This window comes from Hymenobacter sp. H14-R3 (genome assembly GCF_030063445.1).
Lineage (GTDB): Bacteria > Bacteroidota > Bacteroidia > Cytophagales > Hymenobacteraceae > Hymenobacter.
Map to the genome: position 1 here is coordinate 1 of NZ_JASITD010000019.1, position 88,482 is coordinate 88,482.

89 protein-coding genes, 1 tRNA gene, 1 rRNA gene and 1 riboswitch are annotated in these 88,482 nt (G+C 61.8%); of the genes, 45 read left to right on the forward strand and 46 right to left on the reverse strand.

What is annotated here, in order from left to right; all coding sequences use genetic code 11:
- Positions 1-81 (reverse strand): 16S ribosomal RNA (locus tag QMK33_RS16340); the annotation flags it as partial.
- A gap of 839 nt (positions 82-920) precedes the next feature.
- Here QMK33_RS16340 and QMK33_RS16345 point away from each other — a divergent pair.
- The gene (locus tag QMK33_RS16345) at positions 921-1,898 is read left to right on the forward strand and encodes an ABC transporter ATP-binding protein (protein ID WP_283565689.1); all 978 of its coding nucleotides are present in this window, start codon (positions 921-923) and stop codon (positions 1,896-1,898) included.
- A gap of 99 nt (positions 1,899-1,997) precedes the next feature.
- Here QMK33_RS16345 and QMK33_RS16350 read toward each other — a convergent pair whose 3' ends face one another.
- The 5 genes from QMK33_RS16350 to hppD all read right to left on the reverse strand — a co-directional run bounded on the left by QMK33_RS16350 (position 1,998) and on the right by hppD (position 7,051).
- On the reverse strand, positions 1,998-2,384 hold the full coding sequence (locus QMK33_RS16350) for a DUF3037 domain-containing protein (protein WP_283565690.1): 387 nt from the start codon (positions 2,382-2,384) through the stop codon (positions 1,998-2,000).
- Positions 2,362-3,150, reverse strand: a complete 789-nt coding sequence (locus QMK33_RS16355; RefSeq protein WP_283565691.1) for a HipA family kinase — start codon at positions 3,148-3,150, stop codon at positions 2,362-2,364. Before QMK33_RS16355 ends, QMK33_RS16350 begins: the two co-directional genes overlap by 23 nt.
- 178 nt (positions 3,151-3,328) lie before the next feature.
- Positions 3,329-4,558: a Glu/Leu/Phe/Val dehydrogenase dimerization domain-containing protein gene (locus tag QMK33_RS16360; protein ID WP_283565692.1), complete on the reverse strand. Its 1,230-nt coding sequence runs from the start codon at positions 4,556-4,558 to the stop codon at positions 3,329-3,331.
- Positions 4,559-4,650: 92 nt separating this feature from the next.
- Positions 4,651-5,859, reverse strand: coding sequence for a homogentisate 1,2-dioxygenase (locus tag QMK33_RS16365; protein ID WP_283565693.1), 1,209 nt, complete (start codon positions 5,857-5,859; stop codon positions 4,651-4,653).
- 61 nt (positions 5,860-5,920) lie between these two features.
- Positions 5,921-7,051: a 4-hydroxyphenylpyruvate dioxygenase gene (gene hppD, locus QMK33_RS16370; protein WP_283565694.1), complete on the reverse strand. Its 1,131-nt coding sequence runs from the start codon at positions 7,049-7,051 to the stop codon at positions 5,921-5,923.
- A gap of 197 nt (positions 7,052-7,248) precedes the next feature.
- On the opposite strand from hppD, the gene QMK33_RS16375 reads away from it, so the two are divergent.
- Positions 7,249-8,142 carry a LysR substrate-binding domain-containing protein gene (locus tag QMK33_RS16375; protein WP_283565695.1) on the forward strand — a complete coding sequence of 298 codons (894 nt, stop codon included), beginning with the start codon at positions 7,249-7,251 and terminating at the stop codon, positions 8,140-8,142.
- A gap of 54 nt (positions 8,143-8,196) precedes the next feature.
- Here the strand turns inward: QMK33_RS16375 and QMK33_RS16380 are convergent, their stop codons facing one another.
- The 5 genes from QMK33_RS16380 to thrA all read right to left on the reverse strand — a co-directional run bounded on the left by QMK33_RS16380 (position 8,197) and on the right by thrA (position 15,279).
- Entirely contained in the window at positions 8,197-9,477 is a 1,281-nt protein-coding gene (locus QMK33_RS16380) for a protoporphyrinogen/coproporphyrinogen oxidase (protein ID WP_283565696.1), read from the reverse strand.
- Positions 9,478-9,484: 7 nt separating this feature from the next.
- The gene (locus QMK33_RS16385; RefSeq protein ID WP_283565697.1) at positions 9,485-10,174 is read right to left on the reverse strand and encodes a c-type heme family protein; all 690 of its coding nucleotides are present in this window, start codon (positions 10,172-10,174) and stop codon (positions 9,485-9,487) included.
- A 210-nt stretch (positions 10,175-10,384) separates the two neighbouring features.
- Positions 10,385-11,677 (reverse strand): threonine synthase, encoded by a 1,293-nt coding sequence (gene thrC, locus QMK33_RS16390; protein ID WP_283565698.1) that lies wholly within the window; start codon positions 11,675-11,677, stop codon positions 10,385-10,387.
- Between the two features lie 59 nt (positions 11,678-11,736).
- Positions 11,737-12,669, reverse strand: a complete 933-nt coding sequence (locus QMK33_RS16395) for a homoserine kinase (RefSeq protein WP_283565699.1) — start codon at positions 12,667-12,669, stop codon at positions 11,737-11,739.
- A 159-nt stretch (positions 12,670-12,828) separates the two neighbouring features.
- Positions 12,829-15,279, reverse strand: coding sequence for a bifunctional aspartate kinase/homoserine dehydrogenase I (thrA, locus tag QMK33_RS16400; RefSeq protein WP_283565700.1), 2,451 nt, complete (start codon positions 15,277-15,279; stop codon positions 12,829-12,831).
- A gap of 181 nt (positions 15,280-15,460) precedes the next feature.
- Between thrA and prfA the strand changes: the two genes are divergently transcribed.
- The 3 genes from prfA (at position 15,461) to QMK33_RS16415 (ending at position 18,738) form a co-directional block, all read left to right on the forward strand.
- The gene (gene prfA, locus QMK33_RS16405; protein WP_283565701.1) at positions 15,461-16,531 is read left to right on the forward strand and encodes a peptide chain release factor 1; all 1,071 of its coding nucleotides are present in this window, start codon (positions 15,461-15,463) and stop codon (positions 16,529-16,531) included.
- Between the two features lie 194 nt (positions 16,532-16,725).
- Complete coding sequence (locus QMK33_RS16410) at positions 16,726-18,297, forward strand: hypothetical protein (protein ID WP_283565702.1); 1,572 nt, start codon at positions 16,726-16,728, stop codon at positions 18,295-18,297.
- 18 nt (positions 18,298-18,315) lie between these two features.
- Positions 18,316-18,738: a secondary thiamine-phosphate synthase enzyme YjbQ gene (locus tag QMK33_RS16415; RefSeq protein ID WP_283565703.1), complete on the forward strand. Its 423-nt coding sequence runs from the start codon at positions 18,316-18,318 to the stop codon at positions 18,736-18,738.
- A gap of 49 nt (positions 18,739-18,787) precedes the next feature.
- Here QMK33_RS16415 and QMK33_RS16420 read toward each other — a convergent pair whose 3' ends face one another.
- Together QMK33_RS16420 and gpmI are read right to left on the reverse strand one after the other, a co-directional pair.
- The gene (locus QMK33_RS16420) at positions 18,788-19,381 is read right to left on the reverse strand and encodes a hypothetical protein (RefSeq protein WP_283565704.1); all 594 of its coding nucleotides are present in this window, start codon (positions 19,379-19,381) and stop codon (positions 18,788-18,790) included.
- Between the two features lie 105 nt (positions 19,382-19,486).
- Positions 19,487-21,013 (reverse strand): 2,3-bisphosphoglycerate-independent phosphoglycerate mutase, encoded by a 1,527-nt coding sequence (gene gpmI / locus QMK33_RS16425; protein WP_283565705.1) that lies wholly within the window; start codon positions 21,011-21,013, stop codon positions 19,487-19,489.
- A gap of 159 nt (positions 21,014-21,172) precedes the next feature.
- Between gpmI and QMK33_RS16430 the strand changes: the two genes are divergently transcribed.
- The 6 genes from QMK33_RS16430 (at position 21,173) to QMK33_RS16455 (ending at position 25,434) form a co-directional block, all read left to right on the forward strand.
- Positions 21,173-21,577 (forward strand): DUF4783 domain-containing protein, encoded by a 405-nt coding sequence (locus tag QMK33_RS16430; RefSeq protein WP_283565706.1) that lies wholly within the window; start codon positions 21,173-21,175, stop codon positions 21,575-21,577.
- 82 nt (positions 21,578-21,659) lie between these two features.
- Complete coding sequence (gene nadC, locus QMK33_RS16435; protein WP_283565707.1) at positions 21,660-22,535, forward strand: carboxylating nicotinate-nucleotide diphosphorylase; 876 nt, start codon at positions 21,660-21,662, stop codon at positions 22,533-22,535.
- A gap of 218 nt (positions 22,536-22,753) precedes the next feature.
- The gene (locus QMK33_RS16440) at positions 22,754-23,377 is read left to right on the forward strand and encodes a YcxB family protein (RefSeq protein ID WP_283565708.1); all 624 of its coding nucleotides are present in this window, start codon (positions 22,754-22,756) and stop codon (positions 23,375-23,377) included.
- A gap of 69 nt (positions 23,378-23,446) precedes the next feature.
- A complete protein-coding gene (locus tag QMK33_RS16445; protein ID WP_283565709.1) occupies positions 23,447-23,788 on the forward strand; it encodes a hypothetical protein in 342 nt (113 codons plus the stop codon).
- 115 nt (positions 23,789-23,903) lie between these two features.
- Entirely contained in the window at positions 23,904-24,644 is a 741-nt protein-coding gene (locus QMK33_RS16450) for a ZIP family metal transporter (protein ID WP_283565710.1), read from the forward strand.
- Positions 24,645-24,711: 67 nt separating this feature from the next.
- Positions 24,712-25,434: a hypothetical protein gene (locus QMK33_RS16455; RefSeq protein WP_283565711.1), complete on the forward strand. Its 723-nt coding sequence runs from the start codon at positions 24,712-24,714 to the stop codon at positions 25,432-25,434.
- 130 nt (positions 25,435-25,564) lie between these two features.
- Here the strand turns inward: QMK33_RS16455 and QMK33_RS16460 are convergent, their stop codons facing one another.
- The gene (locus tag QMK33_RS16460; protein WP_283565712.1) at positions 25,565-25,891 is read right to left on the reverse strand and encodes a chaperone modulator CbpM; all 327 of its coding nucleotides are present in this window, start codon (positions 25,889-25,891) and stop codon (positions 25,565-25,567) included.
- Between the two features lie 78 nt (positions 25,892-25,969).
- Complete coding sequence (locus tag QMK33_RS16465; RefSeq protein ID WP_283565713.1) at positions 25,970-26,887, reverse strand: DnaJ C-terminal domain-containing protein; 918 nt, start codon at positions 26,885-26,887, stop codon at positions 25,970-25,972.
- 271 nt (positions 26,888-27,158) lie between these two features.
- On the opposite strand from QMK33_RS16465, the gene QMK33_RS16470 reads away from it, so the two are divergent.
- Complete coding sequence (locus tag QMK33_RS16470; protein WP_283565714.1) at positions 27,159-27,746, forward strand: DUF6799 domain-containing protein; 588 nt, start codon at positions 27,159-27,161, stop codon at positions 27,744-27,746.
- Here QMK33_RS16470 and QMK33_RS16475 read toward each other — a convergent pair.
- Entirely contained in the window at positions 27,743-27,940 is a 198-nt protein-coding gene (locus QMK33_RS16475) for a hypothetical protein (RefSeq protein ID WP_283565715.1), read from the reverse strand. The genes QMK33_RS16470 and QMK33_RS16475 overlap by 4 nt on opposite strands.
- Before the next feature lie 116 nt (positions 27,941-28,056).
- Complete coding sequence (locus QMK33_RS16480) at positions 28,057-28,410, reverse strand: septal ring lytic transglycosylase RlpA family protein (protein WP_283565716.1); 354 nt, start codon at positions 28,408-28,410, stop codon at positions 28,057-28,059.
- A 147-nt stretch (positions 28,411-28,557) separates the two neighbouring features.
- Here QMK33_RS16480 and QMK33_RS16485 point away from each other — a divergent pair, with 147 nt between their 5' ends.
- Entirely contained in the window at positions 28,558-28,815 is a 258-nt protein-coding gene (locus QMK33_RS16485; protein WP_283565717.1) for a hypothetical protein, read from the forward strand.
- Positions 28,816-28,823: 8 nt separating this feature from the next.
- Here QMK33_RS16485 and QMK33_RS16490 read toward each other — a convergent pair whose 3' ends face one another.
- A complete protein-coding gene (locus QMK33_RS16490) occupies positions 28,824-29,753 on the reverse strand; it encodes a glycoside hydrolase family 25 protein (protein WP_283565718.1) in 930 nt (309 codons plus the stop codon).
- 121 nt (positions 29,754-29,874) lie between these two features.
- Between QMK33_RS16490 and QMK33_RS16495 the strand changes: the two genes are divergently transcribed.
- Both QMK33_RS16495 and QMK33_RS16500 read left to right on the forward strand, forming a co-directional pair.
- On the forward strand, positions 29,875-30,135 hold the full coding sequence (locus tag QMK33_RS16495; RefSeq protein WP_283565719.1) for a VF530 family protein: 261 nt from the start codon (positions 29,875-29,877) through the stop codon (positions 30,133-30,135).
- Between the two features lie 30 nt (positions 30,136-30,165).
- The gene (locus QMK33_RS16500) at positions 30,166-30,489 is read left to right on the forward strand and encodes a hypothetical protein (RefSeq protein ID WP_283565720.1); all 324 of its coding nucleotides are present in this window, start codon (positions 30,166-30,168) and stop codon (positions 30,487-30,489) included.
- Positions 30,490-30,678: 189 nt separating this feature from the next.
- On the opposite strand, the gene QMK33_RS16505 is transcribed toward QMK33_RS16500, so the two are convergent.
- Both QMK33_RS16505 and QMK33_RS16510 read right to left on the reverse strand, forming a co-directional pair.
- Positions 30,679-31,068, reverse strand: coding sequence for an Hsp20/alpha crystallin family protein (locus QMK33_RS16505; RefSeq protein ID WP_283565721.1), 390 nt, complete (start codon positions 31,066-31,068; stop codon positions 30,679-30,681).
- A gap of 325 nt (positions 31,069-31,393) precedes the next feature.
- Positions 31,394-33,289 (reverse strand): BamA/TamA family outer membrane protein, encoded by a 1,896-nt coding sequence (locus QMK33_RS16510; protein ID WP_283565722.1) that lies wholly within the window; start codon positions 33,287-33,289, stop codon positions 31,394-31,396.
- A 170-nt stretch (positions 33,290-33,459) separates the two neighbouring features.
- Between QMK33_RS16510 and hemW the strand changes: the two genes are divergently transcribed.
- From hemW to QMK33_RS16530, 4 genes are all read left to right on the forward strand, one after another.
- Positions 33,460-34,614 carry a radical SAM family heme chaperone HemW gene (gene hemW / locus QMK33_RS16515; protein ID WP_283565723.1) on the forward strand — a complete coding sequence of 385 codons (1,155 nt, stop codon included), beginning with the start codon at positions 33,460-33,462 and terminating at the stop codon, positions 34,612-34,614.
- 48 nt (positions 34,615-34,662) lie between these two features.
- A complete protein-coding gene (locus QMK33_RS16520; RefSeq protein ID WP_283565724.1) occupies positions 34,663-35,079 on the forward strand; it encodes a hypothetical protein in 417 nt (138 codons plus the stop codon).
- A 290-nt stretch (positions 35,080-35,369) separates the two neighbouring features.
- On the forward strand, positions 35,370-36,044 hold the full coding sequence (locus tag QMK33_RS16525) for an alpha/beta hydrolase (RefSeq protein WP_283565725.1): 675 nt from the start codon (positions 35,370-35,372) through the stop codon (positions 36,042-36,044).
- A gap of 555 nt (positions 36,045-36,599) precedes the next feature.
- The gene (locus QMK33_RS16530) at positions 36,600-36,755 is read left to right on the forward strand and encodes a hypothetical protein (protein WP_283565726.1); all 156 of its coding nucleotides are present in this window, start codon (positions 36,600-36,602) and stop codon (positions 36,753-36,755) included.
- 99 nt (positions 36,756-36,854) lie between these two features.
- Here the strand turns inward: QMK33_RS16530 and rpmA are convergent, their stop codons facing one another.
- Both rpmA and rplU read right to left on the reverse strand, forming a co-directional pair.
- Positions 36,855-37,130, reverse strand: a complete 276-nt coding sequence (gene rpmA / locus QMK33_RS16535) for a 50S ribosomal protein L27 (RefSeq protein ID WP_283565727.1) — start codon at positions 37,128-37,130, stop codon at positions 36,855-36,857.
- Between the two features lie 113 nt (positions 37,131-37,243).
- On the reverse strand, positions 37,244-37,549 hold the full coding sequence (gene rplU, locus QMK33_RS16540) for a 50S ribosomal protein L21 (RefSeq protein ID WP_283565728.1): 306 nt from the start codon (positions 37,547-37,549) through the stop codon (positions 37,244-37,246).
- Between the two features lie 439 nt (positions 37,550-37,988).
- Between rplU and QMK33_RS16545 the strand changes: the two genes are divergently transcribed.
- Positions 37,989-38,948: a ribonucleoside-diphosphate reductase small subunit gene (locus tag QMK33_RS16545; RefSeq protein WP_283565729.1), complete on the forward strand. Its 960-nt coding sequence runs from the start codon at positions 37,989-37,991 to the stop codon at positions 38,946-38,948.
- Positions 38,949-39,097: 149 nt separating this feature from the next.
- The gene (locus tag QMK33_RS16550) at positions 39,098-39,253 is read left to right on the forward strand and encodes a GIY-YIG nuclease family protein (RefSeq protein ID WP_349361767.1); all 156 of its coding nucleotides are present in this window, start codon (positions 39,098-39,100) and stop codon (positions 39,251-39,253) included.
- Between the two features lie 496 nt (positions 39,254-39,749).
- On the opposite strand, the gene QMK33_RS16555 is transcribed toward QMK33_RS16550, so the two are convergent.
- The gene (locus tag QMK33_RS16555) at positions 39,750-40,256 is read right to left on the reverse strand and encodes a nuclear transport factor 2 family protein (protein ID WP_283565730.1); all 507 of its coding nucleotides are present in this window, start codon (positions 40,254-40,256) and stop codon (positions 39,750-39,752) included.
- Between the two features lie 39 nt (positions 40,257-40,295).
- On the opposite strand from QMK33_RS16555, the gene QMK33_RS16560 reads away from it, so the two are divergent.
- From QMK33_RS16560 to QMK33_RS16570, 3 genes are all read left to right on the forward strand, one after another.
- Positions 40,296-40,523: a hypothetical protein gene (locus tag QMK33_RS16560; RefSeq protein ID WP_283565731.1), complete on the forward strand. Its 228-nt coding sequence runs from the start codon at positions 40,296-40,298 to the stop codon at positions 40,521-40,523.
- A gap of 221 nt (positions 40,524-40,744) precedes the next feature.
- Entirely contained in the window at positions 40,745-43,129 is a 2,385-nt protein-coding gene (locus tag QMK33_RS16565) for a ribonucleoside-diphosphate reductase subunit alpha (protein WP_283565732.1), read from the forward strand.
- Positions 43,130-43,140: 11 nt separating this feature from the next.
- Positions 43,141-43,440 (forward strand): type II toxin-antitoxin system HicA family toxin, encoded by a 300-nt coding sequence (locus QMK33_RS16570; RefSeq protein WP_283565733.1) that lies wholly within the window; start codon positions 43,141-43,143, stop codon positions 43,438-43,440.
- Between the two features lie 66 nt (positions 43,441-43,506).
- On the opposite strand, the gene QMK33_RS16575 is transcribed toward QMK33_RS16570, so the two are convergent.
- Both QMK33_RS16575 and QMK33_RS16580 read right to left on the reverse strand, forming a co-directional pair.
- Positions 43,507-43,860: a type II toxin-antitoxin system HicB family antitoxin gene (locus tag QMK33_RS16575; RefSeq protein WP_283565734.1), complete on the reverse strand. Its 354-nt coding sequence runs from the start codon at positions 43,858-43,860 to the stop codon at positions 43,507-43,509.
- Between the two features lie 301 nt (positions 43,861-44,161).
- The gene (locus QMK33_RS16580) at positions 44,162-45,442 is read right to left on the reverse strand and encodes a PIN domain-containing protein (RefSeq protein ID WP_283565735.1); all 1,281 of its coding nucleotides are present in this window, start codon (positions 45,440-45,442) and stop codon (positions 44,162-44,164) included.
- A 265-nt stretch (positions 45,443-45,707) separates the two neighbouring features.
- Between QMK33_RS16580 and QMK33_RS16585 the strand changes: the two genes are divergently transcribed.
- Positions 45,708-45,920, forward strand: coding sequence for a hypothetical protein (locus QMK33_RS16585; protein WP_283565736.1), 213 nt, complete (start codon positions 45,708-45,710; stop codon positions 45,918-45,920).
- 482 nt (positions 45,921-46,402) lie between these two features.
- Positions 46,403-47,002 carry a carboxymuconolactone decarboxylase family protein gene (locus tag QMK33_RS16590; RefSeq protein ID WP_283565737.1) on the forward strand — a complete coding sequence of 200 codons (600 nt, stop codon included), beginning with the start codon at positions 46,403-46,405 and terminating at the stop codon, positions 47,000-47,002.
- A gap of 73 nt (positions 47,003-47,075) precedes the next feature.
- Here QMK33_RS16590 and QMK33_RS16595 read toward each other — a convergent pair.
- Positions 47,076-47,148: transfer RNA gene (locus tag QMK33_RS16595), tRNA-Gly, on the reverse strand.
- A 90-nt stretch (positions 47,149-47,238) separates the two neighbouring features.
- Here QMK33_RS16595 and QMK33_RS16600 point away from each other — a divergent pair.
- From QMK33_RS16600 to QMK33_RS16610, 3 genes are read left to right on the forward strand one after another with little or no spacing between them, the layout of a single operon-like run.
- Positions 47,239-47,490: a hypothetical protein gene (locus QMK33_RS16600; RefSeq protein WP_283565738.1), complete on the forward strand. Its 252-nt coding sequence runs from the start codon at positions 47,239-47,241 to the stop codon at positions 47,488-47,490.
- Positions 47,491-47,529: 39 nt separating this feature from the next.
- Positions 47,530-48,078 (forward strand): GNAT family N-acetyltransferase, encoded by a 549-nt coding sequence (locus tag QMK33_RS16605; protein ID WP_283565739.1) that lies wholly within the window; start codon positions 47,530-47,532, stop codon positions 48,076-48,078.
- An 11-nt stretch (positions 48,079-48,089) separates the two neighbouring features.
- Entirely contained in the window at positions 48,090-49,070 is a 981-nt protein-coding gene (locus tag QMK33_RS16610; protein ID WP_283565740.1) for a hypothetical protein, read from the forward strand.
- Positions 49,071-49,148: 78 nt separating this feature from the next.
- Here the strand turns inward: QMK33_RS16610 and QMK33_RS16615 are convergent, their stop codons facing one another.
- The 6 genes from QMK33_RS16615 to QMK33_RS16640 all read right to left on the reverse strand — a co-directional run bounded on the left by QMK33_RS16615 (position 49,149) and on the right by QMK33_RS16640 (position 55,329).
- The gene (locus tag QMK33_RS16615) at positions 49,149-51,464 is read right to left on the reverse strand and encodes a B12-binding domain-containing radical SAM protein (RefSeq protein WP_283565741.1); all 2,316 of its coding nucleotides are present in this window, start codon (positions 51,462-51,464) and stop codon (positions 49,149-49,151) included.
- Between the two features lie 60 nt (positions 51,465-51,524).
- Entirely contained in the window at positions 51,525-52,298 is a 774-nt protein-coding gene (locus QMK33_RS16620) for a glucose 1-dehydrogenase (RefSeq protein WP_283565742.1), read from the reverse strand.
- A gap of 87 nt (positions 52,299-52,385) precedes the next feature.
- The gene (locus tag QMK33_RS16625; protein ID WP_283565743.1) at positions 52,386-53,657 is read right to left on the reverse strand and encodes a serine hydrolase domain-containing protein; all 1,272 of its coding nucleotides are present in this window, start codon (positions 53,655-53,657) and stop codon (positions 52,386-52,388) included.
- Positions 53,658-53,786: 129 nt separating this feature from the next.
- Positions 53,787-54,236, reverse strand: coding sequence for an META domain-containing protein (locus tag QMK33_RS16630; RefSeq protein ID WP_283565744.1), 450 nt, complete (start codon positions 54,234-54,236; stop codon positions 53,787-53,789).
- Positions 54,237-54,350: 114 nt separating this feature from the next.
- Positions 54,351-54,770 carry a hydroxyisourate hydrolase gene (gene uraH, locus QMK33_RS16635; RefSeq protein WP_283565745.1) on the reverse strand — a complete coding sequence of 140 codons (420 nt, stop codon included), beginning with the start codon at positions 54,768-54,770 and terminating at the stop codon, positions 54,351-54,353.
- A gap of 40 nt (positions 54,771-54,810) precedes the next feature.
- Positions 54,811-55,329 (reverse strand): heme-binding protein, encoded by a 519-nt coding sequence (locus tag QMK33_RS16640; RefSeq protein WP_283565746.1) that lies wholly within the window; start codon positions 55,327-55,329, stop codon positions 54,811-54,813.
- A gap of 260 nt (positions 55,330-55,589) precedes the next feature.
- On the opposite strand from QMK33_RS16640, the gene QMK33_RS16645 reads away from it, so the two are divergent.
- Both QMK33_RS16645 and QMK33_RS16650 read left to right on the forward strand, forming a co-directional pair.
- Positions 55,590-55,712: a hypothetical protein gene (locus QMK33_RS16645; RefSeq protein WP_283565747.1), complete on the forward strand. Its 123-nt coding sequence runs from the start codon at positions 55,590-55,592 to the stop codon at positions 55,710-55,712.
- Between the two features lie 241 nt (positions 55,713-55,953).
- Positions 55,954-56,955 (forward strand): nucleotidyl transferase AbiEii/AbiGii toxin family protein, encoded by a 1,002-nt coding sequence (locus tag QMK33_RS16650; protein ID WP_283565748.1) that lies wholly within the window; start codon positions 55,954-55,956, stop codon positions 56,953-56,955.
- Positions 56,956-57,477: 522 nt separating this feature from the next.
- Here the strand turns inward: QMK33_RS16650 and QMK33_RS16655 are convergent.
- From QMK33_RS16655 to QMK33_RS16665, 3 genes are all read right to left on the reverse strand, one after another.
- Positions 57,478-57,951, reverse strand: coding sequence for a hypothetical protein (locus tag QMK33_RS16655; protein ID WP_283565749.1), 474 nt, complete (start codon positions 57,949-57,951; stop codon positions 57,478-57,480).
- Positions 57,952-58,054: 103 nt separating this feature from the next.
- A complete protein-coding gene (locus QMK33_RS16660; protein ID WP_283565750.1) occupies positions 58,055-60,511 on the reverse strand; it encodes a TonB-dependent receptor in 2,457 nt (818 codons plus the stop codon).
- Between the two features lie 319 nt (positions 60,512-60,830).
- Positions 60,831-62,198, reverse strand: coding sequence for an Nramp family divalent metal transporter (locus QMK33_RS16665; RefSeq protein WP_502867073.1), 1,368 nt, complete (start codon positions 62,196-62,198; stop codon positions 60,831-60,833).
- 187 nt (positions 62,199-62,385) lie between these two features.
- Here QMK33_RS16665 and QMK33_RS16670 point away from each other — a divergent pair, with 187 nt between their 5' ends.
- Positions 62,386-63,396: a cation diffusion facilitator family transporter gene (locus QMK33_RS16670; protein ID WP_283565751.1), complete on the forward strand. Its 1,011-nt coding sequence runs from the start codon at positions 62,386-62,388 to the stop codon at positions 63,394-63,396.
- 67 nt (positions 63,397-63,463) lie between these two features.
- On the opposite strand, the gene QMK33_RS16675 is transcribed toward QMK33_RS16670, so the two are convergent.
- Complete coding sequence (locus tag QMK33_RS16675) at positions 63,464-64,069, reverse strand: DNA-3-methyladenine glycosylase (RefSeq protein WP_283565752.1); 606 nt, start codon at positions 64,067-64,069, stop codon at positions 63,464-63,466.
- A 161-nt stretch (positions 64,070-64,230) separates the two neighbouring features.
- A riboswitch (cobalamin riboswitch) is annotated at positions 64,231-64,452 on the forward strand.
- Positions 64,453-64,616: 164 nt separating this feature from the next.
- On the opposite strand from QMK33_RS16675, the gene QMK33_RS16680 reads away from it, so the two are divergent.
- Positions 64,617-66,632 (forward strand): TonB-dependent receptor, encoded by a 2,016-nt coding sequence (locus QMK33_RS16680; RefSeq protein WP_283565753.1) that lies wholly within the window; start codon positions 64,617-64,619, stop codon positions 66,630-66,632.
- Positions 66,633-66,784: 152 nt separating this feature from the next.
- On the forward strand, positions 66,785-67,837 hold the full coding sequence (locus QMK33_RS16685; RefSeq protein ID WP_283565754.1) for a DUF5074 domain-containing protein: 1,053 nt from the start codon (positions 66,785-66,787) through the stop codon (positions 67,835-67,837).
- A 188-nt stretch (positions 67,838-68,025) separates the two neighbouring features.
- Here the strand turns inward: QMK33_RS16685 and QMK33_RS16690 are convergent, their stop codons facing one another.
- A complete protein-coding gene (locus QMK33_RS16690) occupies positions 68,026-68,295 on the reverse strand; it encodes a hypothetical protein (RefSeq protein WP_283565755.1) in 270 nt (89 codons plus the stop codon).
- A gap of 186 nt (positions 68,296-68,481) precedes the next feature.
- Between QMK33_RS16690 and QMK33_RS16695 the strand changes: the two genes are divergently transcribed.
- Positions 68,482-68,835, forward strand: a complete 354-nt coding sequence (locus QMK33_RS16695) for a TMEM70/TMEM186/TMEM223 family protein (RefSeq protein WP_283565756.1) — start codon at positions 68,482-68,484, stop codon at positions 68,833-68,835.
- Between the two features lie 8 nt (positions 68,836-68,843).
- Complete coding sequence (locus QMK33_RS16700; RefSeq protein ID WP_283565757.1) at positions 68,844-69,416, forward strand: helix-turn-helix domain-containing protein; 573 nt, start codon at positions 68,844-68,846, stop codon at positions 69,414-69,416.
- A 92-nt stretch (positions 69,417-69,508) separates the two neighbouring features.
- Here QMK33_RS16700 and QMK33_RS16705 read toward each other — a convergent pair whose 3' ends face one another.
- The 3 genes from QMK33_RS16705 to QMK33_RS16715 form a co-directional block, all read right to left on the reverse strand.
- The gene (locus QMK33_RS16705; RefSeq protein ID WP_283565758.1) at positions 69,509-69,844 is read right to left on the reverse strand and encodes a four-helix bundle copper-binding protein; all 336 of its coding nucleotides are present in this window, start codon (positions 69,842-69,844) and stop codon (positions 69,509-69,511) included.
- A gap of 323 nt (positions 69,845-70,167) precedes the next feature.
- On the reverse strand, positions 70,168-71,493 hold the full coding sequence (locus tag QMK33_RS16710; protein ID WP_283565759.1) for a DASH family cryptochrome: 1,326 nt from the start codon (positions 71,491-71,493) through the stop codon (positions 70,168-70,170).
- Between the two features lie 179 nt (positions 71,494-71,672).
- Entirely contained in the window at positions 71,673-71,975 is a 303-nt protein-coding gene (locus QMK33_RS16715) for a hypothetical protein (RefSeq protein ID WP_283565760.1), read from the reverse strand.
- Between the two features lie 81 nt (positions 71,976-72,056).
- Between QMK33_RS16715 and QMK33_RS16720 the strand changes: the two genes are divergently transcribed.
- Positions 72,057-72,758 carry a porin family protein gene (locus tag QMK33_RS16720; RefSeq protein WP_283565761.1) on the forward strand — a complete coding sequence of 234 codons (702 nt, stop codon included), beginning with the start codon at positions 72,057-72,059 and terminating at the stop codon, positions 72,756-72,758.
- A gap of 96 nt (positions 72,759-72,854) precedes the next feature.
- Here QMK33_RS16720 and QMK33_RS16725 read toward each other — a convergent pair whose 3' ends face one another.
- Positions 72,855-73,847: an aspartate-semialdehyde dehydrogenase gene (locus QMK33_RS16725; protein WP_283565762.1), complete on the reverse strand. Its 993-nt coding sequence runs from the start codon at positions 73,845-73,847 to the stop codon at positions 72,855-72,857.
- Positions 73,848-74,061: 214 nt separating this feature from the next.
- Between QMK33_RS16725 and QMK33_RS16730 the strand changes: the two genes are divergently transcribed.
- Entirely contained in the window at positions 74,062-74,454 is a 393-nt protein-coding gene (locus QMK33_RS16730) for a VOC family protein (RefSeq protein ID WP_283565763.1), read from the forward strand.
- 113 nt (positions 74,455-74,567) lie between these two features.
- Here QMK33_RS16730 and QMK33_RS16735 read toward each other — a convergent pair whose 3' ends face one another.
- Both QMK33_RS16735 and QMK33_RS16740 read right to left on the reverse strand, forming a co-directional pair.
- A complete protein-coding gene (locus QMK33_RS16735) occupies positions 74,568-75,014 on the reverse strand; it encodes a carboxymuconolactone decarboxylase family protein (protein ID WP_283565764.1) in 447 nt (148 codons plus the stop codon).
- 70 nt (positions 75,015-75,084) lie between these two features.
- Positions 75,085-75,702 (reverse strand): Crp/Fnr family transcriptional regulator, encoded by a 618-nt coding sequence (locus tag QMK33_RS16740; RefSeq protein WP_283565765.1) that lies wholly within the window; start codon positions 75,700-75,702, stop codon positions 75,085-75,087.
- 265 nt (positions 75,703-75,967) lie between these two features.
- Between QMK33_RS16740 and QMK33_RS16745 the strand changes: the two genes are divergently transcribed.
- On the forward strand, positions 75,968-78,577 hold the full coding sequence (locus QMK33_RS16745) for a lamin tail domain-containing protein (RefSeq protein WP_283565766.1): 2,610 nt from the start codon (positions 75,968-75,970) through the stop codon (positions 78,575-78,577).
- Between the two features lie 12 nt (positions 78,578-78,589).
- Here the strand turns inward: QMK33_RS16745 and QMK33_RS16750 are convergent, their stop codons facing one another.
- Positions 78,590-79,837 (reverse strand): pepsin/retropepsin-like aspartic protease family protein, encoded by a 1,248-nt coding sequence (locus QMK33_RS16750; protein ID WP_283565767.1) that lies wholly within the window; start codon positions 79,835-79,837, stop codon positions 78,590-78,592.
- Between the two features lie 391 nt (positions 79,838-80,228).
- Between QMK33_RS16750 and QMK33_RS16755 the strand changes: the two genes are divergently transcribed.
- The 3 genes from QMK33_RS16755 (at position 80,229) to QMK33_RS16765 (ending at position 83,691) form a co-directional block, all read left to right on the forward strand.
- Positions 80,229-81,830 (forward strand): DUF1800 domain-containing protein, encoded by a 1,602-nt coding sequence (locus tag QMK33_RS16755; RefSeq protein WP_283565768.1) that lies wholly within the window; start codon positions 80,229-80,231, stop codon positions 81,828-81,830.
- A 146-nt stretch (positions 81,831-81,976) separates the two neighbouring features.
- Complete coding sequence (locus tag QMK33_RS16760; RefSeq protein ID WP_283565769.1) at positions 81,977-83,206, forward strand: DUF1501 domain-containing protein; 1,230 nt, start codon at positions 81,977-81,979, stop codon at positions 83,204-83,206.
- 104 nt (positions 83,207-83,310) lie between these two features.
- Positions 83,311-83,691 (forward strand): SPW repeat domain-containing protein, encoded by a 381-nt coding sequence (locus QMK33_RS16765; RefSeq protein WP_283565770.1) that lies wholly within the window; start codon positions 83,311-83,313, stop codon positions 83,689-83,691.
- 104 nt (positions 83,692-83,795) lie between these two features.
- Here the strand turns inward: QMK33_RS16765 and QMK33_RS16770 are convergent, their stop codons facing one another.
- Positions 83,796-84,635 carry a hypothetical protein gene (locus tag QMK33_RS16770; RefSeq protein ID WP_283565771.1) on the reverse strand — a complete coding sequence of 280 codons (840 nt, stop codon included), beginning with the start codon at positions 84,633-84,635 and terminating at the stop codon, positions 83,796-83,798.
- A gap of 173 nt (positions 84,636-84,808) precedes the next feature.
- Between QMK33_RS16770 and QMK33_RS16775 the strand changes: the two genes are divergently transcribed.
- Positions 84,809-85,639 carry an energy transducer TonB gene (locus tag QMK33_RS16775; protein WP_283565772.1) on the forward strand — a complete coding sequence of 277 codons (831 nt, stop codon included), beginning with the start codon at positions 84,809-84,811 and terminating at the stop codon, positions 85,637-85,639.
- A 163-nt stretch (positions 85,640-85,802) separates the two neighbouring features.
- Positions 85,803-86,609 (forward strand): energy transducer TonB, encoded by an 807-nt coding sequence (locus tag QMK33_RS16780; protein WP_283565773.1) that lies wholly within the window; start codon positions 85,803-85,805, stop codon positions 86,607-86,609.
- A 9-nt stretch (positions 86,610-86,618) separates the two neighbouring features.
- Here the strand turns inward: QMK33_RS16780 and QMK33_RS16785 are convergent, their stop codons facing one another.
- The gene (locus QMK33_RS16785) at positions 86,619-87,383 is read right to left on the reverse strand and encodes an alpha/beta fold hydrolase (protein WP_283565774.1); all 765 of its coding nucleotides are present in this window, start codon (positions 87,381-87,383) and stop codon (positions 86,619-86,621) included.
- Positions 87,384-87,433: 50 nt separating this feature from the next.
- Between QMK33_RS16785 and QMK33_RS16790 the strand changes: the two genes are divergently transcribed.
- Positions 87,434-88,399, forward strand: coding sequence for an SRPBCC family protein (locus QMK33_RS16790; RefSeq protein ID WP_283565775.1), 966 nt, complete (start codon positions 87,434-87,436; stop codon positions 88,397-88,399).
- The last annotated feature ends 83 nt before the right edge of the window (positions 88,400-88,482 follow it).

Below are 88,482 nucleotides of genomic sequence, written 5' to 3' on the forward strand. Positions count from 1 at the left end.
GTATTGCTACCACCGTTCGACTTGCATGTATTAGGCCTGCCGCTAGCGTTCATCCTGAGCCAGGATCAAACTCTCCATTGTAAAATATTCCAAATTCACTACCTAAGTAGGAACGATGTCGAGTGCTGACCCTGCTCACGTATTGACGTCTCGTTGTCTAATTCGTTTCGCTTTGTTTGTCCTGCTGCTTACGCAGTAGAACTACTTACTATTTGTCTATTTCCGTCATTCAAAGAACGTGCGTTACTTCCAATTGAAGCAACCGTGCGGGCCGTTTTTCAAGCCCTTATCTTACCGTTTGTAAGCCCTGTTTGTGATTGGGAGTGCAAAGGTAAGCAACTTTTCTGACTTTCCAAATTCTATGTGAAAAAGTTTTGAAGAGCTTTCTCAGTCGTTTTGGTTGTCTAACCGCCTCCGGTTGAAGCGGGGTGCAAAAGTACGAAAAACTTTTGGCTTTTAAAATATTTTTCGATTTTTTATTTTCGAAGCTGATTTTGATTCCCTCTGCGCTGGCCCGCTGATGAGCAGCTTTAGGCGGTTTGGGAGTGCAAAAGTAGGGCTTTTTGCGGGCTTTACAAGCTGGTGGTGCAATCAAAGCACTTCAGGCTTTCTAATAAACTGGTATTACCCTAATAGCTTGCTGAGGACTAGACAGTTACTAAAGGATATTTTTTTGACTTATATACTGTGCTTGGAGATGCTTCAGGCCTTGAGGAGCGGAGAAGGAAGTAAAACAGGGGTGCCAGGCGGTGTGGAGTAGTTGAAATGGGCGACTTTCAGTAGAACTATAGACGCTAGGCTAGTCTTTGAGTGGCTTATGTAACAAATTAGTGGTCGGTGCGTCGTGTTTGACCCCATGCGGTAGACGCAATAAGCTGGCTGGCCTTGCCTGGGGGCGCATCGTTGCGGTATTTTGTAGCATGGATTTACTCAACGTAACGAACATTAGCTTAGAAGAAAGAGGTAGCGTGGTGCTGGCTCCCATCAGCTTTGGGCAACGGCAGGAACAGAAGCTGGCGCTGGCGGGGGAGAGTGGGGCAGGCAAGAGCACATTGCTGCAAGTGATAGCAGGACTGGTGCAACCCAGTACCGGAGAGGTGCGGGTGATGGGCAGCCGGGTGCGCGGGCCGGCGGTGGCGCTGGTGCCGGGGCACCCAGGGGTGGCGTACTTATCGCAGAAGTCGGACCTACCGAAGTTTTTGCGCGTGGAGCAGGTATTGCAGTATGCCAGCAAGCGGACGGCAGCGGAAACGCATCTCTTATATACACTGTGTCGAATTGACCATTTGCTGGCGCGGCGCACCGATCAGCTTTCGGGAGGCGAGCAGCAGCGGGTGGCGCTGGCGCGCCTATTGCTAGGGTCGCCGGTGCTGCTACTGCTGGATGAGCCTTTTTCGAACCTGGACCGGGTGCATAAGCAAACGATGCAGGCTATACTAGAGGAGTTGGGGGCGCAACTGGGGATTACTTGCCTGCTGGTATCGCACGATGCGGCGGATACGCTGTCGTGGGCAGATGAGCTATTGGTGCTACGCCGGGGGAAACTGGTGCAGCAAGGGCCGCCGACGCAGCTTTATAACCAGCCGGTGGATGAGTACACGGCGGCGCTCTTTGGCGATTATAACCTGGTGCGGGGGGCCGACCGGCTGGCCCTAGCGCCGGGGGGACCGGATGCGCCTACCTTATTAATACGACCCGAACATTTCCGCCTAGTACCGGCTGGGGCGGGCGCGCTGCCGGGATTGGTACGGGCAGTGCGGTTTTTTGGCAGCTACTATGAGGTAGAGGTGGCGCTGCCTAAAAATGTGGTGCGGGCGCGGGTGAGTATGCCTACGGTGGCGGTGGGCGATACGGTAGGCGTGGCCGTGCGGGCCGAAAATACCTGGCCGATTGGGTAAAAGACGCCCCTACCCTACCCTACCCTACCCTACCCTACCCTACCCTACCCTACCCTACCCTACCCTACCCTACCCTACCCTACCCTACCCTACCCTACCCTACCCTACCAACTGCGCGTGAAGCTGGACCAGAGTAGTGGCGGCATCGTCGCACAGACCAGGGTGCACGGGGGAAGTCTGGATGATGGTGCTGCGCTGGGCGGTGAGCCAGCGGAAGCGGGAGGCGATGGCCAGCTGGCCGATAGGGCCGCCGGTGGCCCGGCCCTGGCAGATGCGCTCGAAGGAGCGCAGGCGCTCACGCACATCGGGCAGGTCGAGGTGGGCACCGGCGAAGGCGGCAAGGCGGGTTTCGTTGAGCTCGCAGGTGGCTTGCAGGAAGCCTTGGGACGAGCAGTAGAGGATAACGCCCACGTTTAGAAACTCTTCGCGCTCGACGCGGGGCACTACGCGGAGCACGGCGTACTCAAACAAGTGCTTGGCGGGCATGGTCGGCTTCTTGGGTGAAAGTGGCAGAAACGGCCAGGCGCGCCTCCAGAAAATGCTGATAGTTAGCGCGTTGCTCGTCGGGGGTGAGGTCGGGCTCGATGAGCCACTCGTCGGGGATGGTGGCGATGATGGCGGCCAGCACGGCGGGCGTTAGGCGGGCGCGGCATTCGGCATCGACTGCTGCCAGCTCGGTGGCCTGGGGCAGCAGCACGTGGTCCTTTACCGAGGGAAAAGGCCGGGTGGCCGACTGCACCCACTGCGGGCCGGTGTGGTGCACGTAGAGCGCCGCGCCGTGGTCGATGAGCCACAACTCTTTGTGCCAGAGCAACATATTGGTGTTGCGGGCGGTGCGGTCGACGTTGATGGTGAGGCAATCGAGCCAGACTACCAGGGAGGCGAGGTGGGGCGCTACGGTGGTTACCAAGGGGTCGAAGGTGCTGGCGCCACTCAGGAAGTGCAGCGCCAGGTTGCGGCCGGTGCTAGCCCGCAGCAGGTCCTGGATTTCTTCGTCGGGCTCGGTGCGGCCAAAGGCTTCGTCGAGCTCGCAGAACACGAGCTCGGGCAAGCGTAGGCCGAGAACGCGGGCTATTTCGCCTACTAACAGCTCGGCTATCAGCACTTTAATACCCTGGCCCGCACCCCGGAATTTCACTACGTACATGAAGCCATCGTCGGCTTCGACTAGGGCGGGTAGCGAGCCGCCTTCGCGTAGCGGCGTGATGTAGCGCGTGACGTGGACGGTGCGCAGGGCAAGCGGGTTACTCATTCGGATAAGCAGGGTATAAAAGCCGTTTGTCATTGCGAGCGCAACGAAGTGGAGCGCGGCAATCTTTCCTTGTCATTGGGTTGGTGAGCCAACGATGCGAATGGCAAAGGAAAGATTGCCGCGCTCCACTTCGTTGCGCTCGCAATGACAAACGGCTTCTTATCAGAAATAAACGACCTTATACCAACTGCCGAAGAGCCATCTCGAAAGAGCGCTGGGCGATGCCGGTGGTTTCGGCGCTTTGCTGGCGGGTGCGGGCCAGGGCAGCTTCGATAACCCGGGAGGTATCGTGGAAGATGGCTTGGTCGGTGATTTCAGCCCCGGTTTCCATGAGGTAGGCGAAGACGCGTGCCATGCCACAGTTGGCGATGAAGTCGGGGATGACGGCGCAGTGCGCATCGGCCCACTCGCCGGTGGGGCCGAAGAAGATGGCGGGGTCGGCGAAGGGCACGTTGGCTCCGCACGAAATTACTTCTAAGCCATTGGCTACCAGGGCTTCGACCTGCGCCTGGGTGACGAGCCGCGAGGCGGCGGCGGGCACGAAAATTTCGGCACCGGCCGTCCAGATGCGCTGGCTTACTTCTTCGAAGGATAGCAAGTCGTTGGCGTGCAGCGCGTTGCCGTCGCGGCCCAGGAACAGGGCGCGGACTGCCTCCAGGCTCAGGCCCTCGGGGCGGAGCAGGCCGCCGGCCCGGTCGATGATGCCCACGATTTTGGCACCCTGAGTGGCGAGGTAGTAGGCGGCGGCCGCGCCCACGTTGCCCCAACCCTGGATGATGACGCGCTTGCCGGCTACCGAGTGGCCGCCCCACAGCGTGTAGTAGTGACGCACGGCCTCGGCCACGCCGTAGCCTGTGATGAGGTCGGCCACGGTGTATTTGCGGGCCAGGCTGGGGGTAAACGTGCTATCTTCCAGCACTTTGACTACGCCTTGGCGAAGCTGGCCGAGCTTCTGAATTTTCTGGGGCTCGGTGGCGCGGTAGTGGCCGTTAACCACGCCCTCCTGCGGGTGCCAGAGGCCGAAGTCTTCGGTGAGGGGAATTACTTCGTGAATTTCATCTACGTTGAGGTCGCCGCCGGTGCCATAATAGGCTTTCAGTAAGGGGATTACGGCTTTGTACCAGCGCTCTAGCACACCGCGCTTGCGGGGGTCCTGGGGGTCGAAGTTGATGCCCGACTTGGCCCCGCCGATGGCCGGGCCGGAGACGGTAAACTTGATTTCCATCGTTTTGGCCAGGCTTTCGACCTCGCGCTTATCGAGGCCCTTGCGCATGCGGGTGCCGCCGCCAGCCGCGCCGCCGCGCAGCGAATTGATAACTACCCAGCCTTCGGCTTCGGTTTCGGGGTCTTGCCATTCGAAGACGATTTCGGGGCGCTTTTGCTCGAATTGAGCCAATAGGTCTTGCATGATAACCAAGTAGTTATGAAAAACGGGCCGGCCTGGGGGGCCGGCCCGCGCAACGGGGTGGAAGCAGGGAGAGAGCGAGGGGTAAGCGGCTGTTATTCAATGCGCTCAAGGCGCTGGTCGTCGGTGGCGGCGGCGGGGCTGGCGGGTTCGAGCCACGACTTGTAGTAGACCTCATCATCAAGCTGCATGGCGGCTTCGGTGAGCATGAGGGGGCGGAAGGTGTCAATCATGACGGCCCACTCGTCGGTGCCTGTTTTGCCAATGCTGCGCTCGTAGGCGCCCGGCGCGGGGCCGTGCGGGATGCCGCCGGGGTGCAGGGTGAGGTGGCCGGCGGCTATATTGTTGCGCGACATGAAGTTACCATCCACGTAGTACAGCAGCTCATCAGAGTCGATGTTGGAGTGGTGGTAGGGCGCGGGGATGGCCTGGGGGTGGTAGTCGAACAGGCGCGGCACGAACGAGCAGACCACGAAGGCCTTGGTTTCGAACTGCTGGTGCACAGGTGGCGGCTGGTGCACCTTACCGGTAATAGGCTGAAAATCACGGATGTTCATGCCGTACGGGTAGTTGTAGCCATCCCAGCCCACCACGTCGAAGGGGTGCGACGGGTACAGCAGCTCGTGCAGCACGCCTTGCTTCTTGATTTTTACCACGAAATCGCCCAGCTCGTCGTGGGTTTCCAGCTCGGTGGGCAGCTTGTAGTCGCGCTCCGAGTAGGGCGCGTGCTCCAGCAGCTGGCCGAAGTGGTTGCGGTAGCGCTTGGGCGTGTACACGGGGTGAAACGACTCCACTATAAGCAAGCGGTTATCCTCCGAATCGAATTCGATTTGATAGATGATACCGCGCGGAATCAGCAGGTAATCACCGGGTTCGAACGCAATATTGCCGAGCTGGGTGCGCAACTTGCCCGTGCCTTTGTGCACGAACAGTAACTCGTCGGCATCGGCGTTTTTGTAGAAATACTGGGTCAGCGACTGGCGCGGGGCAGCCAGGCTGATGTGCACGTCGCTGTTGACCAGAATCGGGGTGCGCGATTGCAAGTAGTCGTCCTGCGCGGGCAGGTCGAAGCCCTTGAGCAGCCGGGCCTTGATGCTTTTCTCGACGGCGATTTTGGGGGTGAGGTCGGTTTCGCCCAAAATGTCCTTCACTGTGGTGGGTCGGCGCAGGTGGTACATCAGCGACGACATGCCCTCGAAACCGATGGTGCCGAACAGCTGCTCGTAGTAGAGGCCGCCCTCGGGCTTCTCAAATACCGTGTGGCGCGTGTGGGGCAGCCGGCCGAGCTTGTGGTAGATGGGCATTTTTGAGTGGGGTTATCGTGCTGGGGTCCGGGGGGTGAGGCGCCCGCTAGGGGGCGTAAACCTACAAATTACCCCGGCGGTCTTGCTCGCGCTCCAGGCTTTCGAAGAGGGCTTTGAAGTTGCCGGCGCCGAAGCTTTTGGCCCCTTTGCGCTGGATGATTTCGAAGAATACGGTGGGGCGGTCCTCCACAGGCTTGGTGAAAATCTGGAGCAGGTAGCCTTCCTCGTCGCGGTCGGCCATGATGCGCAGGGCGCGCAGGGCTTCCACGTCCTCGTCAATCTGGCCCACGTGGGCGCGCAGGTTATCGTAGTAGCTGTCGGGGGTGTTGAGAAACTCCACGCCGCGGCTTTTCAGCTCGCGCACGGTGCTGATGATGTCGTTGGTAGCCACCGCGATATGCTGCACGCCTTCGCCCTCATAGAAGGTGAGGTATTCCTCAATCTGCGACTTTTTCTTGCCCTCGGCGGGCTCGTTGATGGGAAATTTCACGTAGCCGTTGCCAGTACTCATCACCTTGCTCATGAGGGCCGAATACTCGGTGGTAATCTGCTTATCGTCAAAGCTTAGGATATTGGCGAAGCCCATCACGTCCTCATACCATTTCACGGTTTCGTTCATGCGGTTCCAGCCCACGTTGCCCACGCAATGGTCTACGTAGAGCAGGCCGGCGGGCGCGGGGTTGAAGCTGGATTCCTGGGCCACGTAGCCCGGCATGAAGGCCCCGGTGTAGTTTTTGCGCTCCACAAAAAGGTGCACCGTTTCGCCGTAGGTGTAGATGCCGGCGGTGCGTACCTCGCCAAACTCGTCGGTGAGGGTGCGGGGCTCCTGGTAGCTGCGGGCACCGCGGCTCATGGTTTTCTCGTAGCTCGCGTAAGCATCATCGACCAGCAGGGCCAGGATTTTTACGCCGTCGCCGTGCTGGCGCACGTGCTCGGCAATGATATGGTCCGATTTCATGGCCGTGGTGAGCACCAGGCGGATTTTGCCCTGCTGCACCACGTAGCTGGCGCGGTCGCGCACGCCGGTTTCGGGGCCGGCATAGGCTACCGTCTGGAAACCAAACGCCGCCTTGTAGTAGTAGGCCGCCTGCTTGGCGTTGCCCACGTAAAATTCGAGGTGGTCGGTGCCGAGCAGGGGCAGGAAATCGGTAGCAGCGCGTTGCTGAAGCTCTTGGGCGACGAGGGTTTCCATATTGTTTGGCTTTTAGCTAGTGGCTTTTGGCTGATGGCTAGTGGCAATCGACAACTGCTAGCTTTAGAAAGCTAACAGCTAGTAGCCAAAAGCCATCAGCCTACTATTAAGTACGCAATACTAACAACTGTTAGCTGCCTTGTCCAATATCGGCTTCTTATGAGGCTGATAAGAATTTCTTATTGAAATTTGCGGCTATGGAACTCCGGCAGCTGCGATACTTTGCTGAGGTAGCCGCTGAGCTACACTATGGCCGAGCGGCCACGCGCCTGTGCGTGTCGCAGCCCGCCTTGAGCCAGCAGATTCAGCTGCTGGAGAGCGAGTTGGGCGTAGAATTGTTTGACCACCAGCAGCGTACGCGGCAGCGCCGGGTGGTGCTCACCGAGGCGGGCACGGCCTTTCTAGCCGAGGCGAAGCAGCTACTTTTTCTCAGCCAGCAAGCTGTGGAAAACGTGCGCCGGGTGGGCTTGCAGCAGAAATCGGTGGAGCTGGGCTATTACCAACTGCTACGGCCCGACCGCCTGGTGGGCATTGTGCAGCGCTTCACGGCAAGCTTTCCCGACGTGCAGTTTCATTTGCACGAGCTGCCCACCTTCCGAGCCGTTCAGGAGGCGCTGGTAGCGGGCCGCATTGCGCTGGGCCTCACCATGTTGCCGCTGCTGCACCCCGAGCTGGCGGCGCGCCCCTTCGGCCAGGGCGGCCTCACGGTGGCCCTGCCCGCCACCCACCCGCTGGCCGCGCTGGCCGAGGTGCCGCTCGAAGCCTTGGCCCACGAAAAGTGGATAGAAATCAGCCGTGCGCTGCACCCGGTGTACGACGAGATTGAGCACCTGTGCCAGCAGGCGGGCTTTAGCCGGCGCGGGGCCATTGTGCAGGAAGTATCGTCGCTGGAGCTGCTGAGCAACCTGGTGCGGCTGGGGCTGGGCGTGGCCTTCGTACCGTCGTTTTTTGACCTGAGCCAAGTGCCGGGCGTGGTGGCGCGGCCGCTGCGAGTGGCGGAGGGCCAGCAGGTAACCATCACGCAATGCGTGGCTTACCTGGCCGAGCGGCCGGCTCCGCTACTGCAAGCGCTGGTGGCGCTCGTAGGGTAAGCTTTGGCTTGCCGGGCGGGCGGCAGATTGGCTTGGCGCCCGGCAAGCTAAAGCTTACCCTACGAGCATTTCGGCTACTTGGCGGCCGGTGCCGAGTGCGGCATTGAGGGAAGGATAGCTCGTCCAGTCGCCGCAGCGGAAGAGGGTGTCGCCGAGGCGAAGCTCTTGCTGCACGGGCTGGCCGGCAGTGTACACGGGCAGCGCGTGCTCGATGCGGTAGGTGCGCAGGTGCCGCCACATGTTGGCCACCGGCCCAAACCACGCCGCTAATTCGGTGCGCAGGTGCGCCGTGAGGGCTTCCTCCGACAACCCGTGCTCGCCGTGGGTGCTTACCGACACCAAGCCTTGACCGGCGGGGGCTACGGCCGCGCTCACCTCGGCCGGGAATGCTACATTGTGCACCAGCGCGCGGGGCTGGGCGTTAAGGTGCAGCAGGCGGCGGCCGTGGCTGGGGGCCGGGCCGGCCGTGGCGAAGTAGGTGCAGGTAGTAACGCGGGCGGCCAACGTGGCGGGAGCCGCGGCAACCGGCAAGCCCGGGCTGGCGCTGAGCAGCCGCGCCGTGGCGGGGCCATCGGTGGCCAACACCACGGCGGCGGTGGCCAGGGTTTCACCATTAGCGAGGTGCACCAGCCGGCCGCCTTCGGAGATGGCCTGCACGGGGGTGTTCAGGCGAATGCTGCCCACGGGCAGGCGGCTCGCCAACTGCTCGGGCAGTTGCTGTATGCCCAGGGCCGGCACCACGGCCGCGCCCTGCATAAACTGCTGGAACACAAACTCAAAGAAATTGCTGGCCGTGTTCAGCTCGCGGTCCAAGTACACACCGCCGAAGAAGGGCTTGAAGAACGTGTTGATAATCTGCTCGCTCCAGCCGAAGCGGCGTAGAAACTCCAGGGTCGAAACGGCTGGCTGGGCCAGTAGCTGCGCGGGCAGGCGGCCCGCCAATTGCGCTACCAGCTTGCCAATCAGCAGCTTGTCTTTGGCCGTGCCGATGGGCGACGCCAACGCCGCAAACGCCATGAGGGGCGCGTGCAATGGGTTTTCGAGGGTGGTTTCTTCGCCCCCCGGCAGCTGGATGAGGGCCCCCGAGCGAAACGATTTCAGGTTGAGGGCCCCGTAGTCGAACATGCGTCGCGCCTCAGGGTAGTTCGTTAATAGAATCTGGAAGCCGCGGTCAAGCCGGAAGCCGTCGGGCGTGAGGTCGGTGCGCACCCGGCCCCCTACCCCATCGGCGGCTTCGAGCAGTAGCACTGGGCGGCCGGCGCGGTGCAGCCAGGTAGCGCAAGCCAGGCCAGCCATGCCGGCGCCGATAATGATAACAGGATTTATATCGCTCATAATCAACTTAAAACAACTTCGGCATCTTGTGTTCTTTCCACTTCTTGCGCGTTTTCATGGTGTAAAACTCGGCTACCCCGGTGCGCTCCAGGGTGAGCTGCCAGGCCCCTAGCACCTGGCCCGGCTGGCGGCCCACCGCCCGCAGGCCGGGGTACTGCTGGCGCAGGGTGCCGGCTTCGGCCAGGGTGAGGTCGTGGCCCGGCTGGCCGTGGCAGCGCAGGCACAAGCTGTTGGCCAGCGTGATGGGGCGCTGGTAATAAAACGTGTCGGCGGCGGGGCGGCCGATGAGGCGCATGGTATCGGGGCGCAGGCCGGAGGCGGCCACGGCAGCCGGGGTGGCGCTGGCCGTAGCGGGCTGCCACTCGGCGCGGCGCGGCACCATGTGCCACTTGCGGGCCATTGAATCGACGGCTGGGTAAGCTTGTGGGCGGCAGAAACTAGCGGCCTGAGCCACCCCACCCTTGCGCAGCTCGCGGGCCAGGGTGCGGCGCAGCAGCGTATCGGCGTAGGCCGTGAGCGAGTCGCCAGCCCAGCGCGTGGATTGCAGCAAGTCACTGGGCATGATGCGCTTAACTTCCCAGTTGGCCGTTTCCTCGGCTATTTCCTTGGTGCCGGTGAGGTGACGCACCTGGTCGGGCCGGCAGGCGGCCAGCGCCAGCAGGGCGGGCAGGACAAACTTGATTTTCGACAAACCCATACTGCGGCAACTGCTTTTGCGGTGCGAAGGTTGCGCGGGGGTAACTGAGTTGCTGAGTAAATGAGTAGGGTTAAGGCTGTTTGGCAGGCAGAAAGGGCCCATTAGCACGCCATACTTCACTACCTGGTTGCCAGACGAGTCAGACGCACTAAAAAATTAATAATTAATCATAAACCCTTACTCATTTACTCAGCTATTCATTTACTACCGCTAACCCAGCAGCCACGCCCGCAGCGCCTCATAGCTCGGGGCCAGCGGCACACTGTGCTTGGGCTTTTCGAGCAGGTAATGCAGGGCAGCCGGCAGTTCAATTTTGCGGCCGATGAGCGGCTCAACCACCTCCGGGAACTTCACTGGGTGGGCCGTGGCCAGCAGAAAGCCAGCGGCGGCCGGGTATTCCCGCAAGTAGTCTTCCAGGGCAACAAAGGCCACCGCGCCGTGTGGGTCGAGCAGGTAACCGCGCTCGGCCTCCACGCGCCGGATGGTGGCACTGGTATCAGCGTCGGTTATGGTGTAGCCACTCAGCAGCTGTCTGATTATAACGTGCTCATGCTTAAAGAGTTCAAGAATACGCACGAAGTTGCTGGGGTGGCCCACGTCCATAGCGTTGGAGATAGTGGGCACGGCCATTTTGGGCGCGAAGATGGCCGTGCGCAAGTACTCGGCCCCGGCGTCGTTGGCGTTGCAGGCTGCGATGAAGTGGCCCACTGGCAGGCCCGAGGCGTGGGCCAGTAGCCCGGCGCAGAGGTTGCCAAAGTTGCCACTGGGCACCGCAATAACCGGCGGCGCGGCCGGCGCCCACTGCTGCATCGCAAACAAGTAGTAAAGCTGCTGCGGCAGCCAGCGCGCCACGTTGATGGAGTTGGCCGAGGTGAGCGTGCGCCGGCTGGTCAGCTGCTCATCCAAAAACGCCTGCTTTACCAGGCGCTGGCAGTCATCAAAATTACCGTTAATTTCCAGAGCCTTAATATTTTGGCCCAGCGTGGTGAGCTGCAATTCCTGCAAGGGGCTTACCTTACCCGAGGGGTAGAGAATGACCACTTCCACGCCCGGCACGCCCAGGAAGCCATGCGCCACGGCCCCGCCCGTATCGCCGGAGGTGGCCACCAGCACCGTTATGGGCGCAGTTTCGCCCCGCGAAAAGTAGCCCAGGCAGCGGCTCATAAACCGCGCCCCCACATCCTTAAACGCCAGCGTGGGGCCGTGAAACAGCTCCAGCGCGCCAATTTGCCCGGTAATGGGCACCAGCGGAAACGGAAAATCCACCGTTTCGGCGCAGATGCGGCGCAGGTCGGCTTCCGGGATGGTGTCGCCCACGTAGGGCTGCATCACGGTGTAGGCGATGTCGGCCGGCGAGAAGTTGGGCAGGTTTTTCAGGAAATCTTCCGAAAACTGCGGGATGGTTTCGGGGAAGTACAGGCCGCCGTCAGGCGCTTGGCCGGCGATGGTGGCGGCGCGAAAATCAACGGGTGGCGAATGGCGGTTGAGGCTGTAGTACTGCATACTGTTGCGCTAGCGGAGGCCTCACCCCCCGGCCCCAAAGGGGTCTCGTGAGGCGACCGTTAGGCTACTACCCGCGCCCCCTGGCTGGCAATGGGCCCCACGTGCAAGTGAAAATCAATCCCCATTTTGCGGTACACGCTGCCCATCGCCTCGGCCGCCGCGTGGGCAGTAGCTTCATCCTTATTCAGCATAAAAATGGACGGGCCCGAGCCCGAAATACCGCCACCCAGCGCCCCGGCGGCCAGGGCCAGCCGCTTGGCTTCGCCCAGGCCGGGGATGAGCGAGGCACGGGCCGGCTCCACAATGTAGTCTTCCAGGGCGCGGCTAATCAGCTCGTTATCATTGGTGAGGAAGCCAGCGACCAGGCCGCCCACGTTGGCCCACTGGCGCACGGCCAGGCCGAGCGGCACGGTGGGGGGCAGCACGGCGCGGGCCTCCTGGGTGCGTACCTCAAACTGCGGGTGCACCACGGCCACCCACAGCGGCGGGGCGGGTAGGGCCACCACATCGAGCACCGGCTGCACGGCCCGCACCAGCGTGAAGCCCCCGCAAATGGCGGGCGCAATGTTGTCGGCGTGGCGCACACCCGAGGCCACGGCTTCGCCATACATCGCCATGTCAATCAGCTCTTTATGGGTGAAGCGATTGCCTAGCAGCGCGTTAGCCGCCACTACCGCGCCCGCCGCGCTGGCCGCGCTGCTGCCAATGCCGCTACCCGGCCGAATGCCCTTCGTAATCTCCACCTCGAAGCCCAGGGGCTCGGGCACGGCGCGTAGCAGCGCTAGCAGGGCCGCGCCGGCCACGTTGCGGTTGGGGTCGGTGGGCAGGTTGTAGGCATCAGTATGCCTGATGGTTATGCCCGGCTGGTCGCGGCGCGTGAGGCGCACGATGTCGTAGGGCTCGGTGAGGCAGAGGCCCAGCACGTCGAAGCCGCAGCCAACGTTGGCGATAGTGGCGGGCGCGTGCACGGTGACGGAAGAGGGAAGTGGCATGATGGGCAGTCCCCCCGGCCCCACTCTGCTTTATCCGCAGAATCCTGCGGGGGAGGGGGGGCCGGGGCAGCGCAGGCTTATGAGTTTAAAAATCGTTGGGCTCCCCCTCTCCCGCAGGGTTCTGCGGATAAAGCAGAGTGGGGCCGAGGGGTGGGGCTGCTACAAGCGGGCGGCGCGGATTATATCGGCAAACACGCCCGAGGCCGTGACCTCCGCGCCCGCGCCCGCGCCCTTCACCACCAAGGGCTGCTCGGGGTAGCGGTCGGTGTAGAAGAGCACCACGTTATCCTTGCCGCGCAGTTCGTAGAGGTCGTGTCCGGGCGCGATTTGCTGCAAGCCCACGGCGGCGTGGCCATCGGCGTACTGGGCCACGAATTTGAGGCGCTTGTTTTGGCGGGCCGCGTCGTCGTAGAGGGCGCGGAAGTGCGGCTCGTGCCCGGCCAGCTGCTCGTAGAAAGCAGCCACGTCACCTTCTAGGCAACTCGCGGGCAGGAAGCTTTCGTTGGCTACATCGCTCATTTCCAGGGCCTGGCCGGCTTCGCGGGCCAGAATGAGGATTTTGCGGGCCACGTCCGAGCCGTTGAGGTCGAGGCGCGGGTCGGGCTCGGTGTAGCCTTCGACCTGGGCCTGGCGCACCACCTCGGCGAAGGGCCGGGTGCCGTCGTAGTTGTTGAACACGAAGTTGAGCGTGCCCGAGAGCACCGCCTGCATGCGGCGCACCACGTCGCCGCTGCGGGTGAGGTCGCCGAGCGTGCCGATGACGGGCAGCGCCGCGCCCACGTTGGTTTCAAACAGGTACTTAGTGTTGAACTCCTGGGCCAGCTGCTTGAGGCGCCGATAACTGGCATAGTCAGCCGAGGCGGCCACTTTGTTGCAGGCTACCACTGCAATGCTTTTGGCCAGCAGCGGCGCGTAGTGGCCGGCGGCGGCGGGGTTGGCCGTTACGTCCACGAAGATGGAATTGCGCAGGTTCTTGCTGATAATGAGCTGGGTAAACTCCTCCAGCGTGAGCTGCGGGGCTTCATTCAACTCCTCGGGCCAAGTGCTTAGGTCGAGGCCGCCTTCGTCGCTCACCAGGCAGTGGCGGCTGTTGGCAATGGCCACCACGCGCAGGTCGAGGCCGAGCTTGTCGCGCAGGTAGGGCTGCTGCTGGGCCAGCTGGGCCAGCAGCCGGCCGCCCACGTTGCCGGGGCCTAAGATGAAGATATTCACCTGCTTATACGTAGCCTCAAAGAACTCCTCGTGCAGCACGTTGATAGCCTTGCGCACATCATCGGCCCGAATAACGGTCGAGATATTCCGCTCGCTCGCGCCCTGCGCTATTGCTCTGATATTGACCCCGTTGTGCCCCAGCGCGGTAAACAAGCGCCCGCTGATACCGGGGTGGTTTTTCATGTTTTCGCCCACCAGCGCCACAATGGCCAGACCGGTTTCGGGCCGCAGCGGCTCCAGGCGGCCGGTGGCTATTTCGGCAGCAAACTCTTCATTGACAACTGCTTGCGCAGCGGGTACGTCGGCCTCGTTCACGCCCACGCAAATGGAGTGCTCCGAGGAGCTTTGCGTGATGAGCACCACGTTGATGCGGGCCCGCGCCAGCGCCGCAAACAGCCGCGCCGAAAAGCCCGGCACGCCCACCATGCCGCTGCCCTCCAGGTTGAGCAAGGCCAAACTGCCGATGCTCGACAGGCCGCGCACTACGGCCGGGCTGGGCGGCGGGGCCACCTCCACCAGCGTGCCGTAATCGTGGGGCGCGAAGGTGTTTTTAATCCACATCGGGATGCCGCGCTGGCGCACGGGCTGCACCGTGGGCGCGTACAGCACCTTGGCCCCGAAGTGCGACAGCTCCATGGCCTCCTCGTAGCTGATGCGCGGAATGGGCCGCGCCGAGCGCACCAGGCGCGGGTCGGCGGTGAGCATGCCGCTCACGTCGGTCCAGATTTCGAGCTTCTCGGCACCCAGCGCGGCGGCCAGGATGGCGGCCGTGTAGTCGGAGCCACCGCGGCCCAGCGTGGTGGTGTGGCCAGCGGCATCGGCGGCGATAAAGCCGGGCGCTACCCACAGGCTTTCCGTAGTATTTTTTTGAAAATCAGCTACTTGCTTGTTCGTAGCCGCCTCCGCTACCTGCGCCATGCCGAAGCGCGAGTCGGTGCGAATGAGCAGCCGGCTATCGGCCCAGACGGCAGCCAGGCCACGGGCCTGAAACGCGGCTACCACGAGGCACGACGACAGCAGCTCGCCGTAGCTCATGAGGCGGTCCAGGGTGCGTGGCGAGAGCTCGCCCAGGGCAAAAATACCGTCGGCCAGCCGGGCCAGCTCCGCAAACTGGGCGGTGAGCCAGGGCTGAATCGCGGCCTGGGCGGCGGCGCTGGGCAGCAGGGCCTCGGCGGCGGTGAGGTGGCGGGCTTCGAGCTGGCGCAGGGTGGCGCGGAAGGTTTCGTCGGCGGCGGCGGCGGCGCGGCCGGCCCCAATGAGGGCGTCGGTGGTGCCGCCCAGCGCCGATACGACCAGCACCACTGGTCCCTCGGCCAGCGCGCTCGTCACGATGGCCATTACTTTCCCGATGTTTTCGGCGGAGGCCACCGACGTGCCCCCAAACTTCAATACTTGCATACTAAACAGGTGTCGAAAGCCCGGCCCGCCGCAACCGGCCGCGCAGTAAGGAAGGGGCCTGGCGTGGGTGGGAAAGACAACCCCAGGCAGCGTAAAGAACTGGCGCGGAACGCCGACCGCAAAGGACGTTGTTACCCAACCGTATCTTTGCAAACTACTGACTATTTTTTTCGACCACAAAATGCTGGATAAACTCGAAGCCATCCGCGAGCGCTACGATACCGTGAACCATGAGCTGATGCAGCCCGAGGTGATGAGCGACATGAAGCGCTTCAAGACCCTTAACAAGGAATTTAAAGAGCTGGGCAAAATCGTGGTTGCCTACCGCGCTTACCAGCAGGTACTCAGCAATATAGAGGGTGCCCGCCAGGTCGTGTCGACCGAAAAAGACGAGGATTTCCGCGAGATGGCCAAGGCTGAGCTCGACGACTTGGTGCCCGAGGCCGACCGCATGGAGGTGGCCATCAAGGAGTTACTGATTCCGAAGGACCCCAACGATTCGAAGGACGTGATTATGGAAATTCGGGCCGGCGCGGGCGGCGACGAGGCTTCCCTGTTTGCCGGCGACTTGCAGCGCATGTACCTGCGCTTTGCCGAAAAGCAGGGCTGGAAAATGGAATTGGTGGACGCCATGGACGGCACTGCCGGCGGCTACAAGGAAATTGTGCTCGCCGTGAAGGGCGAGGACGTGTACGGCAAGCTCAAGTTTGAGAGCGGCGTGCACCGCGTGCAGCGCGTGCCGGCCACCGAAACCCAAGGCCGCATTCACACCTCGGTGGCCTCCATCGTGGTAATGCCCGAGGCGGAGGAATTTGATATCGACCTGGATATGAACGACATCCGCAAGGATTTGTTTATGTCATCCGGCCCCGGCGGGCAGTCGGTAAACACTACCTACTCGGCCGTGCGCCTCACCCACTTACCCACCGGCATCGTGGCTCAGTGCCAAGACCAGAAATCGCAGCTCAAGAACTTCGACAAGGCGCTGGGCGTGTTGCGCTCGCGCATCTTCGAGATTGAGCTGGCTAAGAAGAACGAGGCCGAAGGCGCCATCCGCAAGAGCATGATTGGCAGCGGCGACCGCTCGGACAAAATCCGCACCTACAACTACCCCCAGGGCCGCGTAACCGACCACCGCATCGGCTACACCGTGCACAACCTGCCCAACGTGATGGACGGCAACATCGACGACTTCGTGGAGCAGCTGCGCCTGGCCGAAAGCGCCGAGCGCCTGAAAGTAGGCGTGTCGTAGAAACTTCGCCCTGAAGAAAGCACCCCAAAAAGAACGTCATGCTGAGCCTGCCGAAGCATCTCGCTCGCACCGTTGGAGCACTCCCCCAACGAAGCGGCAGAGGTGCTTCGGCAAGCTTGGCCTGACGTTCTTGCATTGCGCCAAGTACCAGGGAGGCGCCCGTGTCGTTTCAGCTTTACCGCTACGCCTACCTTATGATTAAGAAGCTACTTTTTCCCGTTCTCCTGCTGCTGAGTGCCTTTTCCAGCCTGACCATGCCCGGTTGCAAGCCCCGCGAAGAGCAGCTGCAAACCAGCGGCAGCCTGGCCTTTTCGGCCGATACGGTGAAGTTTGACACGGTTTTTACCACTATCCGCACCGTTACCAAGCGGCTGTGGGTGTACAACCGCAACGCCAGAGCGGTAGCCGTGGACCTCGTGAGCCTCGACAACCCCGCCACCTCGCCCTACACCCTGGTGGTGAACGGCGACCTCAAGCAAACGGCGACCAACCTCTTCATCAGGGGCAATGATAGCCTGCTCATCCTGGTGCGCGCCCAACTGAAAGATAACGGCCAGAACGGCCTGGCCAAAGACCTGGTAATCCAGGAAAACCTGAACTTCCGCACCAACGGCCAGGACCAGCACGTGTTGCTCCGCTCGTTTGGGCAAAATATTTATCTGCACGATGGCACGTCGGCACCCACAGTCCTTTCCTGCAATGCGGTGTGGGCCAACGACCGCCCGCACGTCCTTTATGGACAAGTGGTGGTAGGCTCAACCTGCACACTGCGCATCAAGCCGGGCACCCGCATTTATGCCCACGCGGGCGCGGCGCTCCTCGTGGCGGGCCGGCTGCTCGTGAATGATGCGGCCGACTATACGCCCGGCTCCAAAGAAACCGATACCGTGAAGGCCACCAACCCCAATATCGTGCGCTTTGTGGGCGACCGCAGCGGCGAAACGCAGTTTGCCACCGCGCCGGGCCAGTGGACGGGCATCGTGTTTCTGCCTGGTAGCCAGGGCAATGTCATCCGCTACGCCCAAATTCAGAACGCTACCGTGGGGGCGCTGCTCTACAACCCCGACAATGGCGTGCAGCCGGAACTGACCATCCAAAACAGCGTTATCCGCTACATTTCGGGGGCCAGCGTGAGCTTTGCCGGCATGGCCAGCAACATCGGGGCGGGGGCCGGCATTCTGAATATTCTGGGGAAGGTTACGGCTACCAACACACTGTTCAGCGATTGCTACGAGTATGCCCTGCTGAGCCAGGGCGGTAGTAACTTCTTGAATTTCTGCACAATAGCTAACTTTCCCGCCACGGGCGGCGTGCGCAAAACGGCCTCGTTGCGCTTCACCAACTTGGTAACCGACTCGAAGGGCGTCACCAGCCCCAAGTCGCCCATCGTATCGGTGCGCAACTCCATTGTGTGGGGCTCCATTGAGGACGAGCTGTTTTTTGACCAATACGACGCTTACAAGACCAACGTGAGCGTGCGCAACTCGGTCCTCAAGACTCAGCTGTATATGGCCACGGCCGATGCCACCCCCGACAAGCCGGGCCTGGCAGCCGTGGCTTATACTAACTTAGTAAATACAGACCCGCTTTTCGTGCGGCCCATCGGCGGCGGCTCTGGTGATTATCGCCTCGGCAAGATGTCGGTGGCCAGCAAGCGCAGCAGCCCGGTGGGCAACGACGTGCCCAACCGCGACTTACTCAACCTGCCCCGTGCACAAGCCGCAGGTACCCCCAGCCTGGGAGCCTACGAAAGCACCCCCAAGTAACTAGCTTCTTTAGCCCACATGCGCTATATTCAGAAACGCCTGCGCCTGCCCGCCGTAGCCGAGGGTTTTCACCTCATCACCGACCTGCTGCTGAGCGAGCTGCCCGAGCTGGAAGCTATGCGCGTGGGCACGGCCAGCTTCTTTATTCAGCACACCTCGGCCAGCCTGTTTCTCACCGAGAACGCCGACCCCACCGTGCGGCGCGATTTTCAAGCGTATTTCCAACGCCTGGCCCCCGACAATGCGCCCTACTTCCAACACACTCTGGAAGGCCCCGACGATATGACGGCCCACCTCAAGGCGGCCATGCTGGGCAACTCCGTCACGGTGCCCATCGCTAATGGCGGCTTGGCCCTGGGCACCTGGCAGGGCCTGTGCCTGGGCGAGCACCGCCGCCACGGCGGCCGCCGCTGGGTAGTAGTTACCCTCCTGGGCGAGTAGCGCAGGCTTTCCAGTTCGCAAGCAAGTAGCGCGAAGTGGAAACTTCGCGCTACAGCACCCGGGCTTGCGAGCGGTAGCGGAGCGAGTCGAACAGCACTAGCTTTTGCACGCCTCGGGCGCTATACTGCTGCAAATGACCACCTTGCAGGGAGAGCGACAAGTTTTTTTGGCCGAAGAACAGGGCGTTATCCTGCCGCAGGACGGCTTGAATTTGCTGGGGCTGGCCGGCGGTACTCGTCACGTCGAGGCGCAGCACGGGGGCATTGTTGTAGCCGGGCAGCAGGCGGTAGGTGCGGCGCACGGCCCCGCCGGGCAGGCTGGCCGAGTCCACGGCGTAGGCCCCGCGCAGGGCGGCCTTGTTGATGTCGACCTGATAAAAAATCTGGAGTTCATCGGCCCATTTAACCTGGGGCACGCGCACGGTTTCGGTGGCGCCATTGCGCAGGCTCACTTGCTTCTCCACGCCGGGCTGGCGGGCCGCCAGCTGCCGCACCTGCGCATCGAGCAGGCCGCGCACGTCGAAATACGGGCCGCTGGGGTGGGGCGCGCCGGAAGCGGCCGGGTCGGGGGCCGTGGTGCCTTCGCCGCAGCTACTCAGCAGCAGCAGGCTCGCCGCCAACAGATAAAGGCTTCTACAACTCATAAGCAAGAAAAATCCTGCCCGGCAAGCCACTACGCAACCGGGTTGGCGGCGGCGGCTTGCCGGGCAGGACGTAGCGTGAAAGCAATCAGCCCTCCTTTTGTTTGCCTAGGCGCGCAGTAGGCTTTGCCCGGTCATGTCGGCGGGCTGGGGCACCCCCATCAGCGCCAGAATGGTGGGGGCGATATCGCCGAGCTTGCCACTGGCCAGCGTGCCGTGGTAGTCGGCATCGGCCAGGATGCAGGGCACCAGGTTGGTGGTGTGGGCGGTGTTGGGCGAGCCATCTTCGTTGCGCATAAACTCGGCATTGCCGTGGTCGGCAATAACAATGGTGGCGTAGCCGGCCGCCAGGGCCGCCTCCACCACGTCGTGGACGCATGCATCGGTGGTTTCCACGGCTTTTACCACGGCCTCAAACACGCCGGTGTGGCCCACCATGTCGGGGTTGGCAAAGTTGACAACGATAAAGTCGGCCGAATTGGCTTGCAACTCGGGCACCAACGCGTCGCGCAGCTCGTAGGCGCTCATTTCGGGAGCCAGGTCGTAAGTCGCCACTTTGGGCGAGGCCCGCAGAATGCGCGTTTCGCCCTCAAATTCCTTTTCGCGGCCACCCGAGAAAAAGAACGTCACGTGCGGGTATTTCTCCGTTTCGGCCATCCGAATCTGGCGCTTCTTGTTGGCAGCCAGCACTTCGCCCAGGGTATTGTCGAGGTTGTCCTTCTCAAAAATCGGCGTTACGCCCACAAACGTCGCATCGTAATTCGTCATCGTGAGGTAGTGCAGGTTGAGGCGGTGCATTTGGAAGGCGTGAAAATCCTGCTGCGTGAGCGCCTCCGTAATTTCGCGGCCCCGGTCGGTGCGGAAGTTGAAGCACAGCACCACATCGCCCTCCTGAATGGTGGCCAGCGGCTGCCCGTCGGCCCCGGTTTTCACAATGGGCTTCAGAAACTCGTCCGTAACACCTTCCTTATACTGTTCCTGAATGCTTTGAATCAGATTTTGCGAGGGCGTGCCCACGCCGTTCACCAGCAGGTCGTAAGCCACTTTCACGCGCTCCCAGCGCTGGTCGCGGTCCATGGCGTAGTAGCGGCCCACGATGGAGGCGATTTTGGCCCCCGTGCGCTCGTTGTACTTTTCCAGGTCGTTCACGAAGTGCACGCCGCTTTTGGGGTCGGTATCGCGGCCATCGGTGAAGGCGTGCACAAAGACTTTGTGCACGTCGGCCTCGTGGGCGATGGTGCAGAGGGCCTTTACGTGGTCGATGTGCGAATGCACGCCGCCATCCGATAGCAGGCCAATAAGATGGAACGCCTTATTGTTCTGCTTGGCATAGGTCAGGGCCTCTTTGAGGGCGGGCACCTGGCCGAGCTTACGCTCGCGCACGGCCTTGCCAATGCGCACCAGCTCCTGGTTTACCACGCGGCCCGCGCCGATGTTCATATGGCCCACTTCCGAGTTGCCCATCTGCCCTTCGGGCAGGCCCACGGCCTCGCCCGAAGCCTGCAACGTACTGTGGGGAAAGCGATTGAGTAGTTCGTGGAAATAGGGCGTCCGGGCCTTGTCAACGGCCGAAACTTCTACGTTCGGGGCGATGCCCCACCCATCCAGAATAACTAAGAGGACCTGCTTGTTCATGCCTGCAAAAGTACGCCCCGTACCCTAAAGCGCCTGCTACCCGTAGGAGGGGCCACCTGCCGGGGCCATCCTCAGAAAGACTTCAAACTTCCCTTGGCTGGCATAGTTTTGGCTTAACCATCCGCAAGCGCCCACGGCCTTGTTCGGGAAGCTTTTTTTATGAAAGTAATTTTTACAAGAGTAGTTTTATTTGGCTGGTTACTGCTGGCCTTGGTGTTGAGTAGCCAAGCGCAGGGCTCCGACCAGCTTTCGGCCGTGCGCTCAGCTATTGCCAGCGGCTCATCGCGCGGGCTGGCCCAGTACCTGGCCCCTTCAGTAGAAGTGGGTTTTGATGGCGACAAGCAGAGCTACAATGCCACCCAAACGGAGCTGGTTATGAAGAACTTCTTCGCCAAAAACCCGCCCGCCAGCTTCGATATTGTGCACCAAGGAGCTAGTAATGAGGGTATTCCCTACGCCATTGGCCACTACGTGGGCCGCAACGGTAGCTACCAGGTGTTTATCAAGCTCAAGCCTAAGCAGAGCACCCCAATGATAGACACGCTCGATTTCACGAAAGAATAACCCTGTCCCCCTACCTGAAACCTGGCTGCCCGCCCGCAGCCGGGTTTTTTTGTGCGCCCGCCGGCCGGCGTACCTTTGCCGGGTGTCAGCCTATCCCGCCCCTTACCTCACGTCCGAAGCCCTCACTACGTTCATCCGCACGGCCCTGGCCGAAGATGTGGGCGATGGTGACCACTCGGCCCTGGCCGCCATTCCGGCCGATGCCCGCAACCGCGCCAAGCTCTTGGTAAAAGGCGAGGGCGTGCTAGCCGGCGTGCAGCTGGCCGAGCTGATTTTCAAGCAGGTAGATGCCGAGCTCACGGTGCAGGTGAAGCTTGCAGACGGCACCCGCGTGCGCCACGGCGACGTGGCCTTCACCGTGGAGGGCCCCGCTCGCAGCATTCTTACCGCCGAGCGCTTGGTGCTCAACTGTATGCAGCGCATGAGCGGCATTGCCACCTACACGGCGCAGCTCACCGCGCAGCTGGCCGGTACCCACGCCCGCCTGCTCGACACCCGTAAGACGACGCCCAACTTCCGCCTCTGCGAGAAGTGGGCCGTGCTCATCGGCGGTGGCGTAAACCACCGCTACGGGTTGTTTGACATGATAATGCTGAAGGACAACCACGTGGACTACGCGGGCGGCGTGGCCCAGGCCATTGCCGCCACCCACGACTATCTGCGCCGCACCGGCCGCGACCTGCCCATTGTGGTTGAAACCCGCACCCTGGCTGAAGTGGCGCAGGCGCTGGAGGCCGGCGGCATCACCCGCATTATGCTCGATAACATGGCCCCCACGCTGCTGCGCGAAGCCGTGGCCCTGGTGGCCGGCCGCCTGCCCCTGGAGGCCAGCGGCGGCATCACCGACCAAACTATTGCCGCCGTAGCCGCCACCGGCGTCGATTATATCTCGGTGGGCGCGCTCACGCACTCGGCGCCCATCCTGGATTTGAGTCTCAAAGCCCTAATCGCAGATTAAGCAGATTTCGCTGATTTCGCTGATTCGGATGGCGTGAGGATGAGTGGGAGGCGGCACTGTTTTCCTGGTTTTTCGCTTGAATTAATTGGAGCCGCGTCCAATTTTAAGAGAGCCAACTAATAGGCACTAAATAAGTTAACAATTAAACAAAAGGAGCAGGCCATCTGAAATCGTTAGAATCAGCGAAATCAGCGCAATCTGTCTAAATCTGCGATTTTATGAATCAACCCAACCAACGCGGCGGTGGCAGCGGCTACCGCCAGCAGCAGGCCCCGCAGTCGCTACCCGGCACTATCAAAACCAAGAAGTACCAGTTTGACACCAACACTTACACCCGCATTGCGATGGGCGAAGTGTGGCGCAAGGAGTGGTGGTACGCCCTCATCCCGTTTGTGGTGGGCGTGCTGCCGGCGGCCATCTGGCCCTCTTGGTGGTGGCTGCTGCTGGGCGTGGCGCTGGCGGCCATTTTTGTGCTGATACGGTCGTCGCTGGTCACCGGCGTAACCCAGATGGAGCAGAGCAAGCCCCTGTTTGAGCGCATGAACTACGAGGCCGATTCGCGCCAGCTCATCATGCGCCAGAGCGAGCAGAAGGCCATGGCCCTGCCCTGGGACCAGATTGGCCGCGTGCGCCGCGAGCCCGATGCCTACCTGCTGTACCTCAAGCCCGGTGCCCCGCCCGCCGAGCTGGCCCCCTGGCGCCGCTGGATTGCCACCACGTTTGACGTGCCGGTGTTTTTACATTTGCCCCTGCGCTTGTTTAACAACGACAACGACCGCAAGCTGTTTGAGGCCCTGCTGCGCCGCAAGGGCCTGTTGCCCGCCAATGCACCCGCTGCCTAGCCCACCCCGTACAACCGCTGTTTTGCCTGATTTTTTGTTTCCGCAAGGATTTTTTGCTTCCTACAATTTATGAAAAAGCTGCTTTCTTACCTGGCTCCGGCCGCTATGCTGCTGCTCGCCTCGTGCAGCACGGAGCCGTCTGACTGGACTGCCGACAAAAAGGTGTCGCTCGATATGGTGCCTCCCGGCACCCGCATCAGCGAAAACTATGACCAGAAACCCACTTCTATAGAAACCCAGGAAAAAAGAGGTGCCCTCAACGGCAGCAAGCACATCTTAAGCAAAGACGTTGTTCCTACCGCCGGGGCCGTGATGTCGGCCGACGTGCAGGAAGGCACCGCCCTGAAGCCCGGCGAGGGCGCGGCCAAAATGACCAACCCGGCTATGCCCGACTCAGTATCGGTTAAGTAAGTTGCCTTAGCTAACGCCCACTAACCTAACAGCTAGCGGGGCTACCATTTAAACTTGCAGCAATGTTGCGATATACATCGCAACATTGCTGCAAGTTTTTCTGTTTTGTTCCCCTATGTGGATTGCAATACTTTTGTTGGCGGCGGCGGTACTGGGTGCCGGGGCCTTGGTGGGGGTAATATCGGCGGCGCGTACTACGCAGTGGCTCAAGCCGTTGCTAGCTTTCAGCGGGGCCTATCTGTTCACGCTCACCATCACCCACCTGCTCCCCGAGGCCCTCACCTTGCTCCCCGAGGCCCCGCAGCGGGTAGGGTATTGGGTACTAGCCGGCTTCTTCGGGCAGTTGCTGCTGGAGGTGCTGTCGGAGGGCATTGAGCACGGCCACGTGCACGCCCCCGACGCCACGCAGCAGGGCCGCGTACCGCTGCTGCTGGTGCTGGCGCTGGTGGTGCATTCGCTGCTGGAAGGTAGTATTCTGGTGCGCGGCGCGGGCAGCGGCGAGGTAGGCCAGCACTTTTATGCCCTGGTGCTGGGCGTGGCGCTGCACCATATGCCGGCGGCGGTGGCGCTGGCCACGCTGCTACGGCTACGGCTGGGTTCGTTTCGGCGGGTATGGCCGTGGCTGCTGGTGTTTGCGCTGGCCTCGCCGGCCGGGCTGGTTTTCAGCAACTACGTGGTGCTGCAACAGCTGCTGGGTAGCGGCATTTACGCAGCGCTGCTGGGCTTTGTGGCGGGCACGTTTTTGCACGTTTCGACTACCATTCTCTTCGAAACCAGCCCCGAGCACCGGCTCAACTGGCCCAAGCTGGCGGCCACGCTGGGCGGCTTAGCATTGGCGCTGGCCGTGAGCAGCTAGCCAACGGCACCTGAGTGCTGCTATCTTTACCTGCAAGGCCGCAGCTCTTATGCGGGTGGCCTGCGCCATGAAAAATATTTTACTGGCTGGTTGCCTACTGCTTACGCTGGGCGCGTGCCGCAAAGATGCGGATACCCCCACCCCTGATTACGCCGACTGGTACGCCCTGCGCGCCCCCGACGACCGGGCCATTGAGGCCGTAGCCGGCGATATCGATGAAACGCTGGTTATCACGACTCGCTTTAAAATCTACCAAACCACCGACCGCGGCAAAACCTGGCAAACGGGTGATTACCAGCAAAATCTCGGAATATTTGGCTTCCTGGCCCGCGCCGATACCCTGCTGGCGCTCACGGCCGGCACAAGTGCCTCATCCGCGCTGTTGGATTCGGCCAATTATACCACGTATGCAGCTAGCCCCAGTGTTTTCAGCCTAGATAAAGGCCTCACCTGGAAGCCCTACCGCAACTGGGAACGTGAGAACTTCAAGCCAAGAGTAGCCCTGAACCGGCTCAAAGCCAGTTCCGGCACCGAATACAGCATTACGTATCGGTATACGCCAACGGCACCCGGCTCAGATAGCTACTACAGCGAGACGGTGGGCATTAAAAACTCGGTGGGGCAGCGGCTAGCGCTGCCAAAAAAGCACCAAATCGAGAGCCTGTACTTCGATACCAAATCGCGGCTCTACGTGGCCGCCTCAGCGGCGCGTTGCGGTACCATACCAAATACTACTTTCTGCGGCGAGCAAAACGGCGTGCTGTACGTGTCTAAGAAGCCGCTGCTGTAAGAACCTCTTTTAGTGAACGTTGGGCAGGTTGTTCGCTCGCCGGCTGTCCGCTTGTTTTGACCACGAGCGGACAGCCGGCGAAGAGCCGGCAGCCCACCCAACGGCGCTAACTCACCCAGGCCCCAGTTGATTATTCGCCCAGCAGCGGCCCGGTGCCTTGCAGAAAATGCTCTAGCTGCTCGGCTCGGGCAGTTTCGCGGGCCAGTGCGGCTTGCAGGCCCAGCAGGCGCTGGCGCATGAGTAGTACCAGGTCGATGGCCTCGGGGGCCAAGCCGAGGCCGTGATGCAGGCGCGCCAGGCGCGGCAGCAGCTCGTCGGGCTCCTCTACCTCAATGGTATCGGGGGCGGGGGCGGGGCGCAGCAGGCCGAGCTCCACAAATTGGTGCAGCTCGGCCCGGCCCAGGCCGTAGCGGGTGTCACACTCCTGAAAAGTGAGCAGTAAAACGCGGGTAGGCATAATGCTAACTGATTACGGATGGAGAATTGGCCGCTGCTTATTTTCGCAGCTTATTAATAACCAATAAGATGAGGCATTTTAGTCTTCGCCGCGCAGCTTGGCCAACTGGTGCAGCAGCTCGCGCTCGGCGTCGGTGAGGTCGGTGGGTAGTTGCACGTTGAGGCGCAGGTAGAGGTCGCCGTGCTGGCCCTCCTGGCGGTACACGGGGAAGCCTTTGCCGCGCAGGCGCAGGCGGCTGCCGTTGGCAGTTTCGGGCTTGAGCTTGATTTTGACTGGGCCGCCGAGGGTTTCTACCGTTTGCTCGCCGCCGAGCAGGGCGCGGTAGAGGGGCACGAGCACATCCTGGGTGAGGTCGTCGCCGGTGCGGGCGTAGCGGGCGTCGGGCGCAATGCGCAGCGTGATGAGCAGCGCGCCGCTGGGGCCACCGTTGCGGCCGGGGCCACCCTGGTCGCGCAGCCGGATGGTCTGCCCATCAGTAACGCCCGGCTGAATGGTAATGCGCAGGTTTTTGCCATTTACCGTGATGGTGCGCGGGCCGCCGGCGAAGGCTTCGGCCAGCGTAAGCTCCAGCTCGGCCTGGTAGTCTTGGCCCGCACCGGGCCGGCTGCTGCGCCCGCCGCCGCCCATGCCGCCGAAGATGGAGCTAAAGAAATCGGAAAAATCTTCGCCCTGTCCCCCGCTCCCGCCGTTGTCCTGGGCATACTGGTTCCAGTCGAAGCCACCCGCGCCGGGGCTGGCCCCGGGGCTGCGCCGGCCGCCCTGCTGCTGGTAGCGCTGGTAGTCGGCGGCCATCTGGTCGTATTTCTGGCGCTTTTCGGTGTCCGACAGCACCTCATTGGCCTCGTTGGCTTCCTTGAACTTTTGCTCGGCTGTGGCGTCGTTGGGGTTCACATCGGGGTGATACTGGCGGGCCAGCTTGCGGTACGCCTTCTTAATCTGCTCGGTAGTGGCCGTTTTTTCGACGCCCAGCGTTTTGTAATAATCTTTGTAATCCATTATTTGGAGAGAAAGCAGGGGCACCACGAGCCGCCCTGTTGGTGCCCTAATTTAACGCAGAAAAAGGCTGCAGTGTTGAGTTGGGTGAATTGCACCGAGCGTAGTAAATTTGTATTTTACAAATGACTGCCGCTATTCTGCCGAGTGCAAGTTAAGCTAGTTATAGTACCCGGCACAAGCGGCTTTCGGATAGCAGTTTTGGCACGATTTTGTAATTTACCAGCCGTATAGTACTCTTATTTTACTTCCAACTCAATTTTTTTCTTTTTCGATGAAACTAGCTATGCCCGCCTTGTTGCTGGGTGGTTTGCTGCTTTTGGCGCAGCAGAGCCCGGCCCAAACTACCCCGCCCGCTACTACGCCGGCCGCCACTGCGCCTGCCCCACCCTCACCAGCGCAGCAGGCGGGGGCGCGCCGTACCCTGGCCCCGCGCCGGGTGGTAGCCCCGCGCCGCGCCGGGGCCACGCCCGCCGGCCGCCCTAAAACGAGCGGCGTAATGGCCAAGGATGGCCTTACCATGCAGGGGGGCCGCGTCGTGCTCACCGAACTGGGCCTCACCGCCCCCATTCAGCAGGATAAGCGCCTGCTCAACGGCACGGTAGTGACCACCAGCGGCCAGGTTAACGGCACCACTGGCACCACCACGCAGCTAGTGGAGGGCGACTACGTATCGCTCACCGGCCGCTTCACCAGCAAGCGCGAAATGGTAGAGGCCGACAGCGTGCGCAAGCTCGTAGACTACGACCTCAAGCACCCCGGCAAGCGCAAGGAGCTGGAAAAAGCTCGCGAAAAAGTAGAGAAGGAGCGCGAGAAAGCCGAGAAGGCCGCCGCTAAAGCCAAGGCCAAAGCCGGCCGCTAGCGCTCGGTAAAGCTCACGAGCACGGCCACGCCGGCCGCATCGTCACGGGCTTCCACTACTTCATCAATCACGTACTGGATTTCGGATTCGGACCAGTCTTCGGCCTCGGCGGCGCGCACAAAGTTGTCGAGGGCGGCAAAGCGATTGGCGCCGGCGGGCGGCGACCACACGAGGTACTTCTGATTCTTTTTCATACTGCGAAGATGGCACTCAATGCTTAGAGCCGTTAGCTTTTAGCTACTAGCTGTTATCTATCATCCTGGCTAACAGCTAGTAGCTAAAAGCTAACGGCTTACCACCTGGCGGCCTTTTAGCGGCCGGTGGGGCCCATGTGCAGCACCTTGAGCTGCACCGGCACCACGCCGGCATCAAGCAGGTCGAGCTTGCGGGCGGCGCGCTTCGACACATCCACGATGCGGCCTTTTACGTGCGGGCCACGGTCGTTCACCACCACGTTTACCGAGTGGCCGTTGCGGGTATTAGTCACTTTTACCTTGGTGCCGAAGGGCAGCGTGTTGTGGGCCGCCGTGAGCTGGCCGGGCCGGTAGGGCGCGCCGCTGGCCGTGGGCCGGCCAGCAAATTTATCGGCGTAATACGAGCCCTGGCCCGACTGTGTAAAGGCCGATTTACTGCCGCCACAGGCAGTTAAGCTCAGCAATAACACACTTATAGAGAGTTGCTTACAAAAATTAACTTGCCGGGCAATGTGCATAATTAAGGTGTTCATGTGGTGTTCACGCGGGGTACCAGAATAAAGCAGCATCTTTCGGTCGAAATCACTTTCTTCCTCCCTCCTCTTTACCCCCGCCCCATGAAAAATACGTTGAAACTCGTTGCTGGTCTTGCTTTGTCGGGCCTTTTCTTCACCGCCAACGCCCAAACCGCACCCATGCAAACCACCCCCATGCAGGACGGCAAAATGGCCGATGGAAAGATGATGGATGGCAGCATGAAGGACGGCAAAATGAAGGATGGCAAAATGAAAGGTGGCAAAATGCACAAGGAAAAAATGAACGGCAAAATGTCGAAAGACAAAATGGGCGACGACAAGATGAAGGCCAAAATGTAGGTCTCTGGCTAGCGCTGCACTAGTTCGGCCGTTCGGCCCGACTGCTTTAGAGAGCGGCGGGGCCGAACGGTTTTTTTGCGGGTAACCGGCACTGGCGCGGCCGGCGGCGGGGCGGGCTCCGCTATTTGCAAAGCTTGCAGCGCCGCGTAGCTGCCCTGAAACACGTTGAAATCGACCGTCCCCCGAATGCCTGGCACGTAGGCCTCGTCGGAGTGCTGCCAGATAATCCAGCGCTCGGCGGGCAGGGCGGGGTGGGCCACCTCGTAGTGGGCCAGCCACAGCGGGTAGTCGTCGAAGTGCCCGGCCAGGTAGTGGCGGTAAAAGGCGTAGTTGGAATACAGGATGGGCCGCACCTTGTAGTGGGCCTCCACGGCCGTGAGCCACTGCCGGATTTCGCGGCGCATTTCGGCCACATCGTGAAACTTGGGGGCCTCCACGTCGAGTACCGGGGGCAGGTCGCCGGGCCGCAGCGGCACCGTGGCAATAAAGAGCGCCGCCTGCTGGCCGCCGTCGCGGTTGGGCTGAAAGTAGTGGTAGGCCCCACTAAGAATACCGGCCGCCCGCGCCGCGCGCCAGTTGCGCCGGAAGCGGGCATCACGCATGGCCCCGCCCTCACTGGCCTTGATGAACGCGAAGCGCACCCCCTGCTGCGCCACCCGCGGCCAGTCGATGCGCCCCTGGTAGGCCGACACATCAATGCCGTGCACCGAGTAGCCGGCCAGCAGCGGTGTGCGCTCGTGGCCCGTGAGGTAGCGTGCCGTGAGCGTGGCCCAGGTGCGGCGCACGTAGCGGTTGAGGGGCCGCTGGTGGCGCAAATAGTAGGTGCCGGCCCCAAGTAATCCCAACAGCAGGCCCGCCAGCACCCAGCGCCGCCAGCCCCGGCGCGGGGCCGGGGGCGGCGCGGTGGCCGGGGCAGCGAGTGGGAGCGGAACGAGCATAGGCAGGGGCAGCAAGCCAAAAATAACGCACGGCTGGCCGCCCCGCGTATGTCGGCCGGGGCCGTAGCTTGCAAGCTTAAAGCCGGGTTGCTTGTTTCCGGTTCCTTTCCTCCCCTTACTTATGCCCGACGCGCGCGATGCCAACGGCCATCTAATCCGTGAGTTACACGGCGTAACGCTGGCCAGTATCCTGGAATACCTGGTGGCCCACTATGGCTTCCCGGCTCTCGACGAGCGGCTCAAGCTGAATTGCTTTGCTGTGAACCCGAGTATAAAATCCAGCCTCACCTTTTTGCGCCGCACCGACTGGGCGCGGGCCAAGGTCGAGGCCCTGTACATTAGCCTGCGCACAGCCGAGACGCTGGGTAAGCCCTTACCATAATTTACTATCAATCAATTTATTATCTAATAAATGGCTGAGCTAAGCGAAAAATCGGGCCCGGTGGCGCTGCTGGTGGGGCTGGCTGGCTTCGTGGCCTTCGAGGTGGGGGCCTACTACGTGCTGCGCTTCGTGACCTCGGGCCTGGGCGAGGCCAACCAAATGCAGCCCGACAATACCATTGTTAGCAACTGGGTCAAAACGGTGGCGTTTCTGGTACTGCACTTGGCGCTGGTGCTCGCCGCCGTGCTGGTGCTCAGCAACAAACTGCCGCGCCGCTACCGCGGGCAGGTAATCGGCTGGCTTTTCCTAAGCTTATTAACGGGCTTTATCCTGCTCATTCCGCTATTCCATTAAGAGCAGCAATCAGCCAAAAAGCGCCCGTAAGAATCAGCGCAATCTGTCTAAATCTGCGATTACATAACAAAGCCCCTGCTCGCGCAGAGGCCTCAAGAGGGTGGAAACAGGGGTGCCGGTCGGTCCCGGCGTTATCGCGGTAGAGTAGGTGGCCGGTCGGTCCCGGCCATATCAACGGGCCGGGCAGCCTTAGCTGCCCGGCTGCGTGTCAATCTCGCGGGGCTGGTTGGCCTCCGCATCGCGGAATGGAATAGCCACGCGCAACTCGCCGCCTTCGTGGGTGGCGTTGATGGCTGTGAGGTCGAGGTTTTGAGGCAGGTCCAGGGTCTGCACAAACAGCGGCGCGGCCAACTGGTCCTCGGGGCCGTGGCGGTATTCGCCGTACACGGTGAGGTGGTTGTCTTTGAGTACTACGTGGAAGCTTTCGGCCGGCACGCCGGGCATGGCCACGTGCAGCACCACGCCCTTGGGGCGCTGGTTCACGCGCAAAGTAGGCTGGGCCACCCCGCCGCCGATGGTGTTCAACAGGTCGAGTTGGGGAGCGATAGTACGGATAAACTCGCGGCTGATAAGTTTCATAATAATTAGCCTTATTAGGTGGCTTCGGGCGTAGTAATACAAACCCCGTACCACCCTACAAGAATAGCTAACTAAGCTGATTTTCAGACCTTATGACCGCTTATTAATCAGCCTTTTACCCTAGCGGTGACACCTTGGCTGAAAGCCCGCCGATGTGGCAGATTTATTGGATTGAGAAGGAGGAATTGGTGGGACACGCCCGTCATTACGAGCACAGTGAAGCAATCGCATCCGAACGATGTCGGGCGGATATCGTGCCGGTGCGATTGCTTCGCTGTGCTCGCAATGACGGGCGTGTTCTACCAATTCCTCCCTCCCCCTTCAATCAAAACCGGCTCGTGAGGCCGAAATGGACCTTGGAATTTGACAGCGAGAAGCCAGTGTTCAGAAACTCCGAGCGGCCCACTGAATAAACGAACTGAAACAGGCCCGCCGCCGTGCGGAAGCTCAGGCCCGCGCCCAGGCCGGTGGGCTTGTCGAGGGCGCGGCTGCTGAGCAGCACCGGGTCGTAGGCGCGCAGCAGGGCCTGGTCGGCGAAGATAAATACGTAGCCCTCGGGGCCGGTGAACTGGCGTAGCTCCACAGTACCCACACCGTAGGCGTTGGTGTAGAACTGATTCTCGGTGAAGCCGCGCAGCGAGTTGAGGCCGCCCAGCCGAAACAGGTCGTTGAGGAAAAACTGCTGGTTGAACAGGCCCTCGCCGCGCGCCCGCACCAACAGCACGCCCTGCCGGCCCAACGGCCAGTAGCGCTCGGCCCGCCCGCCAAAGCTGTACTGCGTCGAGCGCAGCGCCAAGCCCGCGTACAGCGCCTCGCTGATGGAGGCATTGCGGCGGATAATCTTGGTACCCACCCCGCCCTGCGCGCTCACAAACAGGCCCCGGTGCGGAAAGTAAATATCATCAAGGTTGGCCCGCGAGTAGCCAAAGCCGTACGACGTGTACTCCGAATCGACGTAGTCAGGCAGCTTGGTTTGCTTGCTCGCTTTGTCGTAGGCCAAACTATCGAACAGCAGGCGCGAGCTGCGCTGCTCGGCGTAAAAGGTGAGCCGGCCAGCCCGCGCCGTGGGGTAGCTCACCTGCACCCGCGGCCGGATGGTGAGAAACGCGTCGTTCTGCTTATACAAATTAAACGTGCCGCCCACCTCCAGCGGCGTACCGAAGATGTTGGGGTGCAGATAGTTGAAGTCGAACAGCTGCGACAGCGCATCGACCTTGCGCCACTGCAAGCCCACTTGCTTGCCCCCACCGCGCAGGTTGCGCAGGTTGATGGTGACATCGCCCGTAAACTGCACCCCGCTGGCCCCGTTGGCATTGGGCAGCAGGCCCACAATGGCATCGAACTGGTTGGACGGCCGCTCATCGAGCAGCAGATACACCCGCGCTTGGTTGCGGGCAAAGCGCACCTCGGGCACGGCGCGCAGGCGCACGTAGGGCAGCTGGCGCAGCAGGGCGGCGGCGGCATCTACGCGCTGCTGGCTGTAGGGCGTGCCGGGCGCAAGCTGCAGATACTTAGTGAGAAAGCGCTTCTTGGTTTTGCTGGTGCCCACTATTTGCAGCGAGTCGAAGTACACGGCCGGCCCGCGCTTGAGCACCACCCGGCCCGCAATGTCGCGGCCCGTGATGCGCAGCGAATCCAGGCCGATGGTGGCGAAGGGAAAGCCCTGGTTTTCGGCCTCCGTGAGCACGCGCTCTTGCAGGGCGGCCCAGTCGGCCGGGTGCCAGGGCGTGCGCCGAAAGAACTTTTCGCGGTAGCCGGCGCGGGTCAGCAGGCCATCGCCGAGGTTGCCGTTGTGCAGGTAGGCCCAGCGAAATTGCTCGCCCACGTAGAGGCGCACCCGCACCGTGTCGCGGCCCCAGCGCATGTCGTCGGCCGAGGCCGTGAGGTAGGCGTCGGCCTGCAAGGCCAGCACCAGCTCGCGCACCGTGCGCAGCGCCGTGAGCGAGTCGGGCACCGTGGCGCGTGGGTGCAGGCGGCGCACGGTGGCCAGCCCAGCCGGCTCGGCTTCTATTTTGAGGAAGCGCGGGTGGCCCAGGCGGCGCGGCGCGGCGGGGGCCGTGGTGGGCGTGCCCACGGGCGGCAGCGGCGGCGAGGCCAGCCCCGGCGCGTTGGGCACGGCCACGCCCGGCCCGGCGTCGGGCGTTTGGGCGCGTAGCGGCCCGGCGGCGAGGCTCAGGGCCAGCCAGCAGCTCCACAGAAATAAGGTAGCGAGTCGGGCCATTGGTGGGAACGCAAACGCGCCGGGCGGTTTTTAATTTCAAGTGCCCGATTTTTGTGGGCGGCAGCGTGGAGGCGGCGAGTCCACGCGTGTCATTACCCGAGCATTACCACGCGCGGACTCATAAAGTCCACGCTACCATTCGCAAAAGTCGCGCTGTTATTCTATTCCTTATGCCTGGCCTCTACCTCCACATTCCGTTTTGCAAGCAGGCCTGCCACTACTGCGACTTCCACTTCAGCACCTCGCTGGGCCTGAAGGGGCAATTTGTGGAGGCGCTCATCCGGGAAATGGCCCTGCGCCGCACCTACCTCCCCGAACCCACCGCGCCACTCGAAACTATTTATTTCGGCGGCGGCACGCCCTCGCTGCTCACGGCGGCGGAGCTACGCCGCATTTTTGAGGCAATCGCCTTGAATTTCAACGTATCGCCGCAGGCTGAAATTACGCTCGAAGCCAACCCCGACGACCTCAGCCCCGCCAAGCTGGCCGAGTTGGTGGCCTCGCCCATCAACCGCCTCAGCATCGGGCTGCAAAGCTTCCACGAGCCCCACCTGCGCCTCATGAACCGCGCCCACTCGGCCGCCGAGTCGGGGCAGGCGGTGCGGGCGGCGCAAGCGGCGGGCTTCGAGAATATTTCGGTGGACTTGATTTACGGCATTCCGGCCCCCAGCCACGCCGTTTGGGAGCAGGACCTGGCCCGGCTGTTTGAGCTAAACGTGCCGCACGTGTCGGCCTATGCCCTCACCATTGAGCCCGATACGGCCTTTGGCCGCCGCCTGCAAAAAGGCACTTTCGTGGCCCCGCCCGATGAGTTTGTTGCGCAGCAGTTTGAGCTGCTGCTCAGCCAGTTGCGCCTGAAGGGCTACGAGCAGTACGAAATCAGCAATTTCTGCCAGCCTGGCCGCGAGAGCCGCCACAACGCCAACTACTGGCGCGGCGTGCCCTACCTGGGCCTGGGCCCCAGCGCCCACTCCTTCGACGGCCGCAGCCGCCAGTACGCGGTGGCCAACAACCCGCAGTACGTGGCCGCCGTGCTGGAGCGCGGCGAAGTGCCTGCCACCGTGGAGCAGCTTTCGCCCCTCGACCAGGCCAACGAGTACCTGCTCACCACCCTGCGCACCAGCCGCGGCTGCGACTTAGCTTATTTACGTAATGAGCTCAATATGAATTTATTAGCCGACAAGGCTGATTATTTGCAAAGCTTGGTGGCCCAGAGCATGGCTACGCTGGAAAGCGACGTACTACGCCTTACCGACGCCGGCAAGCTGCTGGCCGACCACATTACCCTGGAGCTGTTTGCGGCCGCGCCGGCTGCCGCGGTGTAGCTTGCGGAAACTACCCAGCCTTCTTTCCGCCCTTATTCCTCGTCGCCCATGAAGCTTCTCAGCGATGCCCTGGTCAGCAACGACGACTTTTTCGTGGAGCAGGTCCACCTCACGGCCATCGTCTTCGACACGACCGATGACGTAACCATCTGGGCCACCACGTTTCGCGACGACGACGACCATTTTTTCCACCTCGGCCTGCCCTTCCACGACCTCGACACGCTGCTGCGCGTGGCCGGCGACCGCGCCGAAACCCTGGCCGAAGAAGTAGCTGATGCCCTGGCCACCACCGAGCAATGGCCCTGCCTGCTCGAATACACCACCGAGGACGCCCCGCCCATCTCCCTGCCCGGCGTAGCTCTCAAGCTCGCCGTCACCTTCCCAGCTGACACCGACGAGACCGACGACCCGCAGCCGCATAATATCTTTTATTTGGAGGGCATTTTTGCTAGGCTCAGCTCGTAAAACGTTGTTCTTTGCTCCGGTCCGACGGCGAAGCCGTCCGACCGGTTAACGGGCGCGCCGCCTGCGCCCGTCAACCAGGCATCACTGCCACGGCAACTACCTGCGCCCGTCACGCGGGCATCACTGCCACGGCAACCGCCTGCAGCGATTAGCGGAGCCTTACTTCCATAACAACCGCCCGCACTACTCACTTAGGTATCGTTCCCACGACAACTGGTCGGACGCCTCCGATATCGGACCGGAGCGAACACACCTTTTTGGATGTAAACTTTATATACAAGTTATTTAAAATGCCAGGCGACGCAGCCACAACGTGGTACCTCATCCCTGGCCTCGGGGCCGATGAGCGGGTTTTCCGCCGCCTACGGCTCAGCGGCCCCGCCCAAGTGCTGCCCTGGCTACCGCACCAGTCGCCCACCGAGCCGCTGCCCCACTACGCCGCCCGCCTAGCCGAGCGCGTGCCGCTGGCGCAGCCCTGCTGGCTGGTGGGCGTATCCTTCGGCGGGCTGCTGGCGCAGGAAATTGGGCGGTTGCGGCCGTTGGCGCGGGTGGTACTTATTTCCAGCCTGGGCCGGCCGCACGACTTGCCACTCCTGTTGCGCCTGGTGGGAACCACTGGCCTGCACCACCTGCTGCCATTTGGCCTGCTCAGGTGGCTGCCCCGGGTGGCGCAGTGGTTTTTTGGGGCGCGGGGCGGCACCGAGTACCGCCTGCTGCGCCAGATACTGCGCGACACTGACCCGGGCTTTGCGCGCTGGGCCACCGCCCAGCTGCTGGGCTGGCGCGGGCCCGGCCTGCCCGGCGCCGTGCGCCTGCACGGCACCCACGACCGCCTACTGCCGGCCGGCCGGGCCCGCATCGACTACCCGGTGCCCGGCGCGGGGCACTTCCTCATCGTCAGCCACGCCGCCCGGGTAAGTCAGGTACTGAACGAGCTGGCAGCCAGCGAAATAACACAGCACTAAGCGTATAATTTAGGCACTTGTACTCAGTAGCTTAGCCGTAATTATCAACCGCTAACTTATTACTGCACGGTACAGCGCTACTTCCTGAAACGGACTTTGCTAAGCAGCACGCTGCTGGCTAACGACGCGCTCTACGCCCAGTAGTCGGCACCCGATTCGGCCCAGCCCTCGCCTTGCCCCCTACCCTGCTGGGCAAGGTGGGCCCTCGCATCACGCGCCTGCGTTACTCGCACGATAACCAGGCATGGCAGTTTCTACTACCGCTAGCAGTGGGGCCGAGTACCGCGAGGCCCCGCGCCTCAGCCTCTACACCCAGCTAGAGGCCGACTAGCTATGCCAGCGGCCAGCGGCCGGCGGCCGGCGGCCGGCGGCGCGGCGGCCAAAAAGGCGCCGTATCGGCCGCATCAGCGGCCCTGGGGGTGCGGTACTACTACGGCCGGGCGCACCAAGCGGTCACTATTTCCAGCCGCTACCTAGCGCTGGAAGGCAGCGCCGGCTGGGAACAGCTGACTACCAGCACTTCGCAAAATACCCGCCGCCGCGACTTCGTCGGCCGTGCTCGCGCCGACCGTGTATGCGCTTTGGGGCGTGCAGCACCGTCTGCGGCCTTGCGTACTATATGACCTCAACGCCGGGGCTGGCGTGCTGGCGCCCTCCTACTACAACCTAGAGCGGCCCAGCGGCAGCACCCACTGGAACGTGGGCGGGTAGGCGAATCTGCGGCTTTACTTAAGCCTGCAAACCAACTTACTACAACGACAAAAGGGCTGCCCCGTGAGGAGCAGCCCTTTTGTATAAGCAAAGCGGCAATTAAGCAGCAGCTACTTCCAAAGCGAAGGGTACTACCGATACGAACGAACGCTCGTCGCGGCCCTTGCGGAACAGGACTTTGCCATCAACCAACGCAAACAGCGTGTGGTCTTTACCAATGCCCACGTTGGTGCCGGGGTGGTGCTTGGTGCCGCGCTGACGCACGATGATGTTGCCAGCGATGAGCGACTGACCACCGAAGATTTTTACGCCGAGGCGCTTCGAATGCGATTCACGGCCGTTGTTTGACGAGCCGACGCCTTTTTTGTGTGCCATTTTAGTTAGCTGATAGCTATTAGCTGGTAGCTGATAGCTTTTTGAAAAAGATATAAACTCTAGAATTAAGGCAAAAAGCTAACAGCTAATTGCTGCCAGCTAACAGCTCAAAACTAGCCGATGCTATCAATCATTACTTTGGTGAACTGCTGGCGGTGGCCATTCAGTTTCTTGTAGCCCTTACGACGCTTCTTCTTGAACACCAACACTTTGTCACCTTGTACGTGAGCCATGATGGTGCCTTTGATGGCGACGTTCAGCTCGGGGGTGCCGATGCTGAGGGTGCCGTTGTCATCGGTCATTAGGGCATTACCTAACGCTACCGAATCACCGACATTGCCGGCTAGACGTTGGGCGTATACAAATCTATTAGCCTCAACCTTAGTCTGTTGGCCGGCGATGTTAACAATGGCGTACATTTTATTTCCGCTGGTGGTTTCTCAAAAGGGAATGCAAAAGTACGGCATCTTTCTGGTAATACCAAACCTAAGTGGTTAATCATCATTAGTTCGCCAGAAACCGTGGTAGTTCAAGCACATTTTTGGAAGGCCCAGCTAAGTGCCTGAACGCAAGAATGCCACCGCCACAGTGCGCTTTATGTGGACAACCTGCGTTATCCACAGCCAGAATGTGGATAACTACTTATAAATCCGTCCTTTCACTCTATTATTTTCATCCGCTGCTTAGCATAAGCCCGCCAGCGCGTAAAAAGCGTGGTTGGGCAAACCGCGCTTTTTGCTTGGCAGCGGCCCGGCTATCTTTGAAAAACGGCCGGGCCAAGGCCGAACAAGCATTCCGCCGCCGCGGTTAGCTTCCCAGTTAGCACATCACGTTTCTCACGAAACTCAACGTTTTTCTATGGAGCCCTTACTCGCCGAAAACCCCAACCGATTCGTCCTTTTTCCCATTCAAAACCCGGAGGTTTGGGACTTTTACAAGAAGGCGGAAGCCTCGTTCTGGACGGCCGAAGAAATCGACCTTTCGCAGGACCAGAAAGACTGGAACGGCCTGAACGACAATGAGCGCCATTTTATCAAGCACGTGCTGGCCTTCTTCGCGGCCAGCGACGGCATTGTGAATGAGAACCTGGCCATCAACTTCATGCAGGAAGTGCAGATGCCCGAGGCGCGCTGCTTCTACGGCTTCCAGATTATGATGGAAAACATTCACAGTGAGACCTATTCGCTGCTGATTGACACTTACATCAAAGACCCCAAGGAGAAGGATTACCTCTTCAACGCCCTCGAAACTGTGCCGGCCGTGCAGCGCAAGGGCCAGTGGGCGCTAAAATGGATTAATTCGGAAAATTTCGCCGAGCGTCTCATTGCCTTCGCGGCCGTGGAAGGCATTTTCTTCTCGGGCTCGTTCTGCTCCATTTTCTGGCTGAAGAAGCGGGGCCTAATGCCCGGCCTAACCTTCTCGAACGAGCTGATTTCGCGCGATGAAGGGCTGCATTGCGACTTTGCGTGCCTGCTCTACAGCTACCTCGAAAACAAGCTGCCCGAGGAGCGCGTGCAGGCTATTATTGCCGATGCCGTCACCATTGAGCAGGAATTTGTGACCGAGGCGCTCCCCGTGAGCCTCATCGGGATGAACTCCAAGACGATGAGCCAGTACATTGAGTTTGTAGCCGACCGCCTGCTGGTGTCGCTGGGCTGCGCCAAGATTTACAATACGTCGAACCCCTTCGACTTCATGGAAATGATTTCGGTGCAGGGCAAAACCAACTTCTTCGAGAAGCGGGTGGCTGAGTACCAGAAGGCCGGCGTAATGACCGAGCGCGCCGATAACATGTTCTCGCTCGACGAGGACTTTTAAGGCAGTAAATCTGGTAGTTATAAGGCAGCGTTATTTTCGCCTGTCATGCTGAGCTTGCGAAGCATCCTAGCGCGTCCGAACGATTTGTTCTGGCGCGCTAGGATGCTTCGCAAGCTCAGCATGACAGGCGTTTTTGATGACATTCTATTATGGCTTACTACGTGTACATCACCACCAACCCAGCCAAAACGGTGCTGTATATCGGCGTGACGGGTAGCCTGCCCCGCCGCCTGGGTCAGCACTATGACAACCGAGGTACTGACGACACGTTTGCCGGGCGCTATTTCTGCTATAACCTGCTCTAAACTGAGCAGTTTGCGGACGTGAAAGCTTCTATCAATAGGGAAAAGGAGCTGAAGGGCTGAACGCGGGCGAAGAAAGAGGCGCTGATTGCGACTGCGAATCCAGATTGGGAGTTTTTGTTACTTTGAACTACCTGTATCATAAGCGCCTGTTGTGCTGACGAAGGAAGCATCCTATTGCGTCTGGCTGGTTGTTCTGGCACGATAGGATGCTTCGCAAGCTCAGCATGACAGATGGCTATCCATTGAGCGTCCGTCATGCTGACGAAGGAAGCATCCTATCGCGTCTGGATGGTTGTTCTAGGGTGATAGGATGCTTCCTTCGTCAGCATGACGGACGCATTTGGCTGATTGTTCTAGCACGATAGGACACTTCCTTTGTCAGCATGACAGACGCGCTTGAGTGGTTGTTTTGGCGCGATAGGATGTTTTCTTTGTCAGCATGACAGATAGCTACCCATCAGGCGTTTATGTAATTAACTTGGTGTATTTCAGTAAGTTACATATCTAGCTCCGTGAGGCCAGGGTAGTCGGCGGGGCGGGCGCCCAGCGGCCAGTGAAACTGGCGCTCGGCTTCGGCAATGGCTACGTCGTTGATGCTGGCTTCGCGGCGCTGCATGAGGCCCTGGGCGTCGAATTCCCACTGCTCGTTGCCGTAGGCGCGGTACCACTGGCCGGCCGCGTTACAGTACTCGTACTGGAAGCGCACAGCAATGCGGTTGCTGTGGAAGCCCCATAGCTCTTTGATGAGGCGGTATTCGTGCTCTTTTTCCCACTTGCGGGTGAGGAAGGCGGCGATGGCGGCGCGGCCGCTGAAAAACTCGCTGCGGTTGCGCCACTGGCTGGCTTCGGTGTAGGCGAGGGCCACGCGGGCGGGGTCGCGCGTGTTCCAGGCGTCTTCGGCGAGGCGGGCTTTTTGGGTGGCGGTGTCGAAGGTGAAGGGGGGCGGGCGTCGGCCACTAGGAGGCGGGGCAAGGTGACCTTTTGGGGAATACTGTATTGACAAGTAGCTGCCAGCGTTGGTTTGCTGCTCACCTTTCTACCCATGACTTCTGCACCAAACCAGTGGCTGCTGCCCGGCCAGGTTGACCCACTTATTTCGCCTTGCGCTTTTTGCCGCCGCCGCCTTGTGGTAGGCGGGAAGCAGGTATTCAAAAGCTGCTCGTGCAAGGCCTTTGGGCCGCCCGTGACCATTGCGGCGCTGGTGGGCGGGGCCGTGCTGGCAGCCGCCGGCTGGTGGTGGGCCAGCCGCCAACGGGGCCGCCGCGACTAGCTGTATATAACCAATAAAATCTTAGCACGTGCCAAGACCGCCCGGTCAGTTTTGCGAAAAACGGCTGGGCGGCCTCATTTTCAGGCTATGTGGGAAAATTCTAAAGTTTTCCTTTGGCTACCCCAAACATGGGAACTAATTTCCGGCTTTAAAGCACCGCGGCTTCGCACTCGAAGCTAGCCAGATTAGTAGTCATTGCCCACCATAGCACTCCCCATAACATGCTCGTAATCAAACGCGATGGCCGCCGCGAGTCGGTCAAATTCGATAAAGTAACCGCCCGTATTGAAAAGCTTTGCTACGGGCTTAATCAAAACTTCGTCTCGCCCATTGAGGTAGCCAAAAAGGTCATCGACGGCATCTACGACGGCGTGACGACGGTGGAGCTTGACAACCTGGCGGCCGAGACGGCCGCCTCGCTCACCACGCGGCACCCCGACTACGCCATCCTGGCGGCGCGCATTGCGGTGAGCAACCTGCACAAGGTGACCTCGAAATCGTTTTCGAGCACCATGAAGCGCCTCTATACCTACGAGGACCCCAAGAACGGCGACAACGCCTCGCTGCTGGCCAAGGACGTGTGGGAAGTCATTCACAAGCACGCCCACACCCTGGACTCGGCCATTATCTACGACCGCGATTATAACTACGATTTCTTCGGCTTTAAAACCTTGGAGCGCAGCTACTTACTGCGCCTCGATGGCAAGGTAGTGGAGCGCCCCCAGCACATGCTGATGCGCGTGTCGGTGGGTATTCACAAGGAGGATATCGACTCGGCCATCAAGACCTATAATATGATGAGCGAGCGCTGGTTTACCCACGCTACGCCCACGTTGTTCAACGCGGGCACGCCCAAGCCGCAGATGTCGTCGTGCTTTCTGCTCACGATGAAGGACGACTCGATTGAGGGTATTTACGACACGCTGAAGGACTGCGCGCTGATTTCGCAATCGGCGGGCGGCATTGGGCTGGCCGTGCACAACGTGCGCGCCACGGGCTCCTACATCAAGGGCACCAACGGCAACTCGAACGGCCTGGTGCCCATGCTGAAGGTATTTAACGATACGGCCCGCTACGTGGACCAGGGCGGCGGCAAGCGCAAGGGCGCGTTCGCCATTTACCTGGAGCCGTGGCACGCCGACGTGTTCGAGTTTCTGGACTTGAAGAAGAACCACGGCAAGGAGGAAATGCGCGCCCGCGACTTGTTTTACGCCCTCTGGACGCCCGACTTGTTTATGAAGCGCGTGGAAGCCAACGGCGACTGGACGCTGATGTGCCCCCACGAGTGCCCCGGCCTGGACGTAGCCTGGGGCCCCGAGTTTGAGAAGCTCTACACCAAGTACGAGCGCGAGGGCCGCGGCCGCAAAACCATCAAGGCGCAGGAGCTGTGGTTCCACATCCTGGAAAGCCAGACGGAGACGGGCACGCCCTACATGCTCTTCAAGGATGCCGCCAACAGCAAGAGCAACCAGCAGAACCTGGGCACCATCAAGAGCAGCAACCTCTGCACCGAGATTATGGAGTATACCGACAAGGACGAGATTGCCGTGTGCAACTTGGCCTCGCTGGCGCTGCCCCGCTACCTCGTGGAAGACGCCCAGGGCAACGTGCGCTTCGACCACGACAAGCTGTATGAGGTAACCTACCAGGCCACGCTGAACCTGAACAAGGTAATCGACGTGAACTACTACCCGGTGCCCGAAACCGAGCGCTCCAACTTCCGCCACCGCCCCATCGGGCTGGGCGTGCAGGGCCTGGCCGATACGTTTATCGCGCTGCGCATGCCGTTTGAGAGCGACGAGGCCAAGGGCCTGAACATCGACATTTTCGAGACGATTTACTTCGCGGCCATGACGGCTTCGATGGACCTCGCCAAGAAGGAAGGCGCCTACGAAACCTTCCCCGGCTCGCCGCTGAGCAAGGGTATATTTCAGTTCGACATGTGGGGCGTGACGCCGCAGTCGGGCCGCTGGGACTGGGACACTCTGCGCGGGGAGGTAATCGAGCACGGCGTACGCAACTCGCTGCTGGTAGCGCCCATGCCCACCGCCAGCACCGCCCAGATACTGGGCAACAACGAGTCGTTTGAGCCCTACACCAGCAACATTTACGTGCGCCGCGTGCTCAGCGGCGAGTTTATGGTGGTGAACAAGCACCTGCTGAAAGACCTGGTGAAGCTGGGCCTCTGGAACGAGCAGATGAAGCAGGAAATCATCGCCGCCAACGGCTCAGTGCAGGGCATTGCCCGCGTGCCCCAGCACATCAAGGACCTGTACAAGACGGTGTGGGAGATTTCGCAGCGCACCATCATCGACATGGCCGCCGACCGGGGCGCCTACATCTGCCAGAGCCAGAGCCTGAACCTGCACGTGCAGAACCCCAACTTCGGCAAGCTCACCAGCATGCACTTCCACAGCTGGAAGCGCGGCCTCAAAACCGGCATGTACTACCTGCGCACCAAAGCCGCCGCCGACGCCATCAAGTTCACGGTCGAAAAGCAAGCCGCCGAAACCCTGGAGCCCCTATACGCCGAGGTAGCCCAGAACCAAAGCGACATGAGCTGCTCGCTGGATAACCCGGACGCCTGCGAGGCGTGTGGGTCGTAAGCGGTTAGCGCATGAAGTCGATTCCCTATCAACAGTTCGTGGCCTTGCTACGAGCGCTGGGGCTGGTTTTGGTTCGCACCGAGGCCAGCCACCAGCAGTGGGACTTTCCGCCGGGCGCGGGTAAGAGGCTGCTGCGCACCATCACTATTCGCGACAAGGATAAGGACATTCCGATGCTGCACATGCACACCAACCTGAGCACGCTGGAACTGTCGGGGGTAGTGACCAAAGAGCAGTTCAACCAGATGCTGGCGGAACAAGCGAATCCGAAAGCAGCCAAGGCCGCCCGTAAGCGCAAAGACAAAGAGTAGCCACCCAAAAAAGCCCTTGCCAATACTGGCAAGGGCTTTTTTAATAGGGTAAACCAGTGACGAAAGCTAGGCCGGCAGCAGCACTTCTTCAGTCAGAATGCGCCGACGCTTGGCGGGCTGGTTGAGTAGCGCTAGGGGCAGGCGTGGGGGCTCGTACAGGGGCTCGGGCTGCTTTAGTAGCCGCCAACCCAGGGCTAGCAGTAGTTGGTCGAGGGTGCCGCGCTCGGTCGTGTCTTTGATGAAAATGGCCAAGGCATCTTCAAAGGCGGCCTGGGCTTCTTCCTCAGTATCGCCATAGGAGGAGACTTCCAGGGCCGGGCAATAGGCCACGTACTGGCCACTGTCCTCGTCGAGCACGAGTACGACCTCTACTTGGGCTTTGGTAAGGCGGCCGCGCTGGTCGGTGAGGAGGGTAGCCATAAGGATAACGGATAGGGTAATGGTAAAGCTAGTACAAGGTACAATACCCTCAACAAGCGCTCCCCTGGTTTCTGTTCGCGGGGCTTGGCAAAGCGTTAGCAACAAAGTATATTTGAATTCTGCAACAAGCCGGTGGAAAAGCAAGCCGCCGAAACCCTGGAGCCCATGTACGCCGAGGTGGCCCAGAACCAAAGCGACATGAGTTGCTCGCTCGATAACCCGGATGCGTGTGAGGCGTGTGGGTCGTAGAAAAGTTCAAACAGCAATAAAAAAAAGGCGATTCATAAGAATCGCCTTTTTTTTATTGCTGTTTGAGTAACATTATTTCGTCAAATACGGATGGGGGTATTTCCCCATTATAGTAAGCATTGTATATTATTAACCAAAATTCATCGGGCAATGAAACTGAGTTATTTTCAGCCAGTTCTAGAACGCTATCCATAATGTAAATAGGAAGCTCATTCTGGTGTAGCTTTTTATAAGCAAAATTCACTAGGTATTCCTTCGCAGATGAGCCTAAAAATGATTTATTATTTAGAGAGGATGAAGCAGAATTAGTATTATGGCGAAATTTTAAATAGCGCATCTTATTTTTTATAGCTTCTTCTTCAAGTTGAGAATGACTTATGCGTATGCTGCTATTGATTGGGAACCCTTTTGTTTCATTACCATCATAGAATAAGGGGTTCAAATGTTCAAAATAAACGTTACCTTCGTTTCTATATTTGTTTGAGCTTTCATCAAATGATTTAACTTCATCTAAAGTTGCTTTTTTTACCCCCGCTGATAGAAAATCATTAGCTGATTTTAAAAATGCAGTTGTTGGATATGAATAAAAAGTTTGGTTCGTTTCCTTTACAAACTCCGCTAAAAGCTCAGGTCTAGGCCCAATTATTTTGCCCGATTGAGATAAGAACCAATCATCTTTTGTGTCTCCTGTTATAAAAATTATTGCTTTGTCCACCTCTTTGGCATATTTGATAAGCTGCTTCCAAATTATTAAATCCCCAAATTTATCAGGAGATGGCTTCTTGGCATCTTCATATCCTGGTGGTATAAGTTTAGCATAGCGCAATTCTCCCTCTGTGTATAGTTTGCTTATTGATTTTTCATCAAACGGTTCGCCAATCTTATCACTAAATAATATTGCTAATTTATCTTTGATGGGGTTTTCGTTAAGTAAGCTAATGACCTTCTCTTGTTTTTCTTTTAATTCTTTCTCAAGAACCTTAAATGTTTCGTCGGCTTTAGTGTAAACTTCTTTTGATACAAAAGGGTGTTTTCTTTTAGCATCTAATGTTGCTCTTAGAGCGCTCAAGTCCTTGATAGCAGTAGAATAATGGCCTGCTTGCTCACCAATAATATTGTATAAGAGTTTATGATACTCTGCTGCGACTTGATAAGGTATCCAAATCCTATCTTTGACTTTTTCAATTGTTGCCATCAAGTCTTCTACAGTATCATCAGAGTATCTAAAAAAATCTAATAACACATTAGTGTCAAAAGCAAAAATTGCAGATTCCCATAGTTCTCTAAATTCAGCTTTTGACCTCTTATAATGCCCAGGGAATAAATTTTTCATTTCGTTGTGTGATTAGACTACGTGAAGACGAGTAAAAGTAGATGATAACTGCAGTATCACCCAGCCGCTGCCGCCCCCGGTAGCGGCTGGTGTGTTTTTAGGGCTAGTGGAGTGGGCAGCCCAAGTAGCTTAGCCGCCTGGAAACGCCGGCTTCGGCGGCGGGCTGGCCGGGCGGTAGCTTTGCGGTATGTTCACGAACTACGATATTGACTTCGGCAAGCTCAATTTGAATTGGTTGCACAGCGTCAGCATTGAGCTAGACGAGATGACCGACCTAATAGAGGTATCGAAACGTGCCCAAACCTATCTACAGGCCAATGGCCAAATCGAGATAACAGGCTATACGAACCGCCGCAAGTTTATTTCCGTTATTTTTACCATCACCGGGCAGCAACTCGTTGTCGATGACGTAAACCTACCTAGTTATGGAACCATCCAAGACGTTATCCTCCGAAGACTCGCCGAAGAAACCGAGTAACCTCTCGATGAATGGCAAAACCCCTGAAGAATGGGAAGCTGGACGCATCAGCGGGCCACTGACGAAGCGTGAGTTGTTTGCCTACTTGAAGAAGATAGGTAAGCTACCGCCAACTGCTGAGTACAAGCAAGCTTCTTAGAAAATGACAGTTTTGTGTTTTCCCAGCCGCTGCCGCCCCCGGTAGCGGCTGCCGTGTTTTCGGGGCTGGCACGGTAACTGAGCCGCCGAGAAGCTCCCGTTTCGGCGGACCACCCGCGCCGTGGCTTTGAGCAAACAAAACCCGCCACGCCCCTTGGCTTCAGCCAACGTGCGGTGGTCGGGGCGGGCGGTTGGGCCGCAGTTGGCTTTAGCAACACCTTCAACTACAATATTTTGTCTATCAAGTACTTGTACTGGAAGCGGGCGTAGCTGCCTGGCCGCTGTGGGCGGGCGCACGTATGGCAAGGAGGCCCGACTGGCGGCTTCACCCTTTTCTACTTCCAATGGCTTCTTTTGAAGATAACCTCGGTGGGCGGCTGGCGCTACTCAGCCCCGATGAACTCGACGCTGACCAAAAAAAGCTCTACAACCAGCTGCAAGACACCATGGTGCCCTGGGCCAGGGAGTCGGGCTTCCGGGCCGATACCTACGACGACCGGCTCATCGGCCCGTTCAATGCCATGCTGCGCAGCCCGCTCATCAGCAAGGCGGTAATGGGCGTAACCTCCGCCGAGGGCGCAGAAACTTCGCTGAGCGAGAAAGTGCGCCAGGTGGTGATTCTCACGGTGGGCGCCAGCTGGCAGGCGGCGTATGAGTTGTACGCCCACGCTGCCGTGGGCAAAAAGGCGGGCTTCGACGAGGCCACTGTGCAGGCACTGGTGGCCGGCCAGAAGCCGGCCAGCCTGACCATGGATGAGAGCGTGGCCTTCGACTTCACGCAGCGCCTCACCCATAAGAACCAGATTGATAACGAGTTATACGAGCGAGCCCTTATCGCGTTTGGCGAGAAAGGCGTGGTGGATATGATTTACCTGGCGGGGCAGTACATGACCATCAGCGGCTTGCTCAACACGTTTGCCGTGCCCGCACCGGCCGGCCAGTAAGTTGGTTGCAACGGGCTGAGTCCCATACAAAAACAGCCCCTTAGATGCACATCTAAGGGGCTGTTTTTATGTGAGCGAGAAACGAGGCTCGAACTCGCGACCCTCAGCTTGGGAAGCTGATGCTCTACCAACTGAGCTACTCTCGCGGAGGTATTTGGTAGGGCAAAGGTAGGGCGGGCGGGCCAAACGGCAAGGCGGGGAACATCGGGCGGCCGCCAGTAGTTTAAAAGGCGCTTATGGCCCGTCGTCCTTCCTCCCGCACTATTCTTCCGCCTGCCTCGCGCCGCGTTGTGGCGGCGCTGCTTATTGCGGCGGGTATCTTATTGGTAATCGCGCAGTTACTACGTATTTACGTGCTGTTTGCGGAGTGGCAGAAGCTGGGGGTGCTGGGGGCGATGCCCCTGGCGGGCGTGCTGCTGGGCCTGGCGGCGGGGGCGCTCACCAGCTACGTGGGCTGGCGCGTGGGCAAGGCCGGCGGCCCGGCGTAGCGCGGATAACCCGGCGGCCGGCCGCACCTTTGCGGTATTATGTCTTCTCCGCTCCGCATTTCTATCCCGAAAGCTAACCTGGCCACCGCCACGCGCCTGGCCGACCTGGGCCGCCAAACGTTTAGCGAGACGTTTGCGGCCACCAACACGCCCGCCGATATGGCCGCGTACCTGGCCACCGCCTATAGCCCCGAGCTACAGCTGGCGCAGCTGCAAGACCCGGCCGCCACCTACCTGCTGGCCGAAATGCAGGGGCAGGCCGTGGGCTACGCCCTGCTGGCGCAGCATTCTACCCTGGGGCTGGCCCCCGAGGCCAACGCCCGGCAGCTCGAAATCAAGCAACTCTACATTGTGGAGGACTGGATAGGCACCGGCCTGGGCAAAGCCCTCATGCGCCGGGCGCTCGACATTGCGCAGGCTGATAACTGCACCGCCGTGGTGCTGGGCGTGTGGGAGCACAACGAGCGGGCCAAGGCCTTTTACCAGCGCTTTGGCTTCCGGGAAGTTGGGGAGATGGAATTTAAGCTGGGCGACGATGTGCAGCGCGACCTCATCTACCGCAAGGGCCTGGCCGGGCGTGCGGGCTAGTACTTTTGGCTATGCAGGCACCCCAGGCAATTGCTCAAACTACGTGGCGCGGGCTGCTGGCGCTGCTACTGGGCCTGGCGGCCTGCCAGCCCCAGCCCGATGCCGCCCAGGCGGTAGCGGCGGCCCCGCCCACGGGCCACTTTGCGGGCACGGTGCAGGTAGCCGGCCGGCCGGCGCTGCGCGCCGCCCTGGAGGTGCGCCACCCGCGCCCCGGCCACTACAGCGCCGAGCTGGTGCTACCCGAGCAGCCCGCCCTGAGTTTTGTGGCTGACAGCCTGACCTTTGTGAGCGACACCCTGCGCCTGGCGCGGCCCGGCCAGCCGGGCCAGGCGCTGGCGCTGGGCCGGCAGGGCGACTTCTGGCGCGGCACACTGCTGCTCGATTCGGTGCGCTACCCGGTGCTGCTGGTGCGGCGTGGCGAGCCCGAGCCGGCCGTGTACCAAGTGCGGCGCGACGAGGTGGCCGGCACCCACGGCCCGGCCCTGCTCTTCAGCCCCGCCGATGAGAGCCTGCCGGGCCTGGCGCTGGCGTTTTTCCCCACCCGGGCCTCGGCCCCCGCCGCCCCCGCCTGGGCCGATGCCCTGGCCCGACAGGGCCACACCGTGCTGCTGCTACCCCCCGCCGACACCCTGGCCGCCCCAGCGCTGGCTAATGCCCTGGCCCTGCTGCGCCGCACGGCGGGCGTCGATACGGCCCGCGTAGGGGCCTGGGTGGGCGGCTGGGCCGCCGGCCAGCTCCCACTGCTGCTGGCCGAAAGCCCGGCTGCGCGGCCCGCGTTTGTAGTGGTGCAGGATGCGCCCTCCCCTCCCCTGGCCACCCGCGCCGCCTGGCGGGAGCTGGCGCAGGGCGGGCAGTTGCTGGCTATTTATGACCCCGCCCAGCCCCGGGCGGCGGTGGCGGCGCTGCGGACTGCGGTGGGTGCTCAGCGGGTGCGTCAGGCCCCGACGGCTAGCTTGCAAAGTCAGGTAATTGATTGGTTGCGCGAGCGGTAGCGTGGACTCTGCGAGTCCACGCTACTGCCTGGCCGCGTATCGTTCATCGTTCCCACGCGCGGGCTCGCAGCGCCCACGCTACACCAGCAGCAGGCCCTTTTCGCGCAGTAGCTGCCAGGCGGGGCTTTGCAGGAAATTTTCCCAGGGGCCGGCGGTGAGTGGGAAGCTGGCGCCAGCTTCTTTGAGCAGCACTTTGGTGTCGTAGTCGGTGCTGAGGCGCAGCAGCAGCTCGTGCAGCCAGGGGCCAATGGCCTCGGTGGTTTTTACCTCGAAGTCTTCGGCCTGCTCGTAGCAGGTGAGGATGGCGCGGGTAGTTTTTTTGTCTTTGGGGCCGTTGCCATCGCTGGTTTTGAAGCTCAGCTCGGGCGGGTTGCCGAGCCAGAAGAGGCGGCGATTGGGCTGGGCACCATCGGGCTTATCAACCTCATTCAGAGCTTGCTGGATGAGCTGCCGGGGCACCGTGGCGCGGGGCGTTTTGAAATCGAACCAGAAGCTGAGGGGCTCGCGCAGGGCCACGCCGTGCATGAAGTTATACAGCGACTTGGCCAGGCCGGGGCCGAAGGTTTCGTGGTCGGCGCCCTGGGGGTCGTCGTGCCAGAGGTCGTTCCAGGCGAAGGGGCCGGGCTCGGGGCCGGTGGCCACCACCTGGTACTTGGCGGGGTTCTTCCCCACGGGCGAATGGGCCGTCATGGAGAAGCGGTGCCAGTAGCCGCTTTGTACAATGCCGGATTCGAAGAGCTGCCGCACAACTTCCAGCGAATCAACGGTTTCCTGGGCAGTTTGGGTGGGGAAGCCGTACATGAGGTAGGCGTGCACCAGCACCCCGGCCGCCGTAAAACCCTGCGTGACGCGCGCCACCTGGGCAATGGTAACGCCCTTTTCCATGAGGGCCAGCAGCCTATCGGAAGCCACTTCGAGGCCGCCGCTGATGGCGATGCAGCCCGAGGCGGCCAGCAGCCGGCAGAGGTCAGGGGTGAAGGTTTTTTCGAACCGGATGTTACCCCACCAGCTGATGCTGACGCGGCGCTTGAGCAGCTCCACAGCCAGGTCGCGCAGGGCCAGGGGCGGCGCGGCCTCGTCCACGAAGTGGAAGCCGGTCTGGCCGGTCTGGGCCACTATCTGCTCGATTCTATCGACCAGCAGGGTGGCGGGCGCGGTTTCGTAACGGCCTATGTAGTCGAGGGTTACGTCGCAGAACGAGCAACGCTTCCAGTAGCAGCCGTGGGCGATGGTGAGCTTGTTCCAGCGGCCATCGCTCCAGAGGCGGTGCATGGGGTTCAGCACTTCGATAACCGACAGATAATCACCAAGATGTAAATCGGAGTAATCGGGCGTGCCTACCTCGGGGTGCGGCACATCGGGGTGCGGGTAGTTGATGTACTCGACCGCGCCGGCCTCGTTGCGCAGGAAGGTGCGCTGCAACAACTGCCGTTTGTCATCCTGAGCGCAGCGCAGGACCTTAGCGCCGTTGTGGTCGTCAGGAGCTAATGCAGCAACATTGTGTTCTGGCGTGACAAGATGCTTCGCGGGCTCAGCACGACAGGCTAAGTACTCAAACAGCCGCAGCCACGGCCCTTCGCCGTCATCCAGGGTGAGGTAGTCGATGTAGTCGAAAAAGCGTGGCTCCTTGAGGCCGCGCAGCTCGGTGTTGGGGTAGCCGCCGCCCATTACGGTCACGGCCTGGGGGCGCACCGCTTTGAGGCGCTGGGCCAGGCGCAGGGCAGCGTAGAGGTTGCCGGGAAAGGGCACGGTAAATCCCACTATATCAGGGCTTTCTACTAGCAGCAGCTCATCCAGCAGCTCAAGCAGCATGGTGTCTACCAGATTGGGGGCGGCTTGCAGGGCGGCGTGCAGGGGGTCGAAGTGGGTGGCCGACATGGCCAGGGACTCCGCATAGCGGGAGAGGCCAAACTGCGGGCCCACGGTTTCCTTCACCAGGTCGGCGATGTCCTCTAGGTAGAGCGTGGCCAGGTGGCGGGCCTGGTCGGTGAGGCCCATGGTGCCAAAGGCCGTTTCGAGGTCGGCCACGTTGTCGAAGCGGCTGGCTTCGGGCAAAAACCGGCCGTGGCAGATGCGCGGGGCCAGCGTGAGGTCCTTGTTTTGCAAAAACCGGATGGTGGGCCCAATGGTGGCCTCGTAGCGGTGGCGCAGGCGCAGCATCCGCTGGGCGTTGTCGCTGAGGGTGTAGCTGCCGGCCGCTATCTCATCGAACACCCGCACCAGGCCCGCCTTAGAGAACAGCCTCAGCACCAAGTCGATGCTCAGGTCTACTTGCCGCACCGCGAAGCCCCGGCCCACCAGAAAGCCCTTGATGTAGGCAGTGGCCGGGTAGGGCGTGTTGAGCTGCGTGAGCGGCGGCGTAATGAGCAGGAGGCGGGGCGAAGAACTAGGCACGGGACTACAAACCTACGCGGGCGGGTAAGGGTTCGGGCCGGGCGGGCGGCTTTGGCCGCGCTAATCCAGCGTTTGCTCGCCGCCGCCGTTCACGAACAGCACCTGGCCGCTGACCCAGCTCGACACTGGGGCCGCGAAATAGAGCACCGCGCCGGCAATGTCATCTACCTCGCCCAGGCGGGCCAACGGCGTGTGGGCCAGCATGCGCTTCTCGATTTCGGGCGTGAGCACTGTGGCCAGCGCGCCGGTGCGCACCGCCCCCGGCCCAATGGCATTGAGCCGAATGACGGGGCCGTAGTCGAAGGCCAGGTTGCGGGTCATGTGGTTGATAGCGGCCTTCGACGAGGCGTAGGCACTGATGGCCGGGCTATGGTTGATGCTGGCCATCGACGACATATTGATGATGGAGCCGTAGCCGGCCGCCCGCATGTGGGGGGCGCACAGCTGGCACAAGCGCCACATACTGAATACGTTCAGCTCAAATACTCGCGCAAACTGCTCAACCGTAATCTGGTCGGGGCCTTCCTTGCCCGCGCCGCCGCCACCCACGTTGTTGACCAGAATGTGCAGGCCGCCAAACTCGGCCAGGGTCTGGTCTACGAGGCTGACTAGGTCTTCGTCTTTAGTTACGTTGCAGGCCACGGCCAGCGCCTTGCCGCCCGCCTGGGTGATGGCGTCGGCCGTGCGCCGGGCATCTTCCAGCTTGAGGTCGGCCACTACTACCTGGGCCCCAAAATTGGCCAGCATGAGGCAGCTGGCCTGGCCGATGCCATTGGCCCCGCCGGTAACGATGGCAGTTTTGCCGGTCAGGTCAAATAATTCAGCAGGTTTCATACGCGTGAGGATTTAGGATTGTGGAAAAGGAAAGAACGCTCATGCTTCATTGCGCTCAGCATGAGCATATTAGGAGTAAGCGAATAGTTATTTCTGCTTCATCAGGTACTCGGCTACGGCTTCGTAGGCGGGCAGGGAGGTGGGGTCGTTGGCGGCGTTGGCGGCCACGGGGTGCGAAGCCAGGCGCACGAGCACCATCTCGGCGGCGGGGTCGATGTAGATGGTCTGGCCATACACGCCGCGAGCGGCGAAGGCACCGTGCGCGTTCTCCGTCATCCACCACATATCGCGGTACGACCAGCCTTTCAGCTCCGGGTGGCCCGACTTGGCGAAGGCCGCCTTGCTGCCGCCCTTGCGGATGTCCTGCACGGTGGCGGCGGGCAGCAGTTGCTGGCCCTGGTAGCGGCCCTCGTTGCGAATCAGCTCGCCGAAGCGGGCCAGGTCGCGCAGGCCGGCGTTCAGGCCGCCCCCGGCAAAGGGCGTCCCCAGGCCATCAACCTGATAAAAAGCCGCTTGCTCGGCCCCGATTTTGCGCCAGACGCGCTCCGACAGCAGCTCGGCCACCGATTGGCCCGAGGCGCGCGCAATAATCCAGCCCAGGGCGTCGGCGTTGATGGTGCGGTAGCCGAAAGCCTCGCCGTGCTGGCCCTGCTTCTTCACGGTTTCGAGGTAGGCGTAGTAACCGTTGGGGCCAGTATAGCCTTGCGGCTTGAAAGGGTTGCCGGCCGCCGAAAACTGCCACACCTCGGCCTTGGGGTCGGCGTATTCTTCACTGTATTTCAAGCCGGTGGTCATGTCCATTACCTGGCGCACGGTGGCGTCGCCGAAGCCCGATTTTTGCAGCTCGGGCATGTAAGAAGCCACGGTGCGGGTTTCGTCGAGCTTGCCTTCGGCTACCAGCATGGCGGCCAGCGTGCCGGTGAAGGACTTGGTGAGCGACATCACCGCGTGCACATCGGTGGGCGTGAGGGCCCCGAAATAGCGCTCGTACACGATTTTGCCCCGGTGCATAATCAGCATCCCGTCGGTATAGTTTTCGGCCAGCGAGGCCTGCCAGGTCATGGGCTTGGCAGCGCCCCAGGGCTGAAACGTGAGCGCGTCGATGCGCTCCGTATCCAGGGCCGTGGGCAGCGGCCCCGGCGCCCCCAGGCCTGCCGGCACGTTGACGCTGGGCAGCATCTGGCGCATGTGCACCACGCTCCAGCGTAGCGCCGGAAACTGCATAAACGAGCCATCCTCCACGCGCAGCACCTTGCTGGGCGGGGGCGGAAAGCCCTGCATCCAGCCCATTTTCAGGGGGTCGCTCTCGGCGGCCGAGAGGTACTTTTTAGGCGCATTCTGCGCGGCGGCATCCGGCATGGCAACAATAGCTACTAGTGCCGCGGCCAACACGTTGCGCGCAGCTTTCGGGTACGAAAGAGAACAATAAGTCATCATGATGGCCGGGTTGAGCGCTCGCCGGCAAAGCGATTTTAGCATTCCAAATTCTTAAAAATACACGGCGTGAAACACGGCCAGCGGGGCGCGGCGGCCCACGTTCAGCAGGAGCGTGTCGCCCCGCACGGTGTAGTTGTCGGTTTGGTTGAGCACCTGCAAAAACGCGGGCTCCTGGCTGGGGCCGGGGCAGGCTTTTAGGGTAGTGAGCAAATTGGTGAAGCGCAGGCGCTGCGGGCCAGCTTGCAGCTCATAGCTGCCATTGAGCACGTTGCAGCCGCCGAAGCCCGCCACGCGGCTACTGTCCTTGAGCATGAAATACGCCTCGCGCTCCTGGTCGGGGGCCATGGTCACGGGCTGGCCTTCCAGCGTCACCAGCTTCCAGTACTTGTTGGTGATGCCTTCGGGGCGCGGGGCAGTAGCGGCGGCGGGCGTTTTGTGGGTGGTTTCGCAGCCCGCCAGCACGGCGGGTGCAAGCAGCAGGGCAAGCAGGGCGTTTTTCATAGCTAAACAATACGTTGCTAGGTAGTTGGCAGTTACTAGTTGTCCGTTGCTAGTGCCGGGTAAAACCCAAACCCAGCAACGGACAACTACTTATAGGTAAGCTATTTAGGCGTATCAGCTACCTCGGTACGTCGAGTAGCCAAAGGCCGACAGCGTAATCGGCACGTGGTAGTGTGCCCCGTCGGTGAGCTCAAACACCACTTCGATGAAGGGGTAAAAGGAGGTTTGCTGCTGCGCCGCGAAGTAGGGCTTGGTGAGGAAGGTGAGCTTGTAGATGCCGGTATTGGGCGTTTTCTGGCCGGCGGTGGGCAGGAAATCGCCGATGCGGCCGGCAGCATCGGTTTGCTTTTCGGCCACCGCGGCCCAGGTCTTTTTGGCGGCATCGTATTTTTCGAGGCGCACCGTAACGCCGGGCGCGGGCATGCCGCGGCCAATGTCGAGAATATGGGTGCTAAGCTGGTAGGCGGGCGGCGTTTGCTGGGCAAAGCCCAGCAGGGGCAGTAGGCTCAGGAGAGCAATAAACAGGGTCTTCATACAAAAAAATAAAAGGGATAAAAATCAGTGAAAGAGTACGTTACGGAGTAGTAATGCCGGCTTCGGGCAGGGAGGCGGCGCGGCCGATGAGGTCATCGTTTTCGGCCCCGCCGCCGCCGGCCACGCCCACCGCCCCAATTACCTGGCCCTGGTAGCGCAGCGGCACGCCGCCGCCCAGCAGCAGCAATTCGGGCAGGTTGGCCAGGTTCTGGGTGTCGGGGTTGGCGCGGGCATTGCGGCCCAGCAGCAGGGTCGGCGTTTTGGTAGAGAGGGCGGTGTAGGCTTTGCGGCGGGCGGCCTCGGTGTTGTGGGGGCCCACGCCGTCGCCCTGCGTCAGCAAAATGGTTTGCCCGCTGGCATCTACTACGGCCACCGATACCTGCTGGTTGAGGGTGGCCGCCTTGGCGCGGGCCCGCGCGGCCAGCTCCAGGGCGGCGGCCAGGGTGAGGCGGGCGGTGGGGGCCAGGTAAGTGGTGGGGGCCGCCGGCCGGGTGGCCTGGGCCGCTACTGCGCCCGGCAGCAACAGCGCCCCCAGCAGACCTAAAACTAATTTTTTCAAAAGGAAGTACTATTAATGAAGATAAAATGAATTCGTGAGGATACGTAAAGCCGGTGCCAATGGACGGAAGCGCGTATTTATCTAGCTGATTACCACTAATAAACCTACTCTTCCGGCTTAGTACGGTGGCTTTGGCGGCTGGCGCGCGCGTGGGCCAATAACCTGCCCCCGGAAGCACCGGGCCAGGCCGCGCAACCAGCGGGCTCACCAGCCTGTTTGCTATGTATCTTTTTGATATTCAGCTCCCTACCGAGATGCTTATGGCTACCCAGCTTACGCAGCTTGAGGCGGCCCGCCGGCACTTGCGCACCAAGCCCCTGGTAAATGAGCTGGCACGCGGGGTGGCTACCACCCAGCCCATGCCGAGCAAGGTGGTGCTTTAACCAGGCTGACCGCGAAGAGCAATCGGCCCGGGGCCTGCGGCTACGTATGGCCACCTACTCAGGTAGTTAAGAGGCTCTTCCAATGCCTGTTGGCAGCTCACCCAACGCCTGTTGGGGTAGGCTCTAAGCTAGTGGCTAGCAATATTTTGATTATCAATAGCTTACTGCTGATGCACTAGCAAACCGCTTTTACGTAAATCCTGCTCAAACAAGCTCTTATCCTTTTCGCCCGCTCCCTTGTATGCAGCTGACTACCGAACAATACCTGGAAATAACTGCCAGTGAGGCGTTTATTCGCCGGGCGGCCGAGCTTGACCTGCCTTTTATGCTGAAGGGCAGCTACGTGACGCGGCAGTACTTTGCCGACCCGCTCGACCGCCAGCCAATGGACCTGGACTGGGTGTACATAGGGGGTCACCTGGAGGGCGTGCCCGAAGCCCGCGTGCTGTTCAACGACTGGGTGACCCGCGTGACGGAGCTACCCGCCGCCGACGCGGCGATGTTTCGGAGCTTTCAGCAAAATGCCTTTTGGCGGGGCATTGACTACGCGATGGCCGACGACTTTCCCACCATCAACACCGACCTGCAGTGCGGGGTGCCAGACGCGGCGGGCCAGCCGCAACGCGTGCACCTGCGCCTCGATGTGTCGTTCAACCTGCCGTTTGACCTGTCCAGCGAGTGCCTGGTTTACCGGCCCCTGGAGGGCGAGCCGTTTCTGATTGGGCACACCACGCCCCTAGCGCTGCAAGTGGCCTGGAAGCTGCACCAAACCCTGGTGCGGCCCCGCCCGAAAGACTTGTTTGACCTGGTGCCCCTGCTGCGCCACGCCAACTTTACCCCCGCCGTGCGCGGGCAGGCCCTGGAAGCCCTGCAGCAAGAGTGCCGCGCCGATGGCACCGACCCCGGCCGCCTCCACTACCTGCTGGCCGGCGACCTGGCCCCCCTCTTCACCGAGCAACAGCCGGAAAAAGCCTGGCAGCATTGGCGGCACAACGAGCCGGCCGATGGCCCTGGACTGGGCTACGGTGGCGACCAGGCTCACTACATTACCAACGCCGACAACCTGCCCACCACCCTGGCCGGCTTTGTGCTGGAAGTGCGCGCCGCGCTAAGCCACGCGGGCTTCGGGCCGGGGGCACTGCCCCCGCCCCGCCCCGCCCGCACCGATGCCAGCGCCAGCCGCAAGCCCGTGTCGGATAAACGCCGCGAATTCTTAGATAACCGACTGGATTTCATGGACTAAGCAATAGCATTGCCAGGCGCGTAGCGCGGGCTTTGCAGTCCGCGCCCCTGCGCTAGTGCAGGTACCTACGGGCTGGCCGGCTGACGAAGGCGCGCCAGAATGCCGCCTCCGTCAGCCGGCCCGTGCTTATCCCTTAAACGCACAGAGGCCCAACGGCCGGGGGCCGCCGGGCCAATCGGCTACAAATAACTTATTTGGCGGGCTAGAAGCTCTTGTCCTGCACGCGCTTGCGAATCAGGTCTTTAAGGTCGTTCATCTTGTTGACTTCCTGGGCTTTCAGGCGCTGCCAAAACTGCTTGGCGTCTTCGGCCCCGCCCTTTTCGGCGTTGGCAATGCACTGGTCGTAGCGCTATAGCGCGTCGAGGCGGGGGCTGAGGTCGTAAATCAGGTCGTGCACGTGGTTGGGCAGGCCCTGGGTTTCGCCAATGTGCTACTCGGCATGTTTATTCAAATGAGGCTTGATAAACAAGGGTTTAGGGTGAAATACTGAAGAGCTACGCAGGCGCGCGGCCGCTGGTGCAGTTAGTTGCTAGCCGCATCGGCCCGCACTAGGTGCAGGTCCTGGGCCCAGCGCTGAATTTCGGGGGCGTGGCGGTGCACGTAGGCGGCCAGCTTATCGGCCTGCTGGCTGGCAAAGTAGCAGTCGGCCAATGCGTAGAAACACAGCTTGTACTCGGTGAGCAGTGGGGCGCGCTCGGCAGCCGGCGTGCCCAGGTTGCTGATGCAGCCACGCAGGCGGGTGAGGGCGGTGAGCAGGGTGCCTTCGGCCGCCGGCATTTCGCCGAGGCGGGCCAGGGCGGCGCTTTGCCCGCGGCTGGCCGTGGCGTAGTGGCGCACCAGTAGCGCAGCCTGCGGCGTGAGCGGCCGGCCGGGGCTGGCCGCCGGCTCCAGGCCCGTAACCACGGCCGCGTACTGGCCCGCCGCCTGCTGGTACTGGCCGTGCGAAAGGGCGACCTCCGCCTGCCCCAGACAAATTTGACTTTCGGTGTAGCTCATAGTATTTAGCTGGTAGCTGGTAGCTACTAGCTTTGGTAAAAGACGAGGCGAGGGAAGCAAAAACAAAAAGCTAACAGCTACTAGCCATCAACTAACAGCTTGACTAAAAAGGCACTACCACCTTCACGCTCAGGTTGCGGCCGGGGCTGAAGATGCCTAGCTGGCCACTGGGTGAGGCGGTATAGTACTCGAAGTACTTGAGGCGGTTGAGGTGGGCCTGGTAGGCCACGTTGAAAAGGTTGTCGCCTTGCAGCACCAGCTGCACGGCCTCGCGGCCGCCCTTGGTACGCAGGCTGGTGCCCACGCCCAGGCCGCAGAGCACGTAGCCGGGGGTGCGGGTTTCGGCCCCGTCCACGGCATAGAAGCGGTTTTGGGCGGCCGTGGCATCCACTGTAAAGCGTAAGTAGCTGGCCGTGAAGGGGGTACTAGTCCGTTCGGGCGCGGTGAAGCGGATTTCGGAGCGCGACGACGGGGCCGGAATGAGGGGCAGGTAGCGGCCGGCAGTGCCCACAAGCGCGCGCAATTCGGGGTTTTGGTTGAGGCCGATGACCAGGGCCGCGCCGGTGCGCAGGCTCACCCAGGGCAGGGCCGTGGGATGAATATTGAACGCTACCTCGCCGCCATAGAGGTCGGCCGCCGCCTGCTGAAACTGGTAGGTCGAGTTGCCCACCGGGTCGCGCAGGGGCTGGCCCTGGGCGTCGTACTGCTTGGCCTGGTAGATGAAGTTGTTGACGTGGTTGTAAAAGGCCTCCACACTGCCCTCAAAATCGGGCGACTTATACAGCAGGCCGATGTCTTCCTGCACGTTGAACTCGGGGGTGAAGCCGGGGTTGCCCAGGTACACGATGTGCGCGCCGGGGTCGAGGCCGTTGGAGCCGATTTCGGGCACGTTGGGGGCGCGGTAGCCGCGGGCAATGTTGGCCCGCAGCACCAGCTTTTCGCCCAAGGGGTAGCTGCCACCCAGGCTGGCCGACACGCCCGTGTAGGTGCGGCTGAAGTCCGTAAATTTTAAGATGGCATCGGGTGCGCCCGGCCCCACGGCCTGGTCGAAGCCGTTGGCTGGGTTGGGCCCCGCGTAGAAGTTGTTCCAGCGCACGTGGCGAGTGTCGTAGCGCAGGCCACCGGTTAGCTCCAGAGCCCCGAACGCCTTTTTTACCAGCCCGAAGCCACCCAAATCAAACAGCCGGTACGGTGGAATCGGGAAGGTGGTGGCATTCAAGTGGCGGTTGTCCTGGTTCATGCCGTTGGCCCCCACCGTAAACTCATAGCCCTTAACGGCATCGAAAAGGTAGCGCGCCTGGTAGTTCACGGTCGTCAGCTGCAGGTCGAGGCCCGGCTGGGTGGGGTCGGTGGGATGGTTGAACTCCTGGCGGTGGTTTTGCTGCACGCCCAGCAGCGCCCGCAGCTCGCCCGGCCCAAAGCGCACCTCCGTGGTGCCGAAGGCCCGGTAGTGCTGAATGCGCTGGCGCGAGTTGCCGATGCCGTAGCTATTCAGCTCGTGGTCGCTCACCAATGGCCGGTCCTTGATGTCGTCGGCATTGGCCTCAAACACCTGCCGGGTAAAGCGCCGGCTTAGCGAGTCGCGGCTGCCGTCGGGTATCTCCTGGCGGTCGTCGTAGGTCGATAGCCAGAGGTGCGCGCCGCCCCACTGCTTGCGCACACCCACCATGCCGGTCACCTGCACTTCGCGGAAGCCGGTGCTGTACACCAGGCCATCCACGGGGTTGCGGTAGTCGTGGGCCTGGCGGCGGCTGCCGCGCAGGCTGGCCTGAAAGCCATTCTTCTGGTAGTTGAAAGCCAGGGAGTTACCAATCAGGCCATTCACGCCCTGGTACTCGGCCAGCGCCTCGCCGTGCAGCTCGCCGTCGGCCCCGCGGGGCAGCGCCGGAATGAGGTTGACCACGCCGGCCACGGCATCGGAGCCGTAGAGCAGGCTGGCCGGGCCCTTCACCACTTCCACGCGGTCTACGCCGTAGCCATCTACCTCAATGCCGTGCTCGTCGCCCCACTGCTGGCCTTCCTGGCGCAGGCCGTTGAACATGGTGAGCACCCGATTGTAGCCCAGCCCCCGAATAAAGGGCTTGCTGATGTTGGGCCCCGAGGTAACGGCCGACAAACCCGGAATGCCGCGCACCGCCGCATCAATGGCATTGGAGTTGGCGTTGAGGCGGATTTCCTTGCCCGACATGGCCGCGATGGGCACCGGCGAGCGCCGGATTTCGGTGGCCCGGCCCACGCCCGTTATCACCACTTCGGCCAGCGCCTTGCCCTCAGCTTTCATTCTGATAATTAAAGCTTTAGCTGCCGGAATCGTAACGGCAGCCGTAGTAGTGGCGTAGCCCACGGCGCTCACTTGCACCTGCTGCGCGCCGGCCGGCAGGCCGGGCAGGCTAAAGCGGCCGTTGTCGTCGGCCGTGGTGCCCTGGGTGAGGACCGGCACGGCCACGCTGGCAAAGGGCACCGGCCGGCCGTCGGCATCCAGCACCTGGCCACGCAGGCTCGGGGCCTGGGCACGCACTAGAAAGGGGATAAGTAACAGTAAAAGAAGAAATTGCTTCATAAAATACGTAAATTGAAAAGGCAAGACGTAACCGATAGCCAGCTGAAAAGCCGCTCGAAAAAAAGAGTCCGTAGCAGGAAAGTGAAGGGTAGGGGCTACCCACAACCAGCGCTAGTGAGTAGCGCGAGTTAGCCCCGGCTGAGCCGGGCCCCGAGGGTCAGATAAGTGTGTAAAGCTTTGTGCCATAAGCAATTGCGGGCTATCTACTTAGTTTGCACAAGGCAACAGTTTTTCCGTCCCTGCATCCGGGGGGTGCAGCGGCCGTAAAGCAGGAAAAAAGGGATAAGCAGCAGCCTAACCGAAGGGACTGCGCGGCTGGCTATTCATTGCCGGCAAACGTCTGATAAAGCAGAAAAGCATTCAGCACCAAGATGATACCCGCTACCACCCAGGCCGTAATGCGCAGCCAGGGCCGGTTCACAAACACGCCCATCTTGAGCTTGTCATTGGTAAAGAGCACCAGCGGAATAACGGCGAACGAGAGCTGCAGCGATAGGATAACCTGGCTGAGTACCAGCAGCTCGCCGGTGCCTTTTTCGCCGTATAGCAGCGCCACGATGAAGGCCGGCACCACGGCCAGCAGCCGCGTAATGAGCCGCCGCAGCCAGGGCCGTAGCTTGATGTGCAGGAAACCCTCCATTACCACCTGCCCGGCCAGCGTGCCGGTGAGCGTGGAGCTTTGGCCCGAGGCCAGCAGGGCAATGGCAAACACTACGCTGGCCGCGCCCGCGCCGAGTACCGGCGTCAGCAGCTTGTGGGCGTCGGCAATGTCGGCCACGTCGTCATAGCCCTTACCGTGGAAGGCGGCGGCGGCCGTCACCAGAATGGCCGCGTTCACAAAAAACGCTAGCCCCAGCGCCGTCGTCGAGTCGATGGTGGCAAACTTGATGGCCGAGCGCTTGCCCGTTTCGGTGGGCTCAATCTGGCGCACCTGCACAATGGCCGAGTGCAGATACAGGTTGTGCGGCATCACGGTAGCGCCCAGAATACCGATGGCCACGTAGAGCATGGCTGGGTTAGTAACCACCACCGCCCGCGGCACCAGGCCCGCGGCTAGGCCCAGCCAGTCGGGGTGCGAGGCGATAATCTCGTAGAGAAAGCAGACGAAGATGGTCAGAATAAGCGCCGCTACCAGGCTCTCAATTACCTTAAAACCTTTGCTTTGCAGCAGCAGTATCAGCAGCACATCGAACGTGGTGAGCACAATGCCCCAGGTGATGGGCAGGCCAAAGAGCAGGTTGAAGGCAATGGCCGAGCCGATGACTTCGGCCAGGTCGCAGGCGGCAATCGCGATTTCGCAGAGCACCCACAGCACCATGGCCACGGGCTTGGAGTAGTGGTCGCGGCAGGCCTGGGCCAGGTCGCGGCCGGTTACCACGCCTAGCTTCACGGCCAGGTGCTGCAACAGCATGGCAAACAGGTTGCTCAGCAGCACCACGCTCAGCAGGGTATAGCCAAACTTGGCGCCGCCCGCAATGTCGGTGGCCCAGTTGCCGGGGTCCATGTAGCCCACCGATACCAGCAGCCCCGGCCCCCAGTAGGCCCGGAACTTCTGCCAGAACGAGGCCCCCTCGCCCGGCACCTTAATGCTGCCGTGCACCTCACTGAGCGAAATGCCCCGGCGGGGGTGCCGCCAACCTGGCTCGGCCACGGAAACAGCAACGGGAGGGGTAGCGACGGGCGACACAGAATTGGTAGGTAGTGGCTGCAAAGGTAACAAGATTTTTAGACTGGCCTAAAAATATTTTTAAACTTGCCTAAATACTGGTTTTAGGGTAAAAAAGTTTCGGGCCCGTGGGGTAAGCCTTAGCTTGCCCCACGGGCCTCAATTCTACCCACCCGTGCCGACCTTTGCGGGCCCTACCTGCTTTTCTATGTCTGCTTCGCCTGGCCTCAAGCGCCGCCTGGGCCTGCTCTCGCTTGCGGTGAGCATCGCTCTGGTACTCACCAAGTTCTACGCTTATCGCCTCACGCACGCGCAGGTGGTGCTCACCGATGCGCTGGAGAGCATTATCAACGTATTTACCAGTGGATTTGCGCTGTACAGCCTCTACCTGGCCGACCTGCCCAAGGACGAAAACCACCCCTACGGCCACGGCAAGGTCGAGTACCTGAGCATCGGCTTCGAGGGCGCGCTGATTTTTATTGCGGGCGTTTTCATCCTCTACAGCGCCACGCTGAGCTTTTTGCACCCGCACCCGGTGGCACAGCCCGACTGGGGCGTGGCGCTGCTGGCGGGCACGGCGGTGGTCAACTTTGGCCTGGGCATGTGGCTGATTCGGGCCGGGCGGCGGGTGCAGTCGGTGGCGCTGGTGGGCGATGGGCAGCACCTCTACATCGACGCACTCACGAGCATTGTGTCGTCGGCGGCGCTGGTGCTGGTGCACTTCACGGGCATTATTCAGTTTGATGCGGGCGCGGCGCTGGCGCTGGGCGGCTTCATCCTCTACAACGGCTACAAGATGCTGCGCAGCGCCGTGGGCGGCCTCATGGACGAGAGCGACAGCAGCACCGTGGCCGGGGTAATTGCCGAGCTGCAGCGCCTGCGCCGCCCCGCCTGGATTGACGTGCACAACCTGCGCGTGCAGCGCTACGGCGCCAACCTGCACATCGACTGCCACATGCAGATGCCCTATTATTTCTCGCTGGAGAAAGTACACACCGAGCTGCACGAGATTGAGGAGCTGATTCGGGCCCGCTTCGCCGCCGTGGAGGTCGAGATGTTTGTGCACGCCGACCCCTGCTCGTTTGCCGCCTGCTCCTTGTGCCACATGCCCGCCTGCCCCGTGCGCCGCCACCCCTTCGCCCAGGAAGTTGAGTGGGACATCCACAACGCCGTGAAGGACGAGCGCCACCATCTGACGATGAGTGAATTGGGTGAGTGAGAACGTCATGCAGACCGCAGGGAAGCATGACGTTCTCACTCACCCAATTCACTCATTCACAACTCACTCACTTAGCCGGGCTGGTCCACTTGCTGTCTTTGACCCGGAAGCGCCAGGGCAGGGCCACGGCTTCAGCACCTGCGTACTCCAGCCCCACGCGCGAGCTGGCTATAACCTGCTCATCAGCAAGTACTTCGCCCACGTCTTCAATCCAGATGCGCGGGCCGCTGAGCAGCTCACCGTTGAGGGCGGGCGTGAGGCCCAGCGCCTGGCTCAGCACGCCGGGGCCGGCGGTGAGGTTACGGGCCACCTTGGGCAAGCCCCGGCGGCGCAGCATAATCTCCACGCCGTGCAGCGGCTCAATGGCCCGAATAAGCACCGCATCGGGGTGCGCCGCGTCGTGGGTGGTGATGTTGAAGAGCGTGTGCACCCGGTACACGGTGTAGAGGTAGGCGTGGCCGCCGGGCTGGTACAGGGCCTGCGCCTGCCTGGCCTTGCGCTGCAAGTGCAGCGTGATGCTGGGGTCACCCTCGTGCCGGTAGGCCTCCGTTTCGACGATGCGGCCGGTGGTCAGCTCCCCGTCAATTTCGGTGCACACCACCTTGCCCAGCAGCTCTCGGGCAATGGCAAGCACCTCGGGGCGGCGAAAAAATTCGGGAGATAAAACAGGCATATAAAACGGCGACCCAACGGGCTAACAAACTATTCAGCTACCTGCAATACGCATAAAAGCCCAGCCAGGTAACCAACCACCCCACCCCGCCCCACCCCACCCGCGTAGCCAGCCGCGCAGCGGCGTATCTGCGAAATCCGTTAAATCTGTTTGAATCTGCGGTAGCTTTGTAGTGCCACGGTGACCAGACTCCTACCCACGGAGCGAGGTTGAAAAGGGAATCCGGTTCAATGCCGGAGCTGTCCCCGCAACTGTACGCGCTACATCGGGGTGGGCACCCCAAGCCACTGCCAGCGGCGGTTATCACCTGATAACCAATGCGGTGGGAAGGCCGCCCACCCGGCAGCGCAAGCCAGGAGACCTGCCAGGGCATTACCAGGTTCAGCGCTCGCGGAGGACGAGCGGAGAACGAGAGCGCCCGCCCGGCCGCGCCCTTTGGGGCCCGGCCAAGCAGTTGTTTTCGGCCTCAGCTTCGGCGTGTTTTCGGCTTCGGCCAGGAAAACAGCGCGGAAGTTTTGGACTGAATTTTCGCTTGAAAATTTAGTTCGTGTTGATTCTCAACAGTTTTATCCCTTCTTTCTTCAGCGCGGGCCGCTGCTGGCGCCGCTGTGCCCTGGCGGGCACGCTGCTGGTAGCCGGCCCGGCCGCGCACGCCCAAACCCCGCGCCCGGCCCCGCCCGACACGCTGCTGAGCGCCCGCCGCCACCGGCTGGCCGAGGTGCGGGTGCGGGCCGTGCGGCCCAGCCGCTTTGCGGTGGGTAGCCGGCAGGTGGTGCTCGATTCGCTGGCGCTGGCGCAGTACCGCGGCGGCACCCTGGTAGAGCTGCTGGAGGCGCGCACGCCGCTGTATTTCAAGAATTATGGGCCGGGGCAGCTGGCATCCATTGCGCTGCGGGGCACGGCGGCGCGCCACACGGCGGTATTGTGGCAGGGGTTCAATATCAACATTCCGTCGCTGGGCGAGGCCGATTTTGCCATCTTGCCAGTGGGCGCGGCCACCAGCATTGCGGTGCAGCCGGGGCCGGCGGCGGCACTCTACGGCAGCGGGGCCATTGGCGGGGCGGTGTTGCTCGATACGGAAACCGACTGGCGGCCCGGCCTGCGCGGCAGCCTGCAAGCCGATGCCGGCAGCTGGGGCCTGCGCGGCGGCAGCCTGGCGGTGCGCGGGGCCACGGCCCGCGTGGCGGCCCGCACCACGGCCAGCTGGCGCACCGCCCAAAACGACTACCCCTACACCCTGCAAGAGGCGCGGGGGCCGGCGCGCTACCGCCTCGCCAACGCGGTGCTGCACCACCAGTGGAGCCTGAGCCAGGACGTGGCTCTGCGCCTGGGCACGGCCGGCGAGCTCACGGCCACCGCCTGGCTCACCGACACCGACCGCGACATTATGCCCAGTGTGTACGCCGCGCCCACCCAAACCCGGGAGCTCGACCAGAGCCGCCGCCTGCTGCTGAGCTACCGGCACCTGGCCTCGGCGCGGCGGCAGTGGTCGGTGCGCGGGGCGTGGTTTGAGGACGTGCTCGATTACCAGGATGGCGGCGCCACCAGCCGCTCGCGCATGCGCACCAGCCAGGCCCAGGCCGAGCACACCGCCGCCCTGGGCCAGCGCGGCAGCCTGCGCGTGGGGGCTGAGGCCCAGCACTTTGCCGCCGCCATTGATGGCTACGGCCCCGCCGCCGTGGCCGAAAACCGGGCCGCCGCCTTTGCCCTGCTGCGCTACGACCCGCGCCCTGGCCTGCGGCTGTCGGGCAACCTGCGCCAGGCGTTTTTGCCCGGCGGCGCGGCCCCGCTCACGCCCACCGTGGGCGTGGAGTGGGACTGGCGGGGCCGCCAGGCGGCCCCCGCCGATTCGGCCCGGCCGGTGCTTACCCTCAAGGCCAGCGCCTCGCGCAGCTACCGCGCCCCTACGCTTAATGAGCGCTACTGGCGGCCCGGCGGCAACCCCGGCCTGCGGCCCGAAACTGGCTGGGGCTACGAGGCGGGCGCGCAGCTACGCCAGCCCCTCGGCCCGCGGGCCAGCCTACTCTTCGAAGCCACCGCCTTCCACCAGCTCGTAGATGACTGGGTGCAGTGGATACCCAACGCGCAGGGCATCTGGAGCCCCAGCAACCTGCGCCAGGTGCGTAGCCAGGGCCTCGAAACCAGCGCCGCCTACCGCCTGCGCTACCTGCGCTACCGCCTGCACGCCCGCGCCGCTTATAGCCTCACGCATACTACCAAGGTGCTGGGCGCGGCCGCCGACTACGACCCCGTGGGCGTGCAGCTCCTATTCGTGCCCCGCCACCAGGCTACCGTAGTGGCCGACCAGCAGTGGGGCGGCTGGGTGCTCAGCACTCAGGCCAGCGCCACCGGCCGGCGCTACACCGATGCCGCAGGCTCGGCGTTTTTGCCGGCCTACGCGGTGGCTGGGGCCACGCTGGGCTACACCTGGCGCCTGGCGGGCTGCGACCTAACCTCTTCACTCCGACTCACTAACCTGCTCAACCAGGCTTATTCGGGCTACCCCGGCCGGCCGGCCCCGCCGCGCGCGTGGCAGGCCAGCCTGCGGCTCGACTGGCGCTGAGTAGTTGGCTTTTAGCTGACGACTGGTAGTCCGATTAACAAGTAATTACGCCTAATAAAGGGCTAAATATTTATAAATCAACTACTTAACTATTTTTTACTCGCCTTCTTTATTTCCACTTGGTACCGCATAGGTGCCAGCTTTTTATGAACATGAAAAAACTTTTTCGCCCCCTGCTACTAAGTCTTGCGCTCACGGGCTTCCTGGCTAGCTGCTCCGATAACAACAACCCGCCCGCACCCACCGGCGGCTCGGGCCAGTACGCGTTCGTGATAAACGAGGGCAACTTCACCAGCGGCACCGGGTCGGTGAGCCGGTTTGATAAGAATACCCCGACGCTGATTCCCGACATCTACGCCAGCGCCAACAACGGGGCCGTGCTCGGCAGCGTGGTGCAGAGCATGACCGTGGTGGGCACCACTGGCTACGTGGTCGTCAATAACAGCAACAAGGTGGAAGTCGTGTCGCTGCCTGAGTTCAAATCGACGGCCACTATCAACGGGCTCAACCAGCCGCGCTACCTCACGCAGTCGGCCACCAACCCGCGCAAGGCCTACGTAACCGAATGGCTCGGCGGGCCATACCCCGCGCCGTACACGCCGGGCCGCGTGAGCCTTATCGACCTCAATACCAATAAGGTAACGAGTACTATTGCCGTGGGTATCAACCCCGGCAAGGCCACCCTCGCCAATGGCAACCTGTACGTGCCCAACAGCGGCTCCGCGTTCCTGACCGTTATCAACGAAGCAACGGGCGCTACGAGCACCATCACGCTGCCCACACCCGCCAGCGAAGTAGTAGCCGACAAAAACGGTGCGCTGTGGATTCTCTGCTCCACGGACTACGTGACCAAGACTGCCACGCTGGAAAAATTCATTCCGGCCACCAGCACACAGCAGGTATTCCCCCTCCCCGCCGTGGGCTCGGGCGATGGCCTACGCATCAGCCCCGACGGCCAGCAGCTGTATTACAAATACAACGCTGCCGAGTACCGCATGAACATCACCGATGCCGCGCTGCCCACCACACCGCTCATCAAGCGCGATTTCTACGGCTTTGATATTGACCCCGTTACGGGCCAGCTCTACGGCACCGATGCCCTCAACTACAGCACCCCCGGCAAGCTGGTACGCTACCAGCCCAACGGCACGCTCATCGACGAAACCACGGTGCAGGTGAGCCCCAACGGCGTGGTATTCTACTAAATCGCAGATTTAGACAGATTGCGCTGATTCGGACGATATTCAGGCGTAAAATACTGGCTTGTGGATTTTTAAAAACAAATAGCCGCCAGCAAAAAGGCCTCCCTTTCGTACTGAAAGGAAGGCCTTTTTGCTAAAAGCAGTAACTGCCAGCGCCGTTCGAATCAGCGCAATCTGTCTAAAGCTGCGATTTAGTCGGCAATGCCATCGTGGTTTTTATCGCTCGATTGGCCGGCCTTTTTATATACTTCCTTGCCGGTGGGCTGGCTGTTGGGGTCGCGGGTGAGGCCGGCGGCCAGCGAGTCGCCGTTAGGTTGGCCCTCGTGGCCGGAGACGTACTCCCCTTTGATAGAGCCCATCTCGACGTTGGTAGAACCGGGTTTGGGCGAGTCGCTGCAAGCGCTCAGCAAGGAAGGCAGGGCCACGGCTACGGCCAACAGGCGGAAAGTGCGGGTCATCATAACTACAAAATAGCGGCCGCCCGGGTGGGCAGCCCTCGGTGAAGTAAAAGCAGGGCGCAAGGTAACACCGGCACGAAAAAAACGCGGGCTGCCGGGCGTGGGCGGGCGGCTTCCAAACGGGCCCGCGCGGGCTCCCGTTACGGGGCGGCCGCTGCTAACGGCGCGGGCGGTAAATTTGCGGTTCCCATGGCCCGTTCTGCCCCCGCTACCCTGCCCCAACGCCTGCGCCAGCGCCTGGCCACCTACCGCTGGCGGCGCGTGGGCGTGCTAGCGGCCATTAGCTTTGTACTGAGCCTCAGCCTAATACTGTACCTGTTTGGCACGAGTGACCGGTTTCTGGGCCGGTTCACTTCAGCCTTTTTCGTTGGATTTTGCCTGTTATCCGTTACTTTTCAGGTAGTAATTCCGTTTATTGGGTGGGCAACCGCTCACTGGTTCGGCAAAAGCTGGTCGGGCGGCTCTACGCCAGCCCCGGCGCGGCGCGCTGCCCCACCGGCCAGCCGCCCGCCCGCCGCCCGTCGTTCCTCCACTTCAACTTAATTCTATCCGTGAAAACCAATCTGCTGCACATCAAAAACATGGTTTGCCCGCGTTGCGTCGAGGCGGTTCAGAACTTGCTGGTGAAAGCCGGCTACGAGCCCACCAACGTAACGCTTGGCCGCGCCCAGCTTGCCGCCAGCACGCCCGTTGACCCCCGCGTGGTGGCCCCGCTGCTGCGCGAGGCGGGCTTCGACGTGCTGCTCGACCGCGCCGAGCAACTGACCGAGCAAATTAAGGCAGTGCTGCAAGACTACCTGGAGCACCTGCGCACCGCGCAGGCCCCGCTCACCACGTCGGCCTTTCTGGCCGACCGCTTTGCCACTACCTACTCGCACCTGAGCAAGGTATTTTCGCGCACCGCCAACCTCACCATCGAGAAGTACCTCATTCGCATGAAGATAGAGCAGGTGAAAGAACTGCTCAGCTACGGCGAAATGACGCTGGTGCAAATTGCTGACCAGCTGCGCTACAGCTCGGGCCAGCACTTGAGCAACCAGTTTCGGCAGGTAACCGGCCGCTCGGTCAGCGAATTCCGCCGCCTGCTCCACCCCGACCGCATCTCGCTCGACGCGTTGGGATAACGGTAAATGAGTAGTTGAGTAACTGAGTAAGGGGTAGCTGACGCGGTGGTTTGAACCAGCGTCAGCTACCCCTTACTCAGTTACTCAACTACTCATTTACCGTACGCCTTGCAGGCTTCCAGGCACTCTTTGCAGGCCTGGGCGCACTGCTGGCAGTGGGCATGCTGGTGCTGGGCGCATTCGTCGTGGCACTTCTGGCACAGCTCAATGCACTCCTTCATAATATGCGGGGCGTGGGGCGAGTTGCGGGCGATGAACGCGGCCGTAATCCGGCAGATGTCGGCGCAGTCGCGGTCGAGCCGGATGCAGGGCACCATCATCTGGATGTTGTCTTCACTCAGGCAGGCATCGGCGCAGTATTCGCAGGCGGCTACGCAGCTGGCCAAGGCGTCGAGCAAGGAGCGGTAATCGGCGGGAGCGTTTTTCATAAAACCAGGGAAAAGGAAGTAGGGCGGGCCATGGTGGCCAGCTGCTTACTTATACGGGGTAGGCAACGGGGCCGGCGGTATAAAGTGCGGGCAGCCAGCGTGCAAAATAATGGCGGGGCCGGTCGGCGGCGGGCGCTATAACGCTTCTGCCGGGGCGGCGGTGGTTACGGCATCGGCGACGTGGCAGGTGCGGCGCAGCGATGGCGCGCTACACCGCAAGCAGAAGCCTTTCCAGGATTACAACAAAATGTAGGAAGGAATTAAAAATTTTGCTATTAAATTTTTAATTCCTTCCCGTAGTACGTCAAATTCGGCTCCAAAGCTTACCCTACTTTCGGTAGCCAGGTGCGCACATACTTGCCTTGGGGGTCGTAGCGCTTAGCCTGCTGGGCCACGTCGAAGGCGGTGTCGCGCACGTCGGTGCCAGTGCCGGCAATGTATTTCCAGTTGCCCCAGTTCAGGGAGGGGTCGTGGTCGAGGAGCTGGTGTTCAAACCAGGCCGCGCCCCAGCGCCAGTCCTGGTGCAGGTCGTGGATGAGGTAGCTGGCCACGTTCTGGCGGCCCCGGTTACTCAGGAAGCCGGTGGCGGCCAGCTCGCGCATGTTGGCATCCACAAAGGCGTTGCCGGTGCGGCCGGCGGCCCAGGTATCGAACACGGCCCGGTTGCGGGCCACGGCCTTGGGCACCTGCCCGCGCAGGCTGGCCCAGCCAAACAGCGCCCGCCCCGCCCGCTGCGCCAGCAGCAGGAAGTAGTCGCGCCACAGCAGCTCTAGCCGCAGCTGCATGGCGCCCTTGCTGCGCGCACCGTGCGCCGCATCGTGGGCATCAATGGCCGCCCACACCTGCCGGGCCGAGAGGCTGCCATTGGCCAGCCACGCCGAAAACTTGGTGCTGAAGGCCTCGCCCAGCAGCTGGTTGCGCGTGTCGTCGTAGCGGCTAATGAGGCGGCGCGCCACGGCGTAGTCGTGCAGGCGGGCCAGGGCCGCCGTTTCGCCGCCGCCCTGGGTGGGCAGGGCCGTGCGGGGGTCGGGCACCGGCACGGCCAGGGCGGGCTGGCGCAGGGCCACCGCCAGCTGCGCGGGGCTGGGCAAGGCGGCTGGCACCAGGCCAGCGGGCAGTGGCGGCAGCGTGCGCGGGGCCGGCAGCGGCGGCCGCACGGTCATCTTATCGGCCACCGAAAACCGGAACTTACTGAATGAGAACGGGATATCGCGCACGGCAATGGGCAGGTCGGCGGGGTCGAACAGGCCGCGGGTTTCGAATAGCCGCAGCGGCACGGCCGGGCCCAGCGCCGCCGCCAGGGCAGTTTCGGCGGCTTCTTCCTCGGTGGTATGCTCGGCGCTGGCCCACACGGCGCGCGCGCCCAGCTGCCGCGCCAGGGCAGGCAGCACCTCGGCGGGCCGGCCCACCACAAAGTGCACGCCCGAGCCCAGCGCCGCGTAGCTGGCCTGCACATCGGCCAGCGAAGCCAGCAAAAACGGCAGGCGGTGCGGGCCTACTTTGGGCAGGCCCAGGTAGGCATCGGGCCCGAGGGCGGCGGGGTCGAAGCAATACACGGGCAGCAGGGCGGCGGCGGTGGGCGGCAGCGCGGCCAGCACGGCGTTGTCGTGCAGGCGCAAGTCGTTGCGCAGCCAGTAGATGATGGTCATGGGTGGGTGGCTGTTAGCTGTTGGTTGCTGGCTGATAGCTTTCGTTCTGATTAACAGTTTATTGCGAAAATACACTATCAGGTCAATGTCGCCTCCCCGTTTCAGGCAGGCGGTAGCACTGAGCTAACACGCAGCCCCGGCAACCTTCCCGGTTAGGTGGCCGCTTTCTTTCAGCAGGGCTAAGGTGGGCCCGCCCCGCCGGGCACATCAGCCCACAGCAACAGGGCTTCGGAAAGCGGATTTACGCCGAGGTTTACCAGCCGCACGCCGTAGCGCAATTCGTTGTTTGCCAGTATCTCGCGGCTGCCCAGGCTGATAACGCGCCGGAGCCGGGCGGCATTGCGCCAGTCGCGCAGGGCCACGGCATCGGCGTAGGAAAAGGCCGTGGCCGGGATGCCGTAGCCCAGAACGGTCGGGCCGCTGTCTACGTCGCCTTCGCCGGTGGCGTAGCGGCCAGGCTGCTCGCGGTAGAGGCGCAGCACGCCCAGGTTGCTGCGGGGTGCAACCTACTACTAACCTGGGTGGCTCCCCTTATTAGTCTTACCCTTTTCCTTCTTCCTACTATGAAGCGTTTTTTACTTTTTTTGGGCAGTAATCTGCTCTTAGCTGGTCTGGCCCAGGCCCAGGTAGGCGTGCGTGCCGGTACCAATCTATTGAATTTCAATACGTCAGCTTCCGATGGTGCCCGTCCTTCCACTTCCAGCCGATTGGGTTATCAGGCAGGTATCTACTACCAGCAGCCCCTCACGAAACGCTTCTCGCTGGTACCCGAGGTACAATTCAGCTCCGAGCAAGCTCAGGTAAATGCTGATTATTACCGCAACGAGCAGAACTACTCCCTGAGTAATTATCGCCTGCATTTATCATACCTGAACGTACCCGTGTTGCTACGCTTCGCCCTGGGCCGGGTGTATTTTGAAGCTGGGCCGCAGGCTAGCCTGCTGGTGGGCGGCCGAGGCTCCGGGCAGGGGAGCTATTTAGTTGGCGGTGATGTCGGGGGCAACTATGCTATTGACCAATCGGCTATCGACCGTTTTCGGCGCTTGCAGTACGGCGCCTGCGTGGGTATTGGGGTATCGCTGCCCGCCGGTCTGGGCCTTAGTATGCGCGCCTACCAGGGCTTCACCTCCATGAACCAAACTACTTATTCGCAAGACCGTGCTGCCATTCCCTACTGGGCCGGCGAAATGCACCGGCAGACACTCCAGGCATCCCTCACCTATCAGTTGGCTAGCCGCTATAAACTAGCGGTAATCAAGATGTAACTTATTATCTAATTGATTAACAGATGATTATCAAAAAGTCCCCCGCGTATTTCAGCCTACGCGGGGGACTTTTTAAAGTAGTCTGGAAGTTAGCTTTTACACCAACCCCTGCGCTACCAGGTACTCGGCAATCTGCACGGCGTTGGTGGCGGCTCCTTTGCGCAGGTTATCGGCTACTATCCACATATTGAGGGTGTTGGGCTGGGTATCGTCGCGGCGGAGGCGGCCCACCAGCACGGCGTCGCGGCCGTGGCTGTCTTTGGGCATGGGGTAGCTATTGGTGGCGGGGTCGTCTACCAGCTCCACGCCTTCGGTATTGCGCAGGATGTTGCGCACTTCGTCGAGGTCAAAATCGTGGGCAAACTCGATGTTTACCGACTCGGAGTGGCCGCCCATCACGGGCACGCGCACGCAGGTGGCAGTGACGCGGATGCCATCGTCGCCCATGATTTTCTTGGTCTCGTTCACCATTTTCAGCTCTTCCTTGGTGTAGCCGTTGGGCTGAAACACGTCGATGTGGGGCAGCACGTTGAGGTCGATGGGGTACGGGTAGGCAGGGTTGCTGGCCGTGCGGCCGGCGCGCTCTTCCAGGAGCTGGTCCACGGCTTTTTTGCCGGTGCCGGTCACGCTCTGGTAGGTGCTGATAACGAGGCGCCGGGCTTGGTACTTCTTGTGCAAGTCGTTGAGGGCCACCACCAGCTGAATAGTCGAGCAGTTGGGGTTGGCGATGATTTTATCGTCCTTAGTCAGCTCCTGGGCGTTCACCTCGGGCACGATGAGCTTCTTGGTGGCATCCATGCGCCAAGCCGACGAGTTATCGACCACCGTGGTGCCCACTTCGGCAAAGCGGGGCGCAAAATCGAGCGATACGCCGCCGCCGGCCGAGAAAATGGCGATGGCCGGGCGCGCCGCAATGGCGTCTGCCATGCTCACCACCGGGTAGTCTTTGCCCTGAAAATGAACCAGCTGGCCCACCGATTTGGCCGAGGCCACGGGCAGTAACTCAGTAACCGGAAACTGGCGCTCGGCCAGCACTTTCAGCATTTCGGTGCCCACCAACCCGGTGGCACCCACTACGGCAATCTTCATGAGGGTAGCAGTTAATCAGCACGTTAAAGGAGCGGCTTCGCGCCGACCGGTGCGGGGCAAATGTCGGAATAAATCTGGCTCGCGGATGCCGCACCCGGCAGCTACTTTCCCAAATAGCCAAGCAAGAAAAACAGCCTATTCGGCCAGCTAGCCAGCCACCCGCGCCGATTACCCGTTGAACACCACTAACGCATTCATCCCTTTTGCCTTACCCATGTCCATTCAACCCAAAACCAAAGGCCTGTCCCACGTAGCCCTGCGCACCACCGATTTTGCCCGCACAAAAGCATTTTACAACGGCCTGCTGGGGTTTCCGGTAGCAGTCGATACCGCTGAGGTACTGGGCTTTATGGTTGGCTCCGTGTTCATCGGCTTCAAGCAGGCGGCCCCTACCCACCCCGGCGGCAACGTCTTCACGCCCTTCAACGTGGGCCTCGACCACATCGCCATTGCCTGCGACACGGAGGCCGAGCTGCACCGCGTAGCCGAGGCCCTGCAAGCCGCCGGGGTCGAGAATACCGGCATCAAAACCGATACCGTGATGCCCAAGCAGTACGTGGCCTTTAAGGACCCCGACCGCATTCAGTGGGAGTTTTACATGGCGTAGCGCGCAACGCACAGCGCTACGCGTGGACTTCCGCGCACTACATCGAAAGTAATTGGGCGCAAAAAACGTCATTCCTCGGCAAGCCTGGAATGACGTTTTTTTGCGCCTATTCCTTACTGGGGGGCGGCAATCGGCAAGTGGGTGGCAATCGCCATGCGGTTCCAGGCGTTGATAGTCACTATCATCATAATAGCTTGCGCCACAAGGGTTTCCCCCAATACCGCCACTGCCTGCTGGTAGGTAGCATCCGACACGCCGCCCTGGCTGATGAGGGTAACTTCTTCGGTTAGGGCCAGCAGCGCTTGCTCTTCGGGCGTGAACAAGGTGGTTTCGCGCCAGGCGTTGAGCAGGTAGATGCGCTGCTCGGTTTCGCCGTGCTGCCGGGCGTCGCGGGTGTGCATGTCGAGGCAAAAGGCGCAGCCGTTGAGCTGGGAAGCGCGGATTTCTATCAGGTGTCGCTGCGTGTGGCTCAGCTTCGAGGTGCTCAGGTATTTGACAAGCGCATACAGGGCTTTGTAGGCTTCGGGCTCGGTTTTTTCCAGGTTGAGGCGCGGGTTCATGTGAGTTAGGTAATTGGTTGAGTACGAGGCAAAATTCCGCACATCAGCCACCCGCTTTCCTTAATGTAGATTAAGAAATTCCGCCCTTTGGGGCCAGCCCCGGCGTTGCTTTACCGGAGTTGGCCTTGGCGCGCACTTTGCTCAAAAACTCGGGCGTGCAGCCCAGGTACGAGGCCAGCATATACTGCGGCACCCGCTGCACAAACCCCGGAAACGACCGGCTAAAATGCCAGTAACGCTCCTCCGTCGAATCTCGCAGCTGGAACATCCAGCGGTTTTGGTCGGCCGCCGCCGTGCGCTGCAACAGCAGGCGGAAATAGCGCTCCAGGGCCGGTACCTGGGCCAATAGCGCCTCCTGGTTTTGGTAGCTGAGCACCGCCACCGTAGTCGGCTCCACTGCCTGGATGCCGAGCGCAGACGGCTGCTGGCTCAGAAAGCTGACGTAGTCGGTCAGCCACCAGTTTTCGAGCGCAAACCGGGTAATATGCTCCACGCCCTTCTCGGTCACGAAATACAGGCGCAGGCAGCCTTGCAGCACAAAGTAGTTGCCGGGGCAAGGCTGGCCCGCTTCGAACAGGTGCGCTTTGCGCGGCACGGTTTGGCAAGTAAAACGGGCGCTCACGGCCTGCGTCTCGGCTGGCGTGAGGGCCACATAGCGGGCAATGTGGGCGAGCAGCGCGGCGTACATAGGCGAAGGCAACTAGGGTACCGGCGGGCAAGCTACGCTGCCCCATTTGCAAGCGCGCCAGCCACCTGGCCCGCTCGCCGGCTCGCTATTCCTGGCTGGTGCAAGATATATTTCCCCTTATAGTCAGGCGAGATTAATTTACTATTATTTCCTTCACAACTACTTGTTTACCAAAGTGAAAGCTACAAACCAGCAGCGAAAAACTGACTGCTCCTCACGTTATGGGTAGTTACTTAGCTGCGGCTAACCGTTAGTTGGCTGCGTTATGAGGTTCTTATTTGCTTTGTTTTTTCTGCTGCCCGGCCTGGCCGCCGCCCAACTGGCCGACAACTTTGCCGACGGCAACTTCACCAAAAACCCCGCCTGGACCGGCGATGCCGGCAGCTTCGGGGTGGCCAACCAGGTGCTGCAAAGCAACGGCCCCGCCACCACGGGCACGCAGCTCCAACTCGTTACGCCCTGCCAGGCCAGCACCGGCACCAGCTGGGAATTTTGGGCCAACCTCAAGCTGGCCACCTCGTCGGCCAACCTGGCTGATGTGTGGCTGCTGGCCTCGCAGCCCGACCTGCGCAGCCCCACCACGGCCGGCTACTTCGTGCGCCTGGGTGGTACCGACGACGAGGTGAGCCTCTTCCGCAAGGACTCGGCCCGCAGCCCCGTGCTGGTGATTGACGGCCTGAACGGCACCCTCGCCTCGACTACCAACAACGTAGTGCGGGTGCGCGTAACGCGCTCATTACAAGGGCAGTGGGCACTGGCCCGCGACCTCACCGGCGGCCGCAACTTCGTGGCCGAAGCCAGCCAACCTATTGATAACCAGCACCAGCGCGGCAGCGTGGTGGGCGTGGCCCTACTCTACTCCTCCGCCAATGGCAAGAGCTTTTTCTTCGATGATTTTGCCGTGACCGATGCCACCGCGCCGCTGCTCACCCGCGCCGTGGCCCTGGATGCGCGCACCGTAGACGCGGTTTTTAACGAGGCCGTGGACCCCACCACGGCGGCCCAGGCGGCCCGCTACCGGCTGGCCACCGGCGCGGGGCCGGTGGCGGCGGTTGTGTCGGTCCTGAACCCGGCCGTGGTGCGGCTCACGTTTGGCAACGACCTGGCCGCCAGCAGTATCCTGGAGGCCCGGCAGATAGCCGACCTCTACGGCAACGTGGCGGCCGGGCCGCTCACGGCCGCCTTCGGCGGCACGCCGGTGGCCCCGAAGGTGGGCGAGCTGCTCATCACCGAAATTATGGCCGACGAAACGCCCGTGGTGGGCCTGCCGGCGTCCGAATTTATCGAAATTTTCAACAACACGGCCACCAAAACGCTGAGCCTGCGCGGCGTGCGCCTGCTGAAGCCCGGTAGCAGCACCGCCGCCGTGCTGCCCGACACGGCCCGCCTGCTGCCCGGCCAGTACGCCGTGGTGTGCGGCAGCACCCGCGCCGCGCAATTCGCGGCGTACGGCAAAGTGTACGGCGTCAGTAACTTCCCTTCGCTCACCAATGCCGGCGACCAGCTGGTGCTGCGCGGCCGCGACGGCACCACGCTCTTCGAAATCGCCTACTCCGACGCCTGGTACCGCGACCAGCGCAAGAAGGAAGGCGGCTGGACCCTCGAAATGCTGGACCCCGCCAACTACTGCGGCGGCGCCCCCAACTGGCAGGCCAGCCAGGATGCCAGCGGCGGCACCCCCGCCCGCCGCAACAGCGTGGCCGCCCCCAACCCCGACCGCACGCCGCCTACGCTGCTGCGCGCCATCGCGCTCACACCCAGCACTATCCGGCTGTACTTTGGCGAAAAGCTGGATAGCGCAGTGGCCGCCAACCCGGCCCTCTACACCCTGCAAAGCAGCACGGGCACGGCTCCGGCCATAAGCCGCGCCGCGCCCGTAGGCCCCGATTTTCGGGCCGTGGATTTGAGCCTGAGTGCGGCGCTGCTGCCCAGCCGGCCCCTCACGGTGGCTGTGGCCCGCGCCACCGATTGCGTGGGCAACGCCAGCGGCGCACTTAGCACGGCCGGCGTGGCGCTGCCCGAGGCCGCGCTGCCGGGCGACTTGGTTATCAATGAGTTACTATTTTACCACGCGCCGGGCGGCGTGTACTTCGTGGAAGTGCTCAACCGCTCACTGCGCTACGTCAATTTGCAGGGCTATCAGCTTACTGTTCAGAAAGCTAGCGGCGCAAGCACGGTTACCGTCAGCCCCGGCGCGCCCTACGTGCTGGCCCCCGGCCAGCTGGTGGCGCTTACGGCCGACGCGGGCATTTTGCAGACCCAGTACCCCACCAGCACCGACCCGGCCGCGCTACTGGCAGTGGCCGGCTTTCCAGCTTTGGATAACAACGCGGGCAGCGTATTCCTTTACGACGCAACCAGCAAGGAGTTAGACCATTACGACTACGACAAAAGCCAGCAGCTGAGCCTGTTAAGTACCCAGGCGGGCGTATCATTGGAGCGCATCCGGGCCAGTGGGCCGAGTTTGGCCAGCAACTTTCACTCGGCGGCGGGCGCGGCGGGCTACGCCACGCCCGGCCGCCCCAACTCGCAGGCCCAGGACGCCGTGGGCAACGGCCAGGAGCTGAGCATGGTGCCCGAGCTGTTCACCCCCGATGATGATGGCCAGCAGGACTTTACCACCCTCAACTACCAGTTCGACCAGCCCGGCTACGTGGGCTCCGTCACGGTGTACGATGCCCTGGGCCAGCTCACGCGCCGCCTGCTGCGCAACGAGAGCCTACCCACCACCGGCTTCGTGCAGTGGGACGGCCTCGATGAGCGCGGCCGCAAGGCGGCCGTGGGCTACTACCTCGTGCACATCGAGCTATTCCGCCCCAGCAGCGGCGAGCGGCGCGAGTACAAGAAAACGGTGGTAGTCGGGGCGCGGCTCTGAGCAAAACTCGTCTTACCACGCGTTGAAATACAGCTCTTTATTCACGTAGTCGATAGTGGGGCGGTACTGGCTCAGCAGCGGATAGCCCACGAGGCCCTGCAAGGCCTCGCGGTTCGGGTTTTGGTTGAGAGAAGCCATAGTGGCAAACACGGTGGCTTGCTTGCGAAACACCAGCGGTCCGGCCAGGCGCACTTCGGGCAGGCGGGCAGTAGTGACGGTGCGGGCGGTGGCATCGGCCCCGCTCAGCTGGGCGGTGGAGGCGCGGCGCAGCACATGGGCCAGCCCGGCCTCGTACTGCTGGTCGAGTAGGTTGGCCTGCGCGCCGCAGTCCACGCCCACCCGAAACGTTTGGCCCCCGGCGCTCAGCGTCACCACGGGCAGGTGGCCGCTCAGGGTGAAGGGCACGCGCAGAAGCGCGGTGGGCGGGTCGGCGGCTGGGTCGGGCTGGCGCAGCAGCACCTTGCCGGCCCGGTAATCGAGGGTTAAGGCATACTGGTTCAGCAGGTTGTAGCCGATAAGCCCCAGCAGCGTAGTGCCGCCCAGCTTCTGTTCGAGGCTGGTTAGGTCCAGGGTAGGCACTTCCTTGTTCTCAAACTTAATCCCTTGCCAATCAAATCTTTGCGCAATATGATACGATAGGCCGGCCAGTTGGCCGTTTACGCCCGTGCTGTTGGTGGCGGCCAGGGCGGTTTCGGTGGCCGGGGCCGGAAATTCGCGCTTGTTCAGCACCAGGGCCGGGGCCCCGGTATCGAGCAGAAACGTGCCGCGCCGGCCATCTACCTCGGCCTCTACCAGCAGCAGGCCGTTGCGCACCCGGGCGGGGGCTTCCACCTGGGGCGGCGTGGTGAGCTCGTTGGGGCCGAAGGTGGTCGCGATTTTCCGGGCGCGGGCCGGCAGCAGGTTAAGCTCGGCAAACTGCCCGGCCGGGGTCAGCACCATAGCTATTTCTTTCTCAGTGCCTTTGCGAGCCAGCAGGCACACGTAGCGCGTGTTGGGGCCGGCGGGTTCCTGGCGCACAATGCGCAAGCCCTCCACCGGCCCATACTGCGGCAGCAGCTGCGCGAGCACCTGCGTGGTGTAGGCAGCGGGCAGGCTGCCCACGCGGGTTTCGGGCGTGAGGTAGGGCTGCACGGGCACCAGCGACTTGCCATTGAGGGCCGCCACCAGCTGGTCGAGGGCCGCCACGCCGGTAGCCTGCTGGGCCAGCGCCGCCTGCGCCAAGCCGCAGTGCAGCAAAAAGAAAAAAACGAGCTTTTGCATGGGCATTATTGGCAATGAAAGCACCAGACGAGCTGGTTGGCACCAAGGGTACGCCCCGGTCCGCCAGCTGCGCTGGTTGTCGCGTGAACGACGGCTGGACGAATCCGGGGTGGCACATGCGTCAACCAGGCAGACGTGCTCCGGTCGGCCGGCTGCGACAACCAGTTGGTTGTCGCGTGAAAGATGGCTGAACGACTGGCTTAGTTGCCGCCTGAATGCTACCTGCGCAACTACCCACGCGGCGCCCGCAACAACCGGTCGGCCGGCTGCGCCGACGGACCGGGGGCGTAACCAGCTTGTGCGAAAGACTTTGCAAACCGCATTTCCGTTGCTTGGCCGCGGTAGCTTCCTTGGTTTTTAAACCATTGGCCTCGCCCGGCATCCAACCGCCATGAACGCACAGCAGCTCCAGCATTTATATTGGCGGGCCGGCTTTGGGCCGCGCCCCCAGGACGTGGCCGCCGGCCTCAGCCCCAGCAAGGCGTTGCGCCAGCTGCTGCACGAGGCGCGGGCGTACGCGCCCATTCCTAGCTCGTCGCTGGCTGCCTTTAGCGACCCGCTGGGCGCGGTGATGGCCGTGCCGCCCGGCACGGCCCCGGCAGCTATGGCCGCGGGCACGGCCGCTGCGCCGCCCGCGCCCGCCAGCTCGGCGCAGCCGAGCACGCGCAACCCCGCCCCGACCCTGCCGCCCCTCGCGGCCATGGATGCCCTGCGCCCGCGCTCGGCGCTGGCCATGCGCCGCCAGGGCTTGCCCCAGCTGCGCCGCGCCGACCTCACGCCCGAACAGCGCAAAATGCAGAACGAAGGTATCCGTGACGCGTTTATGGGCATGAGCACGGCCTGGATGAACCAGATGGCAAACTCGCCCGGCCAACTGCGCGAGAAGGTGGCCCTGTTCTGGCACGGGCACTTTGCCTGCCGCACCCGCCGGCCCGCCGACTCGCTGGCCCTGCTCAACACCATCAGGGAGAAGGCGCTGGGCAAGTTTCCGGACTTGCTGCTGGCCGTGAGCCAGCAGCCGGCCATGCTGCAATTTCTTAATAATCAGCAAAATAAAAAGCAGCACCCCAACGAGAACTTTGCCCGCGAAGTGATGGAGCTGTTTACGCTGGGCCGCGGCAACTACACCGAGGCCGACGTGAAAGAGGCCGCCCGCGCCTTCACCGGCTGGGGCTACGACGCGCAAAGCCGCTTCCGGTTTTTGGAGCGCGAGCACGATGCGGATGCCAAAACTCTGCTGGGCCAAACCGGTAATTTTGGCGGGGAAGACGCCCTGCGCATCATTACGCAGCAGCCGGCAATGGCCACGTTTATCGTGACCAAGCTGTACCGCTTCTTCGTGAACGACGTGCCCGACCCGGCCCACATTGCGCCGCTGGCGGCCGCGTTTCGCCACAGCGGCTACGACATCAGCGACTTGCTGGAGCGACTGTTTTCGGCCGATTGGTTCTACGCGCCGGCCAATATGGGCAGCCTCATTAAGTCGCCGGTGGCGCTGGTGGCGGGCCTGCGCCGCACCCTTAACCTGCGGGTAGACAACGACAAGCAGCTGCTGGGCTACCAGAAAGCGCTGGGCCAGACGCTCTTTATGCCGCCCAACGTGGCCGGCTGGCCCGGCGGCCGCGCCTGGATAGACTCATCGTCGCTGCTGCTGCGCTTGCAGCTGCCGAGTATTCTGTTCAAAAACGCCGACTTTGCGGTGCGCCTCAAAGACGACGAAAACGACATCACGCCGCAGACTACCGGCAAGGAGCGGCTGGTCAAAAACACCGAAACCACGCACCTGCCGCTGGGCCCCATCCAGCAACTGCTGGGTACCGCGCCGGTTGAGGCGCAGCCGCAGCTACTAGCTAACTTCTTGTTACAAAACTTATTACGGACTGAGAACCTGACGCTGGTGCAGCAAGCCGCCGCCAGGGCTGCTACGCCTGAGGAGCGCCTGCGGAGTATGCTGGTGAGCTTGTTGAGCCTGCCGGAGTATCAATTATCCTAATCTTTCGTGCGGGAAGTTACCGCGGAGGTACGCGGAGGTAAAACGCTGAGGTACGCGGAGCGCAGATGTTGAACAACTCAGCCTACCTCAGCGCTTTACCTCCGCGCACCTCAGCGGTAACTCCCTGAACATCAATTGTCTGAACTATGCAACGCCGCCAATTTATTCAGGCCTCGGCCCTGGCCAGCACGCTGCTGCTGGTGCCCAAGTTTTTGCACGCCATCGACCAGCCCGAAAACCGGCTGGCGGCGCGGCTGCGCGATGCGCCGGGCGGGGCCGCCAAGCGCCTGATTGTGGTGCAGCTGGGCGGCGGCAACGATGGGCTGAATACCATTGTGCCCTTTCGCAACGACCTGTATTACAAGGCGCGGCCCACGCTGGCGCTCCAGGAAACCGACGGCCTGCTGCCCATCAGCGATGAGCTGGCGCTGCACCCGGCCATGAAGGGCCTGAAGGGGCTGTTTGACCAGGGGCAGGTGGCGATTTGCAACGCCGTGGGCTACCCCAACCCCGACCGCTCGCACTTCCGCTCGATGGACATTTGGCAGACGGGTTCGGGCTCGGAGCAGCTGCTGAGTACCGGCTGGCTGGGCCGCTACCTCGACAGCACCTGCGCGGGCGGCGCGCCCGCCTACCAGGCCCTCGAAATAGACGATACCCTGAGCCTGGCCCTGAAGGGCGCGCAGCGCAACGGCCTGGCCCTCAAGAATCCCGGCAAGTTTCACCAGCTCACGCAGAGCCGCTACCTTAATGCGCTCAGCCAGGAGAAAAACGCTGCGCCGGCCGGCTCGGAGCTGGATTACCTCTATAAAACGCTGGCCGAAACGGCGTCGTCGGCCGATTATCTCTACGAGAAATCGAAGATTCATACCAGCGCGGCCACGTACCCGAATACTGATTTTGGCAAGAGCCTGAAAACCACCGCCGAGCTCATCAACTCGGGCGTGGAGTCGCGGGTGTACTACCTGGCCCTCAGCGGCTTCGATACCCACGTGCGGCAGCATGAGCAGCAAGCCCGCCTGCTGGGCGACCTTTCGGACGGCCTCACCGCGCTGGCCGCCGACCTGCAAAAAAGCAACGAGTGGAACAATACCTTGGTGCTGGTATTCAGCGAGTTTGGGCGCCGCGTGGGCCAGAACGCCAGCAACGGCACCGACCACGGCACCGCCAACAACGTGTTTCTGCTGAGCGGTGCGCTGCGCAAGCCCGGCCTGCTCAACCAGCCCGCCAGCCTCGCCGACCTCGACCAGGGCGACCTGCGCTACCAGCTCGATTTTAGAAGCCTCTACGCCAGCATCTTAACCGATTGGCTGGGGGCTGATGATAAGCTCGTGCTGGGGCCGGGGGTAGAACGCCTCGCCGGGTTACTGGGCTAACGGCGGGCTCCAGAATAAGCTGCACTATACCCTGGAGCGTGGTGGGCCCGTAAGCAGTGGGTAGCTTTTCCTTGCTATATCCTTCTTATTCTTAGCCAAGTGTTATGAAATTTATCTCGCCCACCCTACATGGCATCCTTGATTATATGCTGTGTGGTTTTTTTCTGGTTATTCCTAGCATTTATGTCCTTACTGGCCCCTTTGCAATGGTTTGCTACGTGCTGGCAGTGGGCTACCTGGTTGTTTCCTTGCTAACCAATATGCCTTTTGGCTTATTTGGCCTGATTCCCTTCTGGGTGCACGGCGGCATTGAGTTGGTCAGCGGCTTCATTTTTATCGCCTCGCCCTGGATTTTTGATTTTGCTCATACCAGCCTCCCCATGCGCAATCTGTTTATCGGCATTGGCATAGTGATACTATTGGTTTACCTATTCACCCGCTGGCACCCACTGCCCAAAGAGGACATCAGCGCCGCTACGGCCTAGTTGCGGGCACTGCGCGGAGAAGTGAATGAAAAAGGGTAGCCGACGCCATGGTTTAAGCCGGCGTCAGCTACCCTTTTTTCATTCACTCCTTCACTCCTCGTAACCTAAAGCGGCACCATGAACCCGAAGCCGTACAGCCACTGGGCCGAGCCGAACTGGTGCGTGACGCGGCCCAGGCGGTCGGCGCCGATGTAGCTGTTGGTGTAGCGGGCGTAGGCGCCCTGAAAGTCGGAGCTTAGGAAGAAGTACTTGTAGAGCTCCAGGCGCAGGCCGCCGCTGGCCCCGGCCACCCAGCCTTCGTAGTGAAAAGGCCCCTCGGCGTGGCTGGTGAAGATGGACGAGATGGTGTACGATATCATGGGCCCGCCGCCCACCTTGCCAATGGCGCTGAGCGCCACGTGCCGGCCCGCCCGCAGCTGCCAGCGCTTTACCAGGTTGGCCATCAGGTAGTTGTTGCCGTTGGTGTGCTGGAGGTGCACAAAGTCGGGCGTTACCACGGTGTCGCGGTCGAACTTGTAGCCCCGAATCTGGCCCGACACGCGCATGGTCTGGAAGTCATCGACCACGTACTTGAGGTGGTTCCAGCTGACCTCGATGCCTAGGTCGCGCTTGTCGTGAAACATGTAGCCCACCGTGAGGTCGTACTGCGGCACGGTGAGGTTGCTGAGCTTCCAGAAGTCGCTCATGCTGGGGTGGTCGTGGGCCACGGCATCGTGAAAGGTGAAGTCGTAATCGTCCGATTTATCGTTCTTAAAGCGGATGTCCGACTTGGTGTACCAGTCGCGGTTATAGCTCCAGTTGAGGTACACGGCCCCGTGGTCGCGGGGCGTTAGGGGCACGCCGGCCAGGGTGGTAGTGGGGGTAGCGGCCGGCCCGGCAATTTGGGCCTGGCCAGTGCTGGCTAAGCCCAACAGCAGGCCCGCCAATAGCAAATAGTTCTTCATTAATAGCGCGTAGCAAAACCTTACCGTAGGCGCAAGGCTACCCAAAGTTACGGCCGGGGCCCCGAGCGGGACCCCGGCCGGGCGCGTTTCCTGTAGACAAAGTGCCGCCGCCGCCGGGGCCGCCCGGCAACCACAGGCAACGGGCTATATTTGGCCGTTCCTACTCCGCAGCTATGCCACATTCTACTACCCGTACCTGGCCGGGCTGGCAGCGGCCCGCGCTGGCGCTGCTTATGCTCGGCGGTGCCAGCGCGGCGCGGGCCCAGGTGGCCCCGCCGCCCAACATGGCGCTGATGGGCCCCGACCCAACGGCCACGGCGTACCAGGGCCCGCGCTACCCCGGCGGGCCCGACTCGCTGCACGCGGCCGTGCGGCGCTACCTGCGGGCGGCCAGCCCCACGCTCACCGGCGAACTATTTCTGCGCCTGGAGCTGGAAAATACGGGGCGCTCGCGCCAGGCGTATTTTCTGCCACCACCACCCGGCTCGCCAGCTATTGCGCTCTATATCAGCCCCGAGGCCCAAAACCTGGCCCAGCAGCTGGTACAGCGCCTGCTGCCCTGGCAGCTGCCCAACCGCCAGCCGGGCCAGGTGTACGGTGCCCAGGGACCGGGCGTGACCATAGTGCTGAACTTCGGGCCCGAGCCCAGCCCGGCCGTGCGGGCGTATGCCGATGAGAACCCTACGTTTTCGGTAGTGCCGCTGCCAGTATTCGCGCGAAGCAAGGGTACGGTGCCACGCAACCTGGCGGAGTTTTTTAACCGGCAGATACGCTACCCTTATGAGGACTTGCGGCGCAGGCGGGGTGGCACCGTATTCGCCTACTTTGAGGTGAGCGAGCAGGGTACGGTAGAGCAGCGCCGCATTGTGGGCACCGTGAGCCCCACCCTCGATGCCGAGGTGCTGCGCGTGCTCCAGCGCCTGCCCAGCGCCCTTACGCCACCCCGCTACCAGGGCCGGCCCACGCGCGTGAGCTACGTGCTGCCCATGAGCTTCAGCCCCTAATCAAAAGACTTGTTGCTGCCATAAGCACTCGAAAGGGTCAAGTGTCATGCTGAGCTTGGCGAAGTATCCCTACCACTTGATTCAAGCTGTTCAGCAGTGCGGTAGAGCTGCTTCGCCAAGCGCGGCATAGCCGTTGAACGAAATTTATAAGCAATTTTATTTTATGCAAAAATCTTTCAATCAATTAGTTACTAAAAAAGCGACTACTTGTTTCTTCGCGCTGGCGCTAAGCTTTACGGCGCTTACCGGGCGGGCCCAGAACGCCACTGCTGTTATGGCGCTGATTGGCCCCGACCCGACCCTCACGGCGTACACGGGGCCGCGCTTTCCGGGCGGGCCCGACTCGCTGCGGGCGCTGCTCAGCCGCGCGGTGCGGCCGGTCAACCCGGCGCTGGTGGGCCAACTATTTCTGCAGCTGAAGCTTACCAGCACCGGAGCGGTACAGAAGGCCACCTTGCTGGTGCCGCCCAGGGGCACCCCCGCCGCCCAGCTCGCCAAGAACCCCAAAGTGCAGGCGCTGCTTGGCAGGCTGGTGCAGGGCCTACCAGCCTGGCAGCCCGGCCCTGGCACACCCGGCCAGAACCAAGCTACACTCAACACGGTGACTCTGCCCCTCCCGTTCGGGCCGGCCGACGGCAGCGTGGCGCTCGATTACAGCGACGAAAACCCCACCTTCCCGGCCACTCCCGACGACCGCCGCTTCGGCGTAGCCGGCTTTGTGCAAAAGCGGGTGCGCTACCCCGTCCAGGACATGCGCAACCGGGTTGAGGGCATCGTATATGCCTACTTTGAAGTGAGCGAAACCGGCGTGGTAGAGCAGCGCCGCATTGTGGGCAGCGTGAGCCCCACCCTCGATGCCGAGGTGCTGCGCGCGCTGGCGCTGCTGCCCAACGCCCTCACGCCACCACGCCAGGCGGGCCGCCCGGTGCGGGTGGGCTACGTATTACCCTTTAACTTTAAAATGTTATAAAACAGCTTCTTACGCATCCCCAAACGCGGCGCCGGCCAGGGCCAGCACGGCGCGGCGCGTGGCCTCGGGCTGCTCCAGGTAGGCTTGGTGGCCGCTGCCTTCCAGGAAGAGGGCTGAGGCCACGGGGGGCAGCGCGGCCTGGGCCACCGAGTCGGCCAGGGGCACGGCTACGTCGTGCTTGCCGGCCACCAGCAGCACCGGGAAACGGGCGGTGCGCAGCACGGCGGTGCGGTCGGGTCGGGCGGCCATGGCGCGCAGGGCCCCGGCAATGGTGGCTTCGGGGGTGGCCCTGCCGATGTCTTCGAGCAGGGCCAGGGCCTCGGGCAGGCGGTCGCGGTTGGCGGGCGCAAAGAGCGGGCGCACGAAGCTGCCCATAAATTTATCGAGGCCATGACGCTCCACGAAGCCGATATTTTTCTCGCGGTTCTGGCGCTTTTCGTCGGTATCGGGCCGGGCCGTGGAGTTGAGGAGGGCCAGGCCGGCCACGCGGTCGGGGTAGCGCTCGGCCAGGGCCAGGGCCACGTAGCCGCCCATACTGTGGCCCACCACCAGCACCGGGCCAGGGGCGCCTTTTTGGTCGAGGTAGCTCACTACGTAGCGCGCCTGGGCCTCCATGCTGAAATCGGGCACGGCGGCGCGGTTGGTGCCGTGGCCCAGCAGGTTGGGCGTGAGCAGGCGGTAGCCGGCCGGGAAGGGCCGGGTGAATTCGGTCCAGACTTCGCGGCTTTCGGCAAAGCCGTGCAGAAACAGGATGGTAGGCTGGATGGGCGACATGGCGAACGGGTACCTTGCGGGCGGCAAGCTTAATTCGCCAAAACTACGGGATGATTTCACGGCAGCGCTACCCTTTTTTACTCGCGGCCAGCACCGGCTTGCTGTTTGCGCTGGTTTCGCGCTTCCTGTTTGACGACCACCTGGGCGCCCGCGCCGGGGGCCTGCTCACCGTCAGCTTTTTGCTGCTGGTGCCAATGGCGCTGGGGGCCATCACCGCGCATTTCATTCCCGGCGGCCGCACGTTCTGGCGCCTGTGCGGGGCCCCGTGGCTCACGGTGCTGCTGTTCATCCTCACCACACTGCTGTTCAACCTGGAAGGGCTTATTTGCCTGATTATCATTGGGCCCGTCTTCTTTGTACTGGCCTCCATGGGCGCGGTGGTGTACGTCAGAATTGCGGACCTACTGCCGCCCCGGCGCGATAAAACGCTGGTAGTGGCGGCGTTCGCGGTACTGCCCTTCGTGGCCATTACCATCGAAAACCGCTTCGATAACCCCGACAGCTTTCGGCGCGTCGAAAACACGGTCGTGATAAACGCCCCGGCCGCCGTGGTGTGGCAGCACATTATTCGGGTGGCCCCCATCCGGGCCGCCGATTTGGGCCACAGCCTGATTGATGACATCGGGTTTCCGCGCCCCATTGAGGCCACACTCACCCGCGAGGGCGTGGGCGGCGTGCGCCACGCCACCTTCGAGCGCGGCGTCGAATTTATTGAAACCGTGGACGAATGGCATTCCCTCAAGCGTCTGTCTTTCAGTATTATACCCAACACGACTACCATTCCGCCCACCACCTTTGATGAGCACGTTATCGTGGGCGGCCGGTTTTTCGACGTGCTGCGCGGCACCTACGAGCTGCGGCCCGCCGGCCCCGGCCGCACCCTGCTGGTGCTGCACAGCCAGCAGCGCCTCAGCACCCACCTCAACTGGTACGCCGGCCTCTGGACGGGCTTCGTGATGAGCGAAATCCAGGGCCGCATCCTGGGCGTGCTCAAGCGCCGCTGCGAGTTAAAGTAGCGCGGACTTTCAGTCCGCGAGCGAACGGGCGAATACACACCCCGACAGAAAATCCCCGCAACTGGCACCAACCAACGCCCGCC

Coding starts and splice junctions, on each gene's coding strand:
- QMK33_RS16345 (WP_283565689.1), top strand. CDS start 921: ATGGATTTACTCAACGTAACGAACATTAGCTTAGAAGAAAGAGGTAGC.
- QMK33_RS16350 (WP_283565690.1), bottom strand. CDS start 2,384: ATGCCCGCCAAGCACTTGTTTGAGTACGCCGTGCTCCGCGTAGTGCCC.
- QMK33_RS16355 (WP_283565691.1), bottom strand. CDS start 3,150: ATGAGTAACCCGCTTGCCCTGCGCACCGTCCACGTCACGCGCTACATC.
- QMK33_RS16360 (WP_283565692.1), bottom strand. CDS start 4,558: ATGCAAGACCTATTGGCTCAATTCGAGCAAAAGCGCCCCGAAATCGTC.
- QMK33_RS16365 (WP_283565693.1), bottom strand. CDS start 5,859: ATGCCCATCTACCACAAGCTCGGCCGGCTGCCCCACACGCGCCACACG.
- hppD (WP_283565694.1), bottom strand. CDS start 7,051: ATGGAAACCCTCGTCGCCCAAGAGCTTCAGCAACGCGCTGCTACCGAT.
- QMK33_RS16375 (WP_283565695.1), top strand. CDS start 7,249: ATGGAACTCCGGCAGCTGCGATACTTTGCTGAGGTAGCCGCTGAGCTA.
- QMK33_RS16380 (WP_283565696.1), bottom strand. CDS start 9,477: ATGAGCGATATAAATCCTGTTATCATTATCGGCGCCGGCATGGCTGGC.
- QMK33_RS16385 (WP_283565697.1), bottom strand. CDS start 10,174: ATGGGTTTGTCGAAAATCAAGTTTGTCCTGCCCGCCCTGCTGGCGCTG.
- thrC (WP_283565698.1), bottom strand. CDS start 11,677: ATGCAGTACTACAGCCTCAACCGCCATTCGCCACCCGTTGATTTTCGC.
- QMK33_RS16395 (WP_283565699.1), bottom strand. CDS start 12,669: ATGCCACTTCCCTCTTCCGTCACCGTGCACGCGCCCGCCACTATCGCC.
- thrA (WP_283565700.1), bottom strand. CDS start 15,279: ATGCAAGTATTGAAGTTTGGGGGCACGTCGGTGGCCTCCGCCGAAAAC.
- prfA (WP_283565701.1), top strand. CDS start 15,461: ATGCTGGATAAACTCGAAGCCATCCGCGAGCGCTACGATACCGTGAAC.
- QMK33_RS16410 (WP_283565702.1), top strand. CDS start 16,726: ATGATTAAGAAGCTACTTTTTCCCGTTCTCCTGCTGCTGAGTGCCTTT.
- QMK33_RS16415 (WP_283565703.1), top strand. CDS start 18,316: ATGCGCTATATTCAGAAACGCCTGCGCCTGCCCGCCGTAGCCGAGGGT.
- QMK33_RS16420 (WP_283565704.1), bottom strand. CDS start 19,381: ATGAGTTGTAGAAGCCTTTATCTGTTGGCGGCGAGCCTGCTGCTGCTG.
- gpmI (WP_283565705.1), bottom strand. CDS start 21,013: ATGAACAAGCAGGTCCTCTTAGTTATTCTGGATGGGTGGGGCATCGCC.
- QMK33_RS16430 (WP_283565706.1), top strand. CDS start 21,173: ATGAAAGTAATTTTTACAAGAGTAGTTTTATTTGGCTGGTTACTGCTG.
- QMK33_RS16440 (WP_283565708.1), top strand. CDS start 22,754: ATGAATCAACCCAACCAACGCGGCGGTGGCAGCGGCTACCGCCAGCAG.
- QMK33_RS16445 (WP_283565709.1), top strand. CDS start 23,447: ATGAAAAAGCTGCTTTCTTACCTGGCTCCGGCCGCTATGCTGCTGCTC.
- QMK33_RS16450 (WP_283565710.1), top strand. CDS start 23,904: ATGTGGATTGCAATACTTTTGTTGGCGGCGGCGGTACTGGGTGCCGGG.
- QMK33_RS16455 (WP_283565711.1), top strand. CDS start 24,712: ATGAAAAATATTTTACTGGCTGGTTGCCTACTGCTTACGCTGGGCGCG.
- QMK33_RS16460 (WP_283565712.1), bottom strand. CDS start 25,891: ATGCCTACCCGCGTTTTACTGCTCACTTTTCAGGAGTGTGACACCCGC.
- QMK33_RS16465 (WP_283565713.1), bottom strand. CDS start 26,887: ATGGATTACAAAGATTATTACAAAACGCTGGGCGTCGAAAAAACGGCC.
- QMK33_RS16470 (WP_283565714.1), top strand. CDS start 27,159: ATGAAACTAGCTATGCCCGCCTTGTTGCTGGGTGGTTTGCTGCTTTTG.
- QMK33_RS16475 (WP_283565715.1), bottom strand. CDS start 27,940: ATGAAAAAGAATCAGAAGTACCTCGTGTGGTCGCCGCCCGCCGGCGCC.
- QMK33_RS16485 (WP_283565717.1), top strand. CDS start 28,558: ATGAAAAATACGTTGAAACTCGTTGCTGGTCTTGCTTTGTCGGGCCTT.
- QMK33_RS16490 (WP_283565718.1), bottom strand. CDS start 29,753: ATGCTCGTTCCGCTCCCACTCGCTGCCCCGGCCACCGCGCCGCCCCCG.
- QMK33_RS16495 (WP_283565719.1), top strand. CDS start 29,875: ATGCCCGACGCGCGCGATGCCAACGGCCATCTAATCCGTGAGTTACAC.
- QMK33_RS16500 (WP_283565720.1), top strand. CDS start 30,166: ATGGCTGAGCTAAGCGAAAAATCGGGCCCGGTGGCGCTGCTGGTGGGG.
- QMK33_RS16505 (WP_283565721.1), bottom strand. CDS start 31,068: ATGAAACTTATCAGCCGCGAGTTTATCCGTACTATCGCTCCCCAACTC.
- QMK33_RS16510 (WP_283565722.1), bottom strand. CDS start 33,289: ATGGCCCGACTCGCTACCTTATTTCTGTGGAGCTGCTGGCTGGCCCTG.
- hemW (WP_283565723.1), top strand. CDS start 33,460: ATGCCTGGCCTCTACCTCCACATTCCGTTTTGCAAGCAGGCCTGCCAC.
- QMK33_RS16520 (WP_283565724.1), top strand. CDS start 34,663: ATGAAGCTTCTCAGCGATGCCCTGGTCAGCAACGACGACTTTTTCGTG.
- QMK33_RS16525 (WP_283565725.1), top strand. CDS start 35,370: ATGCCAGGCGACGCAGCCACAACGTGGTACCTCATCCCTGGCCTCGGG.
- rpmA (WP_283565727.1), bottom strand. CDS start 37,130: ATGGCACACAAAAAAGGCGTCGGCTCGTCAAACAACGGCCGTGAATCG.
- rplU (WP_283565728.1), bottom strand. CDS start 37,549: ATGTACGCCATTGTTAACATCGCCGGCCAACAGACTAAGGTTGAGGCT.
- QMK33_RS16545 (WP_283565729.1), top strand. CDS start 37,989: ATGGAGCCCTTACTCGCCGAAAACCCCAACCGATTCGTCCTTTTTCCC.
- QMK33_RS16550 (WP_349361767.1), top strand. CDS start 39,098: ATGGCTTACTACGTGTACATCACCACCAACCCAGCCAAAACGGTGCTG.
- QMK33_RS16560 (WP_283565731.1), top strand. CDS start 40,296: ATGACTTCTGCACCAAACCAGTGGCTGCTGCCCGGCCAGGTTGACCCA.
- QMK33_RS16565 (WP_283565732.1), top strand. CDS start 40,745: ATGCTCGTAATCAAACGCGATGGCCGCCGCGAGTCGGTCAAATTCGAT.
- QMK33_RS16570 (WP_283565733.1), top strand. CDS start 43,141: ATGAAGTCGATTCCCTATCAACAGTTCGTGGCCTTGCTACGAGCGCTG.
- QMK33_RS16575 (WP_283565734.1), bottom strand. CDS start 43,860: ATGGCTACCCTCCTCACCGACCAGCGCGGCCGCCTTACCAAAGCCCAA.
- QMK33_RS16580 (WP_283565735.1), bottom strand. CDS start 45,442: ATGAAAAATTTATTCCCTGGGCATTATAAGAGGTCAAAAGCTGAATTT.
- QMK33_RS16585 (WP_283565736.1), top strand. CDS start 45,708: ATGACCGACCTAATAGAGGTATCGAAACGTGCCCAAACCTATCTACAG.
- QMK33_RS16590 (WP_283565737.1), top strand. CDS start 46,403: ATGGCTTCTTTTGAAGATAACCTCGGTGGGCGGCTGGCGCTACTCAGC.
- QMK33_RS16600 (WP_283565738.1), top strand. CDS start 47,239: ATGGCCCGTCGTCCTTCCTCCCGCACTATTCTTCCGCCTGCCTCGCGC.
- QMK33_RS16605 (WP_283565739.1), top strand. CDS start 47,530: ATGTCTTCTCCGCTCCGCATTTCTATCCCGAAAGCTAACCTGGCCACC.
- QMK33_RS16610 (WP_283565740.1), top strand. CDS start 48,090: ATGCAGGCACCCCAGGCAATTGCTCAAACTACGTGGCGCGGGCTGCTG.
- QMK33_RS16620 (WP_283565742.1), bottom strand. CDS start 52,298: ATGAAACCTGCTGAATTATTTGACCTGACCGGCAAAACTGCCATCGTT.
- QMK33_RS16625 (WP_283565743.1), bottom strand. CDS start 53,657: ATGCCGGATGCCGCCGCGCAGAATGCGCCTAAAAAGTACCTCTCGGCC.
- QMK33_RS16630 (WP_283565744.1), bottom strand. CDS start 54,236: ATGAAAAACGCCCTGCTTGCCCTGCTGCTTGCACCCGCCGTGCTGGCG.
- uraH (WP_283565745.1), bottom strand. CDS start 54,770: ATGAAGACCCTGTTTATTGCTCTCCTGAGCCTACTGCCCCTGCTGGGC.
- QMK33_RS16645 (WP_283565747.1), top strand. CDS start 55,590: ATGGCTACCCAGCTTACGCAGCTTGAGGCGGCCCGCCGGCACTTGCGC.
- QMK33_RS16650 (WP_283565748.1), top strand. CDS start 55,954: ATGCAGCTGACTACCGAACAATACCTGGAAATAACTGCCAGTGAGGCG.
- QMK33_RS16655 (WP_283565749.1), bottom strand. CDS start 57,951: ATGAGCTACACCGAAAGTCAAATTTGTCTGGGGCAGGCGGAGGTCGCC.
- QMK33_RS16660 (WP_283565750.1), bottom strand. CDS start 60,511: ATGAAGCAATTTCTTCTTTTACTGTTACTTATCCCCTTTCTAGTGCGT.
- QMK33_RS16670 (WP_283565751.1), top strand. CDS start 62,386: ATGTCTGCTTCGCCTGGCCTCAAGCGCCGCCTGGGCCTGCTCTCGCTT.
- QMK33_RS16675 (WP_283565752.1), bottom strand. CDS start 64,069: ATGCCTGTTTTATCTCCCGAATTTTTTCGCCGCCCCGAGGTGCTTGCC.
- QMK33_RS16685 (WP_283565754.1), top strand. CDS start 66,785: ATGAAAAAACTTTTTCGCCCCCTGCTACTAAGTCTTGCGCTCACGGGC.
- QMK33_RS16690 (WP_283565755.1), bottom strand. CDS start 68,295: ATGATGACCCGCACTTTCCGCCTGTTGGCCGTAGCCGTGGCCCTGCCT.
- QMK33_RS16695 (WP_283565756.1), top strand. CDS start 68,482: ATGGCCCGTTCTGCCCCCGCTACCCTGCCCCAACGCCTGCGCCAGCGC.
- QMK33_RS16705 (WP_283565758.1), bottom strand. CDS start 69,844: ATGAAAAACGCTCCCGCCGATTACCGCTCCTTGCTCGACGCCTTGGCC.
- QMK33_RS16710 (WP_283565759.1), bottom strand. CDS start 71,493: ATGACCATCATCTACTGGCTGCGCAACGACTTGCGCCTGCACGACAAC.
- QMK33_RS16720 (WP_283565761.1), top strand. CDS start 72,057: ATGAAGCGTTTTTTACTTTTTTTGGGCAGTAATCTGCTCTTAGCTGGT.
- QMK33_RS16725 (WP_283565762.1), bottom strand. CDS start 73,847: ATGAAGATTGCCGTAGTGGGTGCCACCGGGTTGGTGGGCACCGAAATG.
- QMK33_RS16730 (WP_283565763.1), top strand. CDS start 74,062: ATGTCCATTCAACCCAAAACCAAAGGCCTGTCCCACGTAGCCCTGCGC.
- QMK33_RS16735 (WP_283565764.1), bottom strand. CDS start 75,014: ATGAACCCGCGCCTCAACCTGGAAAAAACCGAGCCCGAAGCCTACAAA.
- QMK33_RS16740 (WP_283565765.1), bottom strand. CDS start 75,702: ATGTACGCCGCGCTGCTCGCCCACATTGCCCGCTATGTGGCCCTCACG.
- QMK33_RS16745 (WP_283565766.1), top strand. CDS start 75,968: ATGAGGTTCTTATTTGCTTTGTTTTTTCTGCTGCCCGGCCTGGCCGCC.
- QMK33_RS16750 (WP_283565767.1), bottom strand. CDS start 79,837: ATGCAAAAGCTCGTTTTTTTCTTTTTGCTGCACTGCGGCTTGGCGCAG.
- QMK33_RS16755 (WP_283565768.1), top strand. CDS start 80,229: ATGAACGCACAGCAGCTCCAGCATTTATATTGGCGGGCCGGCTTTGGG.
- QMK33_RS16760 (WP_283565769.1), top strand. CDS start 81,977: ATGCAACGCCGCCAATTTATTCAGGCCTCGGCCCTGGCCAGCACGCTG.
- QMK33_RS16765 (WP_283565770.1), top strand. CDS start 83,311: ATGAAATTTATCTCGCCCACCCTACATGGCATCCTTGATTATATGCTG.
- QMK33_RS16770 (WP_283565771.1), bottom strand. CDS start 84,635: ATGAAGAACTATTTGCTATTGGCGGGCCTGCTGTTGGGCTTAGCCAGC.
- QMK33_RS16775 (WP_283565772.1), top strand. CDS start 84,809: ATGCCACATTCTACTACCCGTACCTGGCCGGGCTGGCAGCGGCCCGCG.
- QMK33_RS16780 (WP_283565773.1), top strand. CDS start 85,803: ATGCAAAAATCTTTCAATCAATTAGTTACTAAAAAAGCGACTACTTGT.
- QMK33_RS16785 (WP_283565774.1), bottom strand. CDS start 87,383: ATGTCGCCCATCCAGCCTACCATCCTGTTTCTGCACGGCTTTGCCGAA.
- QMK33_RS16790 (WP_283565775.1), top strand. CDS start 87,434: ATGATTTCACGGCAGCGCTACCCTTTTTTACTCGCGGCCAGCACCGGC.